The organism is Verrucomicrobiia bacterium, from assembly GCA_023953615.1.
In the GTDB taxonomy this organism is placed as follows: domain Bacteria; phylum Verrucomicrobiota; class Verrucomicrobiia; order Limisphaerales; family JADLHS01; genus JADLHS01.
In genome coordinates, this window is record JAMLJH010000002.1 from 690,804 (window position 1) to 806,146 (window position 115,343).

Consider the following 115,343-nt stretch of genomic DNA (forward strand, 5'->3'; position numbering starts at 1 on the left):
GTGTGGGTTGGGTGCTGCGGAATTGGGACGCCGTGCCGGTGGATCGCGACGGTGGCGGCGCGAAAGGTTTGAAAATCATTCTGGATCGGCTGTTGGGCGGGGCGGGGATCATTCTATTCCCCGAAGGCACGCGGACGTTGGATGGCAAACTTCAGCCGGCGCGATCGGGTATTGGTTTAACCGTCATCAAATCCACGGCGCCGGTCGTGCCCGTGCGCGTGTTCGGCACCTTCGAAGCTTATGGCAAAGCGGCCCGCTTTCCCAAGCCGCGCAAGATTGCCGCGAAGTATGGCAAGCCGATGATGTTTGCCGAACTGCGGGCCGAGGCGAAAACCTGTTCCAAAGCGCGGTTGAAGCAGATTTATCAGGAAGTCGCCAATCAGATCATGGCCGAGATCGCCAAACTGGAGCCGTGCGAAGACAAGGAAAGTTTTCCGTAAGGCAGAAAAATTTTGTGCGGTTTTGCCTCCGACGGGTGCTACCAGGTGAATGAACATGCTCGACGATGCCGCATTGCTACAGCGGTTCGCCGCTGCCCGGGCCGAAGATGACTTCGCGGAACTGGTCCGGCGGCATCTCAATCTCGTCTATTCCGCCGCGCTGCGTCAGGTCGCGGGCGAGCATCAACTGGCCGAAGAGATCACGCAGAATGTGTTTGCTGATCTGGCGCGCAAGGCCGGGACGTTGACGGGGCACGCCTCCTTGACCGGCTGGCTTTACACCAGCGCGCATTACGCGGCGGCCAAGGTGGTGCGGGGCGAACAACGGCGGCGGGCGCGGGAACAGGAGGCCAGTCACATGCAACAAATCCATGCGAACCCAGCCGCTGAGGTGGATTGGGAACAACTGCAACCGGTGCTCGACGAAGCCATGCACGCCTTGTCCGAGGCGGATCGCGAAGTGATTTTGCAACGCTACTTCGAGCGCAGACCCTTTGTGCAGATCGGCGCCAGACTGGGGCTGACCGAAAACGCCGCGCGGATGCGGGCGGAGCGGGCGTTGGACAAGTTGCGCGGGATTCTCGCCACCCGGGGCGTCAGCACGACTGGCGTGGCGTTGGCGACGGTGTTGCTGGCGCAAGCCGTGGTGACGGCGCCGGCGGCATTGGCGGGACTGGTGACGTCCACTTCCTTGGCGGCAGTCGCCGCCGTTGGCGTAACGGCGGGCGGTGGTCTGCTGACGGTGGCCAAATTGAAACTGTTGCTTTCCTCCGCTTGTGCCGTGGTGTTGTTGGTCGGGCTGGTCTGGCAACAACAAGTGCTGAACCGGTTGCGCGAGGAAAATGAGGCGTTGCGACGGCGGCAATCAACTCCCGTGGCGGCTGCGTCCGTGGCTGCCGCGAAGCCGGTGGAGGAAACGGAAGAAGCGCGGCAGGCCAAAATGGAATTGTTGCGGCTGCGCGGCGAAGTCGGGCGATTGCGGCGGGAATTGGCCGAGCAGAAAGCGTCGGTCGCAGCCATGATGACAACCAATGACAACGCCGTTCAGGAGTCGCAAGTGTTCGACGCGATGGTCAATGTGCGAGCGCGGATTTTTGCCGGGACGGATGAAGCGTTGGAATCCTTTCCGGATAATTCCACCACGGCCATCACCGCTCCGGAGATGGCTAAACTGCTGAAGCATCTGGAGAATGAATCTGACAGTGCTGAATTTCAGGCGGCGATGCGGGTGACTACCCGTTCCGGGCAGCAGGCGCAGGTGTGGACAACTGGAAGTAAGACAAACATTTCAACTGGTGCGGTCACTGAGTGGATGTTTTTGACTGACGTATTGCCGACGGTGCAAGAAGATGGGCACAAGGTACGGCTGACTTTGACGGCGTCCAAACTTTATGATTTTCCGGGGGAAACGGCGCTAGTCGAGGCTGCTACAACGGGGGCGCCGTTTCCTTTAGGTCAATCAAAAGCGATGACGGCTGACACGGTGGTATGGGATGGCCAAACTGTGGCGCTGGCGATGCGTTTGGAAGGTAAGAAGCTGGTGTTTTTTCTGACGACCACCCTGGTTGATCTAACCGGTAATCCAGTGCATCCGGCGACCAAGCCATAACGCTGCCTTCCGCCTTTGTGAAGCTGTGATCGTGCGTGGATAAGGATTTTTCTTTATAGCAATCTAAGTTTTTCCATCGCCACCAAGAGGCACAAAAGGCACAAATAAAACCATTTTTTGAGCCTTTTGCGCCTTTTTGTGGCCGCAAAATTATTTCATCCGCTCTAAATCCCGCTGTTTGAGAGCGTGGTGCTGATGGTGTTCACCACCTGCGCCAGTTGCGGATGCGATTTCTCAAACGCCGCCACGGAGTGACGCAGTTTGTCGGTGGAAGTTTTGACGCGTTCGGGATCAAGCCCGGCTTGCGTGGCGGCATAAGCGCTGGTTTGCGCAAAGCCCACGATATCTTGTGCCTGGGCGTCATGCGTTTTGGCCAGTTCGTTGGCTTCGGTTTTTAGTTTGTTCAGCAAGGCCAGCAACTCCGTTCGCCGTTGGCTCGAGAGCGCGTCCGCCCGCTGGATGAGGGCTTCAATCTGCTGGATGGTTTCGTCAATCATGCGGTTGCGTGTTGCCAAGTCAGCCTAGTCGAAATCGGCGGCTCGGCAACAGAAGAAATTAGCCGCCGCGCGTCGCCACCAGCGGCGCGATGACCCGCCAGATGGCGGCCTGCACTTCGGCGATGGTGCCGGCGGCATTGATGATTTTGATGCGTTCCGGGTGGGCCGCCGCAATTTCGTCGTAGCCTTGTGCCACGCGTTCGAAGAAGGCGCGGTCAGCTTCCTCCATCCGATCGCGCATGAATGGCAAGGAAACCTGCCGCGACCGCAACCGCTCCTCGCTGACGTTCTGCGGGATTTTAAGAAAGAGCGTCAGATCGGGGCGGGTGTCGCCAACCGCCAGCTCAATGATTTTTTGCACCACGTGCAAATCGAGCTGGCGACCATACCCTTGATAAGCGGTGGTGGAATCGTAGAAGCGGTCGCAGACGATGATTTCGCCGCGTTGCAGGGCCGGGCGAATAACCTCGCGTACCAGTTGCGCGCGGCTCGCGTTCATCAGCAGCAATTCGGCTTCCGGCGTCATGGCGGCGTTGGCGTGACTGTGCTTTAACGTGTGACGAATCTCCTCACCGATGGGGGTGCCGCCCGGCTCGCGGAAAACTTTGACCGTGTGGCCCCACTCTTTGAGGCGCTCGACCAGCAGCGGCAACTGCGTGCTCTTGCCCGCACCTTCGTTGCCTTCAAAAGTGATCAGGAATCCTCTCATGATCCGATCTGAGTTGGTGGTGGTTGTCGCCTCGAAGTTGCGTTCGAGTAACGGCGGTAATCCAGGTTGAAGCGAGTGGCGCGCATCATTGGATCTGCTTCAATTTCGGCCCTTTGGGTGAATCTTCCACCACCCAGCCTTGGGCTTTAAGTTCATCACGGATCGCGTCGCTGCGTTGAAAATCTTTGGCTTGGCGCGCGGCCTGACGCGCTTCGAGCAAGGCGATGATTTCCGGTGGCGCCGCCGCTTCGGCCGGCGCGCCAATGCCGAGTACGGAATTGATCCGCTCCCACACGGCGAGTTGCGTCGCGGCCTGATCGGCGTTCAAGGTGCGATCCGCCATCTGTTTGTTCGTGGCCGTGACCCATTTGAAAACCTCACCCCAAGCCGCGGAGATGTTGAAGTCATTATCCAGCGCGGCGGTAAAGGCTTGGATCAGTTCGGAACCTTCCGTGTGTTCGTCCGCTTTACCGGACGCGACGGTTGCCGCCAGGTCGCGGAGTTTGCCGATACATTCGTCTATGCGGGCAAGCGAAGTTTTTGCGCCGGCCAGACCGTCCAGCGTGAAATTGAACGTCTCGCGGTAATGCGCGGAAAGCAGCAGAAATCGCACGTCGCGGCCACTGAAACCTTTGGCGAGCAAATCGGGCAGAGTGAAGAAATTGCCAAGCGACTTGCTCATTTTCTTGCCTTCGACGAGCAGGTGCGCGCCGTGCAGCCAGTATTTCACGAACGGTTTGCCGGTGGCGCCTTCGCTCTGCGCGATTTCATCCTCGTGATGCGGAAATTTCAAATCCTCGCCGCCCAGATGCAGATCGAAACTTTCGCCCAGCATCTTCATGCTCATGGCCGAACACTCGATGTGCCAGCCCGGACGCCCCTTGCCCCACGGACTGTCCCACGTCACGGCGCCGTCTTCGGGCACGTAGGCTTTCCACAACGCAAAGTCCGCCACCGCTTCCTTGTCGTATTCATCCGCCGCCACCCGGTCCGTGGCGCGCATGTCCTCGAAGTTTAATTTCTGCAACCGTCCGTAGTGGTGACCGCAACCGCCATATTTCTCGATGCTGAAGTACACCGAACCGTCGTTGGCCTGGTAGGCCAGGCCGCGCGCGACGAGTTGTTCAATGAGCGCAATGATTTCGGCGATGTGTTCAGTGGCGCGCGGCTTGACGTGGGGTTCGAGACAGCCCAGCGCGCGCAAATCATTGAAAAAGGCGGTTTCGTATGGCGCGGTGAATTCGCGCAGGGACGTTTGGGTTTCGCGGACGCGGCGGATGATTTTATCCTCCACGTCGGTGATGTTCATGACGTGCTTCACTTCGAAACCGCGAAACGTCAGGTAGCGACGCACAAGGTCGGCGAAGACGAACGTGCGCCAGTTGCCGATGTGCGCAAAGTCATAGACGGTTGGTCCGCAGCAATACATTCCCACCTTTCGGGAATGAGCCTCGAGCGGAACGAACTCCTGCAGGGAGCGAGATAATGTGTTGAAAAACCTAAGACCCATTTTGTCGTTCGGAGATTAAGCCAAGCACCTGGAAAACAAAGTGGAAAAAGTGGGGTGGCAGAACGGCTTCATTCCTTGGCCGGTGACTGGATGCCCAGGGTTGCCCCTAGAATTTCGTCCCAATCCGCTGGCAAATGCGAGTGGCTCAACCCTTCAGCTTCGCGTAGCGTTCCGCCACGAAATCCCAGTTCACCACGTTCCACCACGCGGCGAGATAATCGGCACGCCGGTTCTGATATTTGAGATAGTAGGCGTGTTCCCAGACATCCACGCCGAGCAGCGGTTGATGCCAGGAGCGCAAGGGAGTGTCCTGGTTGGGGGTGGACTCAATCTTCAACTTTCCCCTATCTAACACGAGCCACGCCCAGCCGCCGCCGAATTGTCCGAGTGCGGCCTTGTTGAAATTGTCCTTGAAGGCGCTGAAGCTGCCAAAGTTCGTGTCAATCGCCTTGGCCAGATCGCTTTTGGGTTCACCGCCGCCGCCTTTTTTCATCAGTTGCCAGAACAGGGAGTGATTGTAGTGGCCGCCGCCGTTATTGCGGATGGCGGCGCGGATGTTTTCGGGAGCGTCGCTCAGATCGCTGAGGAGGTTTTCGAGGCTGACCAGTTTATTGTGAGGCATTTGCTCCACGGCTTTGTTCAAATTATCCACGTACGCCTTGTGATGGCGGTCGTGGTGAATCTCCATGGTGCGGGCGTCAAGGTGCGGTTCGAGCGCGTCGAGTGCATAGGGCAGCGGGGGCAGCTCAAAGGGGCGGGCCAACGCGGAGTCCGTTTGAGCGAGGACGCTTGGAGTGGCGGCGGCGGCGACCGTTGCCAGCGCGGTGGTTTTTAGAGCTTCGCGTCGAGTCATCATGATCGGTTTGCGTTTGGTAATAAACTTCGGTCGGATAGGCTCGGTGTGGCTATCCCTCTTGATGCACTTCAAGGTAAAGCGCGGCAATATGTTTTCCGAGCGCTTCCCAATCAGCGGCGGTGGTCTCCCAGCCGCTGCTGAAGCGCAACACTTGCGTGAGTTGCCCGGCTTGATAACCCATCGCACTGAGCACATGGGAAGGCGTTTCCTTGCCGGTAGTGCAGGCGGATCCGGTGCTGACGGCGAATCCGGCCTTATCAAGGCGCGTGACCCACCGTTGCTGACCGCCTTCGGGCATCAGCGCCGAGGTGGTGTTCCACAGGCGCGGGGCGCGCAAGCCGACAACGGTTGAACCGCGCACCTGCCGCAACAACAGCTTTTCAAATTTCTCCTTCCACTCGGCGCGGGTCTGATGTTGGTTCTCCGCCAGTTGTCGTTCGCGCGCTTCCAGAGCCGCCATCATGGCCAGAATGATGGGCAGATTTTCCGTGCCCGCGCGTTGCCCGCGCTCTTGTTTGCCCCCGAGTAACAGCGGCGTCATTTTGCTCCCGCGCGGAACTTTGAGAAAGCCAACGCCGCGTGGTCCGCCAAACTTGTGTCCCGCTCCAGTGACATAATCGCATTGCCCCAAATCCTTGGCCGGCATTTTGCCGAGCCATTGCACCGCATCGGTGAAGAACGGCACTGCGTACGCCTGGCAAATGGAGAGAATTTCCCGCCACGGCTGGATCACCCCGGTTTCGTTGTTGGCGCACATCACGCTGACGACACCGGGTCGTCGGTCGGCCATTTCCTGCGTGAACCATTCCAGGTCCACCACGCCATCCGGAGTGACCGGAATGAAGCGGGCGCGTGCGCCGAAATAGTGGCGCGCGGAATTATCAATGCACGGATGCTCGATGGGGCTGAGCCAGATCTCGGCCTCGCGCGGGAGCGTTTGCGCAAAATGGTGCATGGCCATGTTGTTCGATTCCGTGGCGCAACTGGTCCAGATGATGTCGCTGGGGTGACAGCCGAGGTAATGCGCCAGTTTCTCGCGGGCGGCAACCAGGGCCTTGTTCGCTGCCAGTCCAAACGCGTGCGGACTGGAAGGATTACCGTGAATCTTCTCGGTGGCTTCGAGCCAGGCCTCGCGGGCCTCGCGCATGACCGGCGCGGTGGCGTTGTAATCAAAATAAAACATCGCCGGGTAGGATATAAAGGAACGGGCAACTGGCCAGAGTTTTTAGGTCCAGGTCCGACATTTTGCCAAGGGGCTGGTCGGGGCTTGAGAACTCACGAATAAAAACGGAAGCGGTCAAAGATCAGATTTTATCTTTGCCAGTTCTGGCTTCAGTGATCGTTTGCAGAATTTTCCGGTGGGCGCTGGTGAAGGCGAGGCGATGGAGTTCAGCCAGTGTGCGCCATTCGCCTGCGGGTGCGGCTTTCCGAGCCGATGCGTTCGCGCGCCAGGCTTCCAATGTGATGCGGTAGCGCGTGATGGAATGTTTGATCACGCAGAACGATTTTTTCGAGGTGATGCGAAAATCCGTTTGCCGGTAGGGCGCATCAATCTGTCGCGCCCCGTTTGGGGTGTGTGTGGTTGCGGTGCGTCCGGAGCGACGCGTCCCCCGTTTGCGGGTTTCGACTTCGGCGTTTGGAAATTCCCAAAGGTGAGCGTTCACCACTCCGGCGGGCCGTTGGCGGATGAGGAATTTGCCGTCGTGCTCGACGACGAAGGCGATGAAACGGCGTTCGGTGGCGGCTTCGCGTTTGTCGAGATTGGGGAGTTGGTCTTGGAGATTTTCTTTTTGCGCAACGCAGAGTTTTTGAACCGGGCAGGCGGCACAGTTTGGTGAACGTGGCGTGCAGATGAGCGCGCCGAGTTCCATCAGAGACTGATTCAGGAAGGAGCAGGAGTTTGCTTCGGATGGCGTTTGACCGTCATGGACTGCGGTGGCAGAGCGCAGCGGCGACACCGCTTTCGGTTGGCGGCGTGCGTGGTCAAAGCGGCGTGGCGCTTCGCTTCCCGCCGCAGTCCACGACGCGTTGGCAGGGGCCGCGAGTGTCTTCGCCTGATTGACCAATTCCTCCGCGAGTTGCCAGAGTTGGGCGTTGGTTTTTTTGTCGCGCGGATTTTCGCGGATGCCGTAAAGACGCGTCAGCACGCGAATAACATTGCCGTCGAGAATGGGCGCGGGTTGATTGAAGGCGATGCTGCAAATTGCGCCCGTCGTGTAACGTCCGATGCCGGGCAGCGCGAGAACGGCGTCGAAGGTTTGCGGAAATTTGCCGCCGTGCTCTGCGATGATTTGCTGTGCGGCCTTCTGCATGTTGCGGACGCGGGTGTAGTAGCCGAGACCTTCCCAAAGCTTATGGATTTTGTCCGCGCTCGCGTGGGCGAGGCTTTCGATGGTCGGCAACTCGCGCAGCCAGCGCTCCCAATACGGGATGACGGTTTTCACCTGCGTTTGTTGCAGCATGATTTCGGAAACCCAGATGGCGTAGGGATCGCGCGTGCGTCGCCACGGCAGGTCGCGAGCATTCGTGGCGAACCAGTCGAGCAGCCGAGTGACCAACCGTCGAGATTGGGAATCAGGAGAGGTCGGCTTCTTACAATTATTTTGGCGAAGCAAAAGCGTGCGTTGGTTTTTGAAGCTCATCCAGTGTTTCAAAACGGTCCTTGACAACAGCAGTATTTTAGCGGCTCATGATCCGCATAATCGAGAAGGAAAACCAATTAGTCAGGACCGTTTAACAACTTTGCATCATGAAAAGTATCCGTTTCACGTTGACCCCGGTAATTACACTCGTGCTGGCGCTGCTAACGACTGCGGTTTACGCGCAGAATTCGTGGACGAACCGTTACAGTGGAGCCGGGCAGAATTTGGATGGCGCCACCGCCATGGCGGTGGATAACGACGGTAATGTTTTGGTAACGGGAATGTCGTGGAGTGACAGCAGCAGTTTTGATTACGCGACGATCAAGTATTCCAATGCCGGAGTGCCGTTGTGGACGAACCGTTACAACGGCCCGGGTAACTCCTCCGATGTCGCCATGGCCATTGCGGTGGACAGCGGCGGCAATGTGTTTGTGACGGGACGATCGGAGGGCGCTGGTAGTTCCGATGACTTTGCCACCATCAAGTACTCCAGCACGGGAACACCGGTTTGGACGAATCGTTACAATGGGCCAGGCAATGGCACTGATACGGCTACGGCCATTGCCGTTGATAACCAGGGTAATGTCTTCGTGACCGGGTATTCGGTTGGAGTCGGCATCATCTCGGATTACCTGACGATCAAGTATTCCAATGCCGGAGCGGTCTTGTGGATGAAACGTTCCGACGAACTGAGCATTGGTAACGCCTCGGCCATGGCTTTGGCCGTGGATGATGCGGGCAACGTGTTCGTCACCGGATACGCCCGCGCGGGTGGGCCTGCGCATGATTACATGACGCTCAAATATTCCAGCACGGGCGCCTTGCTGTGGACCAATCGTTACAACGGCCCCGGAAACGGTTCGGATATGCCCAGCGCCATCGCGGTGGATCATAGCGGGAATGTGCTGGTGACGGGTTATTCCAAGGGAGGCGGCACGGGTCAAGATTTTGCAACGATCAAGTATTCCAATGCCGGAATACCTTTGTGGACGAATCGTTATAACGGGCCGGGAAACTATGACGACGGGGCCATGGCTTTAGCGGTGGATCGCAACGACAACGTCATTGTCGCGGGGTATTCGTTTGATATTGTCAGTATGGATGATTACGCGACGGTCAAGTATTCCAACGGCGGTGTGCCGTTGTGGACCAACCGGTACAGCGGACCGGGAGACAATTACGACCGGGCCAATGCGATCGCAGTGGATGTTAATGACAATGTGTACGTGACGGGAAGTTCATGGGGCAGTGCCGCTGAATTTGAATACGCCACCCTCAAGTATTCCAGCGCGGGGGCAATCCTGGCAACGCACCTATACCGCGGACCAGGAAACGCGGACAACCAAGCTGCCGCCATTGCGGTGGATAGCAGTGGTAACGTGTTTGTGACGGGAAGCTCCTCTGGCAATCGGAGCGGTCAGGATTACGCGACCATCAAATATGCGGCAGCGCCGCTTCCGCCTGTCACCCTGCTGAAAAATCCACAAGTAAGCGCCGGCCAATTCTCATTTATCCTTAGCGCGGAGGTGGGTGGGCAGTTTGCCCTTCAAGTTTCCACCAACCTTGTGAATTGGGGCGTGGTTCGCCAAGTAACCATTCCCGCCAGCGGCAGCACGAATATTGTGGAACCGCTGTCGTCCGGAGCCGGGCAAAAGTATTACCGCGCCCAGCGGCAATAAGTGCGAGACAATGCGCAAGGCAACTCGCGAGCATTGGCGGCGAACCAATCCAGCAAAAGCGGAACGAGTCGCCGGGTTTTGGAGACAGGATTGACAAGATTTTCAGGATTATTCTTCTGGCGCGGCTTCCGGTGTTGAATCCTGTTCATTCTGTTCATCCTGTTTCAAGTCCGTTTGGGTTCGGAAATTTTGTGAACCACGAAATACACGAAGTTCGCAAAAAGGGAATGGCGAAAAATCGGTAGTGGCGGTCCGTCATTAACCTTCCGGAACGGCGAGATCGAATTTTGCAAGAAATTCGTCTGGCGTAAGAACGGGCAGTTCGCCGGTGGAGAAATCGGACTTGTTGCGGGTAGCGATCACGTTGATACCACCCTCCGTCTTCGCGGTGAAATGCTGAATGGCATCCTCAAAATCCTTGAAGTCTGATGATAATGCAGACTGGATTTCTGCCTCACCCACAGCGGAGACGCGGACGAGCAGTTTGAGCTTGGCGAGCAACGCCAGCGTAGCGGCGTGTCCTTTTGGTTTTCGGAGAATGTAATAAAGGTTGCTGAACGACAGCGATGAAACGCAAACCGTTAGCTTGCCGAGTTCAGCCAGGGCGAGAATCCGATGGGCGTATTCGGCGAAGGGTTGACGGTCAGCCAGGTGATCCAGCGCGACATCGGTGTCCAGGAAGATTTTATCCTTGGAGGCCATGCTCCTTCTGCAATTCGTCCGCCAAGGCGGCGGGCGCGGTGAAATCCGCAGGCAGCTTGACCGCGCCGCGCAACGCATCCGTCACCGGGGTTCTGCCCGTGCAGCTCTCCTGCCAGTTTCGGGCCATCACGCGCAATTGCTGCGCGACAATTTCCGGCAGCGTAGTGTGCCGCGCCTTGGCCTCCAGTTCCGCTGATTGCAGAACATCCGAATCCAATTGAATAGTCAGTGTCGCGCTCATGGCGGGAAAGGTAGCCGGTCTTACGCCCAACGACAAGCGCGCAAAGTACCGCTCCTCGAAGAAGGTTCAATTTTTGCGTTCAAAAATGGCGAACCACGAAATACACGAAGAAAGGGCTGCAAGCTCGGAAGATGATAGCCCAAGGCAAGCGCTGCATTGCCTTGGGGCAACGGACAAAATGAATCCAAGCTCTGAAAGAGCGGCTGAAAAATCCAACGCAAAGGTTCGCGGAAGAAGGTTTCAACCACTGATGCAGAAAAGATATTTATGTGGGTCTGACAAATTGAGCGTCTATGGCGCTAAACTTATTTCCGCAATTTCCAAAACTTGAATACCCGCGTCTTTATAGCGTGCAAAACGGTCAGTTCCGTTCCAATCGGCGGGCATTTTGCTGGTAAGACCGCAATTCTTAAGAGTTTTCCGATGTTCTTGCTTGGTTAGTTCAACCCTTATATGCCAGTCCGCTATAATTTTCTGCAATATGTCACGGTTCAAATTTTCATTATTAGCACGGTTGAGTATGTGTTTACAGATGACGGCAACCGGAATTGCATGGTCATACTCGCTCATCCCCGGTTCTGCCGATTTGCTTCGCGCTACGACTGGTGCTTGGATACGCCGCACCGCAGCCCGAAGAAGTCGGATTGTGATGGATTCTGCTATGCGCCCACATTTGAAGCCCTCGACCAGCCAGAGAATAGCGTCGAGGAGACCTAATTCTAACTCGAGAGGCGTTAATTTTTTCATAGCTGTGTCTTTACGTCTGTCTATATTTCAAGCGTGACCTGCTGTGTCCATACAGCAAACCTACCCTATTTTGCGCTAGCTTTGCCGATACCCCAGCGGATGGTGATGCCGGATTAAAGTTAGCGTGCTTCATGCCAGTGGTTCGCGGATGACTTCCTGTCCGTGTAATTCCTCTTCCGAGAGTTCGCGGTTGGCTTCCAGCACCATGACGGCGGCTTCGGCGAGGTTGGCGCGCGCTTCTTCCAGGGTCGCGCCTTGAGTGTTCGCGCCCGGCAATTCCTCGACAAAGGCCGCGTAACCTTCGGGAAACTTCCGAAACACGGCGGCAAGTTTCAGTTTCATGCCATTGACTTTGCTCGCGTGATAACTGTTTGTCCAGTCCGGTGGTGACGTAATTTCGCGCGCCGGACGCGAAGGCGGCGAAGGTTTTTAACGCCAAGCTACCAAGCCGCCAGGATTTCTCGGCTCTGCGCCTTTGCATCTTGGCGTCTTTGCGTTTGGTTTGGAATATGCCGCTCCGACGGAGCTTTTGGTTTTTGGGACGGGGGTTTCTACAAATATGCCGCGCCCACGGCGCTGTCGGTTTGAGCTTATTTAGGTCGGTTGTAGCGAGTGAGGAGAAAACTTTTGTGTCTTTTGCGCTGCTTTGCGGCTATTAAATCGGCGGCGTGAAACCACTGACGAGTTACACTTGCAAGCTGACGGAGGAACAGGCGGCGGCGCTGAAGGCGTGTCTGGACGCGCGGCATTTCACGCCGCGCGAAGTGCCGTACGCGCGGTTCGCGGGGGAGAAGGAAAAAACCAACGTGGTGTTTTACGAGAGCGGCAAGCTGGTGGTGCAAGGGAAGGGGACGCAGGAGTTCATTGAGTTCGTGCTCGAGCCGGAGGTATTGAAACAGGCGAAGCTCGGCTACGAGGCGGTATTGAATCCCGAGTTGTTGTTGCCGCGCATTGGCGTGGATGAAAGCGGCAAGGGCGATTTCTTTGGGCCGTTATGCATCGCGGGTGTTTATGTGAATGAAGCGGTGTTGACCGCGTGGAAGGACGCGGGGGTGCGCGATTCAAAAAATATTTCCAGCGACAAAAAAATTTCCGAGCTGGCGAAGCTCATCAAGGACACGCCCGGCTGCGTGACGACGGTGGTGCCGATTGGCAACGAGGCTTACAATCGGTTGCACGCAAAGATGGGCAGCGTGAACGCGGTGCTGGCGTGGGGGCACGCGCGGGTGATCGAGAATTTGATGGGCCAGCGACATCGCATGAATCCGCCGCCGGTGCGGGCGATCAGCGACCAATTCGCTTCCAGCAAAAAAGTGGTGGAGCAGGCCCTGATGCGTTTGGGGCGGGAATTGGAATTGGTGCAACGGCACAAGGCGGAAGAGGATTTGGCGGTGGCGGCGGCCTCGATTCTGGCGCGCGACGAGTTTGTGAAACGACTGGCGGCGTTGGGCAAGGAGTTTGAAGTGGTCTTGCCGAAGGGCGCGGGACCGAAAGTGGATGCGGTGGCGCAGGAGCTATTCGCTCATCGCGGCATCGTGGCCTTGCAAAAGGTGGGCAAGCTGCATTTCCGGACGGCATTGCGGGCGCAGGGATTGCCGGAGCCACCGAAGGCCGAATGGCGACGATGATCCGCTGCGGTGAGTTGTAGCGGCTGCGGAAAAAATCCGCCGTGCGGGAGCGGAGGGCGTTTTTGGATTTGGGGAATTTTGAAGTTTGAATGGCGGTGTAACCGATATTCTATAAATAACTTGCAGCGGTGGAGCGGATCAGCGGACGGCGTTAAAAATTCTTAAATCGTTAGTTGACACTTTTTTGCAGGTTTTCTATTTTGCCTCCCGTCTTAGAGCCGTAATCGAGACAAAGTTACCAAAACTCTCCGGTTTTCTTCGCAAGAAAAATGGTGTGAGGTTGGCTTTTTGTCGTTTTACGCATCAGGATGACAGATAAGTTCGGGACGCCCATGTAGCTCAGTTGGTAGAGCACGTCCTTGGTAAGGACGAGGTCATCAGTTCAATCCTGATCATGGGCTCCATGGAGAACGAGTGATTTAAGTTTAGTGACGCACTTAACAAAACGCTAAAGAGAACATAACGAACGCAGGAGAATAAAATGGCAAAAGAACAATTTCAACGCACCAAACCGCACGTAAACGTGGGGACGATCGGCCACGTTGACCATGGCAAGTCCACGCTGACCGCAGCCATCGTTGCCGTGCAAAACCGCAAGGGCATGGCGCCGCCAATTTCCTACGCCGATATTACCAAGGGCGGAACGGTTCGTGACGAAACCAAGACGGTGACCATTGCGGTATCACACGTCGAATACGAAAGCCCGAAGCGTCACTACGCGCATGTGGATTGTCCCGGTCACGCGGACTACGTGAAGAACATGATCACGGGCGCGGCGCAGATGGACGGCGCGATTCTCGTGGTGAGCGCGGCGGATGGTCCGATGCCGCAGACGCGCGAACACATTTTGCTGGCGCGTCAGGTCGGAGTGCCGAGCATGGTGGTGTTTTTGAACAAGGTTGACCTGGCTGATGCCGACTTGTTGGAGCTCGTGGAAATGGAAATTCGCGATCTGCTCACCAAGTATGGTTTCCCGGGCGACAAAACGCCGATTATTCGCGGTTCCGCCACAGCGGCGCTCGCGGGCCAGCCCGAGGGTGAAAAAGCCATTGGCGAATTGCTTGACGCGCTCGACAGCTTCATTCCTGATCCGGTACGCGAAGTGGACAAACCGTTCCTGATGTGTGTTGAAGACGTGTTCAATATTGAAGGTCGCGGCACGGTGGTGACCGGTCGCGTGGAGCGCGGCGTTCTCAAGAAGATGGACGAAGTTGAAATCGTCGGTTTGCGCGATACTCGCAAGACGGTGGCGACCGATATTGAAATGTTCCGCAAGCTGCTCGATAGCGCGACGGCCGGCGATAACGTCGGAGTGTTGTTGCGCGGTACGAAGAAGGAAGAAGTTGAGCGCGGCATGGTGTTGGCCAAGCCGGGTTCAATCACGCCGCACACGAAGTTCAAGGCGGAAGTGTACGTCCTCTCCAAAGATGAAGGTGGCCGGCACACGCCGTTCTTCACCAATTACCGTCCGCAGTTCTATTTCCGCACGTCAGACGTGACCGGAACGTTGAATCTGCCGCAGGGCGTGGAAATGGTGATGCCGGGCGACAATGTGTCGGTGGATGTCGAGCTGCAGAAAGCCGTGGCCATGGAGAAAGGTCAACGCTTCGCCATTCGCGAAGGTGGCCGAACCATCGGGGCGGGTCGTATCAGCGAAGTCGTCAAGTAAGCGGAAGTGAGGATTTATTGACGTGGAGGCGACAGGAACGTCTGTCGCCTCCTTTTAGTCCAGTTGAGAGTCCGGTGAATTTGTCGTAGGGCGTTAGCTCAATTGGTAGAGTAGCGGTCTCCAAAACCGTTGGTTGCAGGTTCGACTCCTGCACGCCCTGCCAGACTGAAAGTTGAGGGCCGCGGTGTAATGGGATGTGGGATGCGGCTGGAACGGTCGAACCGACCATCAACTACCGGGGAGAGGTGGCAGAGTGGTCTATCGCGGCGGTCTTGAAAACCGCTGTGGGTTAACACCCACCGGGGGTTCGAATCCCTCCCTCTCCGCCAGTGCCTCGGAGTGAGGAAGACGATGGCGGATGGGAAAAATCGGCTGAGATCAGAATTGATCCGGTCAGAATAGGTTAGAATAAATGAAACAGTTTATCTGGGTCGGCGTACTGGCCATCATTTTTGGGTATCTATGGTGGCGAGGATATATCAAGCGTTTTGCGGCGTATTGGCAGCAAACGGTGGAAGAGTTGAAGAAGTGTGCCTGGCCCAACTGGGATGATCTTTCCGGTTCCACGATCCTCGTCATGGTCGCCACCTTCTTGCTGGCGCTCTTCACCTTTATTGTGGATCAAATATTTTTCGTACTGTTTAAGACCGTTTAAGCGCCATGAAGCCCCAATGGTTTGTCATCCACACGCTTTCCGGCCAGGAACAGAAGGTCAGGGACAGCATCGAGAAGCGCCTCAAAACCGAGGAGATGCAGGAATACATCCACGAAGTCCTGGTGCCGATGGAGAAAGTCGTGGAGGTGCGGAATCAAAAAAAGACCGTCACCACGCGCAAGCTGCATCCGGGTTACGTTTATATCCACATGGTTTTGTTGGATGAGAACCAGCGGGTGATTCCCAAGCCGTTTTATTTCATCAAGGAAACGCAGGGGGCGATCGGGTTCGTAGGCGGTGAACATCCGCACACCGCCACGGACGAGGAGATGGAAACCATCAAGGCGGCTGTTTCCGCCTCGGAAGAGACCGAGCGTCCGAAGATTGCCTTTAACGTGGGCGAAACGATCAAAATCAACAACGGACCGTTCCTCAACTTTAGCGGGGTGATCGAGGAAGTGGATCCGGATCGGGGCAAATTGAAGGTCACGGTGAACATCTTTGGCCGGAACACCCCGGTTGAACTTGAGTATTGGCAGGTGGAGAAAGCCTGATATAATGCGTTCCCTGTCGTCAGGCAACCGGCTCTGAGGCAGCAACGATTTTAGAGTGAATTAAACGTCGGAATTGAAGCTTTTGTATGGCGAAGAAAGTAACTGGAATCATTAAATTGCAAATCCCCGCCGGGCAGGCGAATCCCGCCCCTCCGGTCGGTCCCGCGCTCGGCCAGCACGGGGTGAACATCATGGGATTCTGCAAAGAATTTAACGCGGCCACCAAGGGCGACGCGGGACTGGTGATTCCGGTGGTCATTACGGTTTACCAGGATAAATCTTTCACTTTCATCACCAAGTCTCCTCCCGCCTCGATCTTGCTGAAAAAGGCGGCGGGAATCACGGCCGGCGCCAAAACCACCGGTAAAGAAAAAGTCGGCAAAGTTTCCCGCAAGCAGGTGCTGGACATCGTTAAGATGAAAAAGAACGATATGAATGCAACTTCCGATGAAGCGGCGTTTCGCATCGTTTCCGGCACCGCTCGCAGCATGGGAATTGAAGTTGTTGGATAAACCCTGAACGCGGGAGAGCTGAACGCTCGTTTGAACCGCTCATCATCATGCCAAGTAAACGATACAAAAAAGCACTGGAACAGGTGGACGCCAAGAAAGCGTATCCCCTCAAGGAAGCGATCGGAGTTCTCACGAAGTTCCCGAAAGCAAAATTCAACGAAACGGTGGATCTCGCGTTTCGTCTGGGGGTGGACCCGAAGCAATCGGATCAAATGGTGCGTGGTACCGTTCCGTTGCCGCATGGCAGCGGCAAAGTGGTCCGCGTGCTCGTCTTTGCCCAGGGAGCGGCCGCTGATGCCGCAAAAGCGGCAGGTGCGGAATTCGTTGGATTTGAAGATTTAATTGCCCGCTGTAACAGCGGCTGGACGGATTTTGATGTGGCGGTTGCCACGCCGGGAGCCATGGCGGAAGTGCGCAAGCTCGGTAAAGTGCTGGGTCCGCGTGGGCTGATGCCGAATCCAAAAACCGGAACCGTCACCGAAGACACTGCGAAGGCGGTTAAAGAGGTGAAGGCTGGGCGGGTGGAGTTCAAGGTGGACAAAGCCGCAAACGTGCATGTGGCCATTGGCAAGACCAGTTTTAATGCCGAACAGATCGAGGCCAATGCGCGCGCCGTGATTGAAGCCGTGGTCAAAGCCAGACCCGCCAGCTTGAAGAGCGTGTATCTGAATAGCTGCACGTTGTCAGCGACGATGAGTCCGGGAGTGCGCGTGGATATTCGCGAGTTTGGCGTGGGTTGAGATCAGTCAAAAAACAGCAGGGCGCGCGTTCTAATTGTGGCGTCGCCATAGACCAGTAATAGAAAAAATTTTGATTCCATCATGCGAGTAGAAAAACAAATTCTGAGCCAGGAGTACATCGGCCGGTTGAACGCTTCGCCGTTCTTCATCGTTGTGGGTTACCAGGGCTTGAAGGTAGAACAGTTGACCACCCTCCGCAAAAGCCTGCACGAGAATCAGGCCGAGGTGCATGTGGTCAAGAATTCCATTTTCCGGGTCGCGGCCAAGGAAGCCGGCGTCACGGATTTGAATGACGCGCTGGCTGGTCAGTTGGCGGTGGTTACCGGGCAGAAAGACGTTTCCGCGGCGGCCAAGGTGTTGAAAAATTTTGCCGGACAGAACGACAAATTGACCATCAAATTCGGGTATCTGAACAGCGAACGCCTGGAGCAGGCCGATTTGTTGACGTTGGCGGATTTGCCGAGCCTCGAAGTGCTGCGCGGCAAGTTGCTTGGCGTCATCAACGCGCCGGCGCAGAAGTTGGTCACGTTGCTCAACACCCCGGCGCAACAGTTGGCGCGGGTGATCAAGGCCAAAGCCGAAAAGGCGGCCGCCTGAGTGTAAAGAATTTCCCGCCACCAAGTCGGTGGCGGGATTTAACAAACCAGAAAGTAAATCGTCGGCTCATGGCCCTGAGTTGAAACCATCCGAGGCCCGGATGACGACGAGACGAAAAGAAAGCAAAAGACAGTTATGGCAGACATCGCAAATATTGTGGAAGAGTTGAGCAAGTTGACGGTTATTGAAGCCGCCGACCTCGTGAAGAAACTGGAAGAAAAATGGGGCGTTACCGCCGCCGCTCCCGTGGCGATCGCCGCCGCTGGCGCACCGGCCGCTGGTGGGGCTGCTCCCGCCGCCGCGAAAGATACTTTTGACGTCATCCTCGCTTCGGTACCCGCTGATAAGAAGATCGCGGTGATTAAAGCCGTGCGCGAAGTGAAAGCCGGACTCGGCTTGGCGGAAGCCAAAGCCCTGGTCGAAGGCGCACCGAAACCCATCCTGGAAGACGCCAACAAGGCGGACACGGATGCGGCCAAGAAGAAGCTGGAAGAGGCCGGCGCCAAGGTTGAAATCAAGTAATTGGGGGATTACGGGTCGGGGCGATCTTCGTTGGATCATCGTCCCGACCTCCCTTGAACCGCTTTATCTTAGAGTCCATACAACACGAATTCCGATTCAGCTTGGAATTCCCGGTTCGGCAAGTTTGCGATTGAACATCGCGGCCTTGCCTTGTGTCGTTGAGTAGAAAATTGACGTCCGATCAGGTGATCGGACCGTAGAAAAGGTCCAAATGTCATCGCGAACCACTGAACGTATCAACTTCAGCAAAATCAAAGAGATCATCGCTCCGCCGAATTTGATCGAACTGCAAACCAGCTCGTACAAGGAATTTCAACAGGCGGACGTGCCCGCGGCCAAGCGCAAGAATCTTGGCATGCAGGCGGTCTTCACCGAGGTCTTTCCGATCGAGAGTTACGACGGCAAAGTGGTCCTGGATTTCCATTCCTACGAAATCGGCGAGCCCAAGGTAAGCTGGCTCGAGTGTTTGCGCGAGGGATTGACGTACGGCGCGCCGCTCTACGTGACGTTTCTCCTCAAGGACGAGAAGGGCACGAAAGAGGAAAAAGTGTTCATGGGAGAGCTGCCGCTGATGACCCCGCAAGGCACGTTTGTCATCAACGGAGCGGAACGCGTGATCGTTTCGCAATTGCATCGTTCGCCCGGAATTGCGTTCGAGAAAACGATTCATCCGAACGGCAAGGAGTTGTTCAGCTTCCGCGTCATTCCGGACCGTGGCTCCTGGTACGAAGCGCAGTTTGATACGAGCGATTTGCTCTACGTCTATCTTGATCGCAAGAAGCGGCGCCGCAAATTTTTGACCACCACGCTGTTCCGCGCGCTGGCATTTTTAGAAAGCGATGGGCAGAAGCCTTCCAAAAAGGACGCGGACAAACATCGGGGCACGGACGAGGAAATCCTGAAGTTGTTCTACCAGATCGAGGAACTGACGATCAAAGAGGCGGAAAAACTGACCGAGCTGCAAAACAAGGTTTTGATTCAAGACGCGGTGGACGAGGAGAAGGGACTGGTGATTGCGCGCGCCTTCGAGCCGTTGTCCAAGGCGGTTGTAAAACAGATCGCCGAGCTTGGCGTCAAGCAGCTCAAGGTCGTGGATACTTCCGCGGATGATGGCATCATCATCAAGTGCATGAAGAAGGACCCAGCCAAGAATGAAGAGGAGGCCCTGAAAGATATTTATCGGCGTTTGCGCCCGGGAGATCCGCCAACTGCCGCCAATGCCAAGGCGTTGCTGAAACGCCTGTTTTTCGATCCGAAACGGTATGATCTGGGACGGGTCGGCCGCTACAAGATCAACCAGAAGCTTTCGCTTTCCAACAAGAACGAGTCGCGCATCCTGACCAAGGAAGACTTGGTGGAGGCCACCAAGTATCTGCTGAAGCTCAAGCAGGGTGAAGGCTCACTGGACGACATTGATCACTTGGGCAGCCGACGCATTCGTACCGTAGGCGAATTGCTCGCGAATCAGTGCCGCGTCGGTTTGGCGCGGACGGAGCGGCTCGTCAAAGAGCGCATGACGTTGTTCGATCAAGGTCTGGAGCAGATGACACCGCAAAAGTTGATCAACCCCAAGGCGTTGAGCGCGGTCATTCGGGATTTCTTCGGTCGTTCGCAATTGAGTCAGTTCATGGATCAAATCAATCCGCTGGCCGAATTAACGCACAAGCGTCGTTTGTCGGCTCTTGGACCAGGCGGCTTGTCGCGCGACCGGGCCGGGTTCGAGGTTCGGGACGTGCATCCATCGCACTACGGTCGCATTTGCCCGATCGAAACCCCTGAAGGTCCGAACATCGGTTTGATTGCATCGCTGGCGACTTTTGCGCGGATCAATGACTTTGGTTTTTTAGAAACGCCGTACCGCAAGGTGGAGAATGGCCGGGTTACCGGACACTTGGATTATCTCACGGCAGACCGCGAAGAGCAGTACGTCGTGGCGCAGGCCAATGCGCCGATTGATGATCATGGCCGCTTTACCGTGGACCGCGTTCCGTGCCGCTATCGGGGCGACTTCATTGACGCTGATCCAGGTAAAGTGCATTACATGGACGTTTCGCCGAAGCAGTTGGTTTCCATCGCGGCTTCCTTGATTCCGTTCCTGGAACATGATGACGCGAACCGCGCCTTGATGGGCTCGAACATGCAACGTCAGGCCGTACCGCTGTTGGTTACCGAAGCGCCCTTTGTGGCCACGGGCATTGAGGATCGCGTGGCGCGCGATTCCCGCGCCATTGTGGTTGCGGAAGAGGCGGGTAAGGTTGCTTCCATTACCGGAGATCAGGTCATCATCACGCCGACCGGCACTTTGCCGGAAGGCAAAAAGAAAATCAAACCCGACCCCGAAAAAGGCGTGTGGGTTTATGAGATTCGCAAATTCATGCGGTCCAACGCCGCCACCTGCATCAATCAGAAAATTCTGGTGCATAAGGGTGAGTCGGTGAAGAAGGGGCAGATCATCGCGGACGGCCCCTGCACGGACCATGGCGAACTGGCGCTGGGACGCAACGTGTTGGTCGCGTTCATGCCGTGGAACGGTTACAACTTCGAGGACGCGATCCTCATCAGTGAGAAAATCGTGAAGGACGATATTTTCACCAGCATTCACATTGACGAGTTTGAAGTCGCCGCGCGCGACACCAAGCTCGGACCCGAGGAAATCACGCGGGACATTCCCAATTTGGGTGAGGAAGCGCTCAAGAATCTTGGTGCGGATGGCGTGATCCGTGTCGGCGCCGAGGTCAAGCCCGGCGACATTCTGGTCGGCAAGATTACGCCGAAATCGGAAACCGAGCTGGCGCCCGAGGAACGTTTGCTGCGCGCCATCTTCGGTGAGAAGGCGGCGGATGTTAAGGATACGTCGCTCAAAGTGCCGTCCGGCACCTATGGCATCGTCATGGATGTCAAGGTGTCCGCGAAGAAGGACAGCGAGCGCAAGGAGTCGGCGGCCGAAGGGAAGCGGCAATTGAAGCAGATCGAAGACGAGCACCACAAGAAGATCGAGGAACTGCGTGATCAATTGACCGAGGCGTTGAGTAATATCCTGCTCGGTGAAAAAATTCCGTTGGATGTGGTGAATAGCGAGACCGGCGAGATCATCATTCCGGCCAATCGCAAGATCACTAAAACCCTGCTGCGCAAGCTCGCCGAGGTTTACGACCGCATCGAGATTGATCCTTCGCCGATCCGCAACAAAATCAACGAAATCATCGGCAGCTTCAAAAAGAAGTTTGATGACGTTCAGATGCAGTTTGATGAGGAAGCCGAACGCGCCGAAGCCGGCGAAGGCTCGGACAGCGGCATCGTCAAGTCAGTGAAAGTGTACATCGCTTCCAAGCGGAAACTTTCCGTGGGTGACAAAATGGCGGGACGGCACGGCAACAAAGGGGTCGTGGCCCGGATCGTGGCGGAAGAAGACATGCCGTACCTGGCGGATGGAACGCCGGTGGAAATCGTGTTGAATCCGCTCGGCGTGCCCTCGCGCATGAACGTGGGGCAGGTGTTGGAAACGCACCTGGGCTGGGCGGCAAAAATTCTCGATCTGAAATTCATGACGCCGGTGTTTGATGGCATCAAGGAAAAGCAGATTCGCAAATACCTTGAAGATGCCGGCAAGCTGGAGCGGGATCGCCATGAGACGGTCCTCGTCGGTGAAAATGGCAAGGCGTATCTCTACGATGGTCGCTCGGGCGATCGCTTCGACCAGGAAGTGGTCGTGGGGTACATTTACATGATGAAGCTGGGCCATTTGGTTGCCGATAAAATTCACGCCCGCGCGGTTGGGCCTTACTCGCTCGTCACGCAACAACCGCTGGGGGGCAAAGCGCAGTACGGCGGCCAACGCTTCGGCGAAATGGAAGTGTGGGCGATGGAAGCGTATGGCGCGGCGTACACGCTGCAGGAATTGCTCACGGTGAAATCCGACGACGTGCAGGGGCGCACCCGGATTTATGAGAGCATTGTCAAGGGCGACAATTCCCTCGAAGCCGGCATTCCAGAATCATTCAACGTCCTCGTCAAGGAAATGCAATCCCTGGGCCTGGATGTCAAAGTGGGTTACACCAATCCCGCCGATCAACCGCCGGAAAATCCCGCGACGGCGTTGGCAGCAGTAAATTAAACCGAGTCCCGACCGTATAATTTTAAGCGTATGACCAGTCCTCAACAAAGCGCCCGCGAACTGCTGGGCCTCGATAAAGTCAATCAGGTTGACTACATCGGCATCACGGTGGCGTCGCCTGATGCCATCCGCTCTTGGTCCAAAGGCGAAGTCAAAAATCCTGAAACCATCAACTACCGCACGTTCAAACCCGAAAAGGGCGGCCTGTTCTGCGAACGGATTTTTGGTCCGGTCAAGGACTGGGAATGTTCGTGCGGCAAGTACAAGCGCATCAAACACCGCGGCGTCGTTTGCGATCGCTGTGGCGTGGAAGTCACGCTGGCGCGCGTACGGCGCGAGCGCATGGGGCACATTGAACTGGCGGTGCCGACGAGTCACATCTGGTTCTTCAAGTGCATGCCCTCGCGCATCGGTCTGGCTCTTGATATGACCGCGCGCCATTTGGAACGCGTGATCTACTACGAGGACTACCTCGTGATTGACGCGGGCAATACGCCGCTCAAGCAGAATCAGCTCCTCAGTGAGCACGAGTATCGCGAAGCCCGGGAAACCTACGGCGGAGACGCGTTCGTGGCAAAGATGGGCGCGGAAGCCGTGCGAGAGGCGTTGGCGCTGGTGGATTTGTCCAAGCAGGTCGAGGAATTACAACAGGCCATGACCGAGACCCGCAGCAAGCAGATTCGCAAGAAGCTGGCCAAGCGCATCAAACTGCTTCAGGGATTGCAGGCTTCCAAGAGCCGTCCCGAATGGATGATCCTCACGGTCTTGCCGGTGATTCCGCCGGATCTACGTCCGCTCGTCCCGCTCGAAGGCGGGCGCTTCGCGACTTCCGACCTGAACGATTTGTATCGGCGGGTGATCAATCGGAACAACCGTCTGAAAAACCTGCTGGCGCTCAAAACTCCCGAAGTCATCATTCGCAATGAAAAGCGCATGTTGCAGGAAGCGGTGGACGCCTTGTTCGACAACGGACGCCATGGCCGCGCCGTGACCGGAGCGGGAAATCGCGCTTTGAAATCGTTGAGCGACATGCTCAAGGGCAAGAGCGGTCGCTTCCGCCAGAACCTGCTCGGCAAACGCGTGGATTATTCGGGCCGTTCGGTCATCGTCATCGGTCCGGAGCTGAAACTGAACCAATGCGGTTTGCCCAAGAAGATGGCGCTGGTATTATTCGAGCCGTTTATCATTCGTCGTTTGAAGGAGCTGGGGCACGTCCATACGGTGCGCAGCGCAAAGAAGATGATCGAACGCCAGACCACCGAGGTCTGGGATATTTTGGAAGAAGTCACCAAAGGCCATCCGGTATTGCTGAACCGCGCTCCGACGTTGCACCGCCTTTCGGTGCAGGCGTTCGAACCGCAACTCATCGAGGGCGAAGCCATCCGGATTCATCCGCTGGTTTGCACGGCATACAACGCCGACTTCGATGGCGACCAGATGGCGGTTCACGTGCCGCTCTCGATTGAAGCGCAGATGGAAGCGCGACTGTTGATGATGGCGACGAATAACATCTTTTCGCCTTCGTCCGGTAAGCCGATTATTACGCCCACGCAAGACATCACGCTGGGTTGCTATTACCTGACGGCTGAACCGCGGAAGCCCATCCCGGCGAACCTGAACGAGTTGCCATTGTTCGCGTCGCGCGAGGAGGTCAATTTTGCCTTCGATGACGGCGCGCTGCAAACGCACGCGCGCATTCGTTTCGCCAACCCGGATTTTGGCCGGAAGACTGTTTACGGCGACGAAAAGAAGAAGATCATTGTCACCACGGTGGGACGGGTTCGCTTCAGCGAAATCTGGCCGTCGGAACTGGGCCTTTTCAACAAGGCGGCCGGAAAGACCCAGTTGGGCGATTTGATCTGGCGTTGCTACAAAAATTGCGGTCACGAAAAGACCGTGATCATGCTGGACAAGCTCAAAGAGCTTGGCTTCCGCGAGGCAACCAAGTCCGGCTGTTCCATCGGCATTGATGACATGATCATCCCGAAGGAGAAGGAACAGGAGATTTCAATTGCCCTGACGCAAATCAAGGAAGTTGAGAAGCAGCATCGGCGCGGCGTGATCACGTCGGGCGAACGCTACAACAAGATTGTGGATATCTGGACGCACGCGACGGACCAGATTGCCAACGTGATGTTCAAGACGTTGGAACAAAATCAGGGCAAGTCCGAGTTCAACCCGGTTTATCTGATGGTGGATTCCGGCGCGCGCGGTAATCGTCAACAGGTTCGCCAGTTGGCTGGTATCCGCGGGTTGATGGCGAAACCCAGCGGCGACATCATCGAGAAGCCCATTTTAGCCAACTTCCGCGAAGGCTTGACCGTGCTGGAATACTTCATCTCGACCCACGGCGCGCGCAAGGGCTTGGCTGACACGGCGCTGAAGACGGCCGATTCGGGTTACATGACGCGCAAGCTGGTTGACGTGGCGCAGGACGTTATCATCCGCGAGGAAGATTGCGGTACCGCCAACGGCATCTGGGTTCACGCGGTGTATGAAGGCGAGGACGAAGTGGTGAAGATCAGCGACCGCATCGTGGGGCGTTGCGCGTGCGATGACATTCCCAATCCTTCCAATCCGAAGGAATTCTTGATTCGTGCGGGCGAGAAGTTTGATGAAATCACGGCCCGTGCGGTGGATTCGGCGGGGCTGGAACGCATCCGCATTCGTTCGGTGCTGACTTGCGAAAGCAAACAGGGCGTCTGCGCGGCGTGCTACGGTCGCAATCTGGCGACTGGTGCGAAGGTCAAACTTGGAGAAGCGGTGGGCATTATTGCCGCGCAATCCATTGGTGAACCGGGCACCCAGTTGACCATGCGGACTTTCCACATCGGTGGCACTGCAGCGGCGCAGTTCAAAGCGCCGCAGATCAAAGCCAAATTTGAAGGCACGGTGCATTACAACGATCTGCGCATCGTGGCGCTCGAAGACGGTCATTACATCGTGCTTAACAAGAACGGTTCGGTGGCCATTCTCGGCGATGACGGCCAGGAGTTGGAAAACCACGACGTGGTGATTGGTGCTATCATTTCAGTTGCCGACGGCGGGCGCGTGAAGAAAGGAGAAACCTTCATCCAATGGGATCCTTACAACGTGCCGATTCTGTCCGAAAAGGCGGGCAAGGTGAAATTCAACGACATCATCGAAGGCGTGACCATCAAGCAGGAAGTGGACGAAGCCACGCAGCAGGAAGCGATGATCGTCATTGATCACAAGGAAGACCTGCATCCGACCATTATTATTGCCGACGATAAGGGCGAGGAGTTGGGTCGCTATCCCATTCCCTCCGGCGCGCACATTGTGGTCAATGAGAGCGACAAGATCGTCGCGGGCACGTTGCTGGCCAAGACCCCGCGCAAACAATCCAAGACCAAGGACATCACTGGCGGTCTGCCCCGTGTGGCGGAATTGTTCGAGGCGCGCCATCCCAAGGACGCCGCGGAAATCTCGAAGATTGACGGCGTGGTGGAGTTTGGACCGAGCGTGCGTGGAAAACGGTGCATCATCATCAAGGATCCAACCACGGGCCACGAGGGCGAACATCTGATTCCGATTGGCAAACACGTCATCGTGTTCAAAGGCGACTTCGTGAAGAAGGGGCAGCAACTGACGGAAGGACCGATGGACCCGCACGAAATTCTGGATGTCTGCGGACCGCAGGAATTGCAAGAGCACTTGGTGAACGAAGTGCAGGAAGTTTATCGTCTGCAAGGCGTGACGATCAACGACAAGCACATCGAGATCATTGTGCGCCAGATGCTGCGCAAGGTGCGGATTACCGAACCGGGCGACACCACCTTCCTCTGGGGAGAACAGGTGGATAAGCTGGAGTTTGAAGGCGAAAATGAGCGCGTCGAGAAGATGGGGGGCAAGCCTGCCGAGGCTTCGCCGGTGTTGCTCGGCATCACCAAGGCGTCGCTGGAAACGGAATCGTTCCTGAGCGCCGCCAGCTTCCAGGATACCACGCGGGTGTTGACCGAGGCGGCCACGCGCTCGAAGATAGATCCGCTCCGCGGATTTAAGGAAAACGTCATCATGGGGCACATTATCCCGGCCGGTTCGGGTTTTGATCGCTACCGCAAGGTCGCCATCAAACCGTTGGTCGAGATTGTTGAGGAAGAACCGGAGGCGGAGGAAGCGGCGGCGGAGATCAATCCGTTGACCGCGTAAGACGAAAGTTTCAACCACGAGGCGTTCTCAGCAATGGGAACGCCTCTTTTGTTTGCGGTAACAACTCCTCAGGCGTGGTGCCGTCGGAAAAAGAAGTAACCGGGAGTCCCAATCAGAACCAGTCCCACGCCGAAGAGCGAATTCATGATGGCGGTTTCACCTGCCGCCGAAGCCTGTTGGTAAACCGCAAAATCGTTATACGCGGTGAAGCCCAGAAAAGTAACGGCGAAGAGAATGAAAATGATGGGAACGATCGGATACCCCGGAACGCGGTAGGGTCGCTCGACGTCCGGGAGTTTGCGTCGCAGGATGAAAACTCCGTAGGCGCCCGCCGCGTAGAAGGCCCAGGTCACGAAGATCAACGTATCGGTCAAGGTGTCAAACGTGCCGCTGAAGAGCAGCAGCACGCTCCAGATGCCTTGCACGACCAGTGCCGCCGCAGGCGTCCGAAACCGAGGGTGGGTTCTCCCGATGAATCGTGGAAAAACATTCAGGCGTGCCATCGAAAAGTAAACCCGGGCGGTGGCCATGATGATGGCGTTGGCTGTGCCAAAAGTGGAAAGCATGATCAAGGCGGCGATCCAGTTGCCGCCGCCCGCTACGATTTTCTCCGCAACGACAAAAGCGAAATACTTTTTTGCCTGCGCCAGTTCGCTCACCGGCAGGACGTAAAGATATGCCAGATTGATGAGCGCGTAGATGGCAGTCACCGTCAGCATGCCCCAGAACAGGGCGCGCGGGATGTTGCGTTGTGGAGATTTAACTTCACCCGCAATGTAAGTGAGCTTGTTCCAACCGTCATAAGCCCAGAATGCGCCTTGCAGCGCCGCCGCCAGGGCGCCGATCCAAGCCAGCCCGTGCCGCGTCACGGACGGATCCGCCGTCGTGAGATTGGTCAGGCCGCCGACGGACGGCGCGAGAAATGCCCCGCCGGCGAGCCACAGCATGGCCGCCACTTTGGCGACGGTGAAAATATTCTGCACCAACCCGCCAAAACGGATGCCCAGGTAATTTACGATGGTGAGCAGGACGATCAGCAGCGCGGCCAACCCTTTGGTGCCGATCTCAGCCAGCGGTTGGAGGTTGCCGATGTAGGGCAGATGGAATGACCAAGCCGCGAGTTCAGCGGGGAGCTGGGGCAGGGGCATCAACACTCCCGCATATTCCGCAAACAAGTAGGCGACGGCGGCGATGGAGCCGCATTGAATGATTGAAAACAGTGCCCAGCCGTACAGGTAGGCGAAGAACGGCCCGTACATGCGCTCGAAATAGATGTACTGTCCGCCGGTTTCCGGAATCAGACTGGCGATCTCCGCATTCGTCAGTGCGCCAAACAGCGTGATCACTCCCGCCAGAATCCAGATGAACATCAGCCATTGCGGCGATCCCAGTTCCGCCGCCATGACGCCGGTTTTGCGGAAGATGCCGGAGCCGATCACGCCGCCCACGACCAGCATGATGGTGGAGAAAAGCCCCAACGTCGGAATCAATCCGGCGCGGCTCCGATCGGCGGTGCCGGGTGGGCGTCCTGAATACATATCAACCGTCGTTGAAAGGAACGCCGCCGCCGCTCAACCGTCACGGTCGGTCCGGGCGTTCATCCGATTTCTTCCCGCAGTCGTTGTTCGGCGGCTTCATTGCTCAAGCCGTGCCGATGCCGCATCACACTCACGCCGACCACCGGCGGGTAGGCTTGATCCGCTTTCATGCGCGGCTCGACGTATTCAAAAACTTCGAACAACAGGCGATTGGCCGCCACATATTCCAGCCCGGTGAGTTTTTGAATGTAACGGGTCGCGCGGTCAATCAATTTCAAATTGCTGGGCACCACCCAGATCATGTAATTGCCCATCACGCGACCGAGCCGGACCATCGTGCCGGTGGAAAGGGTGTTAAGCAGCATCTTCAATCCCACCCGCATCACGCCGTTCAAGCGCAGACCGGTTTCGGGCACGGGCAAAAATACCGCCGCGCAACCCGGATTCCATTGTGCGACGAACTCCTTCACCTCGCGACAACCCGACTCGCTGCCGACGTAAATCAATCCCGTCTTTGCGCCCGCCTGGACTGCGGATTCCAGTTGGACGCGATGAAACCCGTGCGGGTCCAGCAGCGACGCTTTTTCCGCCTCGATGACCAGACCGACGGCGCAATCGCCACGGCCCAGCGGACGGTTCGCAATGCCGTCCCGGCCAATGCGGAAGCGCATCAGCTCCGCGTAACTGATCTTGCCGATGATCTCGATGGTGCGGGCGTATTTATCGTCCGGCACGAGACCGCGCACGGTTTCGGGTTTCCACTCGACGCAACGCGGCTGGCGTTTGCAGACGCGCTCCCAGGCGGCATCGGAATTTTCGTAGGGCACGTAAAGGAACGCCCACGATTCCGTCGCCGTGGTGTCATCGAACTTGCGGAACGGCGGCGTGCAATAGGTGGGAGAGCGCTCGGTCGTATCCGTGAGCATGTCAATGCCGACGCGGTCGGCAAAATAATTGTTCTTGTGGCCGGTGCGGTACACCGTTTCTTCCATGTTGGTGAGCCGGGCCAGTTGATCAAGTAACTCGGGTGATTTCAACGTGGCGTGCAAGGTCGTGAGTTGCGTGAGAAATTCCTGCGGCGCAGTGTCGGCATTGCCGTCGCCCGTCAGATGGCGCACGACCATTTCCAGAATCGTCACCATGACGGCGAGTTCAATGCTGGTGGCTTGCATCCGCGTCGAGCCGGTGATGCCCATCGGGCCGCTGGTCAGGTTGATCTTTTCCACACGGGCGTCCTGGATCACTTCCCGGCTGCGCTGGACATGCTCGCAGAGGATTTCATCCGGGTTGTTATAGACAAAATAAACTTTTGCTCCCACCTCAACCCCTTCCCAGGCCGTGCCGATGACGAACGAGGTCTCGCCGCCTTCCGTAATGGCGAACACCACGTCTTTGCGGTTCACGCCCAGATCGCCGATCTGCTTTTTTCCGAAATCCGTGAAGTCTTCGAAGCCTTCCACGGATTTGATCAGGGCAAAGTCACCACCCGCCATGACGGGGAACGCGCGATTTTCGTATTCTTCAGCCGCGCCCCTCACCCCGACCCTCTCCCCATCCGATGGGGTGAGGGATTTCTGTTGTTGCCAGAAGTCCCGCCAGATGGAGGCAAGTTGAATGCTCAATCGTCCCGTCGAACCGCAGCCGGTGAAATAAAGATTCCCCCCGTTTCGCAGCGCGGCGACCACCGTGGCGGCGATCTGCCGCGCGCGGTCGGATTTCACAAACTCGTGATACTTCCGCACCACGTCATCGTCCACATCGAACAGCAGTTTCAATCCGGCGGCGATGTCCCGCTTGGTTACTTCGCTGAGATTGGCGGTGACGGGATGAGACGATTCGGTGGTCAAGACCCCCAGTTTGAATTGATCGGCAATTTTTAGAAAATCAGCGGAACGTTGATCGGAAGTTCGACTCATAAATATCCCCGAGTGATAGCGGAACAGGCGGCAAACGTCGAGTCTGCTTCCATAGGAAAAGCAACATGATTGTGTCGGCAGCAAGGTCGGGCGGCGACGCTTGAATCAGTTGCGGCACCGATTGCTATCAGTTCACGGCAACGATTCGCCCCGCGCGGCGAGCAGCAGCCGATACCATTCCTCGCGCGTTAGTTCAAACTCCGTCGCTTTGACCGCCTCGCGGATGCGCTGCGGATTCGTGCTGCCGACGATGGGAACAATTTTGCTTGGATGCTTGAGCAGCCAGGCGTAAGCGATCACGGTTCGGCTCACACCGCGCGCGGCGGCGATTGCCTCCAGCGCCTTCACGATGGCGTCGGTCGGGTAGCTTTGTTGCGAGGCCAGCAGGCGTTTCGCGCCATCACCGAGCAAGCCGGCGCCGAGGGGACTCCACGCCATCGGGGTGATGCTCTTTTCCAAACATTGGTCCAGCGTGCCGTCGTCAAACGCGGCGCGTTGGGCCAGACTGATTTCCACCTGATTGACCACGAGCGGGAAGGGAACGGCGGCCTGCAACGCGGCAACCAGCGACGGACGAAAATTGCTGACGCCGAAGCAGCGCACCTTGCCCGCATCGTATAGTTGCGCGAACGCGCCCGCGATTTCGTGCGGATCGCCGAGATAATCCGGGCGATGCAGCAGGTAGAGATCAAGCGTCTCGATGCCGAGCCGTTGCAACGAACCTTCGCAGGATCGGACGATGTAATCCGGCGCGAAATCGTAGCGTTGTGGCGCCTCGGGATGGGGGTCGCCCGCGCGCCGCACTCCGCACTTGCTGGTGATGAGGATGTGTTCGCGCATTCCGGAAACTTCGCGCAACGCTTTTCCCAAAATGACTTCGGCTTGACCGCGCCCGTAAATATCGGCGCCATCGAACAGCGTGTAACCGGCTTCATACGCGGCCACGACCGCCGCCTTGCCGTCCGCTTCGATCGCCGCCGCGCTGCTGGTTGGTTGACGCGGATCGGCGATGCGCCAGCAGCCATACGCCAGCCGACTGACCTGTGTTGAACTGTTTCCCAGCCTGATTGTTTTCATGAATCGGTTAAAGCGATGGGAGCTTACCGGGTTCAGTCGAAGCGCCCAAGCAATTCTCATCGCAATTCGCATCACGTTCCTGGTCGCCGAAGTCCGCTGGAGTTTCGCTGGCTTGCCAGTCGGCGACTGCGTTCGCTACGCTCCCTCCGCATGGCACCCGAAGCTGCAACTGCACCATCCGATCCCATTCCGCTGGTGGCGGATTTGGACGGCACCCTCATTCGCACGGATTTGATGTGGGAATCCTTGCGGCTATGGCTGCGTCCGAATCCGTTGCGTTTGTTTGCGGTTCTGGGCTGGTGGCTGCGCGGGCGCGCGTTCTTGAAACGGCAATTGGGGCAACGAGTGCGGGTGAATCCGAAGGTGTTACCCTACCATGCGGAGTTTCTGGATTGGCTGCGGTCCGAAAAGCGGAAGGGGCGCAAACTGATTTTAGCCACGGCTTCGGATTATCAAATGGCGCTGCCGGTTTTTCAGCACGTTGGCATCTTCGATGAATTCATGGCCAGCGATGGGAAGATCAACCTGCGCGGAGAAAACAAGCGGCGGGCGCTGTCCGCCAAGTATGGCGAACGCGGTTACGACTACGCGGGCAACTCCTCCGTGGATCTTGGCGTTTGGCCGGGTTGCCGTGCCGCCATCGTGGTCAACGCTCCCGCCGGATTATCCACTCGAGCCGCCAAGGTGACACAAGTCGCTCGAGTCTTCAATTGAGCAGAAGGTTTGACGTGCTGGAATGAGATTGAGTTTTTTCCGGTTCCAAGCATCCTGCTGCGTCAGCGGAATTGATTTCCCAATTTTGTGACAACCATCGGATCTACGCTTCGGTTTCAATTTCAACCCCGATTGTGGGCCTCGTTACGGACCTACTCTCGCGCTACTTTTGTGGCGGATTTAACCTCGGGGCTGATCGTCGGCATTGTCGCCTTGCCGCTGGCCATGGCGCTCGCCATTGCCTCCGGCTTGAAACCCGAAGTGGGCATCTTCACCTCCATTGTCGGCGGCTTTTTAATCTCTTTCTTTGGCGGTTCCCGCGTGCAAGTTGGCGGCCCGGCGGGCGCATTTGTTCCGTTGTTGGTGCCAATCGTCGCGGCGCATGGTCCCGAGGGACTCGCCGCTTGCGCGTTGATCGCCGGCGTCATTTTGGTGGGACTCGGAGTGGCGCGGCTGGGATCAATGATCCGCTTCGTGCCCTATCCGGTGGTCATCGGGTTTACCAGTGGCATCGCGATTATTATTCTCAGCACTCAATTGCAGGATTTCTTCGGTTTACCGCAAGGGTTGCCCGCTGATTTCATCGGCAAGCTAAAGGCGATTGCGGCAGATTTTCATCCCAACTGGGCAACCACGGGTCTGGCTCTGGCGGGCGCATTGCTGATCTGGTTTTGGCCGGCGGCCTGGGCCCGACGGGTGCCCGGCTCGATCGCGGTAATTGTGCTGGGCGCCGTTGGAGTTGCTGTTTTTCGACTGCACGAACGTTGGGGCATTGCGACGTTAGGCAGTCAGTTCGGTGCCATGCCGCGCGGGTTGCCGTTGCCTCATGCGCCGTTGTTGTCAGTGGAAGTCTGGCGCGATTTGCTGCCGTCCGGCATGACGGTCGCCGCGCTGGGAGCGATCGAGTCGTTACTGTGCGCGGTGGTGGCTGACGGCATGATTGATGACCGGCACGATTCCAACCAGGAACTGGTCGGGCAGGGGATTGCCAACATCGCCTGCGCCTTTTTTGGCGGGATGCCGGCCACGGGCGTGATTGCTCGCACGGCCACCAATGTGCGGAGCGGAGCAAAAACTCCCGTCGCCGGTTTGGTGCATGCGGCCGTGCTGTTGATGATCCTGCTGGTGGCGGCGCCGTTGGCCAGTTTTATTCCGTTGGCGGCTCTGAGTGCGGTGTTGGTTGTGGTCGCCATTCGGATGGGGGAATGGCATCACTTCACCCGGTTGCGTCGCTGGCCCAAGGAAGACATCGTCGTGTTGCTCACCGCCTTCGTGCTGACGGTCGTCACTGATCTACCCGTGGCGGTTGGCGCGTCACTCATACTGGCGGCGGTGTTGTTGGTTCGGCAACTTTCGCAGACCGCCGAAATTCGAACTGAAGGCCCCACCGGTTCCGCCGGCACCACGGATCAAACTTCCGCGGACGGCGCGTTGCCGGCGGGCGTCATGGTCTTCCGGGTTTGGGGCGCAATTTTCTTTGGCGCGGCGGATAAATTGGAAACGGCCATGCGGCGGGCGGGCAATTTGCCGGAAGTTTTGATTTTGCGGATGGAAGACGCGTTGGTTCTGGATGCCACCGGGCTTAATGCATTGGAAGATTTGCAGGAGAAACTATCGCGGCGCGGGAAGCATTTGATTCTCTGCGGCCCCCATTCGCAACCGTTGTTTGCCTTGACGCGAGCTGGATTTCTGGATCGTCTGGGCTTGGAAAACATGAGCAGCGATTTGACAGCGGCCCTGGCTCGGGCGCGGCAACTGATTGAAGACCAGAAAGCTGGCAAGGCTTCGAGTTGAAAATTCGGATGGTCCATCCAGCGCATAATCATTGGTCGCAAATGCGGCCCGCAGAAACATGACGAAAACAATAGCTATTCGAGTGAGCGCCGTCCTGGGCTTGTTGGCGGTGGGATTGGGCGCGTTCGGCGCCCACGGATTGAAGGAGACGCTGACGCAACATGGGATGGTGGCGGTTTGGGAAAAAGCGGTTTTCTATCACTTTATCCACACGGTGATTTTATTTGTTTTACCGCAGCGCCGTGAGTTTTGCTCAGGACCATGGCTGGCGTTGTTTGCGGGGATCATTTTGTTCTCCGGCTCGTTGTATTCGCTCGCCATCACCCATTGGAAATGGCTGGGCTTCATCACGCCTTTCGGTGGCGTTTGTTTTGTGGTGGGCTGGATTTGGCTGGTCATTTCCGCGCGGAAATTGGTTGAGTGAACCCCGGTCAGGGTGGCGGTCTGAACGAGTTCTGCCGCGACTCGAATGAAAGTCCAGGCGCTTTGGCGGTTGCGGGAGATCGTTCATTGCGCCCGAGGTATTGGACTGTCGAGACGGAGCGATTGCGGGTTGAAAGCAGCTTCGTGAAATTATTGGTTTTCCCCATTGCCACGGTCGGAAGCCTGCGCTAGTACCCAAACATGAATTGCCGCCCGCGTTCCGATGTCGCTTTGCCGAGCGCGGCGGGATCGTTGGGCTTCGCGCTGATGGAGTTGCTCATGACGGTGGTAATCATTTTCGTGCTCTTCACAATGTTCTTTGGCTTCGGCGCCAAAAATCGTCAGCGTAGCGCCAAATTACGTTGTCAGGAGAATTTACAGAAAGCCTTCGTCGGCTTGCAGATTTTTGCCAACGAACATGACGAGCGGTTTCCCCAGACCACAAACGCCACCACGGCCGAGGTGGCGTTGGAAGTTTTGGTGCCGCGTTATACGGCCGATACCAAAATCTTTGTCTGCCCCGGGCGAAAGGATTCGGCGCCGGCTCCGGATCAACCCTTGCGTAAGGGACGCATCAGCTACTCGTATTATCAGGGACAAACCAAGACCGGAACCAACGGCTTTCTTTTGACCGATTGGCAGGTGAACACTCAGGCCAAACGCGTCGGCGATTTGTTGTTTTCTGAAACCGGTAAAAAACCCGGTAACAACCACGCCAAAATCGGAGGGAATTTACTCGAAATCACCGGCGACGTGATTTCCTCGCCCGCACGGGCGGCAGTGGATCTGCCCTTGGCATCCGGCGTGGTGTTGCTAAATCCCAAACCCTGACGACGCATGAAGATCGTTTGCGATTGCGGCGCAAAGTATGCCTTCGACGTGACGGCGGACAATCTGCGTGCGCCGGTGGTTTTCAGTTGTCCCAACTGCGGCCAGGATTTGTCCGCAGCGATCAACCAACAAATTCACGAGCAATTCGGGGTGGCGTCAGATGCGGCCACCGACGGCCACCCAACGACCGACGCCGAAACTGCGGACGCGCCGACACCGGCGATTTCAACCTCGAAGCGTCCGCCGCTACGAATCCAATTACCGCCACAATCCACGTCGGCGCCAGCGGATGAAACCAGAGCGACGGAGCGATTTTGTTCGCGCCATCCATCGTTGGTGGCGACGCAAGCGTGTGTCGTCTGCGGGAAAGGCATTTGTGCGAAATGCGCTGGGTTGTTTGCGGACTGTTGTTCGCCACTGTGCAAAGAGAAGGCGGCGTTGCGAGGAGAAAAAACTTCGCGAAGTGGGCGCAGGTATGAATCCGATGAGGCTCGACGGCTGCGCCGTTTTGGATGGCTGGTAAAATTGGGATTATGTCTGGCGCTTTTGGTTCTGGGGGCGTGGCTGTTGTATGCGTGGTGGGGATCGCAGCCCCGGCCAGTCGCTACTTTGCGATTCGAGAACGACCCGGCTTTCGCGGGAACGAGTATTATTGCCGGTGAGCAGGCTATTTTTCTGCATGGACTGAAACTCGGACGTTACGACCTGAGTGCCAAACGGCAGGTGTGGTTGCAATCCGTGGTGGATGAGAAAATGGTCCGCGCGCAAGCGGAGCAAGACCTGCGACAAATGCAGGCCATGGTGGCTGACGGGCAAAGCCGCGGTGCGATTCCGTCGCTCGAACAACGGATCCGAGACCTGACGCGAGTCACCGAAAGTGGATTCCAGTTGCGCGTGTTCGGGCACAGCATCTGGGTGGCGGATGGTGAGACGGCGCGGCAATTCGACTGGGACACGGGCAGGCCACAGCGGGCGGTGCCTTTCTCGGGAGATTTTGACGAGGCCCGGTTGAAGGGGAGTCAATTGGAAATCGGCCAGTTAGTGAATGATTCCACGATTCAACTAACGCGGTTGGATTTGGTGAGCGGTCAGATGAGTACGGAGCCATTGAGGACGAACTCCATCCGTGGCGCGGTGGGAGGCCATGCAGCGCAGTCGCTGTCCGATAAAACCGAAGTGACCCGAAAGGGCGTTACTGATCTGAGTGCGCAACAACTGGGAGCCGCCGTCGCGAGTGGTTCAGTGGCCGGAAAGCTGGCGGCTCCGGCAACCATTGCCGTGACCCGTCGTCAACAGGAAGCGCTGCAACTCATGGCCGAGGACGATGGAGCGCAGAAAGCCGGACGGAATACGGCGCCGGCAAATGGCAAGATGCCGTTGGCCGAATCGGTCCAGGTGTTTTCCTCTGGATCGGGATGGGTTCAACTGACGACGCGGTTGTTGCAACCGAATCTCGTGGCGCGTTCGGCAATGCGGGCCGCGCCCGCGAAGTCAGCGTTGGACGGCGGACTGAGCGCCGGCGCGACGACTGAAGTTGCCAACGAGTTGTTGAATGAAATGGCGCGCAATGCCGGTCAGGATAAGGTCGTGGAAGACCAAAGCCGGTATGCGGTTCGCCTCCATCGCCTCGGTGACGCTGCCGCACCGGATTGGGAAGGCGAAGTCATCGGCGCGCCGCAGCTCTATCCGCAGGCAACCGTGAATGTGCTGGTGGCCGGTACGACGTTGCTGGTTTTGGATCAGCAAAATCGCAAGAAATGGGAGAGCCTATTGATGTATCCACTGGCGGAGGCGGGTGATTTGGCCAGCCATCACCGGGACAAACGGTATGGGCTGGGGCCGGTGGTGGAACACGACCAATCGCTCTACGTTTTTGATCAAGGCGTGCTGAGCGCATTTGATTTGGCGACCGGTTCCGCTCGTTGGCGATTGCCCTCCGTAGGCGTCAGGGGTTTGTTTTTCGATGGTGCAGGCGCGCTTTACGTCAACACCACGACCGCCAGTCCGGATCGGATCAAATACGCGCGACAGATAGACGTGAGTGAGCGGGCGGGAAACCTCACGCTGAAGCTGGACGCAACAAACGGCAAAGAGCGCTGGCGTTACGCTGAAGGCGGATGGCTGACTTATGTTTCCGGTCGTTACCTTTACGCAGTGGATTATACTCCGCCGCGTGACGATGATGAGGGTGAAGATCAACAGACCCTCGCCGCGTTGGGTTTGGGGACGACACCGCATTTGAACATTCGCCGGCTTAACCCAAAGAATGGTCGCGTGATGTGGAATTATTATCAACCGCACGGCGCGTGGGACATCGAGATGCGCGATAACATCTTGCAGTTGGTGTTAAAGCAAGAGGTGTTGATTTTGAAATTCCTCGCGCTCTGATGCCGGGCCAGCAAGCAAGGTGAAGTTGCGGTTTACGCTTCGACCAGCTTTTCTTCCGCCGCGCTGAGTTTTCGCCATTGACCCACGGGCAGTTCCGCCAGCCAGAATTGGCCAATGCGCACGCGGACCAATCGCAGCGTGGGATGGCCAATGGCCGCGGTCATGCGGCGCACCTGACGGTTTTTGCCTTCGACCAATTCCAAGCCGAGCCAACAATCCGGAACATTTTTGCGAAAACGGATCGGCGGCTGGCGCGGCGGGAAGCCCGGCGGTTTGGGCAGTAACCAGGCCCGGCCCGGCAGCGTCTTTCGATCTTGAATCATCACGCCGTCGGAAAGTTGGCGCAGCGATTCGGCGCTGGGGATGCGCTCCACCTGCGCCCAATACTCGCGTGGATGAGCTTGCTTGGGTTGGAGCAGACGCGCGTTCCAGCGCGGTTCATCGCTCAACAAGAGCAACCCTTCCGAATCGGCATCCAACCGCCCGATCGGATACACGCGAGGTGGAAAATTAAATTCCGCCAGCGCGCGATGGCGGGAGTCGTCCGGAGTGAATTGGGAAAGGACTCCGTAAGGCTTGTTGAACGCAATCAGCACAGTGCGGATTAAACTCCACCTCTCGCCGCCAGCCAAGCGGATCTGCTTTCCGCTCCGGCCAGGTTGTGCTCGACGGATACGACTTCGTCGAAGCAACAACCCAACCGAAGTTCAAAATGTGGCGTAGGGCAACCGCATTCCGGTCTGTTTCGCGAGCGGTTTAATGTGAGCTGATCCGGTAGAACAATTGTCCGCCGGGCGGGTTGGCGTGCGTCACGGTTTTGAGCGTGCCATCGCCAGTAACGGTTTCCAGCGGAGTCCAGGTCGTCGCGGTCAAATCACTGGTGTACTCGACGACGTGCTGCATTCCAGCTTGCGACGTGAACGAGAAGGAGAAGTTGGTGCCGTCGTAGGCGGGGTCAAGCAGCGTTACCGACGGTTGAAGCGCCGGAACAATCTCCACCGCACCCAGATCGAAGGCGCGCGCATCAGTGGCGGGTGAGGCTTGCACCCCAAAGTGCAGGTAGGGGTGACTCGTGCCGGTGACTCCCGACGCCCGATAGTGGTGCGGCGCGGCGCTTTGGAAGGACGTATCCGCCGTCTGATCGGCGATGCTGACGGTATAAGTGGCGTCGGCGGGATGGATTGTGACCGCGAACGCATAGACGTGTTCGGGGACAATGGCGATGGCGGTGTCCACCAGATTCCCGGCTTTGAAGGCGCCCGTTCCGTCCGTGTTGTCGAAGATGTAGAACGTCTTTCCGGCCATGACCCCGGAGCCGGGCGTTTGTTCGTCGCCGGATGCGGCAATGGACCAACTGGTGCTGGCATCGGTGCTACCGGTTGGTCGCGCCGCGTTACGGCCATAGAAATGGACCCGATCGTTGAACACATCGAAATTAGAAGCGAAGTCAGTTTCCAACAGACGGAATTTCCAACGGATGACGTGCGGGACATTTAGATCGAGACCCGGGCTGGAAGTGTATTCGCGCATCAGATTGCGCACGCCAACCGTGGTGACGTCGTAATGGAGGTAATCGCCCCCCAACGCCGCGTCCGTTTCCAAAGTGCCCATCCCGGTGCTCCATTGCCAAGGGCCAGTCCAACCCGGGCTGGGCGCGTACAGCCACGGATCGTTGGCGGCGATAAAGTCAGACGCCCATTGCGTGGTGCCCGCCGCGTTGGCGGCCTGAATGGCCAGCGAATAATTTCCGGAGGCGAGCGGCGCGTGAGTGGCGGTTAAATTCGTGGCTGCGCCGGAGAAATTAAGGCTGGTCACCGTATCATTGAGGCGTAGTTCAATATCGGCTTCAGCCAACGGTACCTGCGATTGCACGTTGAATTGCACCCCGGCGCTGGCGGGAGCAATGGTGTGATTCGCGGGACTGACCGCTCCGATCGTTGGTGGCAAAATCGCCGCCGTTTCCGGCCCCACCGTAACCACCAGATTATCAATTTGCCCGTACTCGAACCACGGCGTCGAACTGTGGGTCTGAATGCGGAAACGATTGAAGACCATGCCGGGAGTCGCGTTACGAAAGGGGATCAGCGTGCCGATGGGTTGGTCATCCACCGACACGTCATAACGAGCTGCCGCAACCCCGCTCAGATAGTGGACAACTTGCACGTGATGCCAGCCTGCCGACCAGTCCATCAGTGGTTGCCACGCGGTGTTATCATAGTAAGCCAGCTTTCCTGGAATGGTGCCCCACGCCAAAAAACTGCTCCAAAATACGCCCGATTCAGCTTGCAGCGTGAGGTCAATGGTCCGCTCGTCGGTGATTGATACCAAAACGTCGAAATCCAACGTCAATGTACCCGAAGACACCGCTGGGAAGCGCAAAGCATCGGCGCGGATGGCCCCCGATCCCGCCCGTTCCAAGACCTTTCCTTGTTCGCCACCCGCGTCAACGATAGTTGCCGGTTCATCGGCGTTGGGTTCCCAGACCCCCAGGCCGTCGGTCACATTTTGCAGAGCTTCCACCGGGAAGATGTTTTCGTCTTCGAAGCCGCCCGAGTCGTAAAGAACCACCGGAGTGGTGAACGTGTAAAAAGTGCGTTGCGCGGTGGCCGACCCGCCGGAATTGGCCACGCTGATTTCAATGGTGTGCTGTTGATCGGCGGCTAGTCCGTTGTAGGCGACGTCGTAATTTCCCGCGTCTCCCGAGATCACAAGTTCACCGGAGACATCCACGGAATTGACCACCAGCGAAATACTGCTGGCTTCAATGGCCTCGTAAGCAATCACACTGAAATGGATTCCGTTGGCGGCATCGGTGACGGCCCCGTTCTCCGGCGTCACTCCGGTAATTACCGGAATGGGTGTGCTGCTGGGCGCGCCGGTGATAAATCCAAAATCATCCCAGCAAATCCGGGTGTTTTTAGGGGTCTCTGTGCCCGACTCGAACGATTGCAAGCGGAGGCTCACCACGGCGGCGCCGTCCGGAGCGGTAAAACCGAAAAAGGTGTCATCGCCGCCGGAGGTTTTGCCGACGTTGGCCGTCGCGACTTCCGTGGTGGCGTCGCTGAAAGTGGCCGTGACGCGAATGTCCAGCGGGTACTGGGTGTTATTACGGGACAGGATGACTAACCCGACTTGTTTGATGACTTCATTATCGGGAGGGAGTCCGGTGTTGTTGTCTCCGAGCGCCAGCGTGAGGGTGTAATCCGCCAAATCTGCGGTGCTGGTGGTGGCGTTGGGTGCGGACAACGGCGTAAACGAGCTGGGGTTCGCGGTGACGTTCTGCATCGCCACGCTGCTGGTGATTGTGAGGTACTTGGAATCACCGTAATCACCATGGTAAGTCGTCGTGGCATTGGCGACCGTGCCCGAGAGGTTCAAAACGCCACCAGCCCCGCTGCTCCAGGCCGTGGCGACTGCCGGAACGAAAGCGGTGTCGGTCAGTGTGGTGGCGCTCTTTTCAATCCCCGCCGCCACCGTGCCGATTGTAATTTGCGTATATTGTCCGAAGCTGTGAAGCGTTGGCCAAACGGCCAAGGCGAATATCCCGGCCATCCGGGTGAGGGTGGAACATGGTTTCATAGGCTGCGTCTGTTGGTTTTGATTTTATGGTAGAATGTCGAGTTCGCGATAGTAGTTGATCATTTGCACGGGACTGGGCACCGCGGCGGAAATTTTTTGAGTCAGCGGACCGGGCCGCGCCCAGCGACCGGACCCGTCGCCAAACAACCGGTTGTAGCCCTCGCCGTTGTGAACGGGATAAATATAGCCCGCATCAATGCCGCCGCCTTGATAGTTCTGGACGCCGATAAAGTCGCTGTAAATCACGTTGGTCGTGTAATTCGCCAGCTTCCATTCGGTCAGCAGCGCATTATTTTCAAAGGCGGGACGGCAGGGGAAGGACGAGCGCACGCTGGCGTTGGTCCAGGCGTTACCAGGAGCATCCAGGGCCAGCACTTCATCACGGCGCAAGCTGCCGGAAACGCAGTAATAAACCTTCGGGCTTTTGGCGTAATCTCCGACGTAAAGCAAACCGAGGTTCTTGTAGGCGCCGCCGGAGCGCAGCCAGTAGGTGGTAAAAATTGAAGCGGTGCGAAAGATGGTGGGCAGATGATCGGTATTGTCCGGTGCGTACATGTGCAGTCCCAACCCGATCTGATGCAGATTGCTGAGGCAACTGATCCGCCGCGCGCGTTCCTTCGCTTTGGCGAGTGCGGGCAGGAGCATGGCCGCCAGAATGGCGATGATGGCGATCACCACCAACAGTTCGATCAAGGTGAAGGCCAGTTTCCATGACGGGCGCGCACTGCGGACGAGTCGCCTGGAAATCCGCGTTTGATTCATGTCGGCCTTCAACATTGTTGGGTGTCAGTTTTCACGGAACCTTATCGGTCGGGTTTGGTCGGCGTCCATAGCTCTTTCGAGCTAGTGCTCGACCGCCGAATCTGAATATGCTCAAAGGGTTCATGACGCGCAGATGGCAAAGCGGCGTTGGTTGGGGGTTCGGGTGGTTGGCGCTTGGGGCGCCGCTCGGATTGATCGCGGCCCCGCTCATCACGAACCTGGCGCAACTGCGCGCCGTGCCGTTTTCACAAGCGACCCAACAATTGCCCGTACGGTTGTCGGCTATCGTCACCGCGTTTAATCCCAATTCGGTGTTTATTCAGGATGCCACCGGTGGCTCGTTCCTCAGTTATCCCAACGCGCAAACCGTTCTCGCCATCGGCGATTATGTGGAAGTGGAGGGCGTGACGTATCCCGGGCGCTTTTTAACCGGCGTGGGTACACCGCAAGTTCGCCAGTTGGGCAAACGGGAATTGCCGGCGCCGATGGAAGTGGATTACGACGATTTGGTGTTCTCCCGGTATCACTACGAACGAGTGGCAGTACGAGGCATCGTCCATTCGTTGCGGCACAGTCTTGAAACGGACCGTTGGGTTATGAATCTGACGATGGGCCGGCAGAGATTGGAAGTCCAGATCGCGAGTCATGGGGCGACGAATCTGCCGCCGTGGGTCGGCGCCAAAGTGCGGGTGACGGGACTGGCCGGTGGTAACATCAATAACCGCCGCCAGCTTTTGGCTCCGCAACTTCTCGTGAATCAACCCGCCGATGTGCGGGTGGAGACGCCGCCCGTGGCGGACCCTTTCGCCGCGCCTTTGTTGTCCGCTTCGGAATTGCTGAATTTTCGACCGGAAGGCCTGACGCAACAGCGAGTGCGGGTGCGAGGTATCGTTACGTTGCACCAGCCGGATGGGGTTTTGTTTTTGCGCGACGGCCAGTTTGGTTTACTTGTCGAGACGGATCAGCTCGATCCCCTGAAACCAGGCGATGAGGTCGAGGCGGTTGGCTTCGCGGCGATGGGGCGGTTCAGCGCTTATCTGGAAGATGCGCGCTTTCGTGTCGTGGGCTCCGGTCCGCCACCGCCGCCGCAAACCATGTCGCTGACTCAGGCGCTGACGGATAACAACGACGCCAACCTGATCGTGTTGCAAGCGTACTTGGTGGAGACTTTGCTGAACCCAAAGGAAACCACGCTCATGTTGCGGATTGCGGACGTGATTTTTTCCGCCCGACTGCCGCGCACCGAGGTTCATTTGCGAAATGGCAGTGAACTCCAGGTGGCCGGAGTGTGCCGCGTGGTTGAGGTTAATCCGGGGGGATCGGGTTTTGGGGCCTCGCCGCGTTCGATTGAACTGCTGCTGCGTTCCGGGGCGGATATCAACGTGTTGTCCGAGCCTTCCGGTTGGACGGTGCGGCGGCTCGCGATCATCGCGGGCGCCCTGTTTGGATTGGCGTTGCTCGCCTTCGGCTGGGTGGTTCTGTTGCGGCGGCGCGTTGCGGACCAGGCGCAAATCATTCGCGCGAAGGTGCAGCGCGAGGCGGTGCTGGAAGAGCGTCATCGCGTGGCGCGCGAGATGCACGATACGCTGGCCCAAAGCTTTTCCGGACTGGGATTTCAGTTGGAAGCCCTGCAAACGCGGCTGCCCGCCGAGGCGGTAGTGGCCCGGCAACAGTTGGAAACGGCGCAGAAGATGGTGCGGCATGGACAGGAAGATTTTCGTCGCTCGTTGCTGAACTTGCGACCGCGCGAGTTGGATGCCGCCTCGCTCGCCACCGCGCTGGCGGAACTGGCGGAACAAAGCACGCGCGGCACGGGAATTGAAATTCGTTGCGATTTGCAAACTCCCGACGGCAAACTTTCGGAACTGGTGGAAACCAATCTTTTACGGATCGCCCAGGAGAGTCTGGTCAACGCCGTGCATCACGGGCACCCCCGGCACATCCAATTATCCCTGGAAGTGGCGTCCGCTTGGTTGCGGCTGACCGTCATTGACGATGGTCAGGGTTTTGATCCGAGGAAATTGGAAAATAGAGCCGATGGACACTTTGGCTGGCGAGGCATTCGGGAACGGGCCGGTCAGATGGATGCGCAAGTGGAATTACAGTCAACGCCGGGGCAGGGGACGACCGTTCGCGTGAACGTGCCATTATGACTGCCGCGCGGAATAAAATCCGGGTCTTGATTGTGGACGACCATTTGGTGGTGCGGATCGGATTGCGCAGTCTGCTCGAGGTGCAAACGGATATGGAGGTGGTGGGCGAAGCGTCTGGCGGCATGGCCGCGCTGACCCAATTCCAATCCGTGCGTCCGGACGTGACGTTGATGGATTTGCGCATGTCGGATCAAAGCGGTTCGGCGGCCACGGCGGCCATTCGCCAACACGCGCCTGAAGCACGCATCGTGGTGCTGACGACGTTTGAAAATGATGCGGGCGTTTATCGGGCGCTGGAGGCCGGCGCGACGGGTTTTCTTCTGAAGGATGCGGATGGCGACACGCTGCTCCGCGCCATTCGCGAGGTTTACGCCGGCACCTACCGTTTGCCGGCGACGATTGCGGCCCGACTGGCGCAACATCAAGCGGCGCCCAAACTCTCGCCGCGTGAGTTGGAAGTGTTGCAATTGATCGTCAAAGGTTGCAGCAACAAGGAGATCGGCGCGACGCTCGGGTTGGCCGAAAATACCGTCAAAAACCATCTGAAAGTGGTGTTTGAAAAACTGCGCGTAGCCGACCGGACTCAAGCCGCCACCACTGCGCTGCAACGCGGTCTGGCGCGTTTGGATTGAGTCGAATTCGGGCCGGGTTAGCTCGAAAGAGCCATTGTTTTAAGCGGTTTTTTCCACCTAGACTGCGCCGATGAAGTGGAAGCGTTACCCCCGCCGGTGGATTATCTTCAGCGGGCTGATGCTGGCCGGAGTCCTCGCGCTCCGCGCCCAGACCAACGACACTCTGGGGCTTGTGGACGTGGATGGTTTCGACGATACCGAGCTTTATCCCGTCGGCAATCTGCAACCGGTCACCGATGGCGGTGCAAACTGGCAGCCGGCGGCGGTCGCCCCGGCGCAGATTGTTGAATTGACCAATGACGCTCACGGCAAGGTATTGCGGCGGTTGCAAACCGGGGAGGATCGCACCGACTTCATCAGTTTTCCTCCGGTGTCAGCAGGGGCGTTGACCATTCAATTTGACGCGCGCGCCTCGGTATCGGCTTCGCGCACACTGGATGTTTTTCTTCTCCCGAACACGGGGGGAGAAACCTGTTTGTTGGGCTGGGGCACGGTGAATGATCAACTCGCGTACTACAACGGCACCACCTGGGTGGGGGTTCGTGACTTGGATACGAACTGGCATCAAATCGAGCTGACCAGCTACCTCAGCGGCGCCAAGTTCGGGCGCTGGGAGCTTAAAGTGGATGGCGCGTTGCTGGCCACGAATCTGCCGTGGCGCAATCAACATCCATTGGGCACGGCGTACGGACGCTTGCGGATTGGCGGCATCCGCGGCGTGGCCGGCACGTACGCGGATGTGGATAATCTGGTCATCACCGCGGCCGGCGCCACCCCGCCGCCGGAATTTTTTTATCTGACAAATGCCACCGCCGGCGCGGCTGAATTCCGGTTTTCCTTTGCCACCAAAACCAATGCGGAATATCGCATTGAAAGCGCCAGCGGGATGACGGACTCGTCCTGGTGGCCGGAAGCAATTGTTCCCGGCAGCGGTCTGGCGGCGTGGTTCACCAATCACACGGCCACCAATGACGCGCAGTTCTTTCGCGTGAAAAAACTGCCCGCGCCCGGATTCGCCGATGGTTATCGGGGCATCTGGTTCACCCTCGGGCAATTCTCCACTTACGGCGACAAGTACTCCGGCGGTTTGGGCACCTACACGGCCAACCATATTCCCATCGCCATCTACGCGCCGGCGGTGAACAAAACCTTCTTCACCTACGGCGGCACGATCCAGGGCCAGCGCCATCTGCTCATCATGGTTTCCGAATACGATCACGCCACCGGCAAAGTGCCGCGTCCGACGCTGGTGCTCGATAAACAAGGCGTGAACGATCCTCACGACAACGCTTCCCTGGCGTTGGATGCGCAAGGCTACATTTGGGTGTTCGTCAGCGGTCGCGCCCGGGCGCGACCGGGTTGGATCTTTCGCAGCCGCCGGCCCTACGACATCGCGGACTTTGATTTCATCAAGCAGGACGAACTGACGTATCCGCAACCGCGCTACATTCCCGGATACGGTTTCTTCACGCTGTTCACCAAATACACCAAGGGTCGCGAGTTGTATTGGATGACCAGTCCGGACGGAACGAACTGGAGCGCGCATCAGAAACTCGCGGGCATCGAAGGGCATTACCAGGTTAGTAACGTGCGTGCGGACGGCATGGTAGCCACGTTTTTCAATCGGCATCCGAACGGGAATCTGGATAAGCGCACGGATCTGTATTACGCCCAGACCACGAACTACGGCGTCACCTGGACCACGGCCGCCGGCGTCCCGCTGACTCTGCCGCTCTCGACGCCCGATAACCCGGCGCGCGTGTTTGACTACTCCGCTCAGGAACGGCTGATGTACACCTGCGACCTCAACTTCGACACGAACGGGCATCCGGTGTTGCTCTACGTTTTGGGCAGGCACCATCAGCCCGGCCCGGCAGGCGATCCGCGCGAATGGACCATTGCGCGCTGGACCGGGAGCGAGTGGATCACCTCGGTGGTTTGCGTTTCGGATCACAATTACGACATGGGCAGTCTCTACATTCAGCCGGACAAATGGCTGATCATTGCGCCCACGCAAGTAGGGCCGCAGCCGTGGCAGACCGGCGGGGATATGGCGCTTTGGACGAGTCTGGATCAAGGTCAAACCTGGACCATGACTCGTCAGATCACCCGGAACAGCGCCTACAACCACACCTACGCGCGCCGCCCGTTGAACGCCACCGATCCCTTCTTTGCCTTTTGGGCGGATGGCGATCCCACGCAATTCACCCCGTCGCATTTATACTTCGGCGATTCCTCCGGCTCGAACGTCTGGCAATTGCCGTACGACATGAGCGCGCCAATCGCCACCCCCACCTTGATGAACTACTGAGCCGGCGCCGTTTCTCTATGTGCTGAGGGCTAAAAAATTTGCCGCTCGATCCCAAAAACGAGGGCGGCAAACTTTTCATGTCCCGTTGATCGGGATTTCTCCTGCTTTGCCTTGATTCCAAAACCGGGGGCGGCAAACTGCTGAACGCCATCGGGCGCGTGGAAGATAAGCTTTGCCTTGATTCCAAAACCGGGGGCGGCAAACTCGTAATCTTTCACCAGCGTTCCCGCCTCAAGCTTTGCCTTGATTCCAAAACCGGGGGCGGCAAACTGCGGCTTTACCTCGACCGCGCGGAGGGCAAGCTTTGCCTTGATTCCAAAACCGGGGGCGGCAAACTTCCGCCACCGAATCGTTGCCGCCCGCGACGGCTTTGCCTTGATTCCAAAACCGGGGGCGGCAAACTGATTCCGTCGAACGCAACTACGTGCGCCCCGCTTTGCCTTGATTCCAAAACCGGGGGCGGCAAACTATGAAGACCTCCCGGCGGTTGGAAATAAGGGCTTTGCCTTGATTCCAAAACCGGGGGCGGCAAACTCTTTCTCGACTGCAATGTGGCCATTCTACAGCTTTGCCTTGATTCCAAAACCGGGGGCGGCAAACTTTGGGCGGGCGAGATTGCCCAGCCACTTTTGCTTTGCCTTGATTCCAAAACCGGGGGCGGCAAACTTTGTTCGGTTTCTTGTGGGATGAGGATATAGCTTTGCCTTGATTCCAAAACCGGGGGCGGCAAACTCGCTTGCTTTCCAGGTATTCCAGAACATACGCTTTGCCTTGATTCCAAAACCGGGGGCGGCAAACTTCAATGCTGCTGCTCCGCCCGTCGTCCTTGCTTTGCCTTGATTCCAAAACCGGGGGCGGCAAACTGCATCACGAATGCAATCCGCGGCTTTCATTGCTTTGCCTTGATTCCAAAACCGGGGGCGGCAAACTGCATCGCTTGAGGGTAGCCGCGCCGTTTCTGCTTTGCCTTGATTCCAAAACCGGGGGCGGCAAACTCGTGTGGCGGCGCAAGCGCGGGACGTTCTTGCTTTGCCTTGATTCCAAAACCGGGGGCGGCAAACTACGGTAATCGCGCCACGTCATGCGTTCTCCGCTTTGCCTTGATTCCAAAACCGGGGGCGGCAAACTTAACCATCGCATCCGCGCCCAGAACCGTGCGCTTTGCCTTGATTCCAAAACCGGGGGCGGCAAACTCACCTGCGAGGCGCACCGCATCTCGGCGTTGCTTTGCCTTGATTCCAAAACCGGGGGCGGCAAACTTTAAAATGTGGACGCCTTCCGAACTCGAAAGCTTTGCCTTGATTCCAAAACCGGGGGCGGCAAACTAGTCCTTATTGTCACACCCGGGAAGGTTCCGCTTTGCCTTGATTCCAAAACCGGGGGCGGCAAACTACAAGCTCGTTACGTCCGCCGATATTTTGGGCTTTGCCTTGATTCCAAAACCGGGGGCGGCAAACTTCGAACTTACGACAGACGAAACGTGTGATCGCTTTGCCTTGATTCCAAAACCGGGGGCGGCAAACTACCGAAGAAAGCGACGATGAATTGCCGCCCGCTTTGCCTTGATTCCAAAACCGGGGGCGGCAAACTTTGACGATCTTGACAATGATAAAGAAACCCGCTTTGCCTTGATTCCAAAACCGGGGGCGGCAAACTTCAGCAAATCCGCCAAAGCTGATTTACTCTGCTTTGCCTTGATTCCAAAACCGGGGGCGGCAAACTCGGATCGGTATGCTTTCATGTCCCCGCATGGCTTTGCCTTGATTCCAAAACCGGGGGCGGCAAACTAATCGGTCGCTGTTGGTGTCGCCAATGATTGCTTTGCCTTGATTCCAAAACCGGGGGCGGCAAACTAGCGTCCTTTGCTTATGCCGCCGATCAATTGCTTTGCCTTGATTCCAAAACCGGGGGCGGCAAACTGCGCGAAGCCAGAGGCACGCGAGATTCGGCGCTTTGCCTTGATTCCAAAACCGGGGGCGGCAAACTACGGAAAGCAGCCGGTCACAACCAGCGACGGCTTTGCCTTGATTCCAAAACCGGGGGCGGCAAACTGTTCACCGTTCTGGTCGGCACGGGCCATCCGCTTTGCCTTGATTCCAAAACCGGGGGCGGCAAACTCAGTGGGCGTAAACTACTGAGTTGCCGCTCTTTGGCTTGCTGGCGGCACGTCAAACCGATACCCAAGAGGTGGGTATAATATCGTCCGGATTGATTGAGAAAATGGGGGGAATCGGTTTGACGTGCCGTTTTGTTACCAAAGTTGAATCTGTTCCGGTAAATGTTCGACTGGTGACTCTGTGACAGGGGGGCCATGGATGACATAGGATCGCTCCCATTGCGCCCGGGTGATAAACACGGCTCGCACGCTGCCTTCCGGTGGTAGGTTCTTTTTCAAGCGGTCCAAGTGCGTCTCTTGACGCGCAAAAGAAACACAGGCACGGACGTACACACTGAACTGAATCATTTGATAGCCATCATCAATCAAAAAGTTGCGAAAGTCCGTCGCGGCTTTGCGCTGCGGCTTCGTGCCCACCGGGAGATCAAAGGCGACCATTAACCAGCCCATTTTGTATTTTTCGGTGTCCACGGTTTGTAATAACGCGGTTGTCCTTGCAGAACTGCTCTGCGAAAACCGCGAATGACTCCCTCGATGACGCCTTGAATTTCCAAGGTTAAATCCAGATAGTCCACCGGCTCCAAGGGGAAGCTGGTAACCCATTGACGAAATTCTCTGGTGACTTCCCACTCGGTGACTTCAGGGTGCTGTTTCACCCATTGAACCACGCGCCAATCTACACACGGACGGAACGGCTCCATGAGATCGTAAGCCAAAGGAGTGCTACGCTCTCGAGGAACATGAGAAACGCCAAACGTTGGGTCCAAACCAACTCCAAAGAGCTTTTGCAATACGGTGGAGAGCAGTACCGCATAACCATAATTCAGCAGATGATTGAAACCGCCGCGAGTACGACTGCGAACGAAATTGTCTTCACCCAGTGCCCGGCCGAAAATCTGCCAGAACATTTTGGCGCAGATCGCTTCCTTGTGAGGTTTGCCGCCCGAGGCGGTCAATCGCAAATTTCCAAGCGATTTGTCACATGGTGCAATATGTTGCGCCAGTGCCAACTGGTTCTGGCACTTCGCGTCCACGGTCTTTTGCCACAGGTGCGTACGAACCCGCGGGGTGAGTGAGAGCAACGCCCTGGAAAGGAGTGTGTCGGTGGAGCGGTTGGCAGGTAGCACGAGACTGACGGGTTTGAAGGCCTCACAGATGATGAGTGCTACCCCATGCTTGGCGGCTTCAAGGAAGAGATGGCTGTGAATCTGGGCGGAGAAGCTGGTGATAATGATGGATGCCACATCCTCCAGCGGTAATTTGCGCTCACTCTCGGCAGTCTTGCACGTCAATTGCCCGTCCCGACAACTCAACGAGCAATTTGCGCTATCAATACTGACAATATGGTATGACATGCGACTTGTCTGCTGCCCATAACAAGCCGATTCCGTGCCGACCAACGCTGGTTTTTACGATGATGGTGCGGTGAGGTGAGCGGCGATGCCCGTGAGCGGAGTTTTCCGAACAAGCATTCCATCTTTGATGAGAGTTTTGATTTGCACTTCCCGCTTCTGGCCGTCGCCTTTGCTTTCAAGGCGAACTTTGTCTGGCGTTCCGAGGTCGAGAGTGAGCGTGGCCTTTGCGGAGAACAATCGCCAGATACCTTTGTAGCGACCAGTTGGCACTTGAATGATTTGCCCATTTCGCAACACGCGCGGCATCTTTCCGTTGTTCGCTTTTCTCAACGCCTTTAGCCGCATCCAAACTTTGTGGAAGGGAACGATGGTTGGCTGTGGTTCAAGAGCTATGCCAAAGTTATCAGGAAGAACCAAAACACCTTTATTCACAGAAAGTTTTCCGGGTTCGAGGCCGAGCAGTTTTCCAACTTTTTCCTCGGTGCGTTTCAGGGGACGTGAACCGTCTGCTTGGCGGATGCGTTGTTGGATTATGGCTCGTCCTTCTTTGACCTCCAAAACGCGCCAAATATTTTGTTCTGCACGTAGACCATCCATGCGAGCTGGCACATGTTGCACCACCCGTTTTTCAGCGAGCCGTTGTCGAAGTTGTTCTTTCAGGCGATCGTCAAGGTCCCGCATTTCAAAGCGGTTATCCTTGTTGAATTCAAATACTCTCAAGGCAGTCAGTTGCTTTTTCTCCATTTCATTCGGGTTGCGCTTTACGATCAGTTGCCAGACTTGGCCGTTGTTCGGAATGAAATGTGAGGTTAATCCCAGCACACAAGCATCCAAGGCGTGATGCAGGTGGGTGATATTACGAATCTCAGTTTTGGTTTTGACGTTCCCTTCTTCACCGAGGACTTGCGGATTGGCGAGGCTTAAACAGCTGAGAATTTTCCATGCCTTTCGGACCGCGCCAGTGACTGAGCCAGGGAGGGAGACCACATCGTTTTGATTCAGATGCGGCAGAACCTTGCGCAGCACTTGTGCCCCGAGGCGGACCAACTGTGAAGTTTGGGTGAGGTCTCGCGGAACGAATTCCTTTTCCACGTATTTGGGGAGCAGCATCAGCTCCTTGCGTCGCTTCTTTCGCTTCTTATCGTCGCCGTGACCTCTGTAGCTTTCCAAACCTTCGATGAATTGCTTGTAGCGCGCCAGACTCATGATGGAAAGGTTGGGCAGATCGGGCACGCTTTTGCCTTGTTCTTGTGCGACAAACTCCCAAGCCGTGCGGTTGCCTTTCCATTTATTAATGGCACCAAAAGTTATTACCAGCGAATCGAGTGAATCTGAAGGTCGTTGGGAGCGCGGGACGATATGGTCTTTGTCCACATAGCGGCTGACCAGTTGCTTGGGTTCGTAGAGTTGTCCGGTGTACGGGCATCTCCAACCCAAGTCTTCAGCGACACGCGCTTTACGGATAAGGCCGGCGGTGATCGGGATGCGGAGGCCCTCTGCGGCGAACGCCTTTTCCAGTTTGTCAGATACGGCATGATGATTTGCGATGCGCAATCCCAAATCCTGCGCCTTCTCCTTGGCTGTTTTGCCGGACATTTCGCGCAAGTCTCGATTCACCTCGATGGTGGCTTTGCCAATGCGTTCTCGGTCACCGCCGGCGTATTCCTTGACGATATCGCCAACCAACCGCTCCAGAATCAGCAGCCGGTGGCGGACCAAGTGGTTGTTGGTCTGATCGGCAATCGCCCGCTCTTGTTGCTGCTTGCGGATTGCTTCACTCAGAAAGAGGCAGTTACCTTTTTCCTTGGGGTGCTTGCCCGCGAGAACCTCCTCATAGGCTTGCTTGAGCAGGTCTCGCGCAAATGCAGCGCGGCCATCAAGCTTGAGTGGTTTCGGGGGAAAAGGTCGTTTTAACAATTCTTCGAGTGTAATGTGTTTGTCCTTCTTTTTGGTTTTAGTGTTGCGTGTGTCGAGTTGGTTTTGCAATTCCGCATCAAATGCGTGTACGTTGCCAAGAGGCTCCAGCTGTGATCGGATTTGTTCGAGAGTGAAGACTTTGCCGCACCGCCATTGGCCGCGAAGTCGTTTTTGTAAGCGTTCGGGTAGTAATGTCCAGAACGGTGCAAGCTCATCGGAGCAAACCAGCTTTTGCACCGGATCAAGCAGCAAAGCTTCCTTCGCATCCGGGTGCATGAACATCGTGTCAAGATTGTCTCTTATGGCACCGGTTGTAGAACGGACGGCTTCGGTGAACTCTTTGACCGTCATCCCGCCAACAGCACGCATCTTCTTATCAAGCTCCACACGCTCCGCTGGTTTTAGTGCTGACAACTTTTGTTCGCCAAAACGGGCGACCTGCACATTAGCCAGCTGCATCGCCCACCGGAAATTAAGGAACTCCGGGCAATTCCGGGAGGGCACTTTTTGGCCGCTGATTGGGCAGGTGGAAATGATGCGGTTGTCAAAGCGCGGAACAAGCTGGCCGAAAAGCAGTCCACCTTTATATCGCTTGGGCAGTTTCAAGCCGGGGCAGGGAATGGCTTGCCATGCGAGCTCGTCATTATTGACTTTGCCGAGTAGGGCCCGTTCAAAGTTTGCGTCAACCTTGAGTAGCTTGCCAAAATGCGCGCGCAAGACTTGACGGACTTCGGCTTCGACAACTTCACGTGGAAAAGCGGCGTTCAAACCTTTGAATCGCTTCCTTGACGCTTTGGCTGTTCCCCTCGGATCAAGACCCAGTTCCTTACAGAAGGTTTCTGCCATGCTTTTCGTGTTGTGTTTTCCCATCAGTGATCGTGCGTTCGCCTCCTTTTCGGAATCCTCAGCTTGCGCCTCGGCTTCGACAGCGCTCCAACGACGATTACCATCGTAACCGCGATTATGCGCGTACCAGCGAAGAACGTCCCATAGCTCTGGCCAAGCAAGCAACTCTCCGCCTGTCAAAACGCGTGCGGCCAGAAGCCATGGCCAGGCACATCCAGGTTTGTCGAGTTCGGCTTCAGTCAAAACACCGAGCTTTGCCAATAGCACCTTCAACCGCGCGATCCGTTGGCGCGTGGAACGGATGTGTCGTCGCTGCCGCCGATACGCACGTCGCGCACTGGCCAGACAATCATCGGCGCGAAATGTTACCGCGCCACACCCGAGCAGATTTATAGAAAGGTCCCGCCTAGACTTTCCGTTGGTCGTTTGCAAAACAGCCCAACCGATGGAGCTGTGGCCCACGTCAAAGGCGATCTGCAAATCCGGGGCGGATGTTGCTCCAGGACTGGATTCTTGCTTGCTGTTCATGATTGGATTCAATTAAATTGACCATGTCTTAATTGGAATCAAGACAAAGTTAGATAACGCAGACCGTTTCCTGAACTGACAGGTTTATCTGCCCGCCATGCGGGTTCACACCGGTAACAAAAAGCGTTTCTTAAAACAGCCCGGCGTAGATTTTCTGTGCCGGGCTGTTTTGTGTGGCAACAGCAACTCTTGATTCTTTAACTAATTTTTCAGCGCGCGGTTCATATCACAATCAGCTTTGAGTTCATAAGCTACTCTTGGTTGCCCAGCGGAAGCCAGTCAGATTTATACGCCGTAAAAAGGCTCGGTCACTCGGCTATTCGGATGGTTGAGTTCAGACGGTAATCGCGGTAGTCAAACGGGGTTGATGGCGTGTCGTGGTTGCCATTGGAGTTGGCAGCGGTTTATTTCACGACTCTATTTATCTTGTTTCCCGGTTTTCGTAGTCCAATTTAATCCACGGAGATCAGTGGCATCCATTCATACAATCAAACCGCGCAGCCGTCTGGGACGGGTGGCGCTATTGCTGTTGGCCATCAGTTGCCTGGTTTCGGGCATCTGGGGCGGCTTGTTGCGGGTGCCGCTGGGATTGCCCCTGCCGGTGGAGCACGCCAACTGGATCAGTTTCCACGGCGCGTTGATGGTCTGTGGATTCCTCGGCACGGTCATCAGTCTGGAGCGGGCCGTGGGGCTGCGCGCGCTTTGGACTTTTCTCGCGCCGCTGTGCGCGGGCGCGGGCGGCGTAGTCATCGCCTTCGGCGTTTTGTCGCCCTGGCCGCGCTGGTTGCTGACGGCGGGGAGCCTGGTTTACGTGGCGGTGACGCTGCGTATCGTGCAGATCCAACCGAACTTGTCCAACTCGGTCATGATTGTGGGTGCGGCGGCGTGGACGGTAGGGAATGCGCTGTGGGCTTTGGGTTACGCCATTCCACAGATCGTGCTTTGGTGGCTGGCGTTTCTGCTTCTGGTGATCGTGGCCGAGCGACTCGAATTGACCCGGTTTCAAAAACCTTCGCCACTTTCCAAACCGTGGCTGGTCATCACCCTGGTTCTGCTCGGGCTGGGGTTGGTCATGGTTGGAATTCAGCCCCGGATGGGCGGCGCGCTGACGGGGGCGGCTTTGTTGGTGATGGCCGGCTGGTTGCTGCGCTTTGATCTGGCCTGGCGCACGATCCGGCATCCGGGTCTGCCGCGGTTCATGGCGATCTGCCTGTTGAGCGGTCACGCGTGGCTCACTTTGACGGGAATTTTGATCACGCTCAAATGGCCTCAAAGCAGCGGCATCACCTACGACGCGACGTTGCACTCGTTTTTTCTCGGATTCGTCTTTTCGATGATCTTCGGTCATGCGCCGGTGATTTTTCCAGCGGTGCTGGGATTGCCGGTGCAATATCGGTGGACGGCGTATCTTCCGCTGGTGGCGTTACACCTCTCGTTGGGATTGCGACTGCTGGGCGATCTGTTGGGGCAGGCCGATTGGCGCGGTTGGGGCGCGACGGGCAATGCCATCGCCGTCGCCTTGTTTCTGTTGAACATGGCTTTGGGGTTCGTGTTGGCAGGTTACGCGAGTTTGCAGGCGAAGCGGAAAAAGCGTCGTCAAACCAAGGTCACGGTCGGCTGATCCGGAATTCTGCCGAAGAACTGCGGAAGAACACCCCAGCGGTCCGTCGTGGCAACAACTGGCCTTTAATTCGTCGGGGTGATCTGCGCCGCCGCGGAGATGCCGAAGTTTTCCAGGATGCGGGCGGTGGCGGCGCGTTCACTGTCGCCGGCGGCGATGACCAGACGCTGCACGGTTTCGTTGGGCGCAAAATCTATGATGTGAAATCCACCTTCGGGATTTTTAAGCGCCTGCTGAACCGCGCTTAAATCATTGACGGTCTGCCCGTTGATTTTGGCCACGACCAGCCCGCGATATTCCTGGTAGCCGATGTTGAAGCGATCCGGCAGCACTTGCGAAAGGATCACCAGCGAAGGCCGATCTTTGGTGGCCTCGTCTTCGCGATAGTAATTGAGCCGGAAGAGCGCGTTGCGGGCGCGTTCGCTGCCCCAGCGTTGCAGGTAGGGAACGGTCAGCGGCTGAAACACCAGTCCGCCCGTAATCAGGTAGTCGGCGGGTTGATCAAACACTCCGGCGGGCACCAGCGAGTTGGTGAAATCGTACCGGGGCAGCCGATAGATAATCTCGTGAATCTGACCCGCGCGCCAGATTTTCATGGTGACGTCGTCGCCGGCCCAGCGATTGCGCGTGGCCAGATTTTCCAACATCAACAAACCGAAATCCGGATCGAGATAGTCGCCCTGCATATCAATCTCGAACTTGTCAATTTGAAGAATGATGTCCCGGGGTTGGAGCACGTTCGGCAGGCCGTCCAAACGCGGCGCGACTTCAATCACCAGCACGCCACGCGGGGCGCCGGGCAGGTTCAGATTGGCGAGGGAGGCGGTATTTTCGGCGGGTTGCCAATAGAAATGAAAATACCCGAGCCGCGGCGCCTGCGTGTCGGCGTGAGCGGTGACGATCATGCGGAGAAAAGCGCCGGGAATAATTTTGCAATTGCGTCCGGACTGTTCGATCACGAGTCCCACGAGGCGGGAACCGGAAACCACCGGTTCGCCCGCTCCGGCGCCTTGAATCTCCGAACTGGCTTCGAGGAACGCTTGATTGATGTCGCTCAATTGACCTTTGCGCACCGCGAACTGGGTGAACTCGGCCTGGCGCGATTCCAATTTGCCCTCGCGCCAGCGGAGGATTTGCAGGCCATCCTTTTTGAATGACGGTTTGGTTTGAATCGTGACGGGTTTCAGTCCCGACCAGAAGTCCGTCGCCGCCGTGGTGAGGACCGCGAGGTTCGCGTAATAATCCACCCAGACCACTGTGGCGTTGGCCCAGGCGCCGCGGCCGCCGGCCTGGACGCGGATCAGCGTGTGGTCCGACAACTTTTCCGCCGTGGTCAGAATTTGGTTTTTGCCGACGACAACCCCGGTTTTGTCCACGGTCTCGCTGCGGCGAATCCACGGCTGGTAATAGTCATAGGCGTTGCGTGAAACTTCAATCCGCACCACGGATTTTTCCCAACCGCGACGAGATTCCGCCGCGGGACCAAGCGCGGGCAGCAGTAGCAGCAGCGCGAGCGACAAAGCAAATTTCATAAGTTACGATCTTGCGGAACGCCGTAGGTTTTCAGGATCTGCGCGCTGGCTTGCGCGGCGTTGGTGTGATTCAGCGTTTCAAAAGTGCCGTGTTTGCCCAGCTCGATCACGTCGTAGGTCTGCGTGCTGGATTCAAACGCGCGCACCACGTCCTCCAGTTGTTCGATGGCGATTCCATTGATGCGGTTGACCAGGGTGGCGTCGCGCGTCAGGAAGGTGGCGTTTACCGGATCATTCAGAATGTTGCTTAACACCACCGGTTCCTTGAGGGCGGTGTCCGGATTTTCCCGGGCGTGATAGAACAATTCGTAGTTCAAATCGCTCAGTCCGCTCCGCGTGCCGCTGCGATCCGCGTCGCGCAGGTAATCCAACGACAGCGGCGTGAAGACGAGTCCGCCGAAAATGTAATAACGCGGGCGCACGTCGAATTGGTTGCCCTGGGTTTGATCGTCCTGGGATGCTTCAACCTTCAAGTTCACCGTTTGCGCCTGGCCCTCGCGCCAGATTTCCACCGGCAACCGGTCCCCGCTTTGGTGGAGTTGAAACGCAACCGCACCGGAAACGCGATTGCCTTGATACAGAATCGTACCGTCGTTGGCGACCGGGTATTGGTCCACCCGCAGCACGACATCATCGAACCGCAGCACTTCGCTCGCGGGCGATTGCGGACGAATCACATCCACCCGCGCGCCGCTGTTGTTATCCGGCAACCGCAGTTTGGCGCGGTACGCGGGATTTTGAAGCGTGACCAGATTGGCGCCCGCCATGGGCACCCGGTCGTACGTTCCGTCTTCAATGTCCTTGAGGAAGCGATTGACGATGGGCGGTGGAATGAAGAAGCCGGTATTCTCCAAACCTTGAATCCCTTGAAAAGCGACGCCGACCACGCGCTCATCTTGAATCACCGGGCCGCCACTGTTGCCAGGGTTGATGGCCGCGTCGGTCTGCGCGCTCAACAATCGGCGGTTGCCGATGTGCGAGTAGATGTTCATTTCGATGCGGGAAACCACGCCGCGCGTGTAGGAGATTTCCCGTCCGCCCGCCGGATAACCGTAAGTGATCACCGTGGAGCGAACCTCGGGCAGTTCGCCAAAATCCAGCGCCGGCACTTCATCGAAGAAACTCTCGTCTTCCACCTTGAGCACGGCCAGATCGCAATCGTGACCGATGAATTCGACCTTGGCGAGGTAGGGCCGGGGATCTTGATACTTCCGCACAATGATTTGCCGGCTCCAACTGACCACGTGCGCGTTGGTCATGATGCGTTTGCCTTTGATGGCGAAGCCCGAACCGCTCGCGCTCTGGACTGGATCGTAACGCCAAGGGGCCGTCCAATCCGGTTTTTGCATGAAGATATAAATCTGGACGACGGAGCGCTCGGGTTCGATGGCGGGGACGCGCGCCACGCCAAACCACAGGACCGCCGCGATGAAAATTAGCCGCAACACGCGCGCAAAGTGCGGACATTCCGTCCCGCGGTCAAGGCATTAGCGGATGGAGCGGAAGCAGCTGCACGCGAGGTGGTGCTGGTGATTTGGTGGTTTGGCGTGGGCGTTACCGACAAGTGATGAAATTACCGAGGAGTGGTCTGGAATCTTGCGTTTAAGCGACTCCAGTCGGAAACTGCCAGCCGGTATGCAGCTGCGACTTTATGACGCTCACAACCATTTGCAGGATGATCGCTTTGCAGGGCGATCGGAGGAGTTGATCGCAGCCTGTCGGGAGATTGGCGTGGCGCGACTGGTGGTGAACGGCACGGGCGAGGCGGATTGGCCGCGCGTTTTGGCGCTGGCTCGCGCTTATCCCGAAGTGCTCCCGAGTTTGGGGTATCATCCATGGTTCTTGGCGGGGCGAACTACGGAGTGGTTGAAACATTTGACCGCATTACTGGATCAGACCCCGCAGGCGGTTGTGGGCGAAATCGGGTTGGATCGTTGGAAGCCGGATTTGTCCTACGCGGATCAGGAAGCGGTATTTATCGCGCAACTGCGGCTGGCGGCGGAGCGTAATCTGCCGGTCAGCATTCATTGTCTGCGCGCCTGGAGGCGTTTGGTGGAAATCATGGCGGCGGAAAACCGTCCGGCGCGTGGTTTTCTACTGCACAGCTATGGCGGGCCGGTGGAATTAGTTTCCCGCTTGGTCCACTTGGGCGCGTATTTTTCGTTGTCAGGCTATTTCATGCACGAACGCAAAAAGAATCAGTGGCATACCTTTCAGCAGATACCAGCGGAACGGTTGCTGATTGAGACCGATGCACCCGATCAAATGTTGCCGTTGGGGCAGGGGATGGTTTGGAAGGCCCTGGACCAAGATCATTCCGTCAATCATCCTGCCAATCTTAAACTCGTCTATGAATTTGCCGCCCGGTTGCGGGAGTTGCCGCTTCCGGAATTGACCCGTCAAGTTGAAGAAAATTTTCTGCGCCTGTTCGGTGCGTGATCGCAGTCATCGGTTCAAATGAATCTTGGTTGGCGACGTGATTCGCGCATCAGATTGGAAAATATTTTTGCTTGAGCGTTTCCATGATAAAATTTTACCCGTGCGACGGATTGATTTAACCAAACTGTTTTTACGTCGGCTGCTTTCACGTTGGATTTTCCATTCGAGAGATTGAAGGCTTGTTGTTTTTTTCTAAATAATTCAAACAAATTCACACGCATGACCCCGCGTTGTTGGTGCGGTGAAGCGGAGACGGTAATGATCGTGCGCGTGGAAAGGCTGGGAGAAAAAGGTTTGCTCCGTTCGTCATTCAAGCCGATGATGCAAGCGTGGTTTTTTGTAAAATCATTTGCCAAGCGCGAATTCCGACACTATCGTTCGCCGCTCGTAATCGAAACCAAATTTAAGTCGAAGTCGTAAGCAACATGTTGAAAGCATTATTGAGCGGAGCCAAACCCGCCGTCAAAACGAACGGAGCCTCCGTAGTCGCCGCATCCATGATCAAACGTAACGGAGATCGCAAAGCCACCTATTCCAAAGTTTTCCGATATAATCCTGCTGCCGCTCACGAAAAGCAGCCGGCGCAGGTCGAGGTTGTTGGGTCCTTCACCAACTGGCAACCCATCCCGCTCGCGCGTAATCCCCAAGATGCCACCTGGCAGGTGAGTGTGGACAGCATCGAAGGCAACAAGACGCATCACTACATGCTGCTGGTGGATGGCAAACCGCATGTGGACAAGTTGTGCGATGGTTACGTGGCGCCGCACGGTGAAATCGAATCGCGCTATGCCATCACGACCGCGCGCGGTCCGCGCTTGTTTTTGCTTTTTGCGCAGACGAAATAATCACGCCGCCGGAACGGCGAACAGTGCCGCTCCCCCCGCCGCGCCGAGCTTATGCGGCTGAGGTGTGTACCTCGGGCAATCGGTGTCGAATTAAATGTTGCCGCAGTTTTTCTGCGGCGGAGGTGAGTTGACTGTAACTACCGAGCCGCCGCCCGCTTGGTGCTCGAACTACTTAACCCAAGCAGTTCTTCAGACTGACCACGCTACCGATTTCGCTTTCCTTAACTCACGATTGACTGGCGTTGCCACCAATCACTGCGCAGCAAGCGCCATTCAGTTTCGATGCGTTGCACGAGCCGAAAACCCGCCTGTTGTAACACGGGATCGGGATTGGCCAGGTGTCGCGCCGGCAGCCGGGTGGTGATGCGAAAGAACCGGTAGAGGCTCCAGAGAATGAGCCGGCTGCGCAGCCGTTGCCATCCCGAGGCGGCGATTTGGAAATCGGCCACCAGCCAGTTGGTCGCGGGCTGGGTGAGCGGGGCGATCTTCTGAATTACTCGCGCCAGTGATTCGCGCGGAAAACAGTCGAGGAAAAAGTAAGTGACAACCAAGTCATAGCCGGTTTCCATCGGCACCCAAGATTCCACGTCCGCATGAATGAAACGTACTCGTGCGCTCGACAAGTTGGAGTGACGGCAATGCCATCTGGCTTTGACGAGCATGACGTCACTGCCATCCAGACAAGTGATTCGAGCTTGTGGAAACCGGCGGAGGCAGGCGCGCAAGCCTCGTCCGGGGCCCTCGCCGAGCAGCAGAATGTTTTGCGCCGCCGGAATTTTATCAAGCCAGGCGGTCCGGCAGCGTTGCAGTTTTTCTCCAGCACACACGGATTCCATCATCCGATAAAATGGCGCCAACCGGTTGAAGTTCATGTTGCGGGGCGGGCGCGGTAGGCGTAACGCCACCAAAGCCCGGCGAGAATTCCGCCGATCAGATACGCCAACACATCGCGTATGTCCGCGGTGCTACGCGCGCGTAGCAGCGGTTCAAGTCCCTCGAATAAAACCGACCATAAAATCACATGAAAGAGAATTTCACGAAATTGCGGCGGTGATTCCGGCGGGCGTAATTTGAGCCAGCTTTGCACCCACAAAACCGGTGGCAGCGCGCAAGGGATCAACCACAAGTCATTGAAGTGCGAATGGAGGAAACCGGCGGACCAGTGCGGCTTCAATCCCCAGCGATTCAGCGCGTACGCGCCGCAACCCAATAAAAAAAGCGGGTCCGCCAGGTAACGGAACGAGCGCATTCTAAAGCGCGTAAATGGTGGCGGCAAAAGCGACAGCGATCGTGAGTTTCAATAGAATGATTTTGAACATGGACATAAAATAGAATTGGTGGGTGAAGCGGAAACGTGCTGGTGTGGTCAGGTGAAAACCAGGGTTGGTGGGTGGCGGAGAGTGTCGTTGGCGTGGCGGGGCCGCACGGTAACGGCGGGTGGGTCAAATAGTCGTCTGGAAGATTGAATCAACCCGAATTGACGACAGCGACGAAAAAACATGATAACCATTATTTCAAGAGCCTTGGTTTTGCTGGACCGGCCACCGACCGGTGATACCGCAGAAAGACAGTGGAAAATTCGGGGAATGTTTGTCGAGGCAAAATCTCAGAACTATTGCGACGGAGTGAGCCACTGTTGGATCATGGCCTGGACCGCCTCATCGCAACCGCGCTCCGCTTCCGGTCCGGCGATGTTGGTGGCGGCGATGACAGCAAAATGTTTTTTGGGGGCGAGCCACATGACCACATACCAAAACGTGTTGGAACCTTGATGGGTGAACGTCACTCCGCCCGCCCAGGTCCGTCGGGTTACCGCCCAGCCCGCGGCGTAATCGCCGCCCGCCAGCGGTGTGTGCAGTCGTTTGAAGGTGTTCGATGACACAATGCCGCCGCTATTCTCGCCCTCAAGATGCGCGATGACGAACCGTGCCAGATCGTCGAGCGAGCAATGAACTGTGCCCGCGGGACCCAAAGCGGGTGGATTGTCCTCCTGGTTGGGGTGAATCCCATCGGCATTGCGGAAATGTCCCCAAGGTTGATCCACCTGACCCGCGGTACCCGGAGCGCCAAAACCCGCCGTGTCCAGGTGCAACGGGCGAAATAGTTTTTCGGTGATGAGTTGTTCCCAAGGCTGACCCGTCAACTTTTCCAACATCGCTCCAGCGACCACGTAACCCTGGTTGGAATAAATCATTTCGGTTCCGGGGTCGGCCTCGGGCTTTTGCTGCAAGACCGCTCGGAGAAAGTCCCGGCGCTGTTGGAGCAGGGGTTGGCGCGAGGTTCGAAGTGCCGCCCAAGCCGCCGGCGGCGGCCGGGTGGAGAGACCGGCGCGATGTTGCAGTAATTGTTCAATGGTGACGGGTTCGTAGGCTGCGTTGATTTGGCCGCAAAGCTCGGGAAAAATTTCCGCGATGGTGCTGTCCCAGCGTAGTGTGCCTTGCTCAATCAACATCGCCACCAGCGTGGCCGTCATGGATTTTGTGCAGGAGCCGATGTGGAAAAGGTCCCGCGTAGTGATCGGAGTCGGGTTGCCAATTTTGCGGAGACCCACCGCGGTGCGGTCGCAAATCTGACCATCTTTGACGACGACTGTCGCCAGCGCCGGCAGTTGGCGGGCGTCGCGAATCTTGAGCAAAGCCGCCTCGGAAGAATTCGTTGCGGTGGATTGCGCCAAGGCAATCGAAAGTCCCCATCCCCAAAGACTCAGGAGCAAGACGGTCACGCGCAGCATGTCCGCAAAATAGGGGTCGGATGGGTTGGTGGCAACTTTTCCTGTAAGCCTCGTGGCGTTCCGGCTGGAGTGGCCGGTTCACGGTGGCTCGACCACAAGACGCCCGCTGGTTGTTGCGGGAATGATGGCTTCAACAGGTTTTCCGCAAGCGGGTACTTTTCGGAGTTGCCCCGAAACCCGCGCCGGGGTGGCGGGAAGTTTTGACATTGCGCGTCGGTATCGAGAAACTGGTTACATGCGACTCACCAATTTGATTTCTCTGATTGCCGCGCTCGCTGCGATCTTCAGTCCGGGACGAATCATCGGCGCGCCATTTGATCCACCCGCCTTGTATCTGCAATGGCAACAGGACCCCACCACGACCATGACGGTTCACTGGCATACCGAAGGCGAAGCCAGATCCGAACTGTCCCATCGGCGGCTGGGCGAATCCACCTGGCAAGCCGCCACCGGCACCGCTCAACCCCTGGTGGGTTCAGAGCGTTGGGTGCATACCGTGGAGTTGACGCGGTTGCAGCCCGCCACCGATTACGAATTTTGTTTCAAGCCGGGGGAGAAAAGTTTCAAGTTTCGGACGATGCCCCAGGATTTGAGTCAGCCCATGCGCTTCATCACCGGCGGCGATATTTATCACGAATATCAATGGATGGATTTAATGAACGGATTGGCGGGCCGCCTGGACCCCGCCTTCGTTGTGTTTGGCGGGGATCTGGCCTACGTGCATGGCGGCACCAACGAGGAGCGGGTGACGCGTTGGTTCGATTATTTTGCGGCCTGGAAGACGAACGCCATCACGCCGGATGGCCGTCTCATTCCGATGTTGGTGACGATTGGCAACCATGAAGTCAAAGGTTCTGCCGGGCAACCGCCGGAAAATGCCCGCAGCTTCTACACGTTGTTCTCTTTACCCGGACCGCAAGGTTACGCCTGTCTCGATTTCGGCAGGTATCTCAGTCTCGTGTTGCTGGACTCCAATCACACGCACCCGATTGGCGGCGCGCAAACGGATTGGTTGCAAGCGCAGCTCGCCGCCCGCACCAAGGTTACTCACGTCTTTCCGTTTTATCACACGCCGGGTTACCCGGGTTACCGGAGTGAAACGGGCAGCCACGCCGAACAGGTTCGAGCGAATTGGTGTCCGCTCTTCGACAAGTACGGCGTCAAACTGGTCTTTGAGAATCATGATCATTGCTTCAAACGCACGCATCCGTTGCGCGCCGGAAAAATTGACCCCAGCGGCACGGTGTATCTGGGAGATGGCGCGTGGGGCGTGAACGTGCGCAAACCCGATACCAGCAAACCGAAATGGTACATCGCGCGGGACGGGCAGATTCGACATCTCTATCTGGTCACGCTTTACCCGGATGCGCGTCACGTGCTGGCCATCAATGAATCCGGACAGATTTTTGACGAGGTATATCAACGGATGGAGTAACCGCGGAAAGCACGCGGTGATGGTTCGTTGGAAACATTGCGTTGAGCGCATTACCCGCATGGTGGGGGTGGATGGCAAAACATTGCCACAGGTTTAACCGACTTTGGTCATGCGCGTTTGCGGCTTATATGCTGGTTTGATCAGCGGCGTTCTGCTCGCCGCCGTTCCCGCCTTTGCGCATCGGCCTTATGAACGTGCGGTGGGAACCTTCGAGCGAAACGACGGCGTCCCAGTTGTCGTGGTGCGCCATTACGTTGATGGAATTATAGCCAAAGATCCCGTCTCGATTCAGTTTCGCCTGCCGAACGGTTCGGAACTCGCCCGCACTCCGCATGTTTGGGATGCGCTGACGCAATCCGTCGGTTCGGAGATTGAGGTCTATCAGTTTCGTGGTAATTGGTTGCCCGTCGCGAACCGGGTGGATTCGTTTGACGGTTATGAATTGCGGGAGATTACTTCCGAGCGGAGAGGTCGCTCCATCCTGATTCATTTTGCCCGTCACTGGCTCCGGTATCTGATCTTTATCGGCGCGTTGACTCTGTTCGCTCGCGTCGTGTTTTCGTCCCGCGACTCCGCTGATCGTCCCAAACGCAAGTTTGTGAAAGTTTTCGGTGTTGCAGCCATTTCCATCCTGAACTTTCTTTTCATTTACGATCTGCTGGTTTTTGAACCGATCTCACCCTTGGTCGTTGCAACGGGCTGCATCGTTATTTTGTTATCCGTTCGTTGTTGTCGGAAAAGGCCATTCAGATCGGTCACGCATCACCCGCATGGTTGACCAAGCTCAGATTCGGTTCAAAGACGCTGACCGCGCTCGCATGGTTTATTCTGATAACCCATCGGGATTTTCAATTTCCACTTTTTTCGCGCTGGAATAGCTTGCCCGCATGAATGACAACGACTCCACACGGGTTTCAGTCGCTGCGACCTCCGCTCCCGGGCGCGGGACGACCGGATTCTGGGCGCTCATCGCCACGCAATTTCAGGGCGCGTTCAGTGATAACGTGCTCAAAACCCTGGTCATCTTCATGATGCTCGGGGCCGGGCTGACGATGGCGGAGAAACACCGGCTCGGCGAATTGGTTGGCGCGCTTTTCTCGTTGCCGTTCATTTTGTTCTCGATGGCGGGCGGCTTTCTGGCGGATCGCTACAGCAAGCGCCACATCATGATTGGGGTCAAAATTTTTGAAGTGGTGGTGATGTTGCTGGCGTTGGTCGGCTTTTTCTTCGCCAGTCTGCCGGTGCTGCTCGCCTGCGTGTTTTTGATGGGGACGCACAGCGCGTTTTTCGGTCCCTCGAAATATGGGGCGCTGCCGGAATTGCTGCCGGAACGCAAGTTATCCTGGGGCAACGGCATTTTGGAACTGGGCACGTTTCTCGCCATCATCCTCGGCACGGTGACGGCGGCGTTGCTGGCGGAACATTTCCGCGGCCAACACCTTTGGTCGGGCGCGATCCTAGTGGCGTTGGCGCTGGTGGGTTTGGTGACCAGTCTCGGCGTCACGCGCGTTCCCGCCGCCAACCCGGCCAAAGTCTTCAAACTCAATCTGCTCAAGGAACTGTTCACCAGTCTGCAGCAAGCGCGCGGCGACCGGCTGCTCAAGCTGGCGTTGCTGGGCAACACCTACTTTTTCTTCCTCGGCGCATTGCTGCAATTGAATCTGTTTTATTTCGGGGCGGAGGTGTTGGGCGTTTCCGAAACCAAGATCGGATTGCTGAACGTGGCGCTGGCCATCGGCATCGGGATTGGCAGCGTGACGGCGGGCTACCTTTCGGGCGGTAAGATCGAATACGGTTTGGTGCCGCTGGGGGCGTTGGGAATGTCCGTGACGTGCCTCGCGTTGCTCTTGGAAAGCCTGAGCATTCCGGGCGTGCTGGCGGTGCTGGCCGGACTGGGGTTTTTCGGCGGCTTCTTCATTGTGCCGGTCACGGCGCTGTTGCAGCATCGGCCCGATAGCCAGCGCCGGGGCGAATTATTGGCGGCGGCCAATCTGCTTTCGTTCATCGGCGTGTTTGCGGCTTCCGCGGCGCATTATGCGCTCACCAGTTGGCTGCAATTGACGCCGCGCGGCATTTTCTTTGCGGGCGGCGTATTGACGCTGATCGGCGCGGGGCTGTCGTTCTGGCTGCTGCCGGATGCGTTCCTGCGGTTCCTCCTGTGGATGATTACGCACACGCTTTATCGCATCAAAGTTTTGGGGCGCGAAAACATCCCGTCAAAAGGCGGCGCTTTGTTTGTCTGCAACCACCTCTCCCTGGCGGATGCCGTGTTGTTGCAGGCGGCGGTGGATCGTCCAATCCGGTTCATCATGCTCAAAGCCATGTATGAGAAGGGCATCATCGGGTGGTGGGCGAGAACCACCGGGGCGATCCCCATTTCATCGGAGCTGCGACCGCGCGAAATGATTCATTCACTCCAGACGGCGAGCGCGGCGCTTAAGAGCGGGGAAGTGGTCTGCATTTTTGCCGAAGGGCAGATTACGCGCATCGGTCAGATGTTACCGTTCCGACGCGGATTTGAACGTATCATGAAAGGCGTGGACGCGCCGATCATTCCGGTGGGACTGGATGGCGTTTGGGGCAGCATCTTCAGTTTCGATCGGCGGCAGTTCCTCTGGAAAATCCCGCAGCGCATTCCGTATCCGATCACCGTCAATTTCGGCCCGGCACTGCCACCCACAGCTTCGGCGGTTGTCGTCCGACAAACCGTCCAGGAACTGCTGGCCACGGCCTGGGAGCAACGGCGCCGCCGCCTGCGGCCGCTGCATCATTCGTTTGCGATCAGCGCACGCCGCCATCCCCGCCGCTTCGCCATGGTGGATGCACAGAATCGGGCGCTGACGTTCAACGACGCCCTGACGCGCAGCCTTTTGCTTGCTCGCCGCCTGCGCCAGATCTGGTCGGGACAGCGCATGGTCGGGCTGTTATTGCCGCCGAGCGTTGGGGGCGCGCTGGCCAATTGGGCGGCTTTGTTTTGCGGCAAGGTATCGGTGAATTTGAATTACACATTACCGCCCGAAGCCATCGCCTCGTGCGTGCAACAGTGCCAACTGCAAACCATTCTGACCTCGCGCGCTTTTTTGGAGAAAGTGCCGTTGAAATTGCCCGGCAAAATTTTGTTCTTGGAAGATTTGATCGGCACGAAGGAAGTCGCCCCGTCGCTGGGTGAAAAAATGGTGGCGCTGTTCCTGGCGCGTTGTGTGCCGGTTAAATGGCTGGATCGAATTCTGCGCGACCGGAGTTCCGTCGCCGACCGCGCGATGACCAATGCGAAGGCGGCGACAACGTCCGATCCGCTGGATCAATTGGCGACGATTATTTTTTCGAGCGGAAGCACGGGCGCTCCCAAGGGGGTCATGCTGTCGCATTACAACATCGGCTCGAACATCGCGCAACTTGGCCAAGCCTTCGCGTTTGGTCGCCAGGATAGAGCGCTGGGCGTGTTGCCGTTTTTTCACTCGTTCGGATTCACCGGCACCTTGATGTTGCCCGGCGTGCTGGGCATCGGCGCGGTGTATCACGCCAATCCGCTCGACGCCAAAACCATTGGGCATCTTGCGCAGACGTATGCAATCACCTTTCTGCTGGCGACCCCGACGTTTCTGCAAATCTATCTGCGCGGTTGCACCGCGGAGCAATTTGGGAGCGTGCGCCTGGTTGCCGTTGGCGCGGAGAAATTGTCCGATCGGCTGGCCACGGCGTTCGAGGATCAATTTGGGGTTCGCCCGTTCGAAGCCTACGGCTGCACGGAATGTGCGCCCGCCGTCACCGTGAACGCGCCGGATTTCCGCGCGGCGGGATTCCGTCAGGTGGGCGCGAAACGCGGCAAGATTGGTCATCCGTTGCCGGGGATTTGCGTGCGGATTGTTGACCCGATGAATCCCGATCCCGGGGCGCCGGTGGCCTTGGGGCAAAGCGGTTTGCTCCTGGTGCGCGGTCCGAATGTCATGCGCGGCTACCTGGGGCAGCCGGAGCAGACGGCGGCCGTGTTGCGCGAAGGTTGGTACGTTACCGGTGACATCGCGGCGTTGGATGAGGACGGTTTTCTCCAAATCACGGATCGCCTGAGCCGCTTCAGTAAAATTGGCGGAGAAATGGTGCCACACATCAAGGTGGAGGAAAAGCTGCATGAACTCGCCGGAGTCACCCATCAAACATTTGTCGTGACCAGTGTCGCCGATGAAAAGAAAGGCGAACGCCTGGTCGTCTTGCACCGGCTTCCGGACGAGGCCCTGGCGCTGGTATTGGCAAAGCTCGCGGCGAGTGATCTGCCGAATTTATGGAAGCCGAAAGCGGAAGCCTTCTTCTCTCTGACTGCGTTTCCATTGTTGGGTACTGGCAAACTGGATTTGCGACAGGTAAAGGTGTTGGCGACACAGTTGGTGGAATCGCTCCGAGCTGGCTGACCGGGGGGGCGGATAGTGCCCGTGAATGCGGGCTAGCAACTCGCGTTTGGCGGAAAACTCATGGTCAGGTCTTCGGTAACCATGAATTCGAGGCAACGTATCCGCCGACGCTCCGTCCACCGACTCGTTCCGGTAACATTTGATTTGAGTCAATTCGGGTAAATTTCGGGGAGGAAAACTTTTCTCTTGTCTTTAAGTCGGCGGCAAATAGGATTCGTCGTAGTCCAATTCGTAACCCGAAAACGTGTTGGGCGCATCAATACAACCCATTAAAGAACCAAAGCGTGTGAAAACAAATCCATCCAAATTACCCAAGTCGCACCTGCGAGTCACGGCGATACGTCGCCTGAGCTTAACCCTCAAGTTTACCACCCTTCTGATTGCCGTGCTGGCCACCGCACTATCCGGTTTTGCGGATAACATTGCCGCGAAAGGTCACGCCATCATTGGCATCAAACAGGGGATTGATTCCGCCCCCGGCAAGTCCATGTACAATGGCGGCATTCCTCCCAACGTCAACGATGGGAATCCTTATTCGCGAGTGGACACGTACAGTTCGCAAGGGGCCGCGAAATTGGAGAATTGCAGCTTTGTCGGAGTGATCTGGCCCACGACGCGTTACGAGGAAATTGGGACGTTGACCTTCACCATGGCGTGCTTTGCGGATGGGGGATGGTTTGGCGTCAACGGAGGGTTACCAGCCGCAGGAACGCCCTTTGGGAGCGGCGAGTTGGCCGAACCGACGGTGCAAGTGACCACTGATGGTGGGGCGACCTGGACCACGGCAGTTACCACTTCGGATTATATGGACGTCATGGTTAATCATTATCCGGGCGGGCAGGGCGGCACGCCCAACCCGAACCCCGTGGACATCAATTTCACCTTCACGTCGCCGGTATCCGCCATTAACGGAGTGCGGATTATCGGGACCCACGGCGGCCCAGCGGACCTGAATGGCTTTTTAGGAGTGTGGGAACTGGCGGTGGAGGCCACGTTTGTGGACTCGGACTTTGATGGAATGCCAGACGCTTGGGAAGTCGCCTACGGTTTGAACGTGGGCACGGATGATTCCACGAGCGATCTGGATGATGACGGAGTGCCGAACATTGACGAATACTATGCCGGAACACTCCCGAACCATACCGATACTGATGGGGATGGGTACTCTGATGGGATCGAAGTGGCCGCCGGCTCGAACCCGACGGACCCAGCCAGTGTGCCGGGAGATATCGCTTCAAGTGGAACCGCAATTTTGGGAACTCAAAGCGCCGAGGGATTCGATACGGAGTATTTCCACGTCGGACTCGAGGAAGATGTCACGGATGGGAACTTCTATACCGTCGTAGATAATTGGAATGCCGACCGGCCTACCGCTTCAGATCCGAAAAGTTATGTCGGAATTATCTGGTGGAGCGAGGTTCCGACCGACCCGATTCAGCGGGTGGAATTGGCCCTGGCCACCTATTGGGATGGGGGATGGTTTGGTCCCAACGGTCTCGGACCGGCTGCCGGTCAACCTCTGCAACAGTCTCATCTTGTTTCTCCGATCGTCGAGGTTTCGGATGATTACGGCGCAACGTGGCACGCAGTACCGTTCACTTCGGATTATCTCACGCTGATGAAAGGACATCTGGTTGGCGGTAATGGCATACCCAATCCTCACTTTGCCCCCGTGTCCACGTTTATTCTCAATCCGGTGGTCAGTGGCATTAACGCGATCCGCATCATTGGCAGTGAAGGTGGCGCCGCTTCCAATGGATTTCTGGCGGTCGCCGACCTGAAGGTTTTTGCCAAGACGGATGTGGATGGAGATAACATGGACGATGATTGGGAGCGAAAACACGGATTGATCGTTGGCATTAAAGACGATCAGGAGGATCCTGACGAAGACGGGCTGACCAACTTCGAAGAATTTCAGTTGGTGACCGATCCGCAGAATCCCGATACCGATGGCGATGGTTTGAATGATGGCGATGAAGTGCATACGCATCATACGAATCCACTTTCATCGGATACAGACGTGGATGGGCTTACCGACGGAGAGGAAATAAATATCTACGGCACCAATCCGCTGCTGGGAGATACCGATGGCGACGGTTTCCTGGATGGCTTGGAAGTCACCCATGAAAGCAGTCCATTGCTTGCGAGCAGCACGCCGGACAATTTCGCGTTGCGCAATGATGCCAGCGGAATTTTGGGGGTGGCCGCCGATCTCGCCGATCCCGGCACGCCCATATTCAACGCCGGAAGCTCCAGGAGCATCAACGATGGAGACATGGCGACACGGGTGGACAATTACAGCAATCTGCCGTTGCCGCTGGGTTACGTTGGCATCGTCTGGGATGATCCCATGACGAACGTGCTGACGCGGCTCCGACTGGATCAGGCGACGTTCTTCGATGGCGGCTGGTTTGGAATCAATGGCGCCGGCCCAGGAGCGGGCGGAACGCTTTCATCGCCTGATTTCCTGGCGGCTGAACCGCCCGCGGTGCAGGTCACGACGGATGGTTCAACCTGGAACACAGTAGCGACGACCTCTGATTACCTGACCGCCCTCGAAGGCCACGCGTTGCCGGAAGTCGCGTTTGGTTTCCCGACGCGGGCGACGGCCAACTTCTGGTTCACCACGCCAGTCGCCAATCTCAAGGGCGTTCGGATCATCGGCACCGAAGGCGGAACCGCCGACAACGGGTTTCTAGGGGTGTTCGAGTTGGCCGCACTGGTCACGCCCATGACCTCACCGGCGACGCTGCTTAACGTGTCGGTTGACGGCGGAAATTTCCGCTTTGAATTCGACACCCAGGCCGGTCGCAGTTACGAGATTCAAGTCCGGAATTTGTTGTCCAACGGAGAGTGGCAACTCCTGACCACCATTGCCGGAGATGGCACCCGCAAGCAAGTGACCGACGCGGTCAGCGGGCCGACGCGCTTCTATCGCGTGCAAACCAAATAGCCGTTGGCTGGATTACACTACAAGCGAGGCGGGTTGGTCTGCGGGCCTCCCGCCTCGCCGCTTCCAGAGTGGAACGGCTTGCGGCGTGGCTGAAGCTTGACCGGAACTTTTTTATTGGTTCACTCTTGGCCAGCTCAAATCCAGGCACGATATGGCAACCGTACCGACTCGCTGGAGCAACCATTGAACATGGGCGAATCATCAAAAAGTAAAATTCAATTCCAGCCGCTGAATCAGACCCAGCGGTTTGTTACCAGTGTGCTGGCCATTGGCTGCTTTCATCTGGCTTACACACCGGCCAATCCAGGTTCGCTCAGCTTGGCCATTCTGGGATACGTCATTGCATTGACGCAACTGGCGCGTCTGCCGAGCCCGTGGCTATCATTCTATTTCGGGCTGGTGGTTGGCTTTGCCTGTGTTGCACCGCAACTGGAGTGTTTCTGGCGCATCTTCGGTCCGGCTGCCGTTCCACTTTGGTTGATTCTCGCTTTTTGGATAGCTCTGTTCACGACCTTGAGTCACGTGGCGCTGGCCGGTTTGGGGGCCAAACGCGCCGCGTTGCTGATCCCCTTTTTCTGGTGCGGCCTCGAGTATTTTCGCAGCGAACTCTATTTCCTGAAATTTTCGTGGCTCAACGTCGGTTATGCGTTCGCCGCTCCGCCCTTCCTGGCCATCAATCGCCTCGGGATGTATGGCGTCGGCTTTTTGGCCGCGCTATTGGGTGCGACCTTCATCGCTTTTCACTTTCGGAAAGCGCTGCTTGGGAGCGTCATCATCGTTGCGTTCGCGATTTTATTGGCAACCATAATGAAATCCGCCTCACCGACGGACGAAATCCAATCGCCGATTCGCATGGCCGGCATTCAACTTGAATTCCCGAGTCAGTTGGATTTGGCGCCGGCGCTGGAGAAGCACGCGTCCACCAACGCCGCCTTCGATCTGCTGGTGTTGCCGGAAAACACGCTGGAAGGCGGCCCATCCGATTTGTTGCGCAATTGGTGTCGCACCCAGCAGAAATTCCTGATTGTCGGCGGCAAGGATGAATCACCGACTGACAATTTTTACAACACGGCGTTCGTCGTCGGCACCAATGGCGACACGCTGTTTCAGCAGGCCAAATCCGTTCCGGTCCAGTTTTTCAAAGACGGTCTGCCGGCGAGCCATCAAAAACTCTGGGACTCGCCGTGGGGACGATTGGGAATCTGTATTTGCTATGACTTGAGCTATACGCGCGTTACCGACGAGCTGGTGCGGCAGGGAGCGCAATTGCTGATCGTGCCGACGATGGATGTGATCGAGTGGGGGCGGCACGAACATGAATTGCATGCGCGCGTCGCGCCGGTGCGCGCGATGGAATACGGACTACCCATTTTCCGCGTGGCCAGTTCTGGCATTTCGCAGGGTGTGGATTATCATGGCCAGGTTCAGTCGCGTGCTCCGTTTCCCGGTGAGGGTGAAGTCATACGTTTCAAGGTGTCGCCGGTCGAACGTGGCTCGCGGCCTCCCGATCGCTGGTTGGCGTGGGGCAGCGTGATATTGACTGCGCTCTTTATCGCGTGGTTACCGGTGGCGCGTTGGCGGGAGCGTCGGCGGAATTCAAAACCGTCAGACCAAGTGAGTTCCGCCGCGAGCTGATCCGGTAACGCGGCTGCGGCGCGTTACTCCGAGTTTGGGTAAGAACCCAGCACCTTGACGTAGCGACATTGCTTTTCCAGTTGGGCGACAGCTTTCGCGACGCGCGGGTCTTGCAGGTGCCCGTCGCAATCAATGAAGAAGAGATATTGCCAGGCTTTGCGTTTGCTGGGACGCGATTCGATCTTGGTCAGATTGATGCGATGTTGCCGGAAAGTGGCCAGCATCTGATGCAGCGCGCCGACGCGATCGTTCATGCTCACGATCAGACTGGTGCGGTCCTTGCCGGTGGGCGGGCCGCATTGTCGTCCCAACACCAGAAAGCGCGTGGCGTTGGCGGCATTGTCTTGGATGTCCTGCTCCAAAATTTCGAGGCGATACTGCTGCGCGGCCAATAATCCGCCAATCGCCGCCGCGCCTATTTCTTTGGCAGCCAGTTCCGCCGAACGCGCGTTGGAAGAGGTTTCAATCAGTTCCGCGTGGGAGAGATGGTTCTGAATCCAACCGCGGCATTGGGCGAGCGATTGCGGATGCACGTAAAGTCGTTTAATGCGCGAGCGCGGCGTGTTACTCATCAAACATTGCCGCACCTTGAGGACAATTTGCGAGACGATCTGCAATTCGCTGTCCACAAACATGTCCAGGGTGTGCGTCACCACTCCTTCCGTTGAATTTTCCACGGGGACCACTCCGTAATCCGCGCGATTTTTTTCCACCTCGGTAAAGACGTCGCCGATCGTTTTTTGCGCGGCGTAGCGCAGGCTGGCGCCAAAGCGTTTGATGGCGGCTTGATGCGTGAACGTGGCTTCCGGGCCGAGGTAGGCAATCGTGAGCGTTTTCTCCAAAGCCAGCGCGGCGGACATGACCTCGCGGTAGATGGCGCAGAGCTGTTTATCGGTGAGCGGACCGGCGTTGGACTTGCAAATGCGCGCGAGCACGGCGCGCTCACGAGCGGGCGCGTAAATTTCTTCACCGGCCTGGAGTTTGATCGCGCCAATCGCCAGCGCGTGCTGGGTGCGTTCGTTGATCAACCGCACAATCTGGGCGTCCAATTGGTCAATGGCTTTCCGGTGCTCCGGGATATTCATCGGGCGCAGCATACGCGGGAGCAGGCGAAATTTGGAGCCAAAACTTGTCGCCGTCGGGGCACGCGCGGTGGCGCTGCGCTATTGCGTTTCCCGACGCTTCCCACAGATTGAAGGAGTGAGTGATTCGCATCCCATTCAGGTGGTCGTGCTCGGCGCGGGCTTCGGCGGCCTGACGTTCTGTCAGAATTTCCGGCATCCGGACGCGCGCATTACGGTGGTGGACCGGACCAATCACCATCTGTTTCAACCGTTGCTTTATCAGGTGGCGGCGTGCGGTTTGTCGGCAACGGAAATCGCGCAACCGATCCGCGCCATTCTATCCGAGCGCAGCGATGTCACGGTGTTGTTCAATCGCGTGGTGGGAATTGATCTGGAACATCGCCGCGTGCAACTGGAGTCGGGGGAATTACCTTATGACTATCTGGTGCTGGCGTTGGGAGGTCAGACCAGTTATTTCGGTCATCCGGAATGGGAACAATTTGCGCCCGGACTGAAAACGCTTGCCGACGCGTTGCAGATTCGCAGTCAGATTCTGTTGGCATTTGAAAAAGCCGAGAACGCCACCGACCCGCAGGAGCGTGATCGGTTGATGACGATTGTGGTGGTGGGCGGCGGGCCAACGGGTGTCGAACTGGCCGGCGCGTTTGCGGAACTGGCGCGGACCGTGTTGAACCAGGATTTTCGGCGGATTGATCCCTCGAAGGCTCGCATCATTTTGATCGAAGGCTCGCCATTGGTGCTGTCGCATTTGCCCGCGGAATTATCCGCCAGCGCGCAACGACAACTAACCGCTTTGGGAGTGGAAATCCGGAACAACGTTCGCGTGCAGGCCATCCGCGCCAACGAGGTGGAACTGGCGGATGGCCGGATCATCCACGCCGGAACGATCATCTGGGCGGCAGGCGTCTCGGCTTCCCCGTTGACGCAGCAACTGGGAGTGGAACTGGATCGCGGCGGACGGATCAAGGTGAAGTCGGATCTCAGTCTGCCGGGGCATCCGGAAGTTTTTGCGATCGGCGACCTGGCTTCGTTGTTGCAGTCGGATGGGAAGCCGGTTCCGGGCGTCTCGCCGGCCGCCATGCAAATGGGGCGACACGTTGCCGCGATCATCGAGGCGGAGTTGAATTCGCCCGGTGGCACACCCGCGCGACCGCCGTTCGAGTATCGGGACAAAGGCACGATGGCCACGATTGGTCGCTCGGCAGCGGTGGCGTGGATCGGACGGTTTCGCTTTTCGGGATTGCTGGCTTGGTTGACCTGGTTGTTTGTGCATTTGATTTTTCTGGTGGGATTTCGCAACCGCGTTGCCGTGTTGTTTCAATGGGCCTATTCGTACTTCTCATTCAGGCGCAGCGCCCGCATCATTACCTATCCACCGGCGTCGGATGCTGATCCAAAATCCGCAGCGAAGTAACCGCGCGCCGGCCGCGGAGCGTTCTGGTATTCGGGAAGCTGTCGCCATAGGATGCCGTGGTGGTGCAACTGGTAAAATGCAACTCTGGTCCAGTCGGGATGATTAAATCCAATTCAACTGACGTCTGAGAGACATGGCTGATTTGTTCGCCAAGCGGCCCCGGGTCACGGTGGAGGGTAAATTTTTCCGGCGGGGTTCAGAGAAACTTTATTTGAAAGGCGTTGCTTACGGCCCGTTCGCGGCTGGCAGCGACGGACAGCCCTTTGCCACCCCGGAACGGACGGCGGCTGATTTTCAACTGATCCAGGAGTTGGGCGCGAATCTCCTGCGTATTTACCATGTGCCGCCGCGCTGGTTTCTGGAACTCGCCGCGCAACATCAATTGCTCCTGCTGGTTGATATTCCGTGGAACAAGCATCTGGTTTTTTTGGAGGATCCGGTGCGACGGGCGGAAGCGCGCCAGGCGGTTTGCCACGCGGTTTTATCCGGCGCGCGACATCCGGCGGTATTCGCGTACAGCATCGCGAATGAAATTCCACCCGACGTGGTGCGCTGGAGCGGAACGAAAGCGGTCGCGGAGTTTCTGGATGAATTGGTGGCCGAAGCCAAGCGCATTGACCCGGAATGTCTCTGCACTTACGGGAATTATCCCACGACGGAGTTCTTGCAACCGCAAGCCCTGGACTTCCTTGGGTTCAATGTTTATCTGCACCAACCCGCCGCGTTCAGCAATTACCTGGCGCGCTTGCAGATGTTGTCCGGAAACAAGCCATTGCTGTTGAGCGAATACGGTTGCGATTCACAACGCGAGGGTGAAATGGCGCAGGCGGAAATGCTGTCATGGCAGACGGAACTGGCGTTTCGCGCCGGCGTGGCTGGAGCGGTGGCGTTCAGTTTTACGGACGATTGGCATCGCGGCGGGGAAGCCGTCTCGAACTGGCGCCTGGGCTTGACCACCGTTACGCGGGAAAAGAAACTGGCCTTCGATCGGGTCAAAGCCGCGTTCCAGCGCGCCCCAAAATTTCCGCTCCGCCGCCAGCCCAAGGTTTCGGTCGTCGTGGCGAGTTACAATGGCGCGCCGACGCTGACGGCGTGTCTGGATTCACTGCGCCATCTGAATTACCCGGATTACGAAGTGATCCTGGTGGACGACGGATCAACGGACGCCACGCCGCAACTGGCGCAACATTATCCAACGGTGCGCTACTTCCGTCACCCCACCAACTTGGGACTTTCGGTGGCGCGAAACACCGGTCTGGCCGCCGCCACGGGCGAGCTGGTGGCGTTTACTGATTCGGATTGTCGGGTGGATGAAGACTGGTTGTACTATCTCGCGGCGGATTTGGTGGACGGCGAGTTTGCCGCGGTGGGCGGCCCTAATTTGCTGCCACCCGAGGATTCGGCGGTGGCGGCGGCAGTGATGGTTTCACCGGGCGGCCCCACGCACGTCATGCTTTCGGATCGCGAGGCGGAACACATCCCCGGCTGCAACATGGTGATTCGTAAAAGCGCGCTGGAGGCGATTGGCGGATTTGACCCGATTTTTCGCCAAGCCGGCGATGACGTGGACATCTGTTGGCGGCTGCAGCAGGCTGGTTATAAAATCGGGTTTAACGCCGCCGGTTTTGTGTGGCATTACCGCCGCGCCACGCTGGGCGCGTATCTACGTCAGCAAAGCGGTTACGGTGGAGCGGAAGCGTTGCTGGTGCGCAAGCATCCCGAGTACTTCAATGCGTTTGGCAACAGCATGTGGCGCGGGCGGATTTACGGTTCGGCCAAGTTTGGCCTCCTGTTGCAGCGCCCCATCATTTACCGGGGAATTTTTAGCAGCGCTCCATTTCAAACGGTTTACGCCTCGGCGCCGGCTCCGGTGTTCATGATGCTGACGACGTTGGAGTATTACGTGCTGATCGTGCTGCCGCTCTGGGCGCTGGCCGTCGCTTTTCCGATCTTATGGCCAATGGCTCTGGTCAGTCTGAGTATTCCTGTGGCGATTTGTGTGGCGGCAGGAATGCAGGCCACGTTGCCGCGTGGTAAACGCCGATGGTGGTCGCGCCCTCTGGTCGCCCTGCTGTTTCTGCTGCAACCCATCGCCCGAGGTTGGGCGCGTCACCAGCACCGGCTGGCCTGGCGATTAACCGCCGACCCCACCTTTGAAACCTTGGAATCGGTTGCGTTGAGGCACAGCGAAAGGTCGCTGGGCGAAGCGCGCTATTGGGCGGAGCAGCGACTGGATCGGTTTCATTTTGTGACCAAGGTGCTGCGTGGTTTGGACCAGCGCCATTGGCCCTATCGCGCCGACGTCGGCTGGAGCGAGTTTGACGCGGAAATCTTCGGCAACTGGTGGAGTTACGTGCAATTTGCCACGGTGGCTGAGGATCATCCACATGGCCGCCAGTTGATTCGCTGCCGCCTGCGCGCGCGCTGGTCGCTGCAGGCGAAAGCCATCTTATGGTTATTGTTGGCTGCGGAGGTCATTGTCACCGGTGCCTTCGTCGGTTGGTTCGCCATGCTGCTCGTTACGGCAATTACGCTGGGCGCGGCCATCTACTTCATGCGAACTCAAAAGCGCCGGATTCAGAGCGAGCTGATCAGCTTTCTGGACGGTTTGGCTGAGGAGTTGAAATTGGTGATCATCCGGAATGGCCCTGGTGGGGACGAGGCGCCGCGGGCCACCACTGAACCTCCACCAACTTCGGAGTGCAAATCCGCTCCCATTCGCGTGGAATTGCCCGTTGCCGTGAGCGCTGCAAAACCCGCAACAAGCCCAACGGGAGCGTCGGCGGGAACGATAACCGCTCCTGTCGCCGGTGACGGGTCAGCGCCAACGGAGTGATGCCGCGCCGGGAAGCGTCCTTCAAGGCGTGACAATGGCGCCGGTCATGGTTCAATTGCTTCCGTATGGTTCAGTATCTCGACTTGCTTCGGCGTGTCTTGGAACAAGGTCGCTTTAAGGCCGACCGCACCGGCACCGGCACGTATTCTTTGTTCGGCGCGCAAACGCGTTATCCGCTGGCGACCGGTTTTCCGCTCGTGACGACGAAAAAGGTGCATGTCAAATCGGTGATCTACGAATTGCTCTGGTTCTTGCGGGGCGACACCAACATCAAATATCTGCAGGAGCATGGCGTCAGTATTTGGAATGAATGGGCGGATGCGAACGGGGATCTTGGGCGCGTTTACGGCGCGCAGTGGTGTGATTGGCGTACTGCCGATGGTCGCGGCATCAATCAGATGGACGCGGTCATCAATCAGATTCGAGAAACTCCGGAGAGTCGGCGGTTGATCGTCACCGCGTGGAATCCGGGCGAAATCCAGCAGATGGCGCTGCCGCCTTGCCACGCGCTGTTTCAATTTTACGTCAGCGAGGGCGAGTTAAGCTGTCAGCTTTACCAGCGCAGCGCGGATATTTTTCTGGGAGTGCCGTTCAACATCGCCAGCTACGCACTGTTGACCTTGATGGTGGCACAGGTGTGTGGATTGAAACCCGGTGAATTTATCCATACCTGCGGTGATTTGCATCTCTATGCGAATCACTTGGAGCAGGCCGAATTGCAGCTCTCGCGTGAGCCGCGCGTATTGCCACGCCTTCGACTCAATCCCGAGATTCGGCACATTCGCGACTTCAAATTCGAAGACATCGAATTGCTGGGGTATGACCCGCACCCCGCCATCAAGGCGCCGGTGGCGGTGTAAGTTTGGATTGCGTTTGTCAGCAGTGGGGCGGGAGGGACGATGCGCCGAAGCGCCCCGTGGCGCAACTGATCCGGCTCGGACCGTCAAGCCGTCTCAACATGGTTTGGGGGGATGGACGGCAATCAAGGTTTCCACGCAAAAGCCTGGCGGTCCTCATCCCGGATGGACCACATGTTTTCCGGATAGACGTCCTTGCCGTATTTGAGCAGTCGTACGCTGCCGTCCACGAAAGCATAATTTGACGAACCAGACCGGCTTAACGTTCCCGCGCGCTGAGTGGAATGACAGCCGCGTTCCACGCGATCAGCGTCGTTGCCCACTCCCTCGCCGAGGTCCATGAAGAAATCCATGGCGATGCGCACGCCGCCGGCGTCTATGTTCCGCTTTTCACCAAACAGGACCGTGTCCGTGGGCTTGCGCACGGCACTCTGTTTCAGAACCAGGCCGTTGTAGGTCTCCGGGTTGGGATTTCCGGTTTGATGGCTGAAATAATCGTTCCAACCATTGATCAGATAACTGCGCGGCGATCGGTCCGCCAGTGTGGTGGCACTGGTGTCGGTCAAGGGCACTCCGCGGCGCGCGTCAGTCGGGCAGATGAGCAGGTCCAGGTTCTTGTAATAATCTTGCAGCAACGTCGGCCAACGATTCTGGTTTGTGCGAGGAGGGAAATAGTCGTTAAAATCATCCGCGTAGAGGATGGAGGCCAGCGAAAGTTGTTTCAGATTGTTGGCGCACTTGATCCGGAGAGCCTGTTCTTTGGCGTTGCCCAAAGCGGGCAACAACATGCTGGCCAGGATGGCGATGATGGCAATCACCACCAGCAGCTCGATCAGTGTGAAACCGGCGCAAGCGACCGGGATGGGACGTTGGAGGCGTTTGACGCCAGATGAAGAGTTCATGCAAAGTCAGGAATTCAGCCATGCCGCAGCCGACCGAATAGAGGGGTGCGCGATTTCGTCAACGGTAGAAATATGTCAAAATCAAAGTTAATTGCTTCAATTATTCTCATACTCGGTCTAGGCGGTTTGAGTCTCTACATGAACAAAGACCGTTTCAGACGGGAATCTATTCAAATTACCCACCGATTAAATCCAGCGCGTGCGCGCGATGGGCGCATTCCGATCACCTTTATACTCAACGGGTACTACAAGCTGAAGAACATTCGCGTGGTGAACGCGACGACCTACGAAACGAATAAATTTGTTCTGCCGGTTTGGCGATTGATTACTGAATCCAACTCTGTGCCGGTTTCGACATTTAATTATGGCAACAATATCCGCGGCATGCATCCGGATACCAAAGGCGCGCGCCCCGAAACATTAGAAGCCGGTGTAACTTATCGCCTCATGTTGGAAACCGACCAGAAGCAAAAGGCGGAATACGATTTTACCGTGTCGGCGACTCAGTGAGACGCCGGGTGAAGCGGTCAAGGCCGTACGTTGTAATCTCAGCGCTTCAGCCCGGCGTCAATGAACGAGATCAACCGTCGGCCGGTCGGTTGATTGAAATGGGTCTCGATTAAAAGTTGAATTCGATCTCGCCCCAGAATACCTGCTTGTCGAAGTTGTAGGGGCCACCCCGACCATCGTACTTCGCGTATTTGGCCAGCACCGTCCAATTCTTTCCGAATTTGCGAGACGCCACGATGTCGTATTCCTGGCCGTAATCCGCTCCGCCCCGGTCCGAGTCGAACTTGTGATAGACGAAGCTGATTGGAATTTGTCCCGGCAGGTTGACGCCCGCTGAGGCGTAGAAGTCCCGCAGTCCGTTGGCTGGGGTGGCTGAAAAGACATCCGCCCAGCCATTAAAAGCGTGCAAGGTGGCGAGTGGGGTGCGGAAGCTTTGGCCATTGTCAGCACCGAGCACTTCATAACCCACACTCACGTTAAAGCGATCATAGGTGGCCTTGAGTTCGCCCAGGTAATAGGTCGTTTCGTAATTAGCCGGATTGTCGGCATAATCCGTCTGCCAGGCAAATTCACCCCGATATCCCAAGGTCCCTTTGGCCGTCTCGTCAAACGTCCACGTTCCTGTCAAAAAGCCTCCGTAGGTGGCGCTCGAGCTGCTCGCGTTGCCACCGCGTTCGTTTTTCAAATCCAGCAGATAGGAGTAACCCACTATTTTCGCCAGTGGTGAAATGGTATAAGCCGCATTGAGAAGATGTGAAGCGGAGCGGAAATCGCTCGTTGTTGCCGCCAGTGAAGAGTCGTCGCCATAGATGCGATGCACCTTCCAGAGGTAGTTGTAGGAAAGGTCCAGATTTTTCAGCGGACTCAATTTGAATCCGGCGGTGTCAAAAGTCTGCGCGTTTTGTCGCCAACCCACGTTGCCGACAAAACGAGCGTTATCCAGAATGAGCATCTGGCGCCCGCCTTTGATCGTGGCCGAGAAATTCGTGTCGTTGTAGGAGTAGCCCAGCCAGACCTGGTTGATTTCCGTGCCGGTAGGGTCGGCGATGATGTCCCGCGCCACGGGCGATCCCGGACCGGCAGCGTAGGTATCCTTGTTGGCGGCGGTCACGTTTTCAGCTTCGATCATGGCCTGGAATCCATACAGCGGCGCGGTGGTATAGCCGAATCGCGTGCGAATGGTCTCGGCGTGTGCCGGTGGCGTGCCTCCTTCTTGATCCACGTTTTCGTAACGCGTCCGCACGTTGAGTGAGAATTTGCCCTTGGCGATCGCGTCGGGGATTTTGCCCTCCAAAAAATTGGCCGCGGCACAAGTATGTTCCTCCGGCGGCGTGGAATTTTCCTCCGCCTGAAGCATCAGACTGGTTGCCGATAGTAAAAGCCCACTCAAGAGCAGGGCGCGATGGATGTGATTTTTATTGTTCATGGATTTGGATGTTTAAGATTGGTGTAAGAATCCTCGATTTCAAACGGTGCGCAAACTGTTTCAGGCGTTTAGCTTAGGCTGTTTAGTGGCAAGTATGATTTTGCCAATTCATTAAATTACTGATTACACATCAGTTGCAATCTAAGTCAAGCTAATCACAAAAATTTATTTTGGTCGGGCTGATTCGGAGGACTGAGACTGACATCCCTTCAGATTCCGTTGGGAAATTCGTCGGGTTGGAAGTCCGGATTGATCTGCCGGTCGTGGCGGTGATCTGACGCAGCTTCCGACTTATTCCGCCGATGAAATTCTACCTCGTATTGAAATGGATTTCTGGAACGGCGGCGAGCAAGGCTTGCGTGTAACTGTGTTGCGGTGATTGAACCACCTGTCGGGCATCGCCCGATTCGATGATCTTGCCGCGATACATCACCAGGATGCGGTGGCTGATATGTTCCACCACGGCGAGGTCGTGCGAGATGAACAAATAAGCCAGCCCGTGTTGTTCTTGAAGGTCTTGGAGCAAATTAACGATCTGCGCCTGCACCGAGACGTCGAGTGCGCTGACGGGTTCATCGCAGACAATTAACCGAGGTTCGACGGCGAGGGCACGGGCGATACCGATGCGTTGGCGTTGGCCGCCGCTGAATTCATGCGGGTAATGTCGGGCATGTGTTGCCTCCAAACCGACCGCCTTGAGCAGTCCCGTGATCCGATGCGCCCGAGCGGCGGGACTATCGGCCAGCCCATGCAGATCCAACGCTTCGCCAATGATGTCGGCAACGGTCAAACGCGGATTCAGCGAGCTGTAGGGGTCTTGAAAAATCATTTGCAACTGGCGCCGTTGCGCGCGCAGTTCAGCGCGACTCAAACGCGCGAGGTCACGTCCATCGAAAATGATGTGGCCGGAGGTTGGCGGCTGTAGTTGGACGATGGATCGTCCCAGCGTGGTTTTGCCGCAACCGCTTTCACCCACCAATCCGAGCGTCTCGCCGGGCGCAATACTGAAGCTTACGTCGTCAACGGCCGCGATGAAGTGCTGAGTTCGTTCCCACGTCTGCCGTTTGACCGGAAAGTGAACTTTGAGATTTTGAACTTCGAGCAACGCCATGCGCTTTAATGAGCGAACGCCGATCACCTTAAATCCTGCGACCAGAGAAGTCCATGTTTGCGCCAAATTTTTGACGCTTTGGCAAACTTCGACTCGATTTCGCCTGTTCCAATCGCTTCCTGCTTTCTTCAGCGCGCGCGGTTTTTTAATCTAGGACGATGAAAATAATCCGTCATACGGATCCAAATTTCGCGCGGAAGATTTCCCGGATCGCCGCCTCCACCAGTTTGTTCGATTCCGAAATCGAGCGGCGGACCAGTGCCATTATCGAGGCGGTGGCGACGCGCGGTGACGCCGCCGTGTTGGAATTCACCGCGAAGTTTGACGGCGCCAAATTGACGGCGCGCCAGCTTGCGGCGACCACGTCGGAATTGCTCGCGGCCTCGCTCAAAGCGGATCCCGCGCTGCGGACCGCCATCGCCGAAGCGCAACAGAATATCGCCCGCTTCGCCCGAAAATCGCGGCGTAAAAACTGGCAGGCCAAAAATTCACACGGAGCGATCGTGGGCGAAAAATTCGATCCCTTCGAGCGGGTGGGTGTTTACATTCCCGGCGGCACGGCACCGTTGGCTTCCACGGCTTTGATGACCATCACGTTGGCCCGCGAAGCCGGTTGCAAGGAGATCGTGGTTTGTTCGCCTTGCGGTCGCAACGGCACCATCAATCCCACCATTCTATTCGCGGCGCGCACGGCGGGGGCGACCGAGATTTACCGGGTTGGCGGCGCGCAAGCCATTGCCGCGCTGGCCTGCGGAACACCCACCATTCGTCGGGTGCAGAAAATCTTCGGTCCAGGCAATGCCTACGTCAGCATGGCCAAACGCTTGTTGTTCGGGCGGGTCGCGGTGGATTTGCTGGCGGGGCCGAGCGAATTGCTGGTGCTGGCGGATGACACGGCGAACGCGCGTTTTGTGGCGGCGGATCTGCTGGCGCAGGCGGAGCACGGTTCGGGACACGAACGCATCTGGCTGGTCACCCCTTCCGCCAGGTTATTGGCCGCCGTGGCCAAGGAGATGACGCGGCAATTATCCGGCCTATCCCGGCGCAAACTGGTGCAACGCGTATTGAATCGGAACACCTGGTTCATCCAGGTGAAGCATCTGGGCGAGGGCGTGGCGCTCGCCAATCGGTTGGCGCCGGAACATTGCGAAGTCATCACCCAAAAGGCGCGGGCAGTGAGCGCGGGCATCACGACCGCCGGCGCGCTGTTCCTCGGAAATTATTCTCCGACCGTGTTGGGGGATTATGTTGCGGGTCCGAGTCATGTGTTGCCCACCGACGGCGCGGGGGTTTCGTTTGCGGGGTTGACGGTGGATCAATTTCAACGGCGCACCAGCGTGGTCGAGTACTCACGCGCTGGTTTGCGTCGCGCCTTGCCGACGGTGCGGAAGTTTGCCGAACTCGAAGGCTTGGACGCGCACGGTCAATCAGCGGTAGTGCGCTTCTGAGTTGGCCATGATACCTCCGGTTTTTTACCTTGTGAACCCATGAGTATTTTAGCTGAACTCGATTGGCGCGGCTTGGTCGCCGATTGCACGGATCGAGCCCAATTGACGGAGAAGCTGAATCGCCCCGTCACCCTGTACTGTGGTTTTGATCCGACCGCCGACTCGTTGCACGTTGGACATTTGGTGCCGCTGTTGGCGTTGCGCCGGTTTCAGCAATTGGGGCATCACCCCATCGCCGTGGCGGGCGGCGCGACTGGAAGCATTGGTGATCCCAGCGGCAAATCCGCTGAACGCTCGCTGTTAAGCCCGGAGCGGATCAAGGCCAACGTGGAAGCGGTGCGTCCGCAACTGGCCCGCTTCCTGGATTTTGAGGCGCGCGCGAATCCGGCGAAACTGGTGGACAACGCCGACTGGATGCGCGGAGTCAGTTACTTGGATTTCCTCCGTGACGTGGGTAAACACTTTTCCGTCAATCAAATGGTGGCCAAGGAATCCGTGCGCGCGCGCATGGCCGATCGGGACACGGGGATCAGCTACACCGAATTCAGTTACATGCTGCTCCAGGCGTTTGATTTCTACGTGCTGGCGCGGGATCACGGTTGCGAATTGCAGATCGGCGGCAGTGACCAATGGGGCAACATCACCGCAGGCATTGATCTGATGCGCAAGAAGTTGGGGCGACAGGGCTACGGTTTGACCTTGCCGCTCATCACGAAATCAGACGGGACCAAGTTCGGTAAATCCGAGGGTGGCTCGATCTGGCTCGATGCCCAAAAGACCAGCGTTTACAAATTCTATCAGTTCTGGATCAACACCGCCGATGCGGACGTATTGTCATATCTGAAATTCTTCACCTTTCTGCCCGAAGCGGAAATTGCCGCGCTGACGGAACAACAGCACGCCAATCCCGGCGCGCGCGCCGCGCAAAAAGCCCTCGCCCAAGCCGTCACGGAGATGATCCACGGCGCGACGGCAACCCAGGAGGCGGTTCACGCCAGTCAGATTTTGTTCGGCGGCGATCTGGCCGGAGTACCCGAGCGCTTGTTTCAAGACATCGTGGGCGAAGTGCCAACGCGGGAAATCGAGCGGACGAAGTTTGCCGGTGACGGTTTGGCGTTGGTGGAATTATTGGTGCTGGCGGGACTGAGCGCTTCCAAGGGTCAGGCCCGCAAAGATGTCGAGGGCGGCGGCGTTAATCTCAACAACGTGCGCGAAGCGAATATCAATCGCTCCGTCACCACGCGGGATTTGCTCTTTGACCGGCACGTGCTGTTGCGCAAGGGCCGTAAAAATTACGTGGTGGTAACGGCGAAGTAATTCGTTCGTGCGATCCAATAAAAATGCCCCGGCGCGAACCGGGGCAAATTCATTTTCTGCGGAGGAGCCGCGACTGGCGCGTCATTTGGGAATCAGTTCGCTGACGAGGGCGCGCTCTTCTTTCAATTCGTTTTCCGTCTGCGCGATTTTGGCGCGGCTGAACTCGTTGAGCGGCAGGTCGGGGACCAGATTCCAATCTTTGCCCGTGCTGCGAATCGGGTAGCTGAACATCAGACCCTTCTCGATGCCGTAGCTGCCGTCGCTGCAAACCGCGACGCTGTGCCAGTCCGTTCCCGGAGTGGCGTTGACCAGGGAACGCACGGTATCAATGGCGGCGTTCGCGGCGCTGGCGGCGCTGGAAAGCCCGCGCGCTTTGATGACCGCCGCGCCCCGCTGTTGCACGGTGGCAATGAAATCCTTCTCCAACCATTCCTTGTGTCCGATGATGTCCGGCACTGGTCGCGTGCCGATGCGCGCGTTGAAGAAATCCGGAAACATGGTCGAGCTGTGGTTGCCCCAGATGGCCAGATTGGTCACCGCCGTCGTGTCCACGCTCGCTTTCTTGGCCAACTGCGCCTTGGCGCGGTTTTCATCCAGCCGGGTCATGGCGAAGAACCGGTTCGCGGGAATGCCCCGCGCGTTGTTCATGAGAATCAGCGCGTTGGTGTTGCACGGATTGCCCACGACCAGTGCGCGCACGTCGGCTGCGGCGTTCTTTTCCAACGCCCGCCCCTGGCCCACAAAGATTTTGCCGTTGGCGCCGAGCAGGTCCTTTCGTTCCATGCCCGCCTTGCGCGGCGCCGCGCCGACGAGGAGCGCCCAATTGACATCTTTGAAACCCACGTTCAAATCGCCGGTGGCCACGATGCCTTTTAACAACGGGAAGGCGCAGTCCTCGATCTCCATCACCGTGCCGTTCAACTTTGCCAGAATTTCGGGAATATCCACCTCGATGAGGTGTAGGATGATTGGTTGGTTAGGCCCGAAGAGATCGCCGGAAGCGATTCGGAACAACAATGAATAGGCGATTTGACCGGCCGCGCCAGTCACCGCAACACGAATGGGGATTTGGTTCATAAATGCAAAGACAACTTAAAGTTTTACCGTCCGCCGTCAGTATAAGGAGAGCTATCAAGTCCACGCAAGCGCGCAGACCTGCTTTCCCTGTGGACAAGCTTAAAATCGCCGGCTACGGTTCAAGCTAATGAAAGCCATTGAACTGCGAAATTCCCGAAACCAGCAACCAATCGCCCGGGTTGCGCAACTCACTTAAAGGTCTGTTCTTTCGTGGCCATGATCTCCCGGCAGCATCCATTTCAAACCCGGCTTCCGACGTGGCTGGATTTAATCGTGCTGGCCCTGATGGCCTTGTCCGCGCCATGGATCGCCGCCTACGTCCATTCGGCAGTGGTGTTTTACCACGGTTTCAGACCCTCCAATGCGGAAGTCGGAGGTGTTTTCTTTCGTTCCGACGCGTCCCTCACATTGAGTATTTGGGACATCTTGATTCAGGTCGGAGCTTACGGCTTTCCCGCCTTGCTTACTTTTTTGGTTCTTTTGGCAATCAGACGCCGAGCCGCTTATTGTTGGATTGTGTGGCTCGGTTTTATCGCTGCATGGACGTATGCGTTTTTCAAGATGGAGATTCCGTACCATTGAGCTGCGTCTGCCCGGCGCTGAGCGAGGATACCGACAGCGCGTGAAGAAAGTACAAGCGCATCACTGGTGATGACTCTGCCGCTTCTGACTGACTGGGGTGTTCATGACCTCTCAGTCGTATCCATTTCAGACCCGTTCCCCCCAAGGGAAATACAACTGCGAAATACACGAAATACGCGAACGGGAAGACAGAGGAATGATTGGCAGAGGAATGGGGGATGGGGGGCGAATTACGAGGGATGATTTACGAAGGACGAGATATGGGGTGGTGGGGCGCATTACCGGCTGATCCACTGCCAGTACGTCGCCTCCGTCCGCGAGGTTTTGAAGTGCGGCAGTCTTCTGCCGCTTTCCCGTTGCGGGCCGATGATTCCACAGCGGCAGAAGACTGCCGCAGTCCAAGACGCTATCGCGCCGGTGCTCGTCCCGGACCCAGGGCGGTCGTCCGTTTGCCCCAAACGCTTGGCTTGTGGTTGGAGGCCCGCTGCGTCGGCGGCTATAGGAATACTTAAAATGCTCTAGTTTTGGGAAGCCACCGCTTGACAAGTAGTTTGGGCAACCTCAATTTGCGGACACAATGATCACGCGACAAACAGGCCAATGCAACTGTCGCTCACTTAACTGTTAGTCAACATTCACGCAGATGGCTGTATCACTCTATTGTCCCCACTGTAACAAGCACACCGCGCTGAGCGCCGCTCCGGCGGAGTTTAAAAACAGTTACGGAACGACCTTTCGCGCAGACGCAATTTGGAAGCCGGATCTTCGCAAAGAGTGGTGGATTGGCGTCTGCAACAGCTGCCACCAGCCATCTCTCGTCCTCAATAACGGCGAGATTATCTTTCCGCACCCTCTGCCAAGTCCGACTGACCCGAATGTTCCCAAGGAGCTTGCCCGTGATTTGGACGAGGCAAAGATGTGTTTTGCGGTTCAATGCTACCGGGCGTGTGCAGTCATGGCTCGACGTTGCATTCAGTCAGCCTGTGTTGCCAAGGGTGCTACCGCTAGTCAACTGGTGGATCAGATCACAGAGTTGGCCAAGCTCGGGGTGATCACGAAGGATATTCAGGAGTGGGCTACAGTTGTCCGCTGGGTTGGCAACGACGCAGCACATCCGAATAAGGATGAAGTCAAGAAGGAGGACGCAGAGGATTGTTTGCGGCTGGCCGAGCAGTTCCTTTACGTCATCTTCGTTACGCCTGCAATTGCAAAAGCCATACGTGCAGCGAGAGGTAAGCCATGACGGCTAGCCATGCGTTGCATCTAACCCGGCCCTTGCGTCGCGGTTGCAATCATTGCGTCCCGTGCGCCGGGTTGCTGGGGCTATTAGGCGACAGCGAACCTCATGAGTGGCGATCCACAACGTTTCATTTGGCGTAGAGTCAGCGCCGTATTTTTGGGATTGCTTGGCGTGTATTTCCTTTACTGCGCAGTTGGTCCGCTCATCGTCGGATTTCGTTCGCGTCACATTGAGTTCATGAACAACATCGCGGTCTTCATCGTGATGGCGATGTTCTTGTTCGCAGTTGGTGTGGCATTGCTGTCTAGCGCTTGGCGGCTTTGGCAACGGCCGCCTTGACAACGTAAGCCGGAAGGATGCAGTTGGCCCGTTCCACCCAAACTCCAATCGAATCGTTCCGGCTAAGCTGGCAATAAGCGTCATTGGGCGGCGGTGAAAGGGCGGTGGGGCGCAGTCAAAATCATGGGTGAACAAATCTTCGTCCACTTGTCGCTTGCCTCCACCGCTGGTGTTCCGACAATGAGGGCCATGAATCGGATTGATGCGCGATTTGCCGACCTTCGGCGTCAGGAGAAAAAAGCTTTTGTGGTCTATATCGGAGCGGGCGACCCCAATCTGGAAGCCACGCGGAAGTTTGCGGTGGCGTTTGATCGGGCCGGAGTGGACGTTTTGGAGCTGGGGGTGCCGTTCAGCGATCCGTTGGCCGATGGCCTGGTGAATCAATTGGCGGCGCAACGCGGATTGGCGGCAGGCACGACTCCGGACAAATTGCTGGAAACCGTCGCCGCCATTCGTCGGGACGCGCAAATTCCCATCGTGCTCTACATTTATTTCAATCTGATCCACAAGGTTGGATTGGAATTCTTCATCAAAGCGGCGGCAGCGGCGGGCGTGGACGGTTTGTTGGTGCTGGATTTGCCGCCGGAAGAAAGCGGCGCCTACGAAGCGCTCATGGCCAAACATGGATTGCGCCAGATTTATCTCATTGCGCCGACCACGCCGGAGGCGCGGGTGGCGGCGATTGTCCAACGCGCGGCCGGTTTTATTTATTACATTTCGCGCGCGGGAGTGACCGGTATGCAGCAGCAGATTGCGAGTGATCTGGCGGAGCAGGTCGCCAAAATTCGTCAGCACACGGAATTGCCCATTGTGGTGGGGTTTGGGATTTCAAATCCCGAGCAGGCTCAAACGGTGGCGCGGGCCGCTGATGGCTGCGTGGTCGGCAGTGCCATTGTGAATCAGATCGCGCAGTTGGGATCATCGCCGGACGGGGCGACGCGCATCACCGATTTTGTGCGCGCGATGGTGGAGGCGGTGAAGCGTTGAATGGCGGCGCGGTTTGGGGTCAGGGATATTACGGAGTCAATTTTTGTTGAGCGTGAAGCCGAGAAACTCCGTGACAGCGTCCAGTGGATCTTTTATAGAATGCTCAACGTAACGGCGAACCGGAGCATTTTTTATGAAGCAACGAATTTTTCTTTCAATCGGAGTCAGCCTGTCATTGCTGCTGAACGCGCGCGCGGATTTGAGCTACACTTTCGATGAGGACGCCCAAGGCTTTCAAAATTTCAGTTGGTCCGCCACCGGGCCGGCGGGCTGGTCGGGCGGTGCGGCCTTGCAAGCCACCCCGTCGTCGGGAGGCTGGACGTTGGGTGGAAGTTTTAATTATCTCAAGGAGTTTAGCTGGCCCGACCAAGTCGAGATGCAGAGTCTGGCGGCGAGTGGTCAGGGACGGCTCAGCTTTGATTTGATTTTGGATGGCAGCAGTTTCACTCCGGGGGTTGCGAATTGGTATAACGTCAACATCGCGGGCAACAGCGCCGGAGCGAATGGCTGGACACAATTCGAGAAACTTTCGGGCGATGCCTGGCATAACGCCGACGATAACGCGCTGTATAGCACTCATGTGGATGTTTCCTTTGCGGAGTTGGGGTGGGCGGATCCAGAAGACGCCACCGGCTGGTTTCAACTTTATTTCGGGGCCAATTCGGCCGATGATTTTCCCATCCAATTTTACATTGATAACGTGACGGCTTACGCGGTACCGGAACCGTCCGCGTTGGCCTTGGGGTTTGCGGGAGTGATGGCGCTGGCCGGATGGCGACGTCGCCAAGCTTGACGGGCGGCAGCGCTCGATTTTCACCCCGGCCCGCGCCGGGGTTTTTTGTTGCGCTGCTTAGAAAGGGTTTTGCGTTTCAGGCCGGGTCGGTGTTCAATCCACGACGATGAAAAAGTCAGCCGATAAACAGGATCGTTTCGTCATCATTATGGCGGGGGGGCGGGGTGAGCGGTTCTGGCCCGTGAGCCGCGAACATTCGCCAAAGCAACTGCTCAAGCTGCTGGGAGACCGGTCCTTTCTCCAGGAAGCGGTGGAACGCGTGCTGCCCTTGGTGCCGCTGCGAAACATCTTCGTCATTACGAATGCCGCGCAGGTTGCGGCGGTGCGCAAACAACTCCCGAAGCTGCCCAAGGACAACATTGTTGGCGAGCCGTTGGGACGAGACACCTGTGCGGCGGTTACATTGGGGGCGGCCTTGGTTGGCGCCCGAACCACCACGGGGATTCTGGCGGTCCTGCCCGCGGATCATGTGGTGCCCGAGACAAAAAAGTTTCAGCAGGTGTTGAATGACGCCTTCACCGTCGCGGCGCAAGGGCAGGTCATGGTGACGATTGGCATCAAGCCCACCGAACCCGCCACCGGGTATGGTTACATCCGGATTGGGAATCCGTTGCCGACTCCGAGCGGCAGCAAAAAAACCAAGACTACGTTCTACAAGGCGGAACAGTTTGTGGAGAAACCCAATTTTGATCGCGCGTTGGAATACGCAAACAGCGGACAGTACCGCTGGAACGCGGGAATGTTTGTCTGGAGTTTCATCACGATCACGAATGGTTTGGAGCAGCATCAACCGGAAATGTTCGCCGCCTGTCAACGTTGGTTCAAAGTGGCGGCCCAACCGGCCAAGCTGGCGAAAGCGCTGGCGCGCGATTATCCCGAGATCAAAAAAATCTCGATTGATTTCGCACTGATGGAACACGCGCAAAATGTCATCTGTGCGGATGGCGCGTTCGCGTGGGATGATCTCGGCGCGTGGCCGGCCCTGGCTCGTCATCTCAAAGCCGATGCGGAAGGAAACACCGCCGTGGCCGATTTCATCCATGTGGATGCGGCGCGAAATATCATTTACGACGCGCGCACCAAGGAGCGGCGCACGCCGATTGCGGTCGTGGGCTTACGCGACGCGATTCTCGTGCAGACGGATGATGCGGTGTTGCTGGCGCACAAAGCGCAGGCTCAGAAGATCAAGGAATTGGTCAAGAAAATCGGCGCCGATAAGCGGTTGAAACGGCTGGTGTGATTCGCGGTGCCCGCGTAAAAAACTTTCGTTCTGTGAGCTTGCCTTGAGGAGTTTCACTGGCATTTTCTCAAATCATGCGGTTGCTGAAATTGTTCGGTGAATGGTTCGTGGCGCTAAAATTAGTTGCTTTCTTTCTGGTCGTCGCGGCGCCGGCGACCGAAACGTCCGTTCCCCAAACCTCGCCCACCATCAGCCCGGCGGAATTAGCAATCAAAGGATTTGCCTTGCCGACCGGCTTTCGATGCGAACTGGTGGCCGCCGAGCCGTTGCTGGCGAATCCGGTCGCGTTCAGCATTGATGAACAAGGCCGCTTTTTTGTGGCGGAAACCTTCCGGTTTGGTGCCGGCGTGCCGGACATTCGCGGGCGAATGGACTGGCTGGACACCGAACTGGCTTCACGATCCGTGGCGGAGCGAATCGCTTACACCAGGCGCATTGAACCGGACAACACCGCCTGGTGGACAATTAACGAGGATCGTGTGGTGTTGCTTTGGGATAGCGACGGGGATGGCCGGTTGGATCAATCCAAGAATTTTGCGACCGGGTTCAATCGTTTGGAAGATGGATTGGGTTCCGGAGTGCTGGCTCATCACGGAAACGTGTACTACACCGACATCCCGCACCTTTGGCGATTGCGCGATCTGGACCACGACGGCGTCGCGGATCAACGCGAAAGCCTGAGCTACGGTTACGGCGTGCGTTATGGATTTCTGGGGCATGATTTGCATGGCCTGCAGTTGGGGCCGGACGGGCGACTTTATTTTTCGATTGGTGATCGCGGCGCGGCGGTCACGTTGCCCAACGGCAAGCAAGTTGAGAACACCGAATCGGGGGCGGTATTTCGTTGTGATCTGAATGGTGGAAATTTGGAAATCTTTTACACGGGGCTACGGAATCCACAGGAACTCACCTTCGACGATTACGGCAATCTCTGGACGGTGGATAACAATTCCGATGCGAGCGATCCGGCGCGCGTCGTTTATCTGGCGGAGGGCGGCGACAGCGGCTGGCGGGTAGGCTGGCAGTTCATCAAAATTCCCATGGCGCGTAGTTCCTGGATCAGCGAGCGGCTTTGTTTTGAGAATTTTCCGGGGCGCGCGGCCTACGCCTTGCCGCCGGTTTCCGACAAGGTTGGCAATGGCCCCAGCGGTTTGACGTTCGATCCCGGAATCGGATTGCCCGAACGCTGGCGGCAGCACTTCTTTGTTTGCAATTTCAGCGGCAGCCCCACACCCATCAGCGGCATTCTTGCGTTCACAGTGCAATCCCAGGGCGCGGGATTCCGACTTGGTGAGGTGGAACGCTTTTGGTGGAATTTTCTGCCGACCGATGTGGATTTTGGTTATGACGGAGTGCTTTATGCGTGTGACTGGATCACCGGCTGGGAGGGGACGGGCAAAGGGCGCATTTATCGGGTCTTTGAACCGGAAGCGCGGCAGGAAGCTCTGGCCCGCCGGACGCAGCAATTGTTCGCGGAAGGATTTGAACAGCGCAGCAATGGTGAATTGCAAAAGCTGCTGGCGCATCCGGATCGGCGCGTGCGACGAGAAGCGCAGTTTGCCTTGGTAGCCCATCGCGCGACGGCAGAACTGGCTGACGTCGCCGCGCACCATGAATTGTTACTGGCACGGCTGCACGCCATCTGGGGTTTGGGGCAGTTGGCGCGAAACGGACAAGCGGTGGAATGGAAACCTCTGCTCGAGGACGCGGTGGCCGAGGTTCGCGCCCAAGCGCTCAAAATGGTTGGCGATGCGAAGTTAAACCATTATCGCCCGGAGGTGGTGCAACTTTTGGCAGATCCCGAAATCCGGGTGCGCTATTTTGCGGCGCATACCTTGTCAAAGATCGGTTTGGCAAAAGATTTCACAGTGGTCCAAACGGTGTTGCAACGGAGCGAGACTGATCCGTGGCTGCGGCATGCCGTCAGTCTGGCGTTGGAACACTGTGGCTCCGATTCGGAGCTGGCGGCGTTGGAACAAAATCCTTCACTCCAGGTGCGGCTGGCGGCGGTTGTGGCGCTGCGCCATAAAGCCTCGCCTTTGGTGCAGGCGTTTCTAACGGATGCTGATCCATTGGTGGTAGCGGAAGCCGCCCGGGCAATCAACGATTTACCCATTGTCGAGGCTCTGCCCGCATTGGCCGCCCTGAGCGATGCGCGGCCCGCTCTCGCCCAACTACCGTCGGGACCGGAGGCAGCACCCACGCCGCGTGATGCGATTCTGCGTCGCGTCATCAACGCCAATTTCCGTTTAGGCTCAATCGCATCGGCGCAGCGCCTGGCGCGACTTGCCGCCGCGCCAGACTTTCCCACGACGCTCCGCCCGGAAGCATTGACCTTGCTGGCGAATTGGGAAAAGCCCGATGGCAAGGATTACATCACTGGATTGTGGCGGCCATTGACTTCGCGACCGGCTTTGGCGTCTGAAGGAATTTCCGACCGGCTTTTAGCGGTGTTGCCCGCGGCGCCGGATGCGGCCTTCAAAATCAAATTATTCGCGTTAGCGGGAGCGAACCGCTGGCGCAATTTCGAACCGGCGGCCTGGCAGCAATGGCGCTCAGAGGCGGATGAAACGGAATTGCGGCTGGCGGCGTTGCAGTTTTTAGGCGATATCGCCGCACCCAATTATCCCGCGGAACTGAAAGTTGCGCTGGCTTCGGACGTGGAGGCCATACGTCTTGCGGCCCTGAAGGCTTACGCGCAACTGGATCGCCACGAGCGTTCTTTGGAAGGATTCAAACAAAGACTCGAAGCCGGCAGCCGGGCGGAGCAACAGACCGCCTATGCCATCTTGGGCGATTGGCACGGCGAAGAAGTGGACCAACTGTTGACCGCGCAGTTGGAGCGGTTGGCTCAGGGCAAGATTGAGGCGGCGGTGGCCTTGGATCTGGTGGAGGCAGCGGCCAAACATCCCGCCACCAACGTGCAGACCGCGTTGGCGCGTTTCCAACACACGCGCGAGCAGCGCCCGGTGGTGGAGCAGTTTGAGGATTGTCTCGCGGGTGGAGACGCGCCAGCCGGTCGCAGACTGTTTCGTCATAAAATCGAGGCGTCTTGCATTCGCTGCCACACCGTCAACGGCGAAGGTGGCGTGGCCGGACCGGACTTATCGGGAATTGGTTCGCGCGCGGATCGCCGCTATTTGCTCGAATCCATCATTCTGCCCAATGCAAAAATTACCGACGGGTTTGAAAACGTCCAAGGCGTGCTGAAAAGCGGAGTTACTTACGCCGGAGTATTGAAGCGGGAAACGGATGACAGCATCGAAATTTTGTCGCCGGAGGACGGACTTGAAACCATCAAGAAGTCCGCGATTGAAACTCGCCAGAACGGCATGTCCGGCATGCCGGATAATTTGCGCGAGGTGTTGACGAAGCGCGAAATCCGCGATTTGGTGGAATACCTGGCCGGACTGAAGTAACCGGGCAAAAGCAAAACGCGGCGGAAGGTGAGTCCGCCGCGTGAGTTAAAACTGCCGCGTTTCGTTTAGAACAACTTCGTCAGCGTAAGCGTGAACAACCGGCCCTCGGGGCGTTCCACGGCGCCAAACTCATAAGCGTAGCGCAAGGAGACGAACAGCTTGGCGTCAGGCCAGAAGGCGTTGATTTCCGGGCCGACACCAAACTTGCGATCGCGTTTATTGGTCGCGGTCGCTCCGGAGTCCTTGGTGGTTTGTTGTTGATAGTAACCGATCAACCCCAGGTCCAGCCCCTGATTTACGCTTTTGCTGAAACCGGCTTCCAAGGTGTAAACCTGTCCGGGCTTGATATGCGTATTTTGCTGGCGATGGGCGAACTCATACCGATTCAGCAACGAAAGCGCCCAGGTTTTATCCTGATCCAGATACCAGGTGCCGCCGAAGGTCAGCATGTGTGACCAGAACCCTTTGGCGATGACATCGGGCTTGTTTAATTCGAAGTCGCCGCTCGGCGCCCAAATGGCATAGCCCGCGGCCAGATCAAATTGCTGGAAATGCCAGGACAACAGCAGCGGCTCAATTTGCAGGTCGCCCAGACCAAAGTCGCTGTCGGAGGCGCCGCCGACTTTCCAGTTCAACTGGCCGAAGGGCACGATGACATCCATGCCGTAGTTCGCGCCCAGGATTTCCAGATCGGTCATCCAGATCAGACGCGGCGCATTGACGTAAGCCGCAATGTGCATGTCCACCGGCACGTCCTTAAACTTGTCCGCAGTGTAAAACATGCTGTAGTCGCGGAAATACACACCGGGTGGTGGTAACGATGCAGCTTTGATCCCTTCCGCCCCGGCGGGGTAGTGTCCCGCGACAATGGGTTGGGCCAACGCTGTGGAAATCCCGCTGAACAGGGCCATGCCGCCGAGCGCGAGACAACTGGGGATTAGTTTGGATTTTATCATGATTTTAATGTGAGGTTAAACGTCCTGGAGTTTGCCACCGAAATAACTCTCATACGCGGTCAGATCCAGCAGGCCGTGTCCGGAAAGATTGAACAACAGGACCTTCTTTTGGCCGGCCTCGCGACAGCGTTGCGCTTCCTGCACCACGGCCGCGATGGCGTGCGAAGATTCGGGTGCGGGAACGATGCCCTCGTTGCGGGCGAACAGAACGGCCGCCTCGAACGCTTTGGTCTGGTGATACGCCTCCGCTTCGATCAGCCCCAGATGCAGGGCGTGGCTGACCATGGGGGACATGCCGTGATAACGCAGACCGCCCGCGTGAATGGGCGGCGGCATGAATTTATGTCCCAGCGTGTACATCTTCAGCAGGGGGGTGGTTTCCGCCGTGTCACCGAAATCATAACGCAACTCGCCTTTGGTCAGAGTCGGACAGGCGGATGGCTCGACGCCGACGATCCGATACTTTTTACCTTCCTTGATTTTTTTATGCAGGAACGGGAAAACGAGACCGGCAAAATTGCTGCCGCCGCCACAACACCCGAAGATCGCGTCCGGCTCCTCACCGGCCATTTCCATTTGCTTGATGCTTTCCTGACCGATGACCGATTGGTGCAGGCAGACGTGATTCAGCACGCTGCCCAGGGAGTATTTGGTGTGCGGATGCTTGACCGTATCCTCGATGGCTTCGCTGATGGCGATGCCGAGACTGCCCGGACAATTCGGGTCTTCAGCCAGCAACTTGCGCCCGTATTCGGTTTGGTTGCTCGGGCTGGGATGCACCGTTGCGCCCCAGGTCTGCATCAACATGCGGCGGTACGGCTTCGTGTCATGGCTGATCTTGACCATGTACACATTACATTCGAGACCGAAGAAACTGCAGGCCAACGCGAGGGATGAACCCCATTGGCCCGCCCCCGTCTCGGTCGCCAATCGTTTGGTGCCGGCTTCCTTGTTGAAAAACGCCTGCGGGACGGAGGTGTTGACCTTGTGACTGCCCGCCGGACTGGCGCCTTCGTATTTGTAATAAATATGCGCGGGAGTTTGCAGCGCGCGCTCCAATCGGACGGCGCGCAACAGCGGTGTTGGCCGCCAGAGCGCATAGATTTCCCGGACGGGTTTCGGGATTTCCACCCAGCGTTCACCAGAGATTTCCTGCTCGATCAGATTCCGCGGGAAGATGGCTTCCAGCGCGTCGGGCGGCATTGGCTCCTTCGTGCCGGGATGCAGCGGTGGCGGCAACGGCTCGGGAAAATCCGCGTTGAGGTTATACCATGCGGACGGAATGTCCGCTTGCGTCAGGGCGAAGTTTGTCGTTTGGCTCATAAGTGTTCTATGTAAAGTTTGCCTGAATGATCAGCTCACGCATCTCACTGGATGGGCCAAGAATAATTAGAAGCCGCCGCGCAATGCAACTCTTTACCGCAGTTCCGCGGATAAATTTGTCTTGAGCGCGGTCAAGACTTTTTCGTGTGCGGTATTGACTTCCGCTTCGGTCAGGGTTTTGTCGTTGCTGCGATACGTCAGCGCGTAGGCGACGCTTTTCCGCCCTTCGGGAACGTTCTTGCCACGGAACACGTCAAACAATTCGACCGTTTCCAAGTGGGCCGCTTTCGCGCGCTTGACGGTTTGTAAAACCTCATCGTGCGTCACAGCTTCCGGGACGAACATGGCCACGTCGCGGCGACTGGCTGGATATTGCGGCAACGCTTTGAATGATTTGGCGGGATTTCGTCGCGCAAGCAATTGATCCAAATTCAATTCCGCCAGCAATACCGCATTTCGCAAATCATATTGTCTGGCCAGAACCGGAGACAACACGCCCAATTCGCCCAACGGCAATTTCCCTCCGAGCGTGAGGGTGGCCGACTCAAGGAATAGATTCGTGGCGGTCTCGCGCCGAGTGAAAACGACGCCGCGCAGGCCGAGCTGTTCGAGCAGTTCTTCCACCAAACCTTTCAGATCGGTGGCGTCCAGCGTCGCGTCGCGTTCGGCGCCGCTCCAAAAGTTGGCCGCGCGCCGGCCCGTTAGCGCCAGGGCAATCCGGCGCTCTTCGCGCGCGGCGTGGTCGCGCTTAAAAAACACCCGTCCGATTTCGAACAACTTCACCTCGTGATTCTGACGGGCCACGTTGTGTCGCAACGAGTGCAGCAATCCGGGCAACAAACTCGGGCGCAACACATCCATGTCGGAACTGAGCGGGTTGGCCAGCGCGACGATCGCGTCTGCCGGTACGTCGCGCACTTCCGCCCGCGCAATCAACGTTTGCCCCTGCGCTTCGTCGAGGCCGAGGCCGGTGAGCAGTCGCCGCGCCTCGCTGATCTGGTCGTGGATGGAATCAAACGTGTTCGTGCCAATGGCGCCGCGTGGTGGGGTGGCGGGTGTTTTTTCCAGGCCATGCAGACGCTCAATTTCTTCAATCAAATCCGTTTCGCGTTTAACATCCACGCGCCAGCTTGGTACCGTGAAAGCGGCCGCGTGGTCGGTCTGATTGCTCACGGCAAATCCCAGCTTGCTCAGAAATTCGATTTGTTGCGCGGCGGGAATCGTGATGCCCAACAGCGCATTCGTGCGAGCGAATCGCAAAGTGACCGGCGCTTTGGCCGGCGTTTGCGCTCGAACCTCAACCACACCCTCGGCTAATTGGCCTCCTGCCGTTTCCAAGATCAGTTGCGCCGCGCGCTGACTGGCCCAATCGCAGATGTTTTCGTCCGCGCCGCGTTCGAAGCGGTAGCTGGACTCGGTGCGTAACCCCAGTTGTTTGCCGGTGTGCCGGATTTGTGTCGGCGTGAAGTACGCGCTTTCCAGCAGGACATCCACCGTCTGATCGTTGATCTCGGTGTTCGCGCCGCCCATGATGCCCGCGAGCGCGATCCCTTTCTGCTCGTCGGCGATGAGCAGCATGGCCTCGGTCAGCGTGTGTTCCTGATCGTCGAGCGTTTGGAACTTTTCATTCGCGTTCGCCCGACGCACGACAATGGTTGGCTGGCCGTCGCTATTTTTGGCCACCAAATGGTAATCGAAAGCGTGCAGCGGTTGGCCGGTTTCCAGCATGACGTAATTCGTCACGTCCACCACGTTGCTGATGCTGCGCAGGCCGATGCGTTCCAACGCATTTTTCAGCCAGTCCGGGCTGGGGCCGATTTTCACGCCTTTAATGACCCGCGCCGTGTAACGCGGACAAGCATCCGGGCTTTCGACCCGCACGCGTACCAGGGACGCGACCGTCGGTGCCGTCGCGCCTGGTACCGCATCGGGAAGCTGTACCGTTGGTAGTTTTAATTGGGTTCCGACAACGGCGGCGATTTCCCGCGCGATGCCGATGACGCTATTGAGATCAGGCCGATTGGGCGTGACTTCCAAATCGAACACCACATCGCCGCCACTGCGTCCGAGATATTCATCAAACGATTGGCCAACCACGGCATCCGCGCGCAAGATCAACAAGCCTTCGGCGTCGTCGGTCAAACCGAGTTCCTGTGGCGAACACATCATGCCTTGGGATTCCACGCCGCGAATTTTGCCGACTTTGATGTGGTGCGGTGTCTTTTCGCCGGGTTTCAAGGGCAGGGCGGCTCCGGGCAGAATGAGCGGAACTTTATCGCCGGCCTTGAAATTTTGCGCGCCGCAAACGATCTGGCGCTCCCCCGTGCCGTCATTGACGCGACAGAGGGAGAGTTTATCCGCGTTGGGATGTTTCTCTCGCGTGATGACTTGAGCGACCACCACGCCGTCGAAAGAGCCGGAGAGTTTTTGAACTCCTTCCACCTCTAATCCAAGCATCGTAAGCTGTTCGACGGCTGCTTCGACGGTCCAGTTGAAATCAACGTATTGCTTGAGCCAATTAAGCGTAACTTTCATCGTGCGCGAAAAATGTCCCGAAACAAACACTCTGTCGTTTCGAGACCGGGCAGAGTAGCAGTCACCAACGGTCAGAGCCAATCAATTCAATCTGAACCGCCCGTCAACCGATCTGGACGGGCTGTAGGCAAGGTAAATTGTCCGTCGTGCCGGTAGTGCGCGATCGGAGTCCGCACGTCCGCGTTCTTCGGGAATCAGTCGGGACGAAGCTGATGCGGTTATTTGAACGCCGTGGTGACCGGCCGACCCCAGAAAGATTCAGGCAGCGGAACTTTCATCAACCAGAGGGCGGTGGCAGCCGAGTCGTAGGTGGATACCGCAGCGGTGATGGTGAAATCTTTTTTGACCCCTTTGCCCCAAACCACCCACGGAATCGTCACATCTTCCGGTGCGGTGCTGCCGTGCGAGCCGACCGTTTTGCCCTCCTTATTTTGGGCATCGTGACTGCCGTGGTCCGCAGTTAAGATAAATACACTCTGATCCAAAACGCCCGCGGCCTTCACCGCGTCACGAATCATTCCCAGCGCCGCATCGCAGTCTTTCAAAGCCTTGATCTTCTCCGGTGAGTAAGCGCCGGTCGCGTGACCAACGGAGTCTGGATCCCGGAAATGAATGAAGCACACATTAGGCATGACCTGATCAAAATTGGCGACGAACGCCTGGGCGACGGCGTAAGCATCATCGGTTGGTTGCGGCCAGACGAATTTATCCACCGAGCCGGGCAGGTCCAAATGTTTGAATTTTTCCTTGCCGACAAACATGGCGGTTTTCAGTCCTCGCGCCTTGGCTAGGCTGAAAATCGTTGGTACCGTGACCAGTCCGTTTTTGGGGTCATAACCATTCCAAGTAACCTGATGTTTTTGAATGCCCACGCCGGTCAGCATCGAAGTATGCGAGGGCAGGGTGATGCTTGGCACGATGGTGTAAGCTTCCCAAGTGTGAGCGCCCTCAGTGACCATTTGATGGATCGTCGGCAGATCGGTTCGCTTTAGCAGGGCGGGATTGCCTTGGTCAAAGCTGACGATAAAAACATGTTTAACAGCGGGCGGTTTTGCGGCGAAAGCGGATTCAACTCCGGCGGTGAAAACAAAAACGACCAACAAACGGATCAGATAATTTCCTAAGAACATTGCGGTTATTGACGGTTGATTGCGGCGATTATTCACTTTGGAACTCTTCAATCTTCGTAAACTTTACAAATGAGTGCCTCCACTCCGTGAAGACTTCCTACTTGAAATACCTTACGTTCGCGTCGCGAGTCAAAGTCAATCGCCACTGAATCCACCCGTGGATTCGCCTCATTTTCTCTTCGTTAGTTTCGTTGGTGGCCGACGAGTATTCATGATGAATCGCAAATTACGCCGTTTCCGATTGGTTTTCTGAGCGAGCTTTTGTTTAACTGGCGTCATGCGAGTTCGGCAGGCGCGATTGCAGCGACACACGAAAGAAACCCGAATTAAAGTTCAGCTCAAGTTGGACGGTTCGGGCAAGGCTTCCATCCAGACAGGAATCCCATTCTTTGATCACATGCTGACGCTCTTTGCGAAACATGCAGTGGTTGATCTTAAACTGCGCTGTCAGGGCGACTTGGAAGTAGATGCGCATCACACCGTCGAAGATTGCGGCATCGCTTTGGGACAGGCGATTTTACAGGCTTTGGGGGATAAAAAAGGGATTCGTCGCTATGGAGCGGATTTTCATCCCAAGAACCCTTTCACTGGAGAAGCTTATGTGCCGATGGATGAATGTCTGGCCCGTTGCGTCATTGATTTTAGTGGCCGACCGCATTTGGTTTGGCGTGGATTGGAGGGACGCGCCTACAAACGGCTTACTCGGACGGAACGTCAACAAGACATGTCCAGCGCGTTTCGTTTCGGTTTGGCCAGGGAATTTTTTCAAGGTTTCACCAATGAAGCGCGGTGTAATCTGCATTTGGAATTGCTTTACGGCGAAGAACCGCATCACATCGTCGAAGCGCTTTTCAAAGCGTTTGCCAAGGCGGTAGATGCTGCCTGCCAGCGAGATCCGCGCATTGACGGCCAAATTCCCAGTACGAAAGGCCAGCTTTGAAGTTACTGAATAAACCCACAATCAATCCGTCGAATTGATGGCTGATTTAGATCATTTCGCTACTTCAGACGAGGCTTTGGTTCGTTCCGCGCGGAACGGCGACATGGTCGCATTTGAAGAGTTGGTGGCGCGGCATCGGGATAAGATTTATGCGCGAGCCTACACAATGATGCGGAATGAGGATGAGGCGATTGATCTTTCTCAAGAGGCGTGGGTGAAGGGTTGGCAGCGGTTGGTTCAGTTTCAGGGCGAATCCAGCTTCACCACTTGGATGACGCGAATTGTCATCAATCTGTGCCTGGACCAGCTCCGAAAACGGAAACGTCAACGAACGGAATCCATCGAGGCGATGGATGAAGAATCCGGAGGAGTGGAGCGGCAGATGCCGATCGTCACGGTCAATCCGACGGCAGGATTGGAGCGCGAGGATTTGCGGATCCGGATAGATGAGGCGCTGGGCAAGCTGACGGAAGCGCACCGGACGGTGCTCGTTTTACACGAATTCGAGCAGATGGAGTACAAAAACATCGCCAAGGCGATGAATTGCTCGATTGGAACGGTAATGTCGCGTTTGTTTTACGCGCGTCGAAAAATGGCAGCATTATTGCAGGACTTAAAGCAGGTTGATTAGAAGTGATGAAAAAAGAGTTACAGTTGAAGTTGCAGGCTTACTTGGATGGCGAATTGCCAGTGAGTGAAAGCCAGGGCCTTCGCGATCTGCTGGCGAAAGACCGGCAAGCGCGCGAACTTCTCACTGAACTTTCGCAAACCCGGGATTTGATTGTCGCGCACGAATCAGCGATCAAACTACCCGAGACGCGGGAATTTTACTGGGCCAAGATTGAGCGGGCAATCGCGCCTGAGCCGAAGCTGCAGAGACGTCGCGCCGCCGGTTCATCCATTCTGGCTTGGTGGCGACGATTATTGGTGTCCGCCGGGGCCGCAGCCGCCGTGGCCATCGCGGTCTTGTTAAGTTGGTCGCACGCCACAGGAGATACGGATGCCATTACGATTTCAGATGGATCGGCTTCGTTCACGTATCACAATTACGCCACCGCCACGACACTGGTGTGGTTTGACTACGGCTCCGGAAACGACTTTCCCAACGACGGTGGAAACACTACCTTGACTCCCTAGATGAACTTGGCATCCGTTTTCAGCAAGGTTTGGCTCTGGGTGAGTTTAATCTCCGGAATCGCATTTGGTTTTGGAAATACCGTGGCTGCGGCGGCAGATGCGAAATTCGAGGTGCAACTGGTTTGGGCCACCAACGACGAAAAACCGCCCAACGATGAATATCATCCCGCCGACGCGGCAACGCGAACGCGCCTGGAGAGCCTGGGGTTGAAATGGAAGAATTTCTTCGTTGTAAAGAAAAGCGAGTTCGAGACGAAGGGCGGTGAATCTGGTCGCATCACGGTCAGTGAAAAATCCTCAATTTCGGTAAAATTGCTTACGGCCAAAAAAGCGGAGATCACTTTCTACGGCCAGCAAGGCGAGGAGTGCAGCCGCCGGGTTCAACCCTTCAAAGCGGGCGAGGTTTTGGTTCACGGAGGTAATGTGCCGGAAAACGCCACCGCCTGGTTGATTACCTTGAAGCGGCTCAATTAAATCGTTGGTTTGCCCATCAGCAAAAAATCCATTTGTGAATTCGGGCAGACCTCGTAAGCTCCATGCCAGATTTTATGAGCCAGGTACCGTCCGATCTTAAATACGCCAAATCACACGAATGGATCCGCGTCGCCGGAGCGATAGCCACCGTAGGTATTAGCGACCACGCACAGCATGAGTTGACGGATGTGGTGTTTGTTGAGTTCCCGGCCGTGGGGCGGAAAGTCAAAGCTGGCGAGGCGTGCGCGGTCGTGGAATCAGTCAAAACGGCGAGCGATATTTATTCGCCGGTGAGTGGCGAGATTCTCGAAGTGAATCAGGCGGCGGTAGAGGATCCGGCTCTGGTCAATCGCGAACCCTACGCCGGCGGTTGGTTCTACCGGATCAAACTGGAAGCGCCGGAGGAGCTTAACGACTTGCTGTCTGCGGATCAGTATCAGGCGCAAATCAACGGTTGATCCTTACGACGACGGATTTGCTCATCGCCTTTTTCGGATTACGTTTTATCCCAGAATGAAGGTTCGCTTGTTTGTTAAACCGTATTGTCCTTGGTGTCGAAAGGCGCGGGAATGGTTGGATACCCATCAAATTCAGTACACTACTTTGGACGTAATCACCGATGCCGCGGCGGCCGCCGAAATGAAATCGCTCTCCGGACAAACCCTCGCGCCGGTCATTGACGTGGATGGGAAAATTTTGGCGGATTTCGGACCGGAAGAACTGGCCCAATTCTGGGAACAATTGAAACCCGCAAAATAAACCGCTACTCTATCGCATGGTTTTAACACCGGCCACCGCACCGCTTCCTCCAACGACTTTGTCATCATCAGGTAAAGCCGAACCGTTGGCATCGGCCAAGCCGGCGCGACCGCGGCTTCCTCCCTGGCTGCATACCAAGCTGCCGACCGCCGACACGTTTGCCCGCACGCGTTCATTGCTGGGCGAACTGAAATTGCACACGGTTTGTGAGAGCGCGAAGTGTCCGAACCATTGGGAGTGTTGGAGCCGCGGTACCGCCACGTTCATGATCGCGGGTGATCGTTGCACTCGCGCCTGTAAATTTTGCGCGGTGCATACGGCCAAACCGCTGCCCTTGGAGGCGGATGAGCCACAGCGGGTGGCGGAAGCGACGCGACGGATGAATCTGCGGCACGTCGTGATTACCGCCGTATCGCGGGACGATCTTCCCGATGGAGGCGCGGAACATTTCCGCAAAACCATTGAGGCGGTGCGACGGTTGAATCCCCAGGCGGTCATTGAAGTGTTGACCCCGGATTTTCAGGATCATGATGAGGCGATAGATTGTGTGCTCAGCGCCGACCCGCATATCTTCAATCATAACCTGGAAACCGTTCGCCGATTAACTCCCACCGTGCGGCATCGCGCGACCTATGACCGCTCCCTCAGCGTGCTGCGCAAGGTCAAAGCTCGGCGTGGGAGTACGATTTACACGAAATCCGGGATGATGCTCGGCTTGGGCGAAGAGGAGGCCGAAGTGTTGGCGGCCATGGAGGATTTGCGCGCCGTGGGCTGCGACATTCTAACGCTGGGTCAGTACCTGCAGGCCACCTTGGAACTTTTGGCGGTGAAGGAATTCGTTACGCCGGAAAAATTCCGCCAGCTCGGAGAGCGCGGCCGGCAAATGGGTTTCATTCACGTAGCCAGTGGCCCCTTGGTGCGCAGCTCGTATCACGCCGATGAGTTTGTTTTGCCCTCACGGGTGAGGCAATAAACCGCTTCGCTGTTTTAACAGCAGCCAAATCGCGCCGGCAAGGAAGAGCAGGGCGATGAGCGCAATTCCGGTAAGCACGATGCCTTTGAAAAGGCGTGCCTGACTTAGCAACTGATTTCGTTGCGTCTTCTCCGCTTCCACAAAGAGCGCGAATTCCTTATCGAGGGAAGCGATGGCCTCTTCATCTTTCAATTTTAGAGTCAGCCAGCCAGCCGCAGTGCGGTCCCATTGTGCGGGCATCCTTTCCAGCGCTTCGATGGGAGGGGATTGGAATCCTTGCTGAGCCCAAAACGGCGACTGTTCCTGAGTCCAGAGACGAAACAATCCATGATTGGTTGCCAGATTCTGGATGCGATTCCAAAGGGCCTGCCGTGCCGCGTCTGCCAAGCTGAAGTCTTCAAAAGCCTCGCTATGGATGCGGGCGTGGCGGGAATGGATTTCCAACGCCGCACCGCCGATGACCAGGCCCGCCGGATCAACGATGACTTGAAAATCCGTGAGGTGACGATCCAGACCCGCATCGGGCAGGCGCATCAGCACCCACAGTTCGCGTAAACGGGGCAGATCATCCACGGTGGCTCGACGCACTTGAAACGCGGACGGACTCATCGCGCCGCATGGTAAAAATCCAGGCCAGGATTGCCAGTGTGATTTTTGCCAAGTTGATCAATTCTTCCGAATCATCAACGGTTGGCGTTACGGCTCGATGACCCGGACGCGATAGAATTTAGGCACGATACCGGTCGCCGGATCGGTGACGATGATTGTGCGATTGGTGATCGGAAAGAACGGCGCGTTATCGGGCTGATCCAGTGCGATCCAGGAGTTTTCATCCAGCAAATCGGTCGTGCTTTGCACTTCGATGGCGCGATTAGCCACCTGCGGAATGACAATTTGAGTCAGATCATTGCTGAGCGTGATGGCCACCTTCCAGCCGCTGGCGTCGTTCGTGGGATTGGTACCGGTAAGATATTCGAGATAATTTTTCGCCCGATCTCCATCCGGGTCCGCCAGAGGCGCGGCAGACGGTGCGTTCGTATCGCCAAAATAATTGGTCTGCCAGGTGGCGTAACTGACGTAACCGGACAACTCGTTGGTAATCCAGGCGGCGAGTAACTCGACCGCCTCGGTGTTGATGACCGAAGTGCTTAACGGCGGCATGTGGCCACCGCCCAGATTTGCCACGCGCTGAAAAAGCGACGATTGCGCCAATGAACCGGGAGCGACCACGCGGTTACTGGGGTTGCCGCGATTGTTGATCAGCGGTCCGTCAATGATTCCATTTTGCGATCCGGGTGTGGCGCTACGCGCGTCCCAATAAGATTGGGTGGCGGCACCCGGTTGGTGGCAGAAAGCGCAGTTAGCTTCCAGATAGGAGCGTGCGCGATATTCGAAGCTGACGGCCGCATTGGTGGCGTGGGCCAGCGCTGGCAGCAGATGGCGGTTTGTAATCGGGTGGTTGAAATAACCGGCTTGTTCGAGGGCCGCCAATTGGTTCGTCACCGTCCCCCGGTAATCAAAATCACGATTCAATTGTGGGGTATTGAAACCCAGCGCAAAGCCGGCGGTGGCGGTATGACAAACCATGCACTCCACTCGCGCGGGATAGTGCCAGACTTGAGTCCGAATCACGCTGCCGTTACTTGCGTAGGTGGTGATAGGCTCATCAAGACCACTTTCCGCGACGAGCCAGGCGTTGGTCGGCGGCGTAGTCCAGCGATAGGTAACCCCGTAGCCGCCGTTGGTGTTGGCGATTAACAGGCGCGTCTCCAGTCGCCGTTTGGAATCAGGAACGCCATTGGTGATTTCCAGTTCAAAGTGCTTGATCCAGATCGCGCCTTCCGGGAATTGCCAGTTGCCCTCACGTTGGAAGGCCATGGTCAGATTGGTATCGGGAATGGAGAACCAGCGAAATTTATCAGAGTTGTCGGACCAAAACGGCGTATTGACGTCGTACGCGACAATACCGGGAGCGGTCTCAAGCGTGGCCAGATTTGTGAACGCCCCTGTATCGGAAAGCTTTTCGGGAATGGGCGCACCCGTTATTTGGGTGTTGTAGATGATGCGTTTGATCCGGCTTTGCTGGACGTCGCAATAAAGAATGTCGCCATTTCGTGGGTCGGTGCCGAAGGTGGAAATGCGTCCTGGATCAGTAAAGAGCACCTGGTTTTGCGTGACATTGGTCCCTTCGTGGCGCAAAGCCCAAACGGTACCGAAACCGTAATCTGCATAGACGTATGCGCCATAGAGTTGTGAGATATTCAGGCCGCGATAAACCAGTCCACCAATGATGCAGACTCCCGAGCTGCGTGGATAGGCCAAGAGTGGCGGTGTGTGAACAAATCCCGGCGGAGCGAGATGCGCCTTCGGGCCGTTGGCGTTTCCTTCCCGATAGGCCCAACCGTAGTTTTTTCCTGCCTCTACGAGGTCCACTTCCTCCCAACCGCTTTGGCCGACGTCACCGCAGTAAAGCAGCCCAGTCGGTTTGTCAAAATTCCAACGCCACGGATTGCGCAGACCAACGGCCCAGAACTCGGTGCGCACCGCGTCCGGGTTTACCGGTAAGCCATTGAATTCAGTTGCACCCACGAAAGGATTGTCGGCTGGCACCAGATAATTGGTGGTGCTGGCCGGATGCGGATTTGGCGTCAAATTACCGGGGCGTTTATCCACATCAATCCGCAACATACCTGCGAAAAAATCCTTGGTGATGGTCTGGCTATTATTGAAATAGTCATCGCCGTTTCCTTCATCCCCCAAGCCGAGATACAAGTAGCGGTCTGAGCCAAAATGAATGTCGCCACCGTTATGATTGTTGGATTCGTCGTATTGTTGCAGGATTGGCGTGTAAGAATCCGGATTGCCTTGATTCGGATCGGTGACGGAAACTTCAAAGCGAGCCAAAATGTCATGCATGCCGTTGCCGCCGCCGTTGGCAGAGGTATTGGCTGATCCGGTGAAGAAAACGTAAAAGAAGCCGTTGGTGGCAAACCCCGGATGGAAACATAATCCCAATAAGCCGCGTTCGTCACTCATGTCGGGCGAGCTGATTACCCGGCTCGTTAAATCAAGAAAGGTGGAGCGGGTGGGGGCTGCCAGATTGGTGATGACAACGATCGTGCCAGTCTTCTCCAGAATGAACAGCCGGTTGGTTTCTCCCGGAGGCGTGGCCAGGCAAACCGGGTTGGCAAAGCTCAAGCCGGGAAATGCGTTGCTGTAGGTGAAACCGAAAGTTGGAGCGGTCACCGGCACGTTCGTTAAGGTGACGTTTGCCACCCGTTCCAGCGGTGCGGCAGCAAAGAGCTTCGGTGAATCCAGGTTACAATAAGTTACAACGCCAAGTGCTAGGAAAACCGCAATCCGACGACATACAAATTCTGACATGCAGGTTACGATGGAACAGCAGCGACGGTTTGTCAAAATGCCGACTAATAAAAGCCGCAAATTCCTTGTCAGTAAAATCCGCTGTCGCAACCGAACAAAAACGGAATTTTACCTTTGCCGAGTTGGCAGGCGGGTAATTTGCCGCAACTGTGGCGGGCATTCAGAGCGCTAATCCGAAGGCGCTTGATTACTTTTGGTTTCCGCGCGATACGCCTCGGCCAGCAGGGTGATGGGATGCACCACCCGCACCTTGAGTCCGGCTTGTTTGGCGCCGTTGATGATTTGCAATAGACAGCCCGGATTGGCCGTGGCCACAATGGGTGCGCCCGTGGATTTGATGTGGTTGACTTTGCGCACCATCAGTTGATTGGCCATCTCCGGCTGGGTCAGATTGTAAACCCCGGCGCTTCCGCAGCACCAATCCGCTTCCGGCAACTCGACCAGTTGCAACCCCGGAATGGCGCGCAAGACTTCCCGGGGTTGGAGCGTCACGCGTTGTCCATGCAACAGATGGCAGGATTCGTGATAGGTGACAACTTGTGTATGCCCTGTCGGTCGCGGTCGCCGGATGCCAATGTGCGCCAGCCATTCATGGATGTCCTTCACCTTGGCGTCCCACAGCACCGCGCGTTGGGCGTAATCCGGATCCTTGGCCAGCAATCCCGCGTAACGCTTGAGATGCGAACCGCAGCCGCCCGCGTTGGTGATGATGGCGTCGTATTGATCGGGTGGAAATTGGTCAATGTTACGTCGTGCCAACTCGGCTGAAAGCGTGCGCGCTCCGTTGTGCGCGTGCAATGAACCGCAGCAACTTTGTTCGGGTGGCGTGATGACTTCGCAACCATTTTGCGCCAGCACCTCGACCGTATCTCGGTTCACATTACTGAACGTCAAATCCTGGGCACAGCCCGTCAGAACGGCGACGCGATATTTCTTCTCCCCAATCGCCGGAGTAATCGGAGCGATTAACTCACGCGAGAAGTGTTTACAAATGGTCGGCGTCATCGCCTCCAATTCCTGCAGGCGCTGCGGCAAAAGACGCATGACTCTGGTGCGGCGGATAAAGTCCTGCAATCCCAGTTCCTGATACCAGCGGATGGCGCGGCCCGCCGATTCGAGCCGGCGCAAATCCATGAACAGCCAGCCCATGGTGAACCAGCGAATAAAATCACGTTTGGGATTGGCTAAGACCCGTCGCTCCTCCGCATCGGCTCGCGCGTGCTCGAATAATTCCACGTAGTTGACCCCGGCCGGGCAGGCGGTCATGCAGGCCAGGCAACCCAAGCAGAAGGACATTTCCTCACCGAACGTGCGCGTTATCTCCATTTCCCCGTCAATGATGGCGCGCATCAGGGCAATACGCCCACGCGGGCTGTTCCGCTCCAATTTGGTGGCGTCGTAAGTCGGGCAGGTGGGCAGACACAATCCGCAGCGCATGCACTGTTGCACCACGGAATAGTCCAGATCCTTCAAATACGAATGTGGCGGCGGCTTGGGTTCCATCAATCAAACATCTTTCCAGGATTCAAAATCTGATTTGGATCCAAAATCCGTCGCAACTCGCGCATCAGGCGCATTTGCACCGGCCCGGCAAATTGCGGCAGGAAATTCTTTTTGGCCACCCCCACACCGTGTTCACCGGTGATCGTGCCACCGAGTCGAATGGCCTCGTCAAAGATCTCCTTGAACGCCTGTTCGACCCGGTGCATTTCCTCGAGGTTGCGTTCGTCGGTCAAGAAGGTGGGATGCAAATTACCGTCGCCCATGTGACCGAACGTGGCCACGCGCAGCTTGTATTTCTCCGCCGTCTTGATGACGAAGCGGATCATTTTTGCCAGCTCACTGCGCGGCACGGTGGCGTCTTCAAGAATCGTGGTTGGCGAAACTCGCGCCACGGCGGAGAACGCGCCGCGCCGTGCGGTGGCCAACTGGTTGGCTTCGTTCTCGTCTTTGGCGACACGGATTTCCAGCGCTCCGGCTTGGCGTGCAAATTTTTCCATTTCCGCCGCCTCTTCAGCCACGGCGGCTGGATGCCCATCGGTTTCCATCAGGAGCAAAGCCTCACAATCCAGCGGTAGCCCGATCTTCGCGTAATCTTCAACGCAACGGATGGTGGTGGCATCCAGGAACTCGAGCGTACAGGGAATGATCCGGGCGGCAATGATGTCCGACACGCATTGCGCCGCCGCGTCCATCTGCGCAAAAGTGGCGAGCATGGTTTTCTTGGCCGCCGGTTTGGGAATGAGGCGCAGCAGCACTTTGGTGATCACTCCCAACGTGCCTTCAGAACCGATGAATAAATCGCGCATGGAATAACCCGCCACGTCTTTGACGCATTTGTTTCCGGTCCAAAACACCTCGCCATTGGGCAGCACCACTTCCAGCCCCATGACGAAATTACGCGTCACCCCGTATTTCAGGCCGCGCAGACCTCCGGAATTTTCGGCCACATTGCCGCCGATGGTGGAAATGATCATCGAACCCGGGTCCGGTGGATAAAACAGGTTTGCTGCCGCGACGGCATTGGAGAGAACAACGGTGGTGACACCGGCTTCCGCAAGGATTGTGAGATTGGCGCGATCCAGTTCCAAAATCCGGTTCATGTGCGTCAAACACAGAACGATGCAGTCCGGCACGGGCAAACTGCCGCCGCTCAAGCTCGTGCCCGAACCGCGGGTTACGACGGGCGTCTTGGTTTCGTTGGCGAGACGGAGCACCGCCACCACCTCTTCCGTGGTTTTGGCGAACACCACGCAACCAGGCAGTTGTTGCATTGCCGCCGTGCCATCGAAGGAATAGGCCATCAGATCCTCGCGCGCGGTTTGCACGTCGGTCGGACCGACGATTTCCTTCAGTCGCACCAGAATGTCGTTAGATAGCGGCATAAATTCTATCAACGAGCATGTAATCGAAAATTGAGACGGTCAAGCATCGTCACAATGGCGACATCGAGGCCTGTCACCATACCCGCCGTCGTGATCCGCGATTTTTATCGGGCCGTGAGAGAAACTACGCACCCGGCTGAAGCAATCCACCGCAGTCGAGTATTCTTACTTTATATCTACGCATCCAGATGCGTTGATTTTTCAAGTTGAACTCTGGGCGAGCTGAATTATTATATGGCTCGTGAATAAGAACGAGTGGTTCGGGCCACAAGCGGGGTTGTTACTTAAATTGTTGCGGGAGCGCATTCTGATTTTGGATGGCGCGATGGGGACCACCATTCGTGAGTATGGCTGCGGGGAACAGCAGATTCGCGGCGAGCGATTCAAGGAAGCCAAAAAGGACCTCAAGAATAACGGCGATCTCTTTTCACTGACGCAAGCGGATACGATTGGCGATATTCACCGCCGCTTCCTCGAAGCCGGAGCGGATATTATTGAGACCAACACGTTCTCCGCCACTTCAATCGGGCAAAGTGAATTTTTTGTGGATGATCCGCGCGAAACGGGCGGGCGCAAGGATCCGGATTTTTATCAAACCGTCATTGAGAATCAGTTCCTCAACGATCTGGCGTGGGAGATTAACGAGCGTTCGGCGCGACTGAGCCGCGACTGGGCGAATCGCATTGCCAATCAGTCGGGCCGGCCGCGCTTCGTGGCCGGAGCGATAGGGCCGCTCACGGTTTCACTTTCCAATTCGCCGGACGCGGATGATCCCGGTTTTCGCGTTTGCACTTTTGATCAGGTGAAACGGGCTTACGCCAATCAAGTGCGAGCATTGTTGGCAGGCGGCGTGGATTTGTTGTTGGTGGAAACGATTTTTGATTCGCTCAACGCGAAAGCGGCGCTGGTTGCGATTCAAGAGGTGTTTGCGGCCGAGCAGAAGCGATTGCCAATCATGATTTCCGCCGCCGTGGGGCGGGGCGGCGAAACCGTGATTTCGGCACAGACCGTCGAAGCGTTTTGGAACGCCGTCAAGCATGTGCATCCGGTGGCGGTCGGACTCAATTGTTCGTTGGGGCCGGATTTGATGCGTCCGTTTCTGGCGGAATTGGCCGCGAAGTCTGACGCGGCGATTTCCTGCTATCCCAATGCCGGATTGCCCAATCCGCTGTCGCCCACGGGATTTGATCTGCATCCGGCGGACATGGCGCGGTATCTCGGTGAATTCGGCGCGAGCGGCCTGTTGAACATTGCGGGTGGTTGTTGCGGCAATACTCCAGAACACATCGCGGCGATTGCACAAGCGCTGGCCCATACGCCGCCACGCGAACCGCGCCCGGAAACCAAACTCTCAACCGGAGCGGCGCTACCGCTGCGCTTATCGGGTTCGCAACCTTTCACCCAACAGACGGGCACGTTTTTGATCATTGGCGAGCGGACCAATGTGGCGGGTTCGCCAAAATTCGCCAGGCTGATCAAGGAGAATAAATACGAGGAAGCGGTCGCGATTGCGCGGCAGCAGGTCGAGAACGGTGCCAACCTTCTCGATATCTGCATGGACGAGGGAATGATTGATGGCGTGGCGGCGATGTCCCGCTTCTTGCCGTTGCTGGGCAGCGAACCCGAGGTGGCCAAGGTGCCTTTCATGGTGGATTCGTCCAAGTGGGAAGTCATTGAAGCCGGGCTGAAATGTTTGCAGGGCAAGGGAGTGGTGAACTCGATTTCCTTGAAGGAAGGCGAGGTGAAGTTTCGCGAACAAGCGCGGAAAATTTTGCAATACGGCGCGGCGGCCGTGGTGATGGCGTTTGATGAAAACGGCCAGGCGGCGACGCTGGCGGACAAAATCCGCATCTGCGAACGCGCCTACAAAATTCTCGTGGAGGAAGTGGGCATGCCGCCCGAGGACATCATTTTTGATCCGAACATTCTGACGGTCGGAACGGGAATTGAAGAACACAACAACTACGGCGTGGATTTCATTGAAGCCACGCGGTGGATCAAAGCGCATCTGCCGCACGCGAAAGTTTCCGGCGGCGTTTCCAATGTTTCGTTTTCCTTCCGCGGCAACAACAAGGTACGCGAAGCCATGCACAGCGCGTTTTTGTATCACGCCATCAAGGCCGGGTTGGACATGGGGATCGTCAATGCCGGGATGCTCGAGGTCTATGAAGAGATTGAACCCGAGCTGCGGGAGTTGGTTGAGGACGTGTTGCTAAATCGGCGTCCGGATGCGACGGAACGATTGGTGACGTTCGGGGAAAAAGTGAAAGCTCAGGCCGCGGGCGAGGAGGTTGCGCCCGAGGAGAAAGCCGCGTGGCGAAACGGCACGGTGGAAGAGCGGCTCTCCCATGCGCTCGTCAAAGGAATTGATGCTTTTGTCATTGAAGATACCAAGGAAGCGCACGCGAAATACGTCCGCCCGCTGGCAGTCATCGAGGGGCCGTTGATGGCGGGGATGGCGGTGGTCGGCGATTTGTTTGGCGCGGGTAAAATGTTTTTGCCGCAGGTGGTGAAATCCGCCCGGGTGATGAAAAAGGCGGTCAATTATCTCACCCCGTTCATGGAAGCGGAAAAAGCCGCCATGGCGGCTCGTGGCGAAGAGGTCAAATCGCAGGGGAAAATCGTGCTGGCGACCGTGAAAGGGGACGTGCATGACATCGGCAAGAACATCGTTGGAGTCGTGCTGGCTTGTAATAATTACGAGGTGATTGATCTGGGAGTCATGGTGCCGAGCGAGAAAATTTTGGAAACCGCACGGCGGGAAAAGGCAGACGTCATCGGCTTGAGCGGCTTGATTACGCCGTCGCTGGATGAGATGGCGCACGTGGCGCACGAAATGGAACGCACCGGATGCAAACTGCCATTGTTGATTGGCGGGGCCACCACCACCAAAGCGCATACGGCGGTAAAAATTGCGCCCAACTATCACGAACCCGTGGTGCATGTATTGGATGCCAGTCGGGCGGTGCCGACGATGAGCAGCCTTTTGAGCGC

The 115,343-nt window shown here is 57.0% G+C and carries 86 protein-coding genes, 3 tRNA genes, 1 pseudogene and 1 CRISPR repeat array (2 of these 91 cut by a window edge); of the genes and pseudogenes, 52 read left to right on the forward strand and 38 right to left on the reverse strand.

The window, feature by feature from the left end; translation table 11 throughout:
• Positions 1-440, forward strand: partial view of a 1-acyl-sn-glycerol-3-phosphate acyltransferase gene (locus M9920_13335; protein ID MCO5053273.1) — the 3' portion only. The gene continues 214 nt to the left of window position 1, outside the view; 440 of the gene's 654 nt are visible here — the last part of the coding sequence; its start codon lies beyond the left edge, outside the window; it ends in the stop codon at positions 438-440.
• Between the two features lie 49 nt (positions 441-489).
• Positions 490-2,049, forward strand: coding sequence for a sigma-70 family RNA polymerase sigma factor (locus M9920_13340; GenBank protein MCO5053274.1), 1,560 nt, complete (start codon positions 490-492; stop codon positions 2,047-2,049).
• Between the two features lie 164 nt (positions 2,050-2,213).
• On the opposite strand, the gene M9920_13345 is transcribed toward M9920_13340, so the two are convergent.
• The 6 genes from M9920_13345 to M9920_13370 form a co-directional block, all read right to left on the reverse strand.
• The gene (locus M9920_13345; protein ID MCO5053275.1) at positions 2,214-2,546 is read right to left on the reverse strand and encodes a DUF4404 family protein; all 333 of its coding nucleotides are present in this window, start codon (positions 2,544-2,546) and stop codon (positions 2,214-2,216) included.
• A 58-nt stretch (positions 2,547-2,604) separates the two neighbouring features.
• Positions 2,605-3,255, reverse strand: coding sequence for a dTMP kinase (tmk, locus tag M9920_13350; GenBank protein MCO5053276.1), 651 nt, complete (start codon positions 3,253-3,255; stop codon positions 2,605-2,607).
• Positions 3,256-3,340: 85 nt separating this feature from the next.
• Complete coding sequence (cysS, locus tag M9920_13355) at positions 3,341-4,765, reverse strand: cysteine--tRNA ligase (protein MCO5053277.1); 1,425 nt, start codon at positions 4,763-4,765, stop codon at positions 3,341-3,343.
• 145 nt (positions 4,766-4,910) lie between these two features.
• On the reverse strand, positions 4,911-5,621 hold the full coding sequence (locus M9920_13360; GenBank protein MCO5053278.1) for a superoxide dismutase: 711 nt from the start codon (positions 5,619-5,621) through the stop codon (positions 4,911-4,913).
• A gap of 49 nt (positions 5,622-5,670) precedes the next feature.
• On the reverse strand, positions 5,671-6,804 hold the full coding sequence (locus M9920_13365; GenBank protein MCO5053279.1) for a cysteine desulfurase: 1,134 nt from the start codon (positions 6,802-6,804) through the stop codon (positions 5,671-5,673).
• 121 nt (positions 6,805-6,925) lie between these two features.
• A complete protein-coding gene (locus M9920_13370; GenBank protein ID MCO5053280.1) occupies positions 6,926-8,179 on the reverse strand; it encodes an A/G-specific adenine glycosylase in 1,254 nt (417 codons plus the stop codon).
• Positions 8,180-8,370: 191 nt separating this feature from the next.
• Between M9920_13370 and M9920_13375 the strand changes: the two genes are divergently transcribed.
• Positions 8,371-9,942 (forward strand): SBBP repeat-containing protein, encoded by a 1,572-nt coding sequence (locus tag M9920_13375; protein ID MCO5053281.1) that lies wholly within the window; start codon positions 8,371-8,373, stop codon positions 9,940-9,942.
• 258 nt (positions 9,943-10,200) lie between these two features.
• On the opposite strand, the gene M9920_13380 is transcribed toward M9920_13375, so the two are convergent.
• The 4 genes from M9920_13380 to M9920_13395 form a co-directional block, all read right to left on the reverse strand.
• Positions 10,201-10,644: a PIN domain-containing protein gene (locus M9920_13380; protein MCO5053282.1), complete on the reverse strand. Its 444-nt coding sequence runs from the start codon at positions 10,642-10,644 to the stop codon at positions 10,201-10,203.
• Positions 10,628-10,885 carry a DUF6364 family protein gene (locus tag M9920_13385; GenBank protein ID MCO5053283.1) on the reverse strand — a complete coding sequence of 86 codons (258 nt, stop codon included), beginning with the start codon at positions 10,883-10,885 and terminating at the stop codon, positions 10,628-10,630. The genes M9920_13380 and M9920_13385 overlap by 17 nt, the downstream gene beginning before the upstream one ends.
• Positions 10,886-11,176: 291 nt before the next feature.
• On the reverse strand, positions 11,177-11,632 hold the full coding sequence (locus tag M9920_13390) for a hypothetical protein (protein ID MCO5053284.1): 456 nt from the start codon (positions 11,630-11,632) through the stop codon (positions 11,177-11,179).
• A 129-nt stretch (positions 11,633-11,761) separates the two neighbouring features.
• Positions 11,762-11,974, reverse strand: coding sequence for a type II toxin-antitoxin system HicB family antitoxin (locus M9920_13395; protein MCO5053285.1), 213 nt, complete (start codon positions 11,972-11,974; stop codon positions 11,762-11,764).
• Between the two features lie 326 nt (positions 11,975-12,300).
• Here M9920_13395 and rnhC point away from each other — a divergent pair, with 326 nt between their 5' ends.
• The 13 genes from rnhC to rpoC all read left to right on the forward strand — a co-directional run bounded on the left by rnhC (position 12,301) and on the right by rpoC (position 26,793).
• The gene (gene rnhC, locus M9920_13400; protein ID MCO5053286.1) at positions 12,301-13,260 is read left to right on the forward strand and encodes a ribonuclease HIII; all 960 of its coding nucleotides are present in this window, start codon (positions 12,301-12,303) and stop codon (positions 13,258-13,260) included.
• A 328-nt stretch (positions 13,261-13,588) separates the two neighbouring features.
• Positions 13,589-13,664 (forward strand) — tRNA-Thr (locus M9920_13405).
• Positions 13,665-13,741: 77 nt separating this feature from the next.
• Positions 13,742-14,929, forward strand: a complete 1,188-nt coding sequence (tuf, locus tag M9920_13410; protein ID MCO5053287.1) for an elongation factor Tu — start codon at positions 13,742-13,744, stop codon at positions 14,927-14,929.
• An 87-nt stretch (positions 14,930-15,016) separates the two neighbouring features.
• Positions 15,017-15,092: transfer RNA gene (locus M9920_13415), tRNA-Trp, on the forward strand.
• A 76-nt stretch (positions 15,093-15,168) separates the two neighbouring features.
• A tRNA-Ser gene (locus M9920_13420) sits at positions 15,169-15,258 on the forward strand.
• An 83-nt stretch (positions 15,259-15,341) separates the two neighbouring features.
• Positions 15,342-15,584, forward strand: coding sequence for a preprotein translocase subunit SecE (gene secE, locus M9920_13425; GenBank protein MCO5053288.1), 243 nt, complete (start codon positions 15,342-15,344; stop codon positions 15,582-15,584).
• A 5-nt stretch (positions 15,585-15,589) separates the two neighbouring features.
• On the forward strand, positions 15,590-16,138 hold the full coding sequence (gene nusG, locus M9920_13430) for a transcription termination/antitermination protein NusG (protein ID MCO5053289.1): 549 nt from the start codon (positions 15,590-15,592) through the stop codon (positions 16,136-16,138).
• 86 nt (positions 16,139-16,224) lie between these two features.
• Complete coding sequence (gene rplK, locus M9920_13435) at positions 16,225-16,650, forward strand: 50S ribosomal protein L11 (protein MCO5053290.1); 426 nt, start codon at positions 16,225-16,227, stop codon at positions 16,648-16,650.
• A gap of 47 nt (positions 16,651-16,697) precedes the next feature.
• Complete coding sequence (gene rplA, locus M9920_13440) at positions 16,698-17,390, forward strand: 50S ribosomal protein L1 (GenBank protein MCO5053291.1); 693 nt, start codon at positions 16,698-16,700, stop codon at positions 17,388-17,390.
• A gap of 81 nt (positions 17,391-17,471) precedes the next feature.
• The gene (rplJ, locus tag M9920_13445) at positions 17,472-17,987 is read left to right on the forward strand and encodes a 50S ribosomal protein L10 (GenBank protein MCO5053292.1); all 516 of its coding nucleotides are present in this window, start codon (positions 17,472-17,474) and stop codon (positions 17,985-17,987) included.
• A 135-nt stretch (positions 17,988-18,122) separates the two neighbouring features.
• Positions 18,123-18,509: a 50S ribosomal protein L7/L12 gene (gene rplL, locus M9920_13450; protein MCO5053293.1), complete on the forward strand. Its 387-nt coding sequence runs from the start codon at positions 18,123-18,125 to the stop codon at positions 18,507-18,509.
• 211 nt (positions 18,510-18,720) lie between these two features.
• Complete coding sequence (rpoB, locus tag M9920_13455; GenBank protein MCO5053294.1) at positions 18,721-22,623, forward strand: DNA-directed RNA polymerase subunit beta; 3,903 nt, start codon at positions 18,721-18,723, stop codon at positions 22,621-22,623.
• Positions 22,624-22,653: 30 nt separating this feature from the next.
• A complete protein-coding gene (gene rpoC, locus M9920_13460; protein ID MCO5053295.1) occupies positions 22,654-26,793 on the forward strand; it encodes a DNA-directed RNA polymerase subunit beta' in 4,140 nt (1,379 codons plus the stop codon).
• Between the two features lie 68 nt (positions 26,794-26,861).
• Here rpoC and M9920_13465 read toward each other — a convergent pair whose 3' ends face one another.
• From M9920_13465 to M9920_13475, 3 genes are all read right to left on the reverse strand, one after another.
• On the reverse strand, positions 26,862-28,331 hold the full coding sequence (locus tag M9920_13465) for an amino acid permease (GenBank protein MCO5053296.1): 1,470 nt from the start codon (positions 28,329-28,331) through the stop codon (positions 26,862-26,864).
• A gap of 59 nt (positions 28,332-28,390) precedes the next feature.
• Complete coding sequence (locus M9920_13470; protein ID MCO5053297.1) at positions 28,391-30,247, reverse strand: hypothetical protein; 1,857 nt, start codon at positions 30,245-30,247, stop codon at positions 28,391-28,393.
• Positions 30,248-30,379: 132 nt separating this feature from the next.
• Entirely contained in the window at positions 30,380-31,324 is a 945-nt protein-coding gene (locus tag M9920_13475; protein MCO5053298.1) for an aldo/keto reductase, read from the reverse strand.
• Between the two features lie 150 nt (positions 31,325-31,474).
• Between M9920_13475 and M9920_13480 the strand changes: the two genes are divergently transcribed.
• From M9920_13480 to M9920_13500, 5 genes are all read left to right on the forward strand, one after another.
• Positions 31,475-32,038 carry a hypothetical protein gene (locus M9920_13480; protein MCO5053299.1) on the forward strand — a complete coding sequence of 188 codons (564 nt, stop codon included), beginning with the start codon at positions 31,475-31,477 and terminating at the stop codon, positions 32,036-32,038.
• A 171-nt stretch (positions 32,039-32,209) separates the two neighbouring features.
• Positions 32,210-33,832, forward strand: a complete 1,623-nt coding sequence (locus M9920_13485) for a SulP family inorganic anion transporter (GenBank protein MCO5053300.1) — start codon at positions 32,210-32,212, stop codon at positions 33,830-33,832.
• Between the two features lie 58 nt (positions 33,833-33,890).
• Positions 33,891-34,256, forward strand: a complete 366-nt coding sequence (locus tag M9920_13490; protein MCO5053301.1) for a DUF423 domain-containing protein — start codon at positions 33,891-33,893, stop codon at positions 34,254-34,256.
• Positions 34,257-34,456: 200 nt separating this feature from the next.
• On the forward strand, positions 34,457-35,086 hold the full coding sequence (locus M9920_13495) for a hypothetical protein (protein MCO5053302.1): 630 nt from the start codon (positions 34,457-34,459) through the stop codon (positions 35,084-35,086).
• 6 nt (positions 35,087-35,092) lie between these two features.
• The gene (locus M9920_13500; protein MCO5053303.1) at positions 35,093-37,474 is read left to right on the forward strand and encodes a PQQ-binding-like beta-propeller repeat protein; all 2,382 of its coding nucleotides are present in this window, start codon (positions 35,093-35,095) and stop codon (positions 37,472-37,474) included.
• Between the two features lie 32 nt (positions 37,475-37,506).
• Here M9920_13500 and M9920_13505 read toward each other — a convergent pair whose 3' ends face one another.
• The 3 genes from M9920_13505 to M9920_13515 form a co-directional block, all read right to left on the reverse strand.
• The gene (locus M9920_13505) at positions 37,507-38,070 is read right to left on the reverse strand and encodes a pseudouridine synthase (GenBank protein ID MCO5053304.1); all 564 of its coding nucleotides are present in this window, start codon (positions 38,068-38,070) and stop codon (positions 37,507-37,509) included.
• Positions 38,071-38,230: 160 nt separating this feature from the next.
• The gene (locus M9920_13510; GenBank protein MCO5053305.1) at positions 38,231-41,053 is read right to left on the reverse strand and encodes a hypothetical protein; all 2,823 of its coding nucleotides are present in this window, start codon (positions 41,051-41,053) and stop codon (positions 38,231-38,233) included.
• Between the two features lie 24 nt (positions 41,054-41,077).
• A complete protein-coding gene (locus M9920_13515; protein ID MCO5053306.1) occupies positions 41,078-41,815 on the reverse strand; it encodes a DUF1559 domain-containing protein in 738 nt (245 codons plus the stop codon).
• A 122-nt stretch (positions 41,816-41,937) separates the two neighbouring features.
• Between M9920_13515 and M9920_13520 the strand changes: the two genes are divergently transcribed.
• From M9920_13520 to M9920_13530, 3 genes are all read left to right on the forward strand, one after another.
• Positions 41,938-43,968, forward strand: coding sequence for a sensor histidine kinase (locus M9920_13520; protein MCO5053307.1), 2,031 nt, complete (start codon positions 41,938-41,940; stop codon positions 43,966-43,968).
• On the forward strand, positions 43,965-44,600 hold the full coding sequence (locus tag M9920_13525) for a response regulator transcription factor (GenBank protein MCO5053308.1): 636 nt from the start codon (positions 43,965-43,967) through the stop codon (positions 44,598-44,600). Before M9920_13520 ends, M9920_13525 begins: the two co-directional genes overlap by 4 nt.
• A gap of 70 nt (positions 44,601-44,670) precedes the next feature.
• On the forward strand, positions 44,671-46,911 hold the full coding sequence (locus tag M9920_13530; GenBank protein MCO5053309.1) for a BNR repeat-containing protein: 2,241 nt from the start codon (positions 44,671-44,673) through the stop codon (positions 46,909-46,911).
• Positions 46,912-46,948: 37 nt separating this feature from the next.
• Positions 46,949-49,029: a CRISPR direct-repeat array (repeat unit 36 nt; unit sequence GCTTTGCCTTGATTCCAAAACCGGGGGCGGCAAACT).
• Between the two features lie 133 nt (positions 49,030-49,162).
• On the opposite strand, the gene cas2 is transcribed toward M9920_13530, so the two are convergent.
• The 3 genes from cas2 to M9920_13545 are packed head-to-tail and all read right to left on the reverse strand — an operon-like array spanning position 49,163 to position 53,673.
• A complete protein-coding gene (gene cas2 / locus M9920_13535; protein MCO5053310.1) occupies positions 49,163-49,498 on the reverse strand; it encodes a CRISPR-associated endonuclease Cas2 in 336 nt (111 codons plus the stop codon).
• The gene (cas1, locus tag M9920_13540; protein MCO5053311.1) at positions 49,465-50,382 is read right to left on the reverse strand and encodes a type II CRISPR-associated endonuclease Cas1; all 918 of its coding nucleotides are present in this window, start codon (positions 50,380-50,382) and stop codon (positions 49,465-49,467) included. The genes cas2 and cas1 overlap by 34 nt, the downstream gene beginning before the upstream one ends.
• Positions 50,383-50,436: 54 nt before the next feature.
• Positions 50,437-53,673 (reverse strand): hypothetical protein, encoded by a 3,237-nt coding sequence (locus M9920_13545; protein MCO5053312.1) that lies wholly within the window; start codon positions 53,671-53,673, stop codon positions 50,437-50,439.
• Positions 53,674-54,142: 469 nt separating this feature from the next.
• On the opposite strand from M9920_13545, the gene M9920_13550 reads away from it, so the two are divergent.
• Positions 54,143-55,294 carry a hypothetical protein gene (locus tag M9920_13550; protein ID MCO5053313.1) on the forward strand — a complete coding sequence of 384 codons (1,152 nt, stop codon included), beginning with the start codon at positions 54,143-54,145 and terminating at the stop codon, positions 55,292-55,294.
• Between the two features lie 65 nt (positions 55,295-55,359).
• On the opposite strand, the gene M9920_13555 is transcribed toward M9920_13550, so the two are convergent.
• Together M9920_13555 and M9920_13560 are read right to left on the reverse strand one after the other, a co-directional pair.
• Positions 55,360-56,826 carry a hypothetical protein gene (locus M9920_13555; protein ID MCO5053314.1) on the reverse strand — a complete coding sequence of 489 codons (1,467 nt, stop codon included), beginning with the start codon at positions 56,824-56,826 and terminating at the stop codon, positions 55,360-55,362.
• Positions 56,823-58,274 carry a serine protease gene (locus M9920_13560; protein ID MCO5053315.1) on the reverse strand — a complete coding sequence of 484 codons (1,452 nt, stop codon included), beginning with the start codon at positions 58,272-58,274 and terminating at the stop codon, positions 56,823-56,825. Before M9920_13560 ends, M9920_13555 begins: the two co-directional genes overlap by 4 nt.
• Positions 58,275-58,461: 187 nt before the next feature.
• Here M9920_13560 and M9920_13565 point away from each other — a divergent pair, with 187 nt between their 5' ends.
• Complete coding sequence (locus M9920_13565) at positions 58,462-59,265, forward strand: TatD family hydrolase (GenBank protein MCO5053316.1); 804 nt, start codon at positions 58,462-58,464, stop codon at positions 59,263-59,265.
• Positions 59,266-59,279: 14 nt separating this feature from the next.
• Here the strand turns inward: M9920_13565 and M9920_13570 are convergent, their stop codons facing one another.
• A complete protein-coding gene (locus M9920_13570) occupies positions 59,280-59,621 on the reverse strand; it encodes a hypothetical protein (GenBank protein ID MCO5053317.1) in 342 nt (113 codons plus the stop codon).
• Between the two features lie 69 nt (positions 59,622-59,690).
• Between M9920_13570 and M9920_13575 the strand changes: the two genes are divergently transcribed.
• Positions 59,691-60,110 (forward strand): glycogen-binding domain-containing protein, encoded by a 420-nt coding sequence (locus tag M9920_13575; GenBank protein MCO5053318.1) that lies wholly within the window; start codon positions 59,691-59,693, stop codon positions 60,108-60,110.
• A gap of 221 nt (positions 60,111-60,331) precedes the next feature.
• On the opposite strand, the gene M9920_13580 is transcribed toward M9920_13575, so the two are convergent.
• The 3 genes from M9920_13580 to M9920_13590 all read right to left on the reverse strand — a co-directional run bounded on the left by M9920_13580 (position 60,332) and on the right by M9920_13590 (position 62,841).
• Positions 60,332-60,949, reverse strand: a complete 618-nt coding sequence (locus M9920_13580) for a class I SAM-dependent methyltransferase (GenBank protein ID MCO5053319.1) — start codon at positions 60,947-60,949, stop codon at positions 60,332-60,334.
• Positions 60,950-60,978: 29 nt separating this feature from the next.
• The gene (locus M9920_13585) at positions 60,979-61,359 is read right to left on the reverse strand and encodes a hypothetical protein (GenBank protein ID MCO5053320.1); all 381 of its coding nucleotides are present in this window, start codon (positions 61,357-61,359) and stop codon (positions 60,979-60,981) included.
• 363 nt (positions 61,360-61,722) lie between these two features.
• Positions 61,723-62,841 carry a beta-lactamase family protein gene (locus M9920_13590; GenBank protein ID MCO5053321.1) on the reverse strand — a complete coding sequence of 373 codons (1,119 nt, stop codon included), beginning with the start codon at positions 62,839-62,841 and terminating at the stop codon, positions 61,723-61,725.
• 235 nt (positions 62,842-63,076) lie between these two features.
• Here M9920_13590 and M9920_13595 point away from each other — a divergent pair, with 235 nt between their 5' ends.
• From M9920_13595 to M9920_13615, 5 genes are all read left to right on the forward strand, one after another.
• Positions 63,077-64,276, forward strand: coding sequence for a metallophosphoesterase family protein (locus tag M9920_13595; GenBank protein MCO5053322.1), 1,200 nt, complete (start codon positions 63,077-63,079; stop codon positions 64,274-64,276).
• Positions 64,277-64,385: 109 nt separating this feature from the next.
• A complete protein-coding gene (locus M9920_13600) occupies positions 64,386-65,054 on the forward strand; it encodes a hypothetical protein (GenBank protein ID MCO5053323.1) in 669 nt (222 codons plus the stop codon).
• 109 nt (positions 65,055-65,163) lie between these two features.
• Complete coding sequence (locus tag M9920_13605) at positions 65,164-68,682, forward strand: acyl-[ACP]--phospholipid O-acyltransferase (GenBank protein ID MCO5053324.1); 3,519 nt, start codon at positions 65,164-65,166, stop codon at positions 68,680-68,682.
• A 286-nt stretch (positions 68,683-68,968) separates the two neighbouring features.
• On the forward strand, positions 68,969-71,635 hold the full coding sequence (locus tag M9920_13610) for a thrombospondin type 3 repeat-containing protein (GenBank protein ID MCO5053325.1): 2,667 nt from the start codon (positions 68,969-68,971) through the stop codon (positions 71,633-71,635).
• A gap of 189 nt (positions 71,636-71,824) precedes the next feature.
• Entirely contained in the window at positions 71,825-73,270 is a 1,446-nt protein-coding gene (locus tag M9920_13615) for a hypothetical protein (GenBank protein ID MCO5053326.1), read from the forward strand.
• A 23-nt stretch (positions 73,271-73,293) separates the two neighbouring features.
• On the opposite strand, the gene pheA is transcribed toward M9920_13615, so the two are convergent.
• Positions 73,294-74,355: a prephenate dehydratase gene (gene pheA, locus M9920_13620; protein MCO5053327.1), complete on the reverse strand. Its 1,062-nt coding sequence runs from the start codon at positions 74,353-74,355 to the stop codon at positions 73,294-73,296.
• Positions 74,356-74,386: 31 nt separating this feature from the next.
• Here pheA and M9920_13625 point away from each other — a divergent pair, with 31 nt between their 5' ends.
• The 3 genes from M9920_13625 to M9920_13635 all read left to right on the forward strand — a co-directional run bounded on the left by M9920_13625 (position 74,387) and on the right by M9920_13635 (position 79,465).
• Entirely contained in the window at positions 74,387-75,769 is a 1,383-nt protein-coding gene (locus M9920_13625; protein MCO5053328.1) for an NAD(P)/FAD-dependent oxidoreductase, read from the forward strand.
• A 133-nt stretch (positions 75,770-75,902) separates the two neighbouring features.
• Positions 75,903-78,605, forward strand: coding sequence for a glycosyltransferase (locus tag M9920_13630; protein MCO5053329.1), 2,703 nt, complete (start codon positions 75,903-75,905; stop codon positions 78,603-78,605).
• A 65-nt stretch (positions 78,606-78,670) separates the two neighbouring features.
• Complete coding sequence (locus M9920_13635; protein ID MCO5053330.1) at positions 78,671-79,465, forward strand: thymidylate synthase; 795 nt, start codon at positions 78,671-78,673, stop codon at positions 79,463-79,465.
• A gap of 122 nt (positions 79,466-79,587) precedes the next feature.
• Here M9920_13635 and M9920_13640 read toward each other — a convergent pair whose 3' ends face one another.
• Positions 79,588-80,364: a type II secretion system GspH family protein gene (locus M9920_13640; protein MCO5053331.1), complete on the reverse strand. Its 777-nt coding sequence runs from the start codon at positions 80,362-80,364 to the stop codon at positions 79,588-79,590.
• Positions 80,365-80,436: 72 nt separating this feature from the next.
• Here M9920_13640 and M9920_13645 point away from each other — a divergent pair, with 72 nt between their 5' ends.
• Positions 80,437-80,874 carry a hypothetical protein gene (locus M9920_13645; protein MCO5053332.1) on the forward strand — a complete coding sequence of 146 codons (438 nt, stop codon included), beginning with the start codon at positions 80,437-80,439 and terminating at the stop codon, positions 80,872-80,874.
• A 109-nt stretch (positions 80,875-80,983) separates the two neighbouring features.
• Here M9920_13645 and M9920_13650 read toward each other — a convergent pair whose 3' ends face one another.
• Positions 80,984-82,300: an alginate export family protein gene (locus M9920_13650; protein ID MCO5053333.1), complete on the reverse strand. Its 1,317-nt coding sequence runs from the start codon at positions 82,298-82,300 to the stop codon at positions 80,984-80,986.
• Between the two features lie 334 nt (positions 82,301-82,634).
• Positions 82,635-83,411: pseudogene (locus M9920_13655) on the reverse strand (ATP-binding cassette domain-containing protein).
• Positions 83,412-83,569: 158 nt separating this feature from the next.
• Between M9920_13655 and hisD the strand changes: the two are divergent.
• Both hisD and tyrS read left to right on the forward strand, forming a co-directional pair.
• On the forward strand, positions 83,570-84,859 hold the full coding sequence (gene hisD / locus M9920_13660) for a histidinol dehydrogenase (GenBank protein MCO5053334.1): 1,290 nt from the start codon (positions 83,570-83,572) through the stop codon (positions 84,857-84,859).
• A gap of 39 nt (positions 84,860-84,898) precedes the next feature.
• The gene (tyrS, locus tag M9920_13665; GenBank protein ID MCO5053335.1) at positions 84,899-86,176 is read left to right on the forward strand and encodes a tyrosine--tRNA ligase; all 1,278 of its coding nucleotides are present in this window, start codon (positions 84,899-84,901) and stop codon (positions 86,174-86,176) included.
• 81 nt (positions 86,177-86,257) lie between these two features.
• On the opposite strand, the gene M9920_13670 is transcribed toward tyrS, so the two are convergent.
• Positions 86,258-87,253, reverse strand: coding sequence for a malate dehydrogenase (locus M9920_13670; GenBank protein MCO5053336.1), 996 nt, complete (start codon positions 87,251-87,253; stop codon positions 86,258-86,260).
• Positions 87,254-87,526: 273 nt separating this feature from the next.
• On the opposite strand from M9920_13670, the gene M9920_13675 reads away from it, so the two are divergent.
• The 6 genes from M9920_13675 (at position 87,527) to M9920_13700 (ending at position 95,853) form a co-directional block, all read left to right on the forward strand.
• Entirely contained in the window at positions 87,527-87,835 is a 309-nt protein-coding gene (locus M9920_13675; protein ID MCO5053337.1) for a hypothetical protein, read from the forward strand.
• Positions 87,836-88,478: 643 nt separating this feature from the next.
• Complete coding sequence (locus tag M9920_13680) at positions 88,479-89,078, forward strand: DUF4145 domain-containing protein (GenBank protein ID MCO5053338.1); 600 nt, start codon at positions 88,479-88,481, stop codon at positions 89,076-89,078.
• Between the two features lie 525 nt (positions 89,079-89,603).
• Positions 89,604-90,401 carry a tryptophan synthase subunit alpha gene (gene trpA / locus M9920_13685; protein MCO5053339.1) on the forward strand — a complete coding sequence of 266 codons (798 nt, stop codon included), beginning with the start codon at positions 89,604-89,606 and terminating at the stop codon, positions 90,399-90,401.
• 133 nt (positions 90,402-90,534) lie between these two features.
• On the forward strand, positions 90,535-91,194 hold the full coding sequence (locus M9920_13690) for a PEP-CTERM sorting domain-containing protein (protein MCO5053340.1): 660 nt from the start codon (positions 90,535-90,537) through the stop codon (positions 91,192-91,194).
• Positions 91,195-91,300: 106 nt separating this feature from the next.
• Positions 91,301-92,434, forward strand: coding sequence for a sugar phosphate nucleotidyltransferase (locus M9920_13695; GenBank protein MCO5053341.1), 1,134 nt, complete (start codon positions 91,301-91,303; stop codon positions 92,432-92,434).
• A 74-nt stretch (positions 92,435-92,508) separates the two neighbouring features.
• On the forward strand, positions 92,509-95,853 hold the full coding sequence (locus tag M9920_13700) for a HEAT repeat domain-containing protein (GenBank protein MCO5053342.1): 3,345 nt from the start codon (positions 92,509-92,511) through the stop codon (positions 95,851-95,853).
• A 65-nt stretch (positions 95,854-95,918) separates the two neighbouring features.
• Here M9920_13700 and M9920_13705 read toward each other — a convergent pair whose 3' ends face one another.
• The 4 genes from M9920_13705 to M9920_13720 form a co-directional block, all read right to left on the reverse strand.
• Entirely contained in the window at positions 95,919-96,809 is an 891-nt protein-coding gene (locus tag M9920_13705; protein ID MCO5053343.1) for a transporter, read from the reverse strand.
• Between the two features lie 15 nt (positions 96,810-96,824).
• Entirely contained in the window at positions 96,825-98,132 is a 1,308-nt protein-coding gene (locus M9920_13710) for a TrpB-like pyridoxal phosphate-dependent enzyme (GenBank protein ID MCO5053344.1), read from the reverse strand.
• Positions 98,133-98,225: 93 nt separating this feature from the next.
• Positions 98,226-100,667: a phenylalanine--tRNA ligase subunit beta gene (gene pheT / locus M9920_13715; GenBank protein MCO5053345.1), complete on the reverse strand. Its 2,442-nt coding sequence runs from the start codon at positions 100,665-100,667 to the stop codon at positions 98,226-98,228.
• A gap of 218 nt (positions 100,668-100,885) precedes the next feature.
• Entirely contained in the window at positions 100,886-101,797 is a 912-nt protein-coding gene (locus M9920_13720) for an ectonucleotide pyrophosphatase/phosphodiesterase (protein ID MCO5053346.1), read from the reverse strand.
• Positions 101,798-102,074: 277 nt separating this feature from the next.
• Here M9920_13720 and hisB point away from each other — a divergent pair, with 277 nt between their 5' ends.
• The 7 genes from hisB to lipA all read left to right on the forward strand — a co-directional run bounded on the left by hisB (position 102,075) and on the right by lipA (position 106,080).
• A complete protein-coding gene (hisB, locus tag M9920_13725; GenBank protein ID MCO5053347.1) occupies positions 102,075-102,737 on the forward strand; it encodes an imidazoleglycerol-phosphate dehydratase HisB in 663 nt (220 codons plus the stop codon).
• A 37-nt stretch (positions 102,738-102,774) separates the two neighbouring features.
• Positions 102,775-103,368 carry a sigma-70 family RNA polymerase sigma factor gene (locus M9920_13730; GenBank protein ID MCO5053348.1) on the forward strand — a complete coding sequence of 198 codons (594 nt, stop codon included), beginning with the start codon at positions 102,775-102,777 and terminating at the stop codon, positions 103,366-103,368.
• Positions 103,369-103,373: 5 nt separating this feature from the next.
• Positions 103,374-103,874: a hypothetical protein gene (locus M9920_13735; protein ID MCO5053349.1), complete on the forward strand. Its 501-nt coding sequence runs from the start codon at positions 103,374-103,376 to the stop codon at positions 103,872-103,874.
• A gap of 39 nt (positions 103,875-103,913) precedes the next feature.
• Positions 103,914-104,348 (forward strand): hypothetical protein, encoded by a 435-nt coding sequence (locus M9920_13740; protein MCO5053350.1) that lies wholly within the window; start codon positions 103,914-103,916, stop codon positions 104,346-104,348.
• A 74-nt stretch (positions 104,349-104,422) separates the two neighbouring features.
• Complete coding sequence (gcvH, locus tag M9920_13745) at positions 104,423-104,806, forward strand: glycine cleavage system protein GcvH (GenBank protein MCO5053351.1); 384 nt, start codon at positions 104,423-104,425, stop codon at positions 104,804-104,806.
• Between the two features lie 55 nt (positions 104,807-104,861).
• Positions 104,862-105,107 carry a glutaredoxin family protein gene (locus tag M9920_13750; protein ID MCO5053352.1) on the forward strand — a complete coding sequence of 82 codons (246 nt, stop codon included), beginning with the start codon at positions 104,862-104,864 and terminating at the stop codon, positions 105,105-105,107.
• A gap of 16 nt (positions 105,108-105,123) precedes the next feature.
• Complete coding sequence (gene lipA, locus M9920_13755; protein ID MCO5053353.1) at positions 105,124-106,080, forward strand: lipoyl synthase; 957 nt, start codon at positions 105,124-105,126, stop codon at positions 106,078-106,080.
• Here lipA and M9920_13760 read toward each other — a convergent pair.
• The 4 genes from M9920_13760 to M9920_13775 all read right to left on the reverse strand — a co-directional run bounded on the left by M9920_13760 (position 106,063) and on the right by M9920_13775 (position 112,349).
• Positions 106,063-106,689, reverse strand: coding sequence for a hypothetical protein (locus M9920_13760; GenBank protein ID MCO5053354.1), 627 nt, complete (start codon positions 106,687-106,689; stop codon positions 106,063-106,065). The two genes, lipA and M9920_13760, sit on opposite strands and share 18 nt — an antisense overlap.
• Positions 106,690-106,776: 87 nt before the next feature.
• Entirely contained in the window at positions 106,777-109,464 is a 2,688-nt protein-coding gene (locus M9920_13765) for a PQQ-dependent sugar dehydrogenase (GenBank protein ID MCO5053355.1), read from the reverse strand.
• A 168-nt stretch (positions 109,465-109,632) separates the two neighbouring features.
• Positions 109,633-110,967, reverse strand: a complete 1,335-nt coding sequence (locus M9920_13770) for a (Fe-S)-binding protein (protein MCO5053356.1) — start codon at positions 110,965-110,967, stop codon at positions 109,633-109,635.
• On the reverse strand, positions 110,967-112,349 hold the full coding sequence (locus M9920_13775) for an FAD-binding protein (protein MCO5053357.1): 1,383 nt from the start codon (positions 112,347-112,349) through the stop codon (positions 110,967-110,969). Before M9920_13775 ends, M9920_13770 begins: the two co-directional genes overlap by 1 nt.
• A 325-nt stretch (positions 112,350-112,674) precedes the next feature.
• Here M9920_13775 and metH point away from each other — a divergent pair, with 325 nt between their 5' ends.
• On the forward strand, positions 112,675-115,343 hold the 5' portion of the coding sequence (metH, locus tag M9920_13780; GenBank protein ID MCO5053358.1) for a methionine synthase. It continues 1,132 nt past the right edge of the window; the window shows 2,669 of its 3,801 coding nt (coding positions 1-2,669); its start codon is at positions 112,675-112,677; its stop codon lies beyond the right edge, outside the window.

What these genes read in the sequence shown, in the direction of transcription:
- rplK (MCO5053290.1), top strand. Translation starts at nt 16,225, where the DNA reads ATGGCGAAGAAAGTAACTGGAATCATTAAATTGCAAATCCCCGCCGGG.
- gcvH (MCO5053351.1), top strand. Translation starts at nt 104,423, where the DNA reads ATGAGCCAGGTACCGTCCGATCTTAAATACGCCAAATCACACGAATGG.
- hisB (MCO5053347.1), top strand. Translation starts at nt 102,075, where the DNA reads ATGCGAGTTCGGCAGGCGCGATTGCAGCGACACACGAAAGAAACCCGA.
- M9920_13650 (MCO5053333.1), bottom strand. Translation starts at nt 82,300, where the DNA reads ATGAACAATAAAAATCACATCCATCGCGCCCTGCTCTTGAGTGGGCTT.
- M9920_13385 (MCO5053283.1), bottom strand. Translation starts at nt 10,885, where the DNA reads ATGAGCGCGACACTGACTATTCAATTGGATTCGGATGTTCTGCAATCA.
- M9920_13705 (MCO5053343.1), bottom strand. Translation starts at nt 96,809, where the DNA reads ATGATAAAATCCAAACTAATCCCCAGTTGTCTCGCGCTCGGCGGCATG.
- M9920_13395 (MCO5053285.1), bottom strand. Translation starts at nt 11,974, where the DNA reads ATGAAACTGAAACTTGCCGCCGTGTTTCGGAAGTTTCCCGAAGGTTAC.
- M9920_13710 (MCO5053344.1), bottom strand. Translation starts at nt 98,132, where the DNA reads ATGAGCCAAACGACAAACTTCGCCCTGACGCAAGCGGACATTCCGTCC.
- cas1 (MCO5053311.1), bottom strand. Translation starts at nt 50,382, where the DNA reads ATGTCATACCATATTGTCAGTATTGATAGCGCAAATTGCTCGTTGAGT.
- nusG (MCO5053289.1), top strand. Translation starts at nt 15,590, where the DNA reads ATGAAGCCCCAATGGTTTGTCATCCACACGCTTTCCGGCCAGGAACAG.
- rpoB (MCO5053294.1), top strand. Translation starts at nt 18,721, where the DNA reads ATGTCATCGCGAACCACTGAACGTATCAACTTCAGCAAAATCAAAGAG.
- M9920_13360 (MCO5053278.1), bottom strand. Translation starts at nt 5,621, where the DNA reads ATGATGACTCGACGCGAAGCTCTAAAAACCACCGCGCTGGCAACGGTC.
- lipA (MCO5053353.1), top strand. Translation starts at nt 105,124, where the DNA reads ATGGTTTTAACACCGGCCACCGCACCGCTTCCTCCAACGACTTTGTCA.
- rpoC (MCO5053295.1), top strand. Translation starts at nt 22,654, where the DNA reads ATGACCAGTCCTCAACAAAGCGCCCGCGAACTGCTGGGCCTCGATAAA.
- tmk (MCO5053276.1), bottom strand. Translation starts at nt 3,255, where the DNA reads ATGAGAGGATTCCTGATCACTTTTGAAGGCAACGAAGGTGCGGGCAAG.
- M9920_13765 (MCO5053355.1), bottom strand. Translation starts at nt 109,464, where the DNA reads ATGTCAGAATTTGTATGTCGTCGGATTGCGGTTTTCCTAGCACTTGGC.
- M9920_13775 (MCO5053357.1), bottom strand. Translation starts at nt 112,349, where the DNA reads ATGCCGCTATCTAACGACATTCTGGTGCGACTGAAGGAAATCGTCGGT.
- M9920_13630 (MCO5053329.1), top strand. Translation starts at nt 75,903, where the DNA reads ATGGCTGATTTGTTCGCCAAGCGGCCCCGGGTCACGGTGGAGGGTAAA.
- M9920_13465 (MCO5053296.1), bottom strand. Translation starts at nt 28,331, where the DNA reads ATGTATTCAGGACGCCCACCCGGCACCGCCGATCGGAGCCGCGCCGGA.
- M9920_13480 (MCO5053299.1), top strand. Translation starts at nt 31,475, where the DNA reads ATGGCACCCGAAGCTGCAACTGCACCATCCGATCCCATTCCGCTGGTG.
- M9920_13640 (MCO5053331.1), bottom strand. Translation starts at nt 80,364, where the DNA reads ATGAACTCTTCATCTGGCGTCAAACGCCTCCAACGTCCCATCCCGGTC.
- M9920_13530 (MCO5053309.1), top strand. Translation starts at nt 44,671, where the DNA reads ATGAAGTGGAAGCGTTACCCCCGCCGGTGGATTATCTTCAGCGGGCTG.
- M9920_13585 (MCO5053320.1), bottom strand. Translation starts at nt 61,359, where the DNA reads ATGCGCTCGTTCCGTTACCTGGCGGACCCGCTTTTTTTATTGGGTTGC.
- M9920_13680 (MCO5053338.1), top strand. Translation starts at nt 88,479, where the DNA reads ATGGCTGTATCACTCTATTGTCCCCACTGTAACAAGCACACCGCGCTG.
- M9920_13720 (MCO5053346.1), bottom strand. Translation starts at nt 101,797, where the DNA reads ATGTTCTTAGGAAATTATCTGATCCGTTTGTTGGTCGTTTTTGTTTTC.
- M9920_13555 (MCO5053314.1), bottom strand. Translation starts at nt 56,826, where the DNA reads ATGAAATTTGCTTTGTCGCTCGCGCTGCTGCTACTGCTGCCCGCGCTT.
- M9920_13380 (MCO5053282.1), bottom strand. Translation starts at nt 10,644, where the DNA reads ATGGCCTCCAAGGATAAAATCTTCCTGGACACCGATGTCGCGCTGGAT.
- rplA (MCO5053291.1), top strand. Translation starts at nt 16,698, where the DNA reads ATGCCAAGTAAACGATACAAAAAAGCACTGGAACAGGTGGACGCCAAG.
- pheA (MCO5053327.1), bottom strand. Translation starts at nt 74,355, where the DNA reads ATGAATATCCCGGAGCACCGGAAAGCCATTGACCAATTGGACGCCCAG.
- M9920_13470 (MCO5053297.1), bottom strand. Translation starts at nt 30,247, where the DNA reads ATGAGTCGAACTTCCGATCAACGTTCCGCTGATTTTCTAAAAATTGCC.
- M9920_13345 (MCO5053275.1), bottom strand. Translation starts at nt 2,546, where the DNA reads ATGATTGACGAAACCATCCAGCAGATTGAAGCCCTCATCCAGCGGGCG.
- trpA (MCO5053339.1), top strand. Translation starts at nt 89,604, where the DNA reads ATGAATCGGATTGATGCGCGATTTGCCGACCTTCGGCGTCAGGAGAAA.
- tuf (MCO5053287.1), top strand. Translation starts at nt 13,742, where the DNA reads ATGGCAAAAGAACAATTTCAACGCACCAAACCGCACGTAAACGTGGGG.
- hisD (MCO5053334.1), top strand. Translation starts at nt 83,570, where the DNA reads ATGAAAATAATCCGTCATACGGATCCAAATTTCGCGCGGAAGATTTCC.
- rplL (MCO5053293.1), top strand. Translation starts at nt 18,123, where the DNA reads ATGGCAGACATCGCAAATATTGTGGAAGAGTTGAGCAAGTTGACGGTT.
- M9920_13600 (MCO5053323.1), top strand. Translation starts at nt 64,386, where the DNA reads ATGCGCGTTTGCGGCTTATATGCTGGTTTGATCAGCGGCGTTCTGCTC.
- tyrS (MCO5053335.1), top strand. Translation starts at nt 84,899, where the DNA reads ATGAGTATTTTAGCTGAACTCGATTGGCGCGGCTTGGTCGCCGATTGC.
- M9920_13565 (MCO5053316.1), top strand. Translation starts at nt 58,462, where the DNA reads ATGCAGCTGCGACTTTATGACGCTCACAACCATTTGCAGGATGATCGC.
- M9920_13525 (MCO5053308.1), top strand. Translation starts at nt 43,965, where the DNA reads ATGACTGCCGCGCGGAATAAAATCCGGGTCTTGATTGTGGACGACCAT.
- M9920_13575 (MCO5053318.1), top strand. Translation starts at nt 59,691, where the DNA reads ATGTTGAAAGCATTATTGAGCGGAGCCAAACCCGCCGTCAAAACGAAC.
- M9920_13700 (MCO5053342.1), top strand. Translation starts at nt 92,509, where the DNA reads ATGCGGTTGCTGAAATTGTTCGGTGAATGGTTCGTGGCGCTAAAATTA.
- M9920_13690 (MCO5053340.1), top strand. Translation starts at nt 90,535, where the DNA reads ATGAAGCAACGAATTTTTCTTTCAATCGGAGTCAGCCTGTCATTGCTG.
- M9920_13770 (MCO5053356.1), bottom strand. Translation starts at nt 110,967, where the DNA reads ATGGAACCCAAGCCGCCGCCACATTCGTATTTGAAGGATCTGGACTAT.
- M9920_13375 (MCO5053281.1), top strand. Translation starts at nt 8,371, where the DNA reads ATGAAAAGTATCCGTTTCACGTTGACCCCGGTAATTACACTCGTGCTG.
- cysS (MCO5053277.1), bottom strand. Translation starts at nt 4,765, where the DNA reads ATGGGTCTTAGGTTTTTCAACACATTATCTCGCTCCCTGCAGGAGTTC.
- M9920_13545 (MCO5053312.1), bottom strand. Translation starts at nt 53,673, where the DNA reads ATGAACAGCAAGCAAGAATCCAGTCCTGGAGCAACATCCGCCCCGGAT.
- M9920_13735 (MCO5053349.1), top strand. Translation starts at nt 103,374, where the DNA reads ATGAAAAAAGAGTTACAGTTGAAGTTGCAGGCTTACTTGGATGGCGAA.
- M9920_13500 (MCO5053303.1), top strand. Translation starts at nt 35,093, where the DNA reads ATGAAGATCGTTTGCGATTGCGGCGCAAAGTATGCCTTCGACGTGACG.
- M9920_13490 (MCO5053301.1), top strand. Translation starts at nt 33,891, where the DNA reads ATGACGAAAACAATAGCTATTCGAGTGAGCGCCGTCCTGGGCTTGTTG.
- M9920_13730 (MCO5053348.1), top strand. Translation starts at nt 102,775, where the DNA reads ATGGCTGATTTAGATCATTTCGCTACTTCAGACGAGGCTTTGGTTCGT.
- M9920_13580 (MCO5053319.1), bottom strand. Translation starts at nt 60,949, where the DNA reads ATGATGGAATCCGTGTGTGCTGGAGAAAAACTGCAACGCTGCCGGACC.
- M9920_13760 (MCO5053354.1), bottom strand. Translation starts at nt 106,689, where the DNA reads ATGAGTCCGTCCGCGTTTCAAGTGCGTCGAGCCACCGTGGATGATCTG.
- M9920_13590 (MCO5053321.1), bottom strand. Translation starts at nt 62,841, where the DNA reads ATGCTGCGCGTGACCGTCTTGCTCCTGAGTCTTTGGGGATGGGGACTT.
- M9920_13750 (MCO5053352.1), top strand. Translation starts at nt 104,862, where the DNA reads ATGAAGGTTCGCTTGTTTGTTAAACCGTATTGTCCTTGGTGTCGAAAG.
- M9920_13520 (MCO5053307.1), top strand. Translation starts at nt 41,938, where the DNA reads ATGACGCGCAGATGGCAAAGCGGCGTTGGTTGGGGGTTCGGGTGGTTG.
- M9920_13515 (MCO5053306.1), bottom strand. Translation starts at nt 41,815, where the DNA reads ATGAATCAAACGCGGATTTCCAGGCGACTCGTCCGCAGTGCGCGCCCG.
- secE (MCO5053288.1), top strand. Translation starts at nt 15,342, where the DNA reads ATGAAACAGTTTATCTGGGTCGGCGTACTGGCCATCATTTTTGGGTAT.
- M9920_13340 (MCO5053274.1), top strand. Translation starts at nt 490, where the DNA reads ATGAACATGCTCGACGATGCCGCATTGCTACAGCGGTTCGCCGCTGCC.
- M9920_13475 (MCO5053298.1), bottom strand. Translation starts at nt 31,324, where the DNA reads ATGAAAACAATCAGGCTGGGAAACAGTTCAACACAGGTCAGTCGGCTG.
- M9920_13495 (MCO5053302.1), top strand. Translation starts at nt 34,457, where the DNA reads ATGAATTGCCGCCCGCGTTCCGATGTCGCTTTGCCGAGCGCGGCGGGA.
- M9920_13390 (MCO5053284.1), bottom strand. Translation starts at nt 11,632, where the DNA reads ATGAAAAAATTAACGCCTCTCGAGTTAGAATTAGGTCTCCTCGACGCT.
- M9920_13605 (MCO5053324.1), top strand. Translation starts at nt 65,164, where the DNA reads ATGAATGACAACGACTCCACACGGGTTTCAGTCGCTGCGACCTCCGCT.
- M9920_13510 (MCO5053305.1), bottom strand. Translation starts at nt 41,053, where the DNA reads ATGAAACCATGTTCCACCCTCACCCGGATGGCCGGGATATTCGCCTTG.
- pheT (MCO5053345.1), bottom strand. Translation starts at nt 100,667, where the DNA reads ATGAAAGTTACGCTTAATTGGCTCAAGCAATACGTTGATTTCAACTGG.
- M9920_13615 (MCO5053326.1), top strand. Translation starts at nt 71,825, where the DNA reads ATGGGCGAATCATCAAAAAGTAAAATTCAATTCCAGCCGCTGAATCAG.
- M9920_13645 (MCO5053332.1), top strand. Translation starts at nt 80,437, where the DNA reads ATGTCAAAATCAAAGTTAATTGCTTCAATTATTCTCATACTCGGTCTA.
- M9920_13635 (MCO5053330.1), top strand. Translation starts at nt 78,671, where the DNA reads ATGGTTCAGTATCTCGACTTGCTTCGGCGTGTCTTGGAACAAGGTCGC.
- M9920_13595 (MCO5053322.1), top strand. Translation starts at nt 63,077, where the DNA reads ATGCGACTCACCAATTTGATTTCTCTGATTGCCGCGCTCGCTGCGATC.
- rplJ (MCO5053292.1), top strand. Translation starts at nt 17,472, where the DNA reads ATGCGAGTAGAAAAACAAATTCTGAGCCAGGAGTACATCGGCCGGTTG.
- M9920_13670 (MCO5053336.1), bottom strand. Translation starts at nt 87,253, where the DNA reads ATGAACCAAATCCCCATTCGTGTTGCGGTGACTGGCGCGGCCGGTCAA.
- M9920_13695 (MCO5053341.1), top strand. Translation starts at nt 91,301, where the DNA reads ATGAAAAAGTCAGCCGATAAACAGGATCGTTTCGTCATCATTATGGCG.
- M9920_13365 (MCO5053279.1), bottom strand. Translation starts at nt 6,804, where the DNA reads ATGTTTTATTTTGATTACAACGCCACCGCGCCGGTCATGCGCGAGGCC.